Below are 89,288 nucleotides of genomic sequence, written 5' to 3' on the forward strand. Positions count from 1 at the left end.
CAACCGGACCCACCGCGCCATTCCCCACGAACCCAGCGTTTGACGTTGACGTTGAATCGGCAGGTGCAGGGCGCAGCCCTGCAAACAACGAACTACTCCGCCTCGCGCTGCACCTGGCGCCAGAGTTCGGCGGCCAGTGCGCGTACGGCCTGGTCTGCATCGGGCCGGTGCAGCAGCCCCAGCTCGTAATTGTCGATCACCGGCAGTTCGCGCTCGCCGTCGATGATGCGGTGCTCGCGGCTCACCGCGCGGCGCGGCAGCAGGCTGATGCCAATGCCATCAGCCACCGCGCCCTGGATGCCGCTGAGCGAGGAACTGGTGAACGCAATGCGCCAGCGCAGCCCAAGCGCCTCCACGGCCTGGATCATCTCGTCGCGGTACAGCCCGCGCGGCGGGAAGGTGACCAGCGGCAGCGGATCCTGCTGCAGGCTGCTGCTGCGCATGCTGTCGATCCAATGCATCGGCTCGCGCCGGCAGTGCACCGCCTGGCGCGTATTGCGGCGCTGCTTCACCAGCACCAGGTCCAGCTCGCCATGATCGAAGCCGTGCGCCAGGTCGCGACTGAGACCACTGCTGATCTCCAGCTTCACCTGCGGGTGGCGGCGGCTGAAGGTGGCCAGCATGCGGGTGGTCTGCGGATTGACGAAGTCCTCGGGCACCCCGATCCGCACCACCGTTTCCACGGTCGCCCCGGCCAGCGCCTGCGCCAGCTCGTCGTTCAGGTCCAGCATGCGCCGCGCGTAACCCAACAGCGTGTGGCCGGCGTCGGTAGGCTGTACGTCGCGGTGGCCGCGTTCGAGCAGGCGGTGTCCCGCCAGCTCCTCCAGCCGCCGCACCTTCTGGCTGACCGTGGACTGGGTCGAATGCAGGCGGGTGGCGGCGGTGGTGAAGCTGCCGCAGTCCGCCACCATCACCAGGGCCCGCAGCAGATCCAGCTCGAACAGCGACCTATTCGATTTGGCACTGTCAGCCATTTGAACATTTCACTTCTGGATGATTGCTGCGACCTTCTACCATGCAGGGCAAGGCGCGGCAAGCATGACGCCGCGATGTAGCGGCCACCGCAGAGGAGACATGCAGATGCGCATCCATCGTTGCCGTGACTGGCCCGCCAAGCTGGGGCGCCTGCTGCTGCTGTGCCTGCTGGCGCTGCTGCTGCCTGCTTGTTCTGCTGCCGCCGGCCCCGCCGATGCGCGGCTGCGTGAGGCTGCCGACCGCGGCGATGCCGACGCGGTGCGTCTGGCACTGAACGCTGGCGCCGATCTGGAAGCGCGTGATGCACAGGGCCGTACCGCCGTATTGCTGGCCACCCACGGCAATCATGTGGAAGCCGCGCGTGCGCTGATCGAGGCCGGCGCGGACGTCAATGCCAAGGATGCGCTGCAGGACAGCGCCTATCTGTACGCCGGTGCGCGTGGATTGAATGAGATCCTCGCACTGACCCTGGCCCACGGTGCCGACCTGCAAAGCACCAACCGTTATGGCGGCACTGCCTTGATCCCGGCCGCCGAGCGCGGCCATGTGGACGCGGTGCGGACACTGCTGCGGGCCGGGGTGGCGGTAGACCACGTCAACCGTCTGCACTGGACCGCGCTGTTGGAAGCGATCCTGCTGGGTGACGGCGGACCGCGCCACGTGCAGATCGTGCAGCTGCTGCTGGAGGCCGGCGCCGATCCGCACCTGGCCGACGGCGATGGCACAACGCCGCTCGCGCATGCGCGCCAGCGCGGCTACACCGCAATTGAAGCCGTGTTGCGCCAGCATGGCGCAACGCACTGAATCCCCTTCCACACCACACGCCAGCGTGTTTGCCAGGATGCCGTCCATGTTCCGTTCCCGCCCCTTGTCCCTTGCGATCCTCCTTGCCGTGGCGCCGCCGTCGGCGTCCGCCGCCGAACGGGCCGACCTGCTGATCCGCAATGCCACCGTGGTCGATGTCGAGCACGCGCGCAGTCTTCCGGGCCAGAGCGTGGTGATCCGTGGCGATGACATCGTTGCGGTGGGCCCCGACGCGCAGCTGCGCAGCCAGTGGAGCGCAGGCCGGCAGATCGATGCCAAGGGCAAGTACCTCATTCCGGGCCTGTGGGACATGCACGTGCACTTCGGTGGTGGCCCGGCCCTGATCGAGGAGAACAAGGCCTTGCTGCCGCTGTACATCGCCCACGGCATCACCACCATCCGTGACTGCTCGGGTGATCTGCCGGAACAGGTGCTGCAGTGGCGCGGGCAGATCGCCGACGGCACGCTGTTCGGACCGCGCCTGCTCAGCTCGGGGGCGAAGATCGAAGGCATCAAGCCGGTGTGGAAGGGCACTATCGAAGTGGGTGATCGCGCACAGGTCGATCAGGCGATTTCGCGATTGCAGCGCGACAAGGTCGATTTCGTGAAGATCACCGACAGCACGCTGACGCCGGAGCTGTTCCTGTACTCGGCCACCGCCGCGCGCAATGCCGGTCTGAAGGCCTCCGGGCACATTCCGATGGCGCTGACGGTGGAGCAGGCGGTGGATGCCGGATTGGCGTCGATCGAGCATCTGGATTACGCGTTCAAGGCCGGCAGCAGGGATGAGGCACAGATTGCCGCCGATTTCGGTGCGGGCCGGATCGATCGCGCCGAGGCCAACCGTCGTCTGGATGCCAGCTTTGACCGGGAGACGGCGCTGCGCGCGTACCGCGATTTCGCCAAGCGTGGCGTGTTTGTCACCCCCACGCTGAACGGTGGGCGCATCCTGGATTTCCTCGACCAGGATGACCACGCCAACGATCCCTACCTGGCCTACATCGGCCCGGGCCTGCGCGCGACCTATACGTGGCGCGTGGAGCGTGCGGCCAAGGCCAGCCCGGCGCAGATTGAAGCGCGCCATGCGCAGTACCACCAGGTGGCCGCGGTGCTGCCGCTGCTGCAGGAGGCCGGCGTGACGATCATTGCCGGCACCGATGCGGGCTTCCTCAATTCGTACAACTTCCCCGGCATCGCCCTGCACCAGGAGCTGCAGCTGTTCGTGAAGGAAGGCCTGAGCGCGCCGCAGGCGTTGTCGGCAGCCACCCGTTCCGGTCCGGCATGGTTTGGCCAGATGGACCGTTATGGTGGCGTGGCCGTGGGCAAGGCCGCCGATCTGGTGCTGTTGGCCGCCAACCCGCTGCAGGACATTGCCGCCACGCAGAAGATCGACAGCGTGATCCTGCGCGGGGATGTGTACGACCGCGCCGCGCTGGACAGGATGCTGGCCGATACGCGTGCGAAGGTGGCGGCGTGGAATGCCGCAGCACGGTAGAGTCGAGCTTGCTCGACTGAGCAGAAGCCATCGAGCAAGCTCGACGCTACGGGTTGCCGTCGTCGAGGCTGATGATGCCGCGGCGCAGCGCCTGGGTGACCGCGTGGGTGCGGTCGCCCACGCCGAGTTTGTCCATCAGGCTCTTCATGTGCGCTTTCACGGTCTGTTCGGAGATCTGCATGCGCTCGCCGATGCGCTTGTTGGACAGGCCGCTGGCCACGTGGCGAAGCACTTCGGTTTCGCGCGGCGACAGCCGGTCTTCCACCACGTGAGCGGCAATACTGGCGGCCACTTCGGCCGGAATCGGCGCGCGGCGCCCATCGGCCACGGTGCGGATGGTATCCACCAGCTCGTGGCGCAGCATGTCTTTGAGCAGGTAGGCACTGGCCCCGGCCTGCAGGGCGCGCACGGCGCGCACGTCGCCACGGTAGGTGGTCAGCACGATGATGCGCGCGCGGGGATCCAGCGCGCGGATGCGCACGATGGCCTCCACGCCGTCCAGGCGCGGCATCTGCAGGTCCATCAGCACCACGTCGGGCTGCAACTGCTGGTAGCGGGCGATGGCTTCTTCACCATCGGAGGCCTCACCGAGCAGGCGCAGATCGGCGTGCGCGCCCAGCAGGGCGGCCAGGCCATCGCGCAGCAGGGGGTGGTCATCGACCACCAGTACGCTGATGGGGGAAGGGGACTCAGTCATGCGGGGTTCGGCTCCAGGGCCAGCGCCAGCGCGGCGCACGTCGTTTGTACAGGCGGCGGCCGGGAACGGCCAGCGCTACTTCGGTGCCCAGGCCGGGCCGCGTCCACAACTGCAGTTGCGCACCCAGTCGCTGCGCGCGCTCGCGCATGCCCTGCAGGCCCCAGTGGCCATGGCTGGCACTGGGGTCGGCGATGCCGATGCCATCATCGCGCACGTGCAGCAGGAAACTGCGCGGCCCATACGAGAGTTCCACTTCGATGGCACTGGGCTGGGCATGCCGCAAGGCGTTGCGGATCGCTTCGCGGCCGATCAGGAACACTTCCTCGGCCGCATCGGCCTGCAGTACGGGCGGGCTGCCTTCCACGGTCAGGCGCAGGGGGTTGGTGCCGTCGCCGGCATATTCGGCATGCACGTCAGCCAATGCCGTGGCCAGGTCGCGGCCACTGAACGGACCTTCGCGCAGTGCATTCACCCGTTCGCGGCCCTCGGCCAGGTTGCGTTCGGCCAACTGCATGGCCGATTCCAGCTGGGCCCGCACCGGCTCCGGCGTGCGTTCGGACTGGCTGATGGCATGCAGGCGCAGGATCAGCCCCTGGCTGCCCTGCAGCAGTGTGTCGTGCAGGTCACGGGCGATGCGTTCGCGCTCGCCATGGCGTTCCTGCAGGCGCGCGCGGAACAGCGCGGCCAACTGGCCACTGCGGATGCGCACGGCCATGCCCAGCACCACCAGCACCACCAGCGCGCACAGCAGCTTGAACCACACGGTCTGCACGAAGGTGGGCGCGATGCGGAAACTGCGGCTGGCGGGCACCTGGCTCCACACGCCGTCTTCGTTGGCCGCTTCCACGTCGAAGCGATAGCTGCCTGCGGTCAGGTTGGTGTAGTAGGCGCGGGTGCTGCTGCCGGCGTCCTGCCAGCTGTCGTCCACGCCGGACAGGCGGTAGCGGTAGCGGTTGCGTTCGGGCCGGGCCAGCGACAGGGCCACGAAATCGATCTGCAGCTGGGTGGTGCCGGCCGGCAACTGCAGGCCTTCGGTCAGCGGCTGGTGGGTATCGCCATACAGGACATCGCCGATACGCACGCCCGGGGCCTGGGTGTCGATGTGGTTCTGGGTGGTATCCAGCCACGCCAGCCCCTGGTTGGTCGCCAGCCACAGCAGGCCGTCGGCGGCCAACACGGCGGTGGGAATGGGGCCACTCTGCAGGGCGATGCCGGGCATCCCATCGACGGCGTCGAACAGGCGCGGACTGAGCGGCGTGCCCTGCTGCAACGCGCTGCGCAGAGTGGATTCCTGCAGCCGCACCAGCCCGCGGCTGCCGTTCAACCAGAGGCGGCCACGGCCATCGACCACGATGCCGGTGATGCCTTCCAGTACGCCGGCCAGATCGGTGCGCACGGTGGTGAACGGCGCAGTGCCGATGCGCACCGATAGGCCCGATTCACCGGCAACCAGCAGCAGATCGCGGTGCTGCAGCAGTGCGGTGATGGGGCCCACATCCAGGCCCTGCGCGGGACCGTAGGTTGCCACGCCAGTATCGTCCAGGCGGCGCACGCGCCCATCGGCATAGCCCAGCAGCAGGCCGCCGTCGGCGCTCTGCGCCAGGGTGGAACAGGCGCGCTCGGGCAGGCGCGGGTCGCGTTGCCAGTGCCCGGCCTGGTAATGCAGCACCGCCTGCTCGCCCGCACAGACCCATGCATTGTCGTTGTCGGTGAACAGCAGGGCATGGCTCGCCTGGCCCGTGTATGGCTCAGGCAGCGGAATGCGGGTGGTGTGTCCGGCCTCGGTGCGGGCCAGGTTCACCCAGTCGAACTGCCACATCGGCTGCGCGTCGCGGCGGGCGGCGGCCTGCAGGTCCTGCGCGCTGCCACCCAGCAGGTCGCGGCGCAGATCGTACGGCCGCAGGTCTTCGCCGTAGCCGTAGACGCGCCCGTCGCCGGTGCGTACCAGCGAGCGATACGGGTCGGTCGGGCCCACGGCAAGCGTCTGTACGCTGCGCGCGCGGAAACGGTTCAACCCCAGGTTGGTGCCTACCCAGATGTTGCCCTCGCGATCGAGCAGGACCGGCACCGCCGAGGTGGCGGTCAGCCCTTCGGCGGTGTCGAAGCGCTCGATGCCGGTGGCCGTGTTGCCAGCGAAGCTGACCCGCGCCACGCCACCGTGCGGACTGAACGTCGCCCACAGGTCGCCATCGGGGGTGAACTGCATGCGCGACGCACGCAGGCCGGGCAGGCGCCTCGCCTCGCGTTCGCTGGCGGGCAGCAGGCCCTTGCCACTGGCCAGCGGCAGCGTGCCGCGGTTGCGGTCGGCCAGCCACACTTCGCCGCGCGGGCTTTCCGCCAGCGTAGACATCTGCGAGACGGCGATGCCCGTCGAGGTGAACCGCGATGCGCCGGCCGGGCGTGACCAGATCTGCAGATCGGCCAGCACCCACAGCGTGCCATGGCTGTCCTGGAACACCCACTGCACACGGCGGTCGGGCAGCCCGGTACGGGCATCGGCCTGCCAGCGCTCCCCGTCGAACCAGCGCAGCCCACCGTTCACGGCGGCCCACAGCCGCCCCTGGTGATCGTGTTCGAAATGGGGAACCACGCCCACGGGGATGCCCTGCGCGCGCCCGTAGTTGTCCAGTCGGCCGGGTCGGCTGTGGCTGATGCCGGCCTGGAAGTAACCGATCCACAGCCCGTGCGCGTTGTCCACGGCCAGGGTGACCATGTTGGTGGACGGGAAGCGCTGCCCGGGCGGCGCGGCCTGGCGTTCAAAGCGGCGCCCATCGAAGCGGTACAGGCCCGAGCCGGTGGCCAGCCACAACATGCCGTCGCGGTCCTGGGCAATGTCCCAGATATCGCCCGGCGCCCCTTGGCCGACCCGCCAGGCCGTGTGCTGGTAGCCGGGCATGCCGGTGCTGACCGGCGGCTGCTGCACGGCCAGGGCCGGCAGCGCAATGGCCAGCGACAGGCAGCAGATCAGCCCCTGCAGGTACTGCAGGAAAGAGCGGGGGAGGGCGCGCATGCCGCCATTCTGGCAGGTGCGGGGCAGGCCGGGGTGACCCGAACGGGGCAGGCGCGGCCGGGGCGGCATGCGGTATCACCTTGGCATGGAGCAGGGAGGCCACCAATGCAGCGCTTGTTTGTGATGTTCCCCGACCGCGCGCCGGGCATCGGCTTGCTGTGGCTGCGCCTGTGCCTGTTGGCCGCGCTGTGGCCGGCGCAGCCGCCGATTGGCGGTATCTGGCTGGTCTGCGTGGCGGCACAGGCGCTGTTGCTGCTGGGCTGGCTGACACCGCTGGCGGTGCCGCTGGCCCTGCTCGGGTTGTGGCTGCAGGGCGCACCGTGGCCGCTGCTGGCCTTACCGGTGGCGCTGTTTCTGCTGGGTCCGGGGGCCTATTCACTGGATGCGCGCCAGTTCGGCCGGCGGGTGCTGGAACGCGGGCCTCCCCCAAAAGGGTGAGTGGTGCGCTGGACCGTCGGGGGTAGGGCGCGGCGCGACCGCAGCGCACCATGGAGGCCCCCGTCGCGGTGCATTCGCATGGCCCTTCCCACCCCGCCAGCGTTCGCCGCAGACGCGCTTGCGCCGAACCAGTCGGCCGCGCTGCAGCGCGCCCTGCGTTACATCGACGAACACCTGTCGCAGCCGCTGCGGGTGACCGAGCTGGCCGAAGTGGCCTGCGTCAGCCGCTTTCATCTCGTGCGCCTGTTCCGCACTGGCACCGGTGCCAGCCCACTGCGCTATGTGCGCCGCCGGCGCATCGAACGGGCCCGGCAACTGCTGCCCGACAGCACCGGTTCCATGTCCCACCTGGCCCAACACCTGGGCTTCTTCGACCAGAGCCATTTCGTGCGCAGTTTCCGCGCCGAGACCGGCTGCAGCCCCGGCCAGTACCTGGCCGGTGACGCCGCACTGCGGCTGCCTGCCGAGCGCGCCTGCGGCCGCCAGCCATCCCCGCCTTCAACCACCCCTGGAGTCTGACCATGACCACTGCAACCGCCACCCCCGCCAAGGCCCTGCTGTCGCCCACCGACCACGCCCTGGTGCTGATCGACTACCAATCGCAGATGGCCTTCGCCACGCACACCATCGACATCTCGGCCCTGCGCAACAACGTCTCGCTGATCAGCAAGGGCGCCAAGGGCTTCAACGTGCCGGTGGTGCTGACCACCGTGGCCGAGAAGTCGTTCTCCGGCCCGATGTTCCCGGAACTGCCGGAAATCTTCCCCGGCCAGACCGTGTTCGACCGCACTTCGATGAACACCTGGGAAGACCAGCCGGTAATCGATGAGATCAACCGCATCGGCAAGCGCCGTCTGGTGCTGGGTGGCCTGTGGACCAGCGTCTGCATCGTCGGCCCGAGCCTGTCGGCGCTGGAGCAGGGCTTCGAGGTCTACGTGATCACCGACGCCTGTGGCGACGTGAGCGACGAAGCGCACGAACGCGCCATCACCCGCATGGTGCAGGCCGGTGCCGTGCCGATCACCAGCGTGCAGTACCTGCTGGAACTGCAGCGTGACTGGGCACGCGGTGAAACCTATGGCCTGACCACCGGCATCGCCCGCGACCACGCCGGCGGCTACGGCATCGGCATCCAGTACGCCAAGACCATGTTCGGCGCACAGGAAGGCGGTCACTGAGCATGACCGGCAGTTTCGGCCTGGACCTGGCCTTGCTGATGCTGCGCGTGGCGGCAGGTGGATTCCTGCTGCCACATGCACTGGGCAAGCTGCTGGGCTGGTTCGGCGGCCCCGGCCTGGGTGGGTTCGCCGGCGAACTGCGCGGCTTCGGCCTGCCCTCGGCCGCGCCCCTGCCGTTGCTGCTGGCGCTGTTGCAGGTGCTGTCCGGCCTGGCCGTGCTGCTGGGCTGGCAGACCCGCGTGGCCGCCCTGGCGGCGGCCGCGTTCATCGGTTTCACCACGCTGCTGGCCCTGCCCAAGGGCTGGTTCTGGATGCGCGGCGGCGTTGAATACCCGCTGATGTGGACCTTCATCCTGCTGGCCATCGCCTGCGCCGGGCCCGGTGCCTGGGCGCTGGACGGCCCGCTGCTGCAGGGAGACCTTGCATGAGTTCCGACCCCCACCACCCCGGCCGCCGCAACGTAGTGCTGGGTGCCGGCGCCGCGCTGGCGCTGGGCCTGGCCGGCACTGCCGCCGGCGCCATCCAATCCCCCTCCAAGGAGCGCCGCATGAGCACGCTGGTCATCCGCAATGCCCGTATCACCACGCTGGACCCGCAACGCCCGAACGCGCAGGCACTGGCCGTGCAGGAAGGCCGCATCGTCGCCGTGGGCAGCGATGGGGAGATCATGCGTGGCTGGGGCAACGAGGCCACCATTCTGGACGCGCAGGGCCGTCGCCTGGTTCCCGGCCTGAATGACAGCCACACCCACCTGATCCGCGGTGGCCTGAACTACAACCTGGAGCTGCGCTGGGACGGCCTGCGTTCGCTGGCCGACGCCATGGCCATGCTGAAGGTGCAGGTGGACCGCACGCCGGCGCCGCAATGGGTGCGCGTGGTCGGCGGCTTCACCGCCAGCCAGTTCACCGAAAAGCGCCTGCCGACCCTGCAGGAACTCAATGACATCGCGCCGGATACGCCGGTGTTCCTGCTGCACCTGTACGACCGCGCGCTGTTGAACCGCGCCGCGCTGCGTGCCTGCGGCTACACCAAGGACACCCCGGACCCGCCGGGCGGGCAGATCGTGCGCGATTCGCTGGGCAATCCGACCGGCCTGCTGCTGGCCAAGCCCAACGCGCTCATCCTGTATGCCACGCTGGCCAAGGGCCCGCGCCTGCCGGTGGAATACCAGGCCAATTCCACCCGCCACTTCATGCGCGAACTGAACCGCCTGGGCATCACCTCGGTGATCGATGCCGGTGGCGGGTTCCAGAACTACCCCGAGGATTACCAGGTCATCGAGCAGCTGCATCGCGATGACCAGCTGACGGTGCGCATCGCCTACAACCTGTTCACCCAGAACAAGGGCAACGAGGTGAACGATTTCCGCGGCTGGAGCGAGATCCTGCAGCCGCGCCAGGGCGATGACCTGCTACGCCACAACGGTGCCGGCGAGATGCTGGTGTTCTCGGCGGCCGATTTCGAGCTGTTCAACGAGCCGCGCCCGGAACTGCCGCCGGAGCTGGAGCCGGAGCTGCACGACGTGGTCAAGCTGCTGGTGGAAAAGCGTTGGCCGTTCCGCATCCACGCCACCTACGATGAAAGCATCACCCGCATCCTGGACGTGTACGAACAGGTGAACCGCGAGGTGCCGTTCGATGGCCTGCACTGGTTCATCGACCACGCCGAAACCATCACCCCGCGCAACATCGAGCGTATCCGCGCGCTGGGCGGCGGCATTGCCGTGCAGCACCGCATGGCCTACCAGGGCGAGGCCTTCGTGCAGCGCTACGGCGTACAGGCCGCGCGCCACACCCCGCCGGTCAAGCGCATGCTGGCCGAGGGCGTTCCGGTGGGTGCCGGTACCGATGCCACGCGCGTGGCCAGCTACAACCCGTGGGTGGCGCTGTCGTGGCTGGTGACCGGGCGCACCGTGGGTGGGCTGGCGCTGTACGGCGATGAGAACCTGCTGGAACGCGAACAGGCGCTGCGCCTGTGGACCCAGGGCAGCGCGTGGTTCTCCGGCGACGAAGCGGTGAAGGGCACGCTGAAGGAAGGCCAGCTGGCCGACTTCATCGTGCTGTCGGCCGACTTCTTCCGCGTGGACGATGCGCAGATTGCCGACATCACCAGCCTGCTGACCGTGGTCGGCGGCCGCATCGTGCATGCCGACGGCGACTACGCCGGGCTGGCCCCGCAGTTGCCGCCGGCCATGCCGGACTGGTCGCCGGTGAACAAGTTCGGCGGCTACCACGTGGGTGGCGCGGCCACCGGACTGGCCGCGGCCCACCACCATCACCACGGGGCCGCATGTGGCACGCACGGTGCGCATGGCCACGCCGCCCACCACGCCGCACCGACCGATGATCTGACCGCGTTCTGGGGCGCCATGGGGTGCTCGTGCTTCGCGTTCTGACGTTGGCTGCGCTGGCCGTGCCGTCGCTGGCGCTGGCCTGCGACGGTGGTGCCTGCACGGCAGTGGGCGATGGCCAGCTGCAGTGGGATGCCTTGGTGCGCGTGCGTGGGCTGTACTACGACCCCACGCGCTTCGGCGTGGGCGGCGGCGAGGATGGCTACGGCCTGCTGCGCGCGCTGGCGGCGGCCACCTACCGTCGTGATGACTGGGAAGCCAAACTGCAGCTGGGCGTGCACGCCGAGGACGGCAAGGCCGGTGGGCCCGGCCGCACCGATCGCAGCGCGCTGGATGTGCAGCAGGCCTACTGGCGCTGGCAGGGCGAAGGCTGGCACGTGCAGCTGGGCCGGCAGGAAGCCGGTTACGGCAGCTCGCGGCTGCTGTCCGTGCGCGATGGGCCCAACATCCGCCTGGCCTTCGATGGTGCGCGCGTAGGCTGGAACGGTCGGCTGGGCCGCCTGGACCTGCTGGCGTTGCGCCCCGTGGAAAACCGCCCCGGTGCATTCGATGATCGCGGCGAACACGGTGCCCACCTGTGGGGCGCCTACGCCACCATCGCGCGCGGGCATGGCGCAGGGCAATGGGACATCTACCTGCTGGACTATCGCCGCGACGGTGCGCGCTTCGCCGCCGGCACGGGCGCGGAGCGGCGGCAGGCCGTGGGCACGCGCTGGTTCGGCCAGGCCGGCGCGTTGGACTGGAACACCGAGCTGGTGGCCCAGGGCGGCGAGCTGCGCACGGCCGGTCGCGATCTGGACATCCGTGCGTGGACCCTCGCCACCGATACCGGCTGGCGCTGGGCCGCGCTGCCGCTGCAACCACGGCTGGGCCTGAAGGCCGACATCGCCAGTGGCGATGGCAACCTGCATGACGGTCGGCTGGGCACGTTCAACGCGCTGTTCCCCAAGTCGGCGTACTTCAGCGAGGCCAGCCTGCTGGCGCCGGCCAACCTGATGGACGTGCAGCCGACGCTGGCGTTGCGGCTGGACCCGAAGGTCACCACCGAACTGGGCGTGCAGATGGCCTGGAAGCACCGCCGCGCCGATGCGGTCTATACCACTCCCGCGCCGCTGTCGGCGCTGCCCGGCAGTGCCGGTGGCGCACGCCGCATCGGCACCCAATACAAATCCGAAACCCGCTGGCAAGCCAGCGAACACTGGCAATGGCAGCTGCAGCTGGCCTGGGTCGATGCCGGTCCTGCACTGAAGCAGGCCGGCGGCCAGGACACCCTGTTCGCCTCGATCGTTGGAGCATGGCAATGGTGAACGCAATCGCGTCACAACCTTCCCCCCAGGCCGCAGGCGCCTGGTCCCCGCTGAAAGTCAGCATGTTCCGGGCCCTGTGGCTGGCGATCCTGGCCAGCAACATCGGCACCTGGGTGAACGACGTCGCCGCCGCCTGGGTGATGGCCGAGCGCACCGGCTCGCCGTTGATGGTGGCCCTGGTGCAGTCGGCCACCACGGTGCCGATCGTGCTGCTGGCGCTGGCCGCCGGTACCCTGGCCGACATCGTCGACCGCCGCAGATATCTGTTGTTCACCCAAGGCTGGATGCTGCTGGTGGCCGCGGTGATGGCCACGCTGACCGCGTTCGACCTGCTGACTCCCAACCTGCTGGTGCTGCTGACCTTCTGCATGGGCTGTGGTGCGGCCATGGCCATGCCGGCGCAGGCTGCGATCGTCTCTGAACTGGTGCCGCAGCCGATGCTGGCCTCGGCGGTGGCGCTGAATTCGATCGGCATCAACATCGCCCGTTCGATCGGCCCGGCCATTGGCGGCGTGATCGTGGCGCAGCTGGGTGCGGTGTGGGCCTTCGGATTCAATGCCATTACCTTCGCCGCCATGCTGTTCGTGGTCTGGGGGTGGAAGCGCGACCCGAAGGCCTCGAGCCTGCCGCCGGAAGGCTTCGGCGCGGGCCTGAAGGCCGGCCTTCGCTATGCCAGCCGCGCCGGTCGCCTGCAGGCGGTGCTGATCAAATCGGTGGGGTTCTTCTTCTTTGCCGCGGCGATGAACGCGATGCTGCCGGTGGTGGTGCGTGGGCAGATGCATGGCGGGGCAGGGCAGTACGGCATCCTGCTGGGCTGCATTGGCATCGGTGCAGTGGGCGGTGCGCTGCTGCTGCCGAAACTGCGCGCCAAACTCGATCGTGACCTGCTGGTGCTGCTGGCGACGCTGGCGTTGGCGTGCAGTCTGGTCGGTCTGGCCCTGACCCGCAGCTGGTACGTGCTGCCGGTGGTGATGCTGGTCAATGGCTTCGCCTGGATCACGGTGCTGTCCTCGCTGCAGATCGCGGCGCAGACGGCGGTGCCCGCATGGGTGCGTGCACGTGCGCTGGCGCTGTACATCATGGTGTTCTCGGCCGGCATGGCCGCCGGTGGCCTGAGCTGGGGCGCGCTGGCCCAGCGCACCTCGCCGGAGCTGGCCCTGCTGGTGGCCGCCGTCGGTGCGGTGGTGGGCGGCCTGCTGGTCTGGCGCGTGCGCATTGCCGGCACCGAGGAACTGAACCTGCGTCCGGCCGGACACTGGCCGGCGCCGGAGCTGGCAGTGCCGGTGTCGCATGACCGCGGCCCGGTGCTGGTAACGGTGGAGTACCGCGTCGAACCCGGTGACCGCGCGCTGTTCCAGGCGCAGATGCGCGCGCTGGGCACGATCCGCCGGCGCGACGGTGCGGTCGTATGGGGCGTGGTGGAAGACGTGGCCACGCCGGGCGTGCACTTGGAGTATTTCGTGACCCCCTCGTGGCTGGAGCACCTGCGCCAGCATGAACGGATCACCGCCGACGACAAGGCGATCCAGGAAACACTGCGCGGCCTGCACCGGGGCGAGCGCGCGCCGATCGTGCGGCACTTCGTGGGTGGGCAGGACCCGTTGCCGGCCAACGTGCCGCACCATCACAGCGATATCTGAGAGGAGCCGCCGGGCATGGCCCGGCGCTACCGTGCAGAGGCGGCGGCGCGCTGGGCGCCGCCGCGGCACGTCATTTGCGTGCGAACGCCAGCAGGTCGGCGTTGAACTGGTCAGCGTGGGTCACGGTCAGGCCGTGCGGCGCGCCCGCGTACACCTTCAGCTCGGCATCCTTGATGATCTGCGAGGACAGCTTGGCCGAGGCCTCGAACGGCACGATCTGGTCGTCATCGCCGTGCACCACCAGCGCCGGCACATCGATCTTCTGCAGATCGGCGGTGTAATCCACTTCCGAGAATTCGTGGATGCAGTCGTACTGGCCCTTCACGCCGCCCAGCATGCCCTGCTGCCAGAACGAATCACGCATGCCCTGGGTGACGGCGTTGCCGTCGCGGTTGGCGCCGAAGAACGGCGTGGTCAGGTCCTTGAAGAACTGCGAACGGTCACCGGCGGTGCCCTTGCGGATGCCGTCGAAGACCTCCAGCGGGGTGCCGGCCGGGTTGCTGGCGGTCTTCAGCATCAGCGGCGGCACGGCGCCGACCAGTACCACCTTGGCCACGCGCTTGCTGCCGTGGCGGCCAACGTAGTGCGCCACTTCGCCACCACCGGTGGAATGGCCGACCAGGATGGCGTCGCGCAGGTCCAGGGCTTCGATCACCGCGGCCAGGTCATCGGCGTAGGTGTCCATGTTGTTGCCGTCCCAGGTCTGGCTGGAACGGCCGTGGCTGCGGCGGTCATGGGCGATCACGCGGTAGCCGTTCTGGCCCATGAACAGCATCTGCGGGTCCCAGGCATCGGATGACAGCGGCCAGCCGTGGGCGAACACGACGGGCTGGCCGGTGCCCCAATCCTTGTAGAAGATGCGGGCGCCGTCTTTGACGGTAACGAAATTTCTCATCGTGGATTCCTTTGGCGGAAGGTGGAATGGCACCGGCCGCAACGACCGGTGTGCGCGCAGTACAGCGCAGCCTGTTCCGCTGGCATTGCACGGCTGTGGCAAGAAGTCGCATTGGCCTCTGGCGGCACACTGCTTTGGGCGGGACCATGCCGGCAAGGAGGGCGTCATGAACCGAGTGATGGCAGGCCCAGTGTTCGCGCTGCTGTTGGCCGTGCCGGTGCAGGCACAGACCAATGTCTATAAATGCATTGATGGCCCGCACGTGGTGTATCAACAGACCCCATGCCAGGGCCGGGCGGAATGGAAGTGGCAGGTGCCGGCGGAAACGTCATCGGCCAGGCCGGCGGCTCCAGCGGCATCGGCACGGCCGCTCAAACGGCGCGCAGGGGCAGCGCAGGCGGTGCATATTCCGCTCGAGCGCGATCCGGTCGGCTGCAGCAGGGCACGACAGCGGCAGGCTGATGCGGTGCGTGCGGATTATCTGCAGCAGCGGCGGCTGCAGGACGATGTGCGCGCGGCATGCCGCTGAGAACAAACGCAGACGGCACCCGAAGGTGCCGTCTGCGGAATGCCTTGCCAGGCGGCGAAGGGCCTCAGTGGCCGTCGCCGCCCGCACCTGCGCCGGTCGCGGCATCGGCCTTGGGCAGGCTCAGTTCCGGATTGCCCTGTTCGGCCTGCAGAACCTGGATGCGACGCTGCAGGGCGTCCAGCTGGCTGTTGGTGCTCTGCACGTCGGTGCTCAGGCTGACCGCTTGCTGCTGCGCCTGCTGCAGGGACGCACTGACCTGTGCCGACTGCGCCTGCTGCTGTTCCATTTCCTGCTGCAGGGTGCGCAGGCGCTCTTCGTTGTAGGCCACCAGACGCTCGGTGTAGCGCTTGCCTGCTTCCAGGCGCGTGGTGTCGATATACACCTGGGCCAGCTGCTCGGTCTGCTGCACGAAGGTGCGGTACACGCGCTCGGCGTTGTCCACCGCATCGGTCTTGATCACGCGCCAGAAGTTCTTTTCCTGGAACAGCGCCACGTAGTAGGTGAGCGTGTTCGCATTGAACAGCAGGCTGGCGCCGTAGTTGCCGTTGTAGGTAGTGCGCAGTTCGGTCAGTTGCTGGGCATCCATCAACTGCTTCAGTTCGTCCACCGTGTTGCGCACCACCGGGGCCGGGCGTGCCGGTTCGGCAGCGGCCTGGCGGTCGCCACGGGCGGCCAGTGCCGACGGTGCGGCCAGGATCATGGCCGTGGCCAGCAGCGCTATCGCGCGCGGGTACCGGGCGAAGACAGTGCCCCCTGAAATTTCTCGCATGTCTGGACCATCCACGAACGTAGTGTGGTTGAGATGAATGTGATTCCCCGCCCGGAGTCTAGCATGGGCGGGCGCGGCGCCAAGCCAGGTGGCTGGGCTCAGTAGACCAGCTGTGCGGGCGTGCACTGGATCGACTGCACCTGCACGTCGGTGCGGCCCAGTTCCAGCCCCAGCAGGCTGGCCAGGGTGCCACTCAGCAGCGCGCCCACGCTGTTCAACACCGGCTTCAGCGCGGCCAGCACCGGGGTCAGTACCGCGCACAGCAGGCCGCTGCAGCTTACGGCGTTGCCGGGCGTGGTCACGCCGCCGCCGGCGTACTGGTCCAGAAAACCGGCCGGGGCGGTCTGGATGTAGGCGGCCAGGTTGTTGCGCACGCAGCCGTTGTAGTTCAACAGGTTGCTGACCAGGCTGTCGCAGCGGTTGATCAGCAGCCCGCCCAGCAGCGAACCCAGCACGCCGTCGAGCACGCCCAGGCCCTGGCCGGTGACAGTGGTGCGGTAGCCATCCCACACCGGCCCATCCTTGCGGCAGGTGGTCAGGTACAGCGGTGGGCAGGCGTAGGGCACGCCCTGGGTGACGGTCCAGGTGCCCAGCGGATTCAATTGGCGGCTGGCATCGCCGTCGCGCAGCAGCGGAATCACCTTGTCCACATCGTAGCGGCCTCCGGTGGGATGCGCGGCGGCCAGGTAGCGGTCGGCCAGCGCCTTGGCCGTATCGCTGGAGCTCATGCCCTGCTGCGGGCTCTGCAGCATGCCCGACAGCACCCGCAGCAGCTCGTTCACCAGGTCGGACACCGCGGTGCCTACCGCCAACGGGTTGATCTGAGTGGACCCGGTCTGACCGGCGGCCAGGGTGAGGTCCTGCTGTGCGGTCAGCGCGGGCAGGGTGATGCGGTCGTTGATCAGCGGCTGGCCCAGCAGGGTCAGCAGCTGCTCGTTCTGCAGGGTGGCATCGCAGACGTTCTGTTTGGAAAAGCGATCGGCCTCGGCAATCCTGCCTACGCAGGCACGCAGCACAGACGAATCCACGCGGATGGTCGCAGTGGGTGGCGCGGCACCGCATTGCAGCGATGTCAGCGTGCCCATCGCATTGGTCACGTCCACGTGCAGCGGCAGCTTCAGGCGGGTGCCCAGCAGGTTCAGCAGCGCGCCCACGGCCGGCACGCGGTTGCTGTCCACGTCCACCATAAGCCGCACCTGCGCGTTGTAGGCGCGCGCGCCAACGCCGCCGATGGCGATGGACGGCGGCTCGATCACCCCGGCCTTGACCTCGATGCCGACCAGGTTCAATCCGCTGATCTGCACGCCGTTGTTGTCGTTGGCAATGGAGATGGCGGTGTTCAACAGGTCCAGTACGTTGACCTGCGATTCCAGCGCGCTACCGATGGTGCCGTCGGGCGAGATGACTTCGGCGAACAGGCCGCCGCCACCATTCTGGCTGCCCAGCGCGATGTTCAGCTGGTTGATGTCCAGGCCGGTGGACACCAGGCTGGACAGCGCCTGCAGCTGCACGCCGGCGCTGCTGTTGCGGCCGACCACTTCGGCGGTGGCGTTGACCAGCTGTGCCAGCGATACGCGGTGCACCGCCAGCAGGCGATTGAAGTCGGCTACGCTCAGGTCGGCGGTGACCGGAATGCCCAGCGCCTGCAGCAGGCCCGAAGGCGTAACGCTGACCTGGGCCAGGCCATCGTAGGACAGCACGGTGGCATTGCTCACATCCAGTCCGACCAGGCGCAGGGTGGCCATCAGCGGCGAATTGCCATTGCTGCGCAGCAGCTGCGAGCCCACGCTGAACACCGCGGTGGGTTCGGCGCGGCGCGCGACCGCCTGGGTGCGCACCGTGGGCAGCGTGTTGTTCTGGCCGAAGAACGGCAGCACGCTGCGTTCGGTGGTCACGCGCACGGCGTTGCGCGGATTGGCCGCATCCACGGTGCTGCTGAAATGGTCCTCGGCGGCGTGGGCGGCATTCCAGTTGCCGCACTGCACCTGCACCTGGCCGGGGAAGCGGTTCTGGTTGACCGCGTTCTGCCGTGCCGCGGTGTTGTCGCTGTTGTCGGCGCTGCACAGGTCCAGGCGCTGTGCGCCGGCCAGCGCTGCCAGATCGGCCACCTTCTGTGCATCGCGCTTGGCCCAGTACAGGTAGCCCACTTCGATCAGGCCGAGCATGGCCACCAGCGCGATCATCACCAGCATCAAGGTGACCGACATGCCGCCGCGCTGGCGGTTGAAGGTGATGCGGCGTGACCGGTGCATGGCCGACCTCAGCGTGATGAGCTGGAACGGTTGCTGGAACGACCGACGTCTGGATCGAAGAAGTCGGGGATCTCGTGCTCGAAACTCTTCAGGTAGCGCGCATAGCTGGCCGTGGCCTGGTCGCCCAGGATCGGCAGGCGTGCGCCGGCCTGCTGGCCGGAGGCCTGCAGCCGCAGCAGATTGCGGACGCTGTCGCCGTGCTGCGGACGCGCGGCTGCGGCGGCTGGCGGGTAGGCGGGCGGTGGCGGTGGCGGTGGCGGCGCCGGTTGTGCAGCGGCTACATCCACCGTGACCAGAGGCGGCGCGGACTGCACGGCGGCTGCCGGCGCCGCACGATCGCCCAGCATCTGTCCGGTCAACGGGGCCTGGGTGGATTGCGCCGATGCCAGCGGGGCCACCAGCGCCGCGGCGAGGGCGGCCAGTGGAAACACGGTACGCAGCTGAGCAGGCAGAGTCATGGCGTTCCCTCGTTGGCAGGGCGGACGGAGCTGAAGCGCTCCAGCATGGACGGCGCCAGCTGCGCCGGAACACGATCGGCGGGCGGTTCGCGCCGCGCTTCCGCGGCCAGCCGCACGCTGCGCGCAGGGGCGGGTTCGGCGGACGGTGCGATGGGTGCCACCACGGCGGTCTGGCGTTGCTGCACGCGGCTGCGGATCTGCTGCGCCTGCTGCTGGATGCTGCGCCGCGTCTCATCATTCAGGTTCGCCTGTCGCGCCAGTTGCTCGGCGGTGGCCGTGTCACCGCGCAGCACTGCCCACAGCGACAGGTTGGCGGTGGCCTTGGCATTGCCAGGGGTCAGCTCCAAGGCTTTGGCCAAGGGTTCGCGTGCATCTTCGAAGCGGCCCGCGCGCAATCGCGCGTAGCCCAGGTCGCCCAGGTAGTCGGTATTCAACGGTTGCAGCTGGCTGGCTCGGGCCAGCGCCTGTTCGGCCTCCGCATCGTCGCCGGCGTGGGCCGCGATCAGGCCCAGCCCATGAGCAGCGGCCGCCGCCTGCGGGCCATTGCCCAGCTGCTGGTAGAGCGCGCTGGCTGCTGTGGTCTGGCCGGTCTCGCGCAGCGCGTCGGCCTGCAGCAGGCGCAGCGCAGGCAGATCGCCATAGCGTTGGCGGAACGCATCAACATGCGCCAGCGAGGCGTACCACGCGCCCTGCTGCTGCATGCGCGCAATCAGTTCCAGGTAGGTGTTGCGGCTGTCCTGGGGTGCCGGCGAGGGCTCGGCCAGCGTCGGCGTGTGCAGGTACTTGGCGGTGCTGGACGCACAGCCGGTGGCCAGCGTTGCAAGGGCAAACAGCAGCAGGGCAGAGCGCGCGGCAGGCATGGAGGTCATCCCATCTTCGACATGGTGGTGGCCAGCGCTACCAGCGCCGGGCCGGAAAGCACCAGCATCAGTGCTGGCAGCAGGGTCAGCATCATCACCACGGTCATCTTCACCGACAGCTTGCCGACCTTCTCTTTCAGGGTGTTGCGGCGCTGCTCGCGCAGGCGCGCGCTGAACTGCTTCAACGGCTCCTGCACCGCGCCGCCGTGGGCGTGCACCTGCAGGATCAGCTGCACAAGGCTGGACAGGTCGTCATCGCCGTAGACTTCGTTCAGGCGGCGCAGTGACTGCGCGCGGCTGCGGCCGTGGGTGTAGGCCACGTTGGCTTCCTGCAGCTCGCCACCCAGTACAGGCAGTGCTTCGCGAAGCTTGTCGCCCAGCGTCTGCAGGCTCTGGTCCATGCTGAAACCCACGCCCTGCAGCAGGCGCAGCAGATCGATCAGCAAGGGAAGCTCGTTGTGCACGGCGCGGCGGCGGCGCTTCACCCAGGCGCCCAGCACGAACTTGGGCAGCAGCAGGCCAGCAGCCAGCGCGCCGATCACCACCATCACCTTGGCCAGTCCCTGCGCATCGCTCAGGGCGATGGCCAGTGCGACCACCACGGCGGCCAACAGCAGGCGCAGGCCCAGGTAGATGGCCGTGCCGCGGCGGGTGTTCCAGCCGGCTAGGTCCAGCAGCAGGCGGTCCTCGCTGGTCAGCAGGGCCGCCTCCAGGCGGCCGCCGCTCAGTTGCCGGCCCAGGCGCTCAAGCCAGCCCAGCGAATCGCGGCGGTTGGCTTCGGTGTCCGCATCCTGGGGCTGCAGGGCCGTCTTCAGGGCGGCCGCGCTGCGTGCCTCGCGCTGTCCGCGCACCCAGCCGCCCACGCCGAGCAGCGCTACGCCAGCGGCCAGCAACAGCAGGGCAAGCATCCACCACGTGTTGGCGCTCATCGTTCACCTCCGCGAACGGCAGGAGCGTTCATAGCGACTTGGCCAGTCGGTACAGCAGGAAGGCGCCCACCAGTTCCAGGCCGACGCCCAGCGCCAGGATCTTGTGGCCCAGCGGGTGGTGCAGGATCGGCTGGAAGAAATCGGGGCTGGAAATGGCCATCAGCACGGCACTGGCCGGCGGCAGCAGGCCCAGCACCCAGGCCGACATGCGCGTTTCGGAGGTGGTGGCGGCCAGTTCCTGCTGGGCCTGTTCCAGGTCACGCATGAAGTCGCCCAGCCGCTGCAGGATCTGGTCGGAACGTCCGCCGATGCGCACGCTGACCCCGATCACCACTGCCAGTACCTTCAGCACGTCCATGCGATAGGGCTGGGCGGCCAGTGACAGCGCGCGGTCCAGTTCCATGCCGCCGCGCGCGTAGCGCACCGTGGTGTCCAGCAGTTCGCGCAGCGGCGCGCTGGTCTGTGCGCTGGCGACCTGGAAGGCGGCCTGCAGGCTGTTGCCCAGCGCGGTCAGCCGCACCAGGTTGTCCAGGAAGTCTGGCAACTGGTGCAGCAGCTTGGCCTGCAGCTTGCCGATGCGGCGCAGCAGCCACAGCCAGCAGCCGATCAGGTACAGGCCCAGGGTGAGCGGGAACATCCAGGCGGTATCCAGCCGCGCCACGGCCACGGCCGCCAGCACCAGGCCTGGCACCAGCAGCAGGAACGGCAGCTTCCAGCCCGGCTGCAGGCCCGCGCGCTGCAGCAGCGGATCCCATGGCAGCGTGCGCCGGCTGCTGGTCGTGGCCGCTGCCGGCGGGGCGCGCTGGCCATCGGCCACCGCGTTGCTGGCGCCGCGGGCCAGCTGTTGTTCGGCATGCTGCAGCGACGCCTGCCGTTGCTCGCGACGGTGCGCGCTGCTCCACAGCCACGCGGCTGTGCCCAGCAATACCGAGACCAGGCTCAACACCATCAGCAGCACGCCGGCGCCCATGCCTACAGATCTCCGTACAGCGACTCACGCAGCTGCTGGCGGAAGGGCTCCAGCTTGTGCGAGTGCGGGTGGAAGCCCAGCCCGATCCAGCGGTCGATTTCGTGGCCGTTGCCGTCGATCTGCACCTCATGCCGGAACATTTCCTGGGTGGTGATCAGGTTGTCGCTCACGCCGGTGATTTCGGTGATCGAGACCAGTACGCGGCGGCCGCTGCCCAGCCGCGAGATCTGCACGATGAAGTCGATGGCGCTGGCGATCTGCCGGCGCAGACTGTCCTCGCTGCCCTGGAAGCCAGCAAAACCGGCCAGCATCTCGATGCGGTAGAGGCAGTCGCGCGGCGTGTTGGCGTGAATGGTGGCCATCGAACCGTCGTGGCCGGTGTTCATTGCCTGCAGCATCTCCAGCACTTCTGCGCCGCGCACTTCGCCCACCACGATGCGGTCCGGGCGCATGCGCAGGCTGTTGCGTACCAGGTCGCGGATGCTGATCGCACCGTTGCCGTCGGCGCCGCCGATGCGGCTTTCCAGTCGCACCACGTGCGGGTGGTTCAACGACAGTTCGGCGGTGTCTTCCACGGTGATCACCCGCTCGTTGGCCGGGATGTAGCTGGCCAGCGCGTTCAGCAGCGAGGTCTTGCCCGAACTGGTGCCGCCGGACACCAGGATGTTGCAGCGCCCCAGCACCATGGCCTTCAGCAGGGCCTGCATCGGTGCATCGAAGGTGCCCTTGGCCAGCAGCTCGTCCGGGGTGAACGGGTCCTTGCGGAACTTGCGGATGGAGACCATCGGGCCGTCCACCGCCAGCGGCGCGATGATGGCGTTCAGGCGGCCGCCGTTGGGCAGGCGCGCATCCACCATCGGGTTGGAATCGTCCAGGCGGCGGCCCAGCGGGGCCAGGATGCGGCGCAGGATGCGCAGCAGGTGGGTATCGTCGGTGAAGCGCTGGGTGGCACGCTTGAGCTGCCCGCCCTGCGAGACATGCACATCCTTGAAGCCGTTGATCAGGATGTCTTCGATGGTCGGGTCATGCAGCAGGTCGTCCAGCGGCCCGAACCCGGTCAGTTCCTTCACCAGACCGTCGGCCACTACCTGCATCTCTTCTTCGTTGATGGGAATGCGCCATTCCTGGATGAAGCTGACCGTCTGCACCTGCACCCAGCGCGCAATGGTGTCCGGTGCCCACGAATCAATGTCGATGCGCTCGTCTTCAATGCTGTTGAGCAGGTGTTCGTGCGCGGCCGACAGCACCTTCTGGTACTGCTCGGTCTGCGCGAACGGCAGCACGCCCGGGGCCGCGTCGGGGGCGCTGGCACGGGCGAGGGCGTTCGGGAACAGGGTTACTTTGTCTTCCATTGCGATCCACCCAGGGCAAGGGCAAGTCTTTCCCGCAGGCCGTGCGGCTGCACCGGGCAGGCAGCAGGGTCCAGGCGCTGGACCAGCGGGGCGAGGGCGCGCAGGTACGGGTCGCGCGGGGCGTCCTGCAGCAGCAGATGGCCATGGCTGGCGGCGGTGCGCACGCGCGAGCGTTCCGGCAGCGTGGCCAGCAGGGGCAGTTCGAAGCGTCGTGCAATCTGTTCCGGGCTCATGCCGGCGCTGTCGTCATGGCGGTTGATGACCAGCTGCAGGCGCTTTTCGCGGTCACGCTGGCCAGCAAGGTGCTTCAGCGCGTGGTCCAGCGACACCAGGGTGGCGATGGACGCATCGGCGATCAGCCAGATTTCGTCGGCCTGCTCCAGCAGCAGCGGCGGCAACTGCCGCAGCGGGCAGCCGCCGGCATCGCACAGCACGCTGGCAAACACGCCGCGCAGGCGCTGCAGCAGGGCGCCGGGATCGGAGGGCGGCACCGCGTCGCTGCCGCTGGCGCGGTCAAGCAGCACCAGCCCACTGTTGTGGCGGGCCATGGCGGTGCGCGCCAGCGTGGCGTCGATGCGGCTGGCGTTGCGCAGGGCATCTTCGTAGTGGAAGCGGCTGTCCAGGTTCAGGTACAGCGCCAGGTCACCGGCGGGCTGCGCCAGTTCCAGCAGCAGGCCGTCCTGCGGGTTGCCCTCGCCCTGTGCCAGCAGATGAGTCTGCTGTGCCAGTACCGAAAGATGTGCGGCCAGCGTGCTGGTCCCCACGCCGGCGCGCACGCCCAGCAGCACGATCAGGCGGGCTTTGTGCGCCAGCTGTGCCACCACGGCGGTGCGCGGCGACAGGGCGCGGCGCAGAGCGGCCTCGATGCCACTGTTGTCGCTGTCCAGATCCAGTACATCGCGCAGGCCGGCGCGCAGGGCCAGCACCACGCCTTCCACCTGTCCCGAGCTGGTGGCGCCCACCGCAACCAGCACCAGGTCAGGCAGGGTCTGCTGCAGCTGCTGCGCCAGCACCGTGGATGCCGAGGCATGCTCGGGCCTGAAGTCCAGCAGCACCAGGGTATGTGGCCCGCGCTGCAGGTCCTGCGCCGAGGTCGGCTGGGTGCTGTCCTGCCAGTGCAGTGCGGCGCCGGGCGGCAGCTTGGCTGCCAGGCGTGGCAGCAGCTCGCGGTCCATGCCGTACAGGACCAGATGCATCGGTGGTCCGGCGGGATGCAGGGGCTGTGCGGTGGCATAGGGCATGGGGGTGTCCTTGCAGTCGCCAGTCAGCGTGAGAAGCCCGGTACCGGGTCGCGACTGATCGGGCCCAGCAGCCAGGCCCCCCATTCGGGCAGGTTCGGGCGTGCTTCCTGCTCGCCGGGCAGCGGCAATTCGGTGTTGCGCGCCAGCGGCTGCACCAGTCGTGGGGTGACGATGATCACCAGCTCCTTGTCCTGGCGCTTGTAGTCGAAGTTGCGGAAGAACGAGCCGATGATCGGCAGATCCCCCAGCAGCGGAATCTTGTTCACCGTCGAGGCTACGCTGGAACTGACCAGCCCACCGATCACGAAGCTCTCGCCATCGCCCAGTTCCACCGTGGTATCGGCGCGGCGGGTGGTGATGGAGGGAATCTGCACGCCATCGAGCGCGATCGCATTGCTGTAGTCCAGGTCGCTGGCTTCGGGCGCGACCTTCAGTGCAATGCGGTTGGGTGCCAGCACCGTGGGGGTGACGGTCAAGCCGATGCCAAAGGGCTTGTAAGTGATGGTGGTGGTGCCCAGGCCCTGCGGTTCCAGGATCGGCAGTTCGCCGCCGGCCAGGAAGCTGGCGCTCTGTCCGGAAAGCGCCACCAGGGTGGGTTCGGCCAGCACGCGGGCCATGCCATTGGCCTGCAGCAGGTCCACGTCGGCATTCCAGCGGTGCTTGGTGGAACCGAACACCAGGCGGAACGCGGAGGACAGCGGCGAATCATCCTCATTGGCGCTGCCGCCTTCTTCCATGCCCGGCAGCAAGCCGGTGTCGCCAGCCAGACGTCCGCCGGGGCGGGCGATGCCATAGGCGAACGAACCATTCTTGTTCTGGAAGTTGATGCCGATCTGCTTCAGCGCGGTCTTGTTGAACTCGACCACCTTCACTTCCACCTGCACCACGCCACCACTGGCGATGGTGGAGGCATCGGCCAGCAGACCGTCCTTGCCCAACGCCATGGCGGCGGTTTTCTGCGCCTGCATGTGCGACAGCACGCTGTCGGTGCTTCCCTGCAGCAGGCCCTGCTGGTCCTGCTGGGTAAACGAAAGTCCGTTGTCGGCGCTGTCCGCAGCGCCCTGCACCGCGCTCTGCACGCGCACCTGCACGCGCTGCGGTTCGGCGCGGGCGCGGTGCCACAGCAGCAGCGTGGTGCTGCCCGGTGCCTTGCCGACCAGCAGGGCCTGGCGCTGCCCACGCAGCATCACGATGTCGGCCACGCCGGGATCGGCGATGGCCACCCGTTCCAGATCGGCGGGCAGGGTCCACGGGCGCTGCTCACGTGCCTGCAGCACCAGATCGTCGGCGGCCAGGCTGGTGGCAGGCGCCAGCACCACCAGCAGCAGGGCCAGCCAGCGCTGGTGCAGTGATCGGGCAGGGCGGTGGCGGCGTTGGGTCATGGAGGCTCCGGAATCCAGTCAAAGGGAACCGCGGGGCGCAGCGCTGTCGCCGCGGATGATCTCGATGCCGACCGGGCGCGGCGCACTGCGACGCGGTGCGGGGGGGCGGGCGGCCGGTGCGGCGGGCGTGCGCTGGGCCACGCCCTTGCCCGCTAGGGCTTCGCCGTCCAGCCCTGCAAACGCGTTGTTCTCGGGGCGCTGCAGCGCAGCCTGCTGTTCGGCATCCAGCCCGCGGACGGGGTCGAGCACACCCGGTGCGGGTGCAAACAGGGCGACGTCCGGCAGGCCGGTGTCGGCCGGATTGCGCAGGGCCAGGAACAGTTTGCCCTGCTGCGCGCCCAGCAGCAGCCGGTTCGCTTCGGCGACCGGCACGGCCAGCACCGCGCTGCGCGCCGATTGGGTGGCCTCGGCGCTGCCCTTGCTGGCGCTGCTGGAACTGCCGGCGCCGGTGATGTCGGCCGCGCGCGGGTCGTTGTCGGCGGACGTGGCCGCGGCCAGTTCCGCCGCAACGGGAACGATGTCCTGCTGGCCGTAGCTCAGCACCCGCAGCCGTGACAGCAGCAGGCGGGTCTGCGCCACCTCCTGCGTGCCGTTGATCGCATTGTTGTTGCTGCGCAGGTTCATGAAGACATCGACGAAATCGCCGGGAAGAATGCGGTTGCCGGCGCCGACCAGCTCGTCCACCGGCACCGCCAGCGCGCGTTCGCCAGGCCGCAGCTGCAGCGAGAAGCCTTGCGCCAGCAGCCCCTGGCTGATCGCGCTGCCTTCGGCGATGTCCTGCACCGGCACCTTGCCGACTACGGCCGCCAGTTCCGTGGGGGCGCCGGGTACCGGCTGGGTGCGCTGGGCCAGGCGTACGCCGGCCGCTGTGATCGGCTCACCGGCGGGCAGCCGGGCAATGGCTTCCACCACGGTGATGGTGGCGGCGCCGGGCTGGCTGGCGATCGGTGTGGTGGCAGGCGCGGCCGCAGGTGTGCGGCCGACAACGAAGGCGACCAGGGCCAGCAGCACGGCCAATGCGATCAGCGCGATGGCGGCGATGCGGGTCAGCTTCAACATGATTCGCCTCTCCTGGTACGTGGGTCAGTTGCTGCCCAGATCGAGCTGGGCCACGGCACTGCTGCGGATCGGATCGCCCATCACCCAGCCGTACAGCGTGCCGGTGCCGGGCAGGAAGGGGTGGGCGGCATAGTCATAGCTGACCGTGACCGTCACGCATTGCGCGCTGGCCAGGCCGTTGCATGCGGCCAGGGGGGAGACGACGATGGCGCCACTGCCGCCAGCGCTGCAATCCGGTTCCTGGCTGGAAAACTGCAGCAGCCACTGCATCGAGCGGCGTGCCGCAGTACAGGCGGCGACCCGGCGCTCGTTGGCGCTGGCATAGCGCAGCGACGCGCGTGCGCCTTCGGCCGAAGCCGTTGCCAGCGTCTGCTGCGCGGCCATGATCATCACCCCGGAAAAGGTGAACATCAGCAGCGGAATCAGCCCGAGCATCAGCATCAGCGCGAATTCAATCGTGGCAGCGCCGTGTTGGCGGCGTGGCGCGCAGCGCTTCATGCGGCGCCTCCATAGGTGGTGACCAGCAGCCAGCCGATGGCCGCCAGGGCCAGATAGCTCGCGTAGGGCGCGCCCGTACGGCCCTGTCGCGCCTGCTGCATGTCGCGCAGGGCAGGGTGGGCCTGCCAGTGCTGCGCCTGCAGCGTTGCCGGCAGGCGCGGTGCCAGCAGCCGCGAGGCCACGACGATGCCAGCGTGCAGTCCTGCCGCCAGGCTGGCCACGATCCAGACCGGCAACAGCGCCTGCCAGCCCAGCAGCAAACCCAGCACCGCGAAGAACTTCACATCGCCGGCGCCCATCATGCGCAGCAGATGGAACGGCAGCAGCGCCAGCAAGCCCAGTACCGCGCCCAGCAGGTGCGCCGCCAGCGGTTGCGGCGTGGCGGTCAGCTGGCTGACCAGCAACCACGGCAGCGCCAGCACGCACGCGGCCAGCAGCCAGGCGTTGGGCACCCGACGGGCGTACAGGTCGCTGATCGCAACCCGCAGGCACAGTCCAATGGCCAGCAGTCCCAGCAGTGTCATCACGCACCCTCGTCGTCCATTACCCGCTTGTTCCGTCTGCCCCGGGCGCGGCATCGCGGTGCGATACCGGCACCGGGCCGGCGGCAGTTGCGCGATCGGTCAGCTGCCGGTGCCGCCGCTGGCTGAGCCGGCTGCGTTGGTCACCACGTTCTTGAGTGTGGTGAACAGCGTTTCGAAGAAATCGCGGATCTGGTCATTGCCGACCGCCACCAGGATCCCGGCGATCACGGCGGCCAGAAGGCCGTACTCCAGCGCGGTAACGCCGTCTTCTTCTTTCAGGAACTTCTTGATGGAAGCGTTCATGACGGTGATCTCCCTCTACCTGTCAGATGGTGTTGCAGGGCACTGCATGGGTGGTGGCCCGGCTCCGCCGGGATCACTCCTGGGCCTTCGCCTTCCTGGCGGAGGAGGCCGGGCGGTTGGTTCCGCCTGGCGCGTCTGCGAAGATCCGGCTCCCGGGGGAGGGCATCGGCGCATACGCGCACGCAGCCGACCGGTCATGGCCGTCGTGCGTGCCTGTCGTGCTGCTGCGCATGTGCATCGTGTTCCCCCTGGGTGCGGCCGCTGCTTCAACGCCGGATCACCGTGCTATCGACTTTGCCTGAACGAGGGTGGGCTGCAACCGGAACCTATATGCAAATTCGGCAGATCCGGAAAAATCGTGAAGATTTCAGGCCGCTTTTGTGATCGATATCCGTTGGCTGCCACAACGATTCACGAAAGTGCAGGTTTCGTGATTATGTGATGGCTGCATGCGAAAACTGTGCCGTTTCCCTGTTTATATTCAGGAATGAACACGTTGGCCGCAACGAAAGTGTGATCTGTTTACGGACACCGATTATCGGGCATACTCCCATTCAAAGTTATGCGGTTTCCGATGGGCGGTATCTGTGACGGCCGCCGTCGGCATGCACCAGGAGGTTCGTGGAAGCAGTAAGCGCCCTGTAAGGCAGTGGGGGCGGTGCTGCGCGGCAAACCAACAGGGGAAAACACTGTCATGGTCGATGGTGGGGTGGCGGACAGCGCCGACAGCGGGCTCAGGTCGATCGACCTGGCCACACTCAGCGGTGTGCTGCGGGTGTGCGATGTGGAACTGCTGCTGCTGGATGGCAACGGCCCGCGCGCGGCATTCGCTTCGCGGGTGCACGAAGAAGCCTTGTTCTGCAGTCTGCACTGCGGGTTCCATTGCCGTGGCCGGTTCATGCTGCCGCCGGACTGGGCCATGCTGGGGTATCTGCATACCACCGATGACACGCTCAGCTGGTGCCACGGCGTGCCGCTGGCGCCGGGCATGGCATTGACCATTCTTCCCGAAGGCATCAGCGAATTCACCCTGAGCCCCGGCACCCAGATGACCCTGATGCTGGTGCCGGTGGAGCGCGTGCAGCGCAAGCTGGCCGAGCTGAGCCTGCGCAGCACGCCGCCGGCGGGGCAGGCCCTCTCATTGTTTACCCTGGGCGCCGATGAGCTGCCGCTGGCCCGGCATTATCACCAGCTGCACCAGCAGCTGGGCCAGGGCGGGGTGCTGCAGTCCGAAGAAACCGAGCGCCTGCTGCATGAGCACGTGCAGGCGCTGCTGGCCACCGGCCCCGGTGATCGCCCCGGGTGCAGCCGTGCGCGCCGTACCCATTACCTGATCGCGCAGCGCGCCGAGAACTTTATGCGGCTCAACCTGCGTCGCAATATATATATGAATGAAATCTGCGACGCCGCCGGGGTCAGCGAGCGTGGCCTGCGTTACGCGTTCGAGGATCTGTTTGGCACCTCGCCCAACCGATACCTGTCGATGCTGCGGCTGTGCGCGGCCTGCCGCAGCCTGTCCATGGCCGATTCCAGCCGGCGTTCGGTGAAGGCCATCGCCCTGAGCTGCGGGCTGTGGGATCTTTCGCGCTTTGCAGACAATTACCGCAAGGTATTTGGCGAACTGCCGCGCGACACGCTGATGCGCGCACCGGCACAGATCGGCCAGCCGGCCTGAGTTACTCCCTGCGTTGCTGAATACCCGGTTCTGCCGGTTTTGCATATCCGGCTGCCGAATCTGGCCGTCGTTTTGCCGGAATGCGCGATTGCCGTGCCGGAATGAAGTGCCCCGTGCGCGCGGAAAGGCGCGAAATATCAGTCACCTGCCTTGCGGCACTCCACTGACTTTCAAGCTGTACGCCTACGGGGGAATTGCTCATGAACCGCATCTACCGACGCGTCTGGAACCGCCAGCTCAATGCCATGGTGGTCGCTTCGGAACTGGCCACCGGTGATAACGCCGGCGCCACCCTGCACGACGCGCGCAGCGCGATGCCGGCGCCGAGCCTGCTGGCCCTGGCGCTGCTGTGCGTATTGGCCAGCGGCACAGCGCACGCGACCGAAAGCAACCAGTCGCTGCGTGACCTGCAGGCGCTGGCAGCCAAGTACACGCAGACGATGCCGGTGAAGGTCGATGCCGAAGTGGCGTTGGCGGCACGGGCGGCGCAGGCCAACGCCGCAACCAATGCCGATGCGCGCGTTGCGCTGCAATTGAACACCGGCGCGCTGCCGATCGTGCGCCCTGTGCTGCCGGCCAAGGTAAACGTGACGCTGGCTGCGCCGGCGCAGTCGGCACCGGCGCTGGGCGCGCAACTCAAGGCATCGGTCGCACTGGGCGGCAGCGAAGCGGTCGCGCTGGATACGGGGGTGACCGCAGCACTGCAGCCTTCGGCGCAGTCGCCGCTGGCGGCAACGGTGCAGGCCAACGCGAAGGCGAACGTCGGCGTGGGCGGTCACACGGTGGCCGCGATCGACGCCACGCCGCGCTTCACTGTGGGTGGCAGCGTTGACCCGGCCGGGCTGAAGGCGGCGGTGGAAGGCAATGTGGGTGCCAAGCTGGCGGTGATCGGGCAGCGCATCGAAGGCGATGCCGATGTGGCCGCAACCGCTGCGGTCACCTTGCCGGCCAAGGAAGAAACCCCGGGGGACACCGACGATCGTGCGATCACCGCCGCCTTCGATACCAGCGTGGCAGGCAACGTGCGCGTGCAGGGCCTGGATGGCCAGCCGGTGGTGGCCGACCGCAACCTCAAGCTGGCCGCCAACGCGACCGCCACCGCACAGACCTCCGCGCTCGGCCTGGGCGGCCTGTTGAACGGCGTCGGTTCGGCGCTGGGCGGGGTGGGCGACGCGGTGGGCAGCCTGCTCAATGGCGATCTGAATGGAACGGTCGGCAACCTGACCGGCGCCGTGGGTGGTCTGGTCGGTGGGGCGGTCGGCGGCCTGGGCCTGTCCTCGCCGTCGCCCATTGCCGCAAACACTGGCAAGGCGCCGGTCGCCGGCGATCCGAACGCCGGCCTGATCATCGGCAACGGCGGCGTGGTCGGCGGCCTGAGCGCGCTGATCGGCCCGACCACCAACGGCCTGTTCGGTGGCGATGGCTACCTGAGCAACGGCAACCTGCGGGTCAGCACCGCCAACGTCATGCAGACCTATTCGGCGGTCAATGCACTGGGCATTCCCGTGGTCAACGCTTCGCCGGTGGGCAGCACGCTGAACGGCCTGGGCGGCGCGGTCACCGGCGGCAATTCGCATCTGACGCTGATCGGTGGGGTGACCTCCGACAGCTACATCTACAACATCAACAACGGCAATCCCGGCGGCCTGCTGGGCCTGCTGCTGCCCTCCGATTCGCCCGAATGGGCCGGCAAGTGCCTGGACATCGGCCTGGCCGACATCTCCTGCTGGGCGGTCAATGCCGCGCAGGACTACCAGGTGCTGATGGGTGACGGCGCCTACGCCAACGGCTCGCGCGAAGTGGTGATCGGCGCCAACGCCCGCCACGAACTGCCGCAGGTCGATGCCAACGTCGCCTTCCCCGGCAACGGCACCAATGACCCGACCAACCCCACCGGCGTGCCCACCGCCGACTACGCCGCGCGCATGGGCCATTCGGTCATCGTCGGCGACAGCGCGGTCGGCACCGCCAACGGACAGACCCTGTTGGGTGCCGAAGCGACCTCCAACCAGGCCAATTCGGTGGCACTGGGCTTCCGCTCGGCCGCGGTGCGCGGTGCCCAGGCCAGCTACAGCGCCTACGGCCTGACCACCGCGCAGGTGTCGGCCGGTGAAGTGTCGGTGGGCAGTGCCAACGGCGGCGAACGCCAGATCACCAACGTGGCCGCCGGTAGTGCCACCACCGATGCGGTGAACGTGGCCCAGCTGCAGGGCGCCATCTCGCAGATCCAGGCGGTGGGCGATGCGGCGGTCACCTACGATCTGGACGGTGCGGGCGATCCGATCTACACCCGCGTCACCCTGGGCAATGGCACCGGCGCCACCACGGTGGCCAACCTGGCCGCCGGTGCGATCAATGCCGGCAGCACCGAAGCGGTGAATGGCGCGCAGCTCTACGCCAGCAACGATGCCATCGCACGCTTCTTCGGCGGCCAGGCCGCGTTTGATCCGGCCACCAGTGCCTTCACTGCGCCGCTGTTCCAGATCAGCACGATCGGCAGTGACGGCGCGATCGCGCAGGGCCTGTATGACAACGCCACCGACGCTTTCGATGCCGTGGATGGCTCGCTGGTCAATCTCAACACGCAGATCACCGATATCCGCAACGGCGGCACCAAGTACCTGCGGGTGAACTCCACCGGCGTGGAAGCGCTGGCCGCGGGCGCCGATTCGATTGCGGTCGGCAGCAATGCGCAGGCGGCCGCAGCCAACAGCATCGCCGTCGGTGCCGGCAGCCTGGCCGACCGTGACAACACGGTGTCGGTGGGCGCAGCCGGTGCGGAGCGGCAGATCACCAATGTTGCCGCGGCCACTTCGGCCACCGATGCGGTGAATCTGTCGCAGCTGCAGGCGTCGGAAGAGGGCGCACTGCGCTATGACCTCAATGGCGATGGTAGCGTGAACTATGCCAGCGCCACCCTGGGCCAGGTCGGCACGACCACCACGCTGCGCAACCTGGGCCCGGGCCAGGTGAGTGCGGCCAGCACCGAAGCGATCAATGGCGCGCAACTGTTCGCGGCCAACCAGACCCTGGCCACCCATCTGGGCGGGGGCGCCACCGTCGATGCCAGCGGTGTGGTGCTGGCGCCTACTTACACCTTGAACAATGTGGCCGCCGACGGCTCGCTCAGCCAGGGCAGTTACAACGACGTCGGCACCGCGTTCGATGCGGTGAGCGTGTCGCTGGCCAACGTGGCCGAGCAGAGCGACGAGCTGGATGCGCGCGCGGTGAAGTACGACGTGGACGGCAGCGGCAACGTGGTCGATTCGATCACCCTGAGCGGTACCGGCGGCGCACCGGTGAAAGTGACCAACGTCGCCGCGGGCAGCATCCTGACCGGCAGCAGCGATGCCATCACCGGCGACCAGCTGTTCGCCACCCACACCACGGTGGCCAACTACTTTGGCGGCAGCACCACCTACGACGGCAGCACCGGCCTGTGGGTGGCGCCCAGCTTCCGCATCTCCTCCATCGCCACCGATGGCACGCTCATCCAGAACGACTACAGCAACGTCACCGCCGCCTTCTCGGCCGTGGACGGGTCGCTGCAGGTGCTCAACCAGCGCGTCAGCAGCGGCGGCAGCAGCCCGTACCTGGCGGTCAATTCCACCGCCGCCGCCGCGACCGCCGCTGGCGCCGAAGCGTTGGCGCTGGGGCCGCAGGCCAGCGCTGCGGGCGCGGGCAGCGTGGCCGTGGGCAACGGTGCCAGTGCCAGCGCCGACAACAGCGTGGCACTGGGCAGTGGCGCGGTCGCCAGCGTCGGCGCGCAGAGCGGCTACACCGGTGCCTACGGCCAGGCCGGTGCCAGCAACTCGGCCGGCGAAGTGTCGGTGGGCAGCACCGGCAGCGAGCGCAAGGTCACCCACGTGGCCGATGGTTCGGATACCTACGATGCGGTGAACGTGGGCCAGTTGAACAACGGCGTGAACTACGCCATTGACCAGTCCAAGGCCTACACCGACCAGAAGATCCAGAACATCACCAACGTGGCGGGCAGCTTCCGCGCCAACAACAGCAACAACCTGGCGGACCCGGCTGCAACCGGCGCCAACTCCGCGGCCGGCGGTGCCGGTTCGCTGGCGGCCGGTGCCAACTCCACCGCACTGGGCAACGGTGCCCAGGCGCAGGCCGACAATGCGGTGGCGCTGGGCGCCGGCTCGGTGGCCGACCGTGCCAACACGGTGTCGGTGGGCGCGGCCGGGGCAGAGCGGCAGGTGGTGAACGTGGCCGACGGCAGCGCCGCCACCGATGCGGTGAACGTGCGCCAGTTGCAGGCCTCGCAGCAGGGCAACATCCGCTACGACACTACCACCAACGGTGCCACCAACTACAACAGCGTCACGCTGGGCAGCACCAGCAGCGGCCCGACCACGGTGCGCAACGTGGCCGCCGGCACGGCCGGGACCGATGCGGTGAACGTGGACCAGCTGAAGTCGGGCATGGCACAGACCCTGGACTGGTCCAAGGCCTATACCGATGAGCGCATGGGCGGCTTCGAGCGCAACCTGCGCAAGACCGACAGCCGTGCTTCGGCAGGCGTGGCCTCGGCCATGGCCACCGCTTCGCTGCCGCAGCCCAGCGAAGCCGGCCGCAACATGGCCTCGTTCGCCGCAGGCAGCTACAACGGCGAATCCGGCGTGGCCGTGGGTATCTCCGGTGTCTCCGAGGGCGGGCGCTGGATTTACAAGTTCAGCGGTTCCACCAACAGCCGCGGCGAAGCCGGCGTGGCCGTCGGTGCCGGCATCCAGTGGTAACGCGCGCAGCCCGGGTGCAGCCGTGCCCGGGCCGCGTTTCCAGCACAACAGGGGGAAGTCCATGAAACCGCATCGCATCCTGCGTTCCCGCCGCATCGTCGCCTGGCTGGTGCTGCTGCTCGCGCTTGGTCTGCTGGCTGCCTGCCGCAGCCACGCACCGGCAGGGGAGAGTCCCGGCGCCAGCACCGTGGTCTTCCCGGACGCCGGCAAGGCCTCGCTGAAGGAAGGCATCTACCCGGACATCGCCGATCTGCGCCGGTTCGCGCCGGGCATGAGCAAGCGCCAGCTTTACACCCTGCTGGGCACGCCGCACTTCAACGAAGGCATGTGGGGCGTGCGCCAGTGGAACTACCTGTTCAACTTCCGCACCGCGCAGGGCGCCGAGTACTTCACCTGCCAGTTCCAGGTGCGTTTCGATGACAAGGGCATTGCCCAGGGCGGCTACTGGAAGCCCGGATCCTGCGCGGCCGTGCTCGACCCGCCCCGTCCGCCGCCGCCGCCGCAGGCCGCTGCGCTGCCGGAACAACCGCTGCAGCTGTCCGCCGATGCACTGTTTGCCTTCGACAGCGCAGCGTTGAGCTTCAACGGGCAGCAGGTGGTGCAGGGCGTGCTGGGGCAGGTGCGGGAAGCCAGCCAGGTGCAGTCCATCCAAGTGGTGGGCTACACCGACCGAATCGGCAGCGCCGCGTACAACCAGCACCTGTCCCAACGGCGCGCCGAGGCCGTGCGCAGTGCGCTGGTGCACGGAGGGGTCCCTGGCACCAGCATCCGTGCGGAAGGACGCGGCGCTGCCGACCCGCTGGTGCAGTGCGCACAGCGTGATCGCCAGCAGCTGATCGAATGTCTGGCGCCGAACCGGCGCGTGCAGATCGTCGGCGTGGCCCGGCCGCATTGACCGCCCCACTGCCAGCCGTCTGCTGGCACCCCGCGTTTCCCCCCTGGTCTGCCGGCGGGCAGGGTACGTCTCCCCCGTCACCCTGCCTGCCGGTGGCCAAGGATTCATCCGGTGCCCTCGATGAACGCCCAATTCCTGCCGCTGCGCATGAAGACAGATGAGACGCTGACCGTGTATGGACCGCTGGGCAACCATGCGGTGGTGCGCATCCCCGGCCGACGGCTTCCCGGGTTGATCGTGCAGGCCGATACCGTGCAGGGCTTCCTGGCGCAGCTGCAGGAAGCGCAGGCCAGCCTGCGCAGCGGCCGGGCGCAGCGCGCCGACGCCGAGCTGGACATGCTGGTGGACCTGCTGCAGCAGTGGCACGCGCTGATCGAGTCGCGCCTGGCCGACGCCGGCGAGGCGTTGTAGCCCTGCACCCGCGCCGGGGTTACTCGCCGTCGTCCACGCGTTCGCCCATCAGCTCGCGCTGGCGCTTGTCCAGCTCTTCGGCGTAGCGCTTGCGCACGAATGCTTCGGAGACGACGCCCAGCACCTGGCCATCATTGGCGACCACCGCCAGTTCATCGGCCTGGGTCTGGTCGAAGCGCTGCATCACGCTCACCACGTCGGCGCTAGCTGACAGGGCCACGTCCCGGTTTTCGGCAAAGTCAGCCACCCGGGCATCGGCCTTCACCCCGTCGCCGAACAGGCGGGCGATCTGCACGATGCCGGCGTAGTGGCCTTCGCCGTCGATCAGGATCACCCGTGTGCCCGAGCCCAGCGGGAAGCGCTGGCGGAAGTCCGCCGCGTCCAGGCTGTCGGCGGCCGTGGCCACGCCCTTGCGCATCATCCGCCCGGCGCTGAGGTTGTGTACCCAGCCCACGTCACGCGCGCTGCGGATGTTTTCGCCGCGCAGGTGCATGCGCCAGGTGGAGAACGAGTAGCCGAACCACTGCCGCACCAGCGTGCTCGATACCAGCACCGCGCTCATCACCACACTGGTCAGCAGGAAGTCGTGGGTGCCTTCCAGCACCAGCATGGCCATGGTCATCGGCGCGCCCACCACCGCCGCGGCCAGCGCAGCCATGCCGGCCAGGGCGGCCGAGGTGGCGTCGATCACCGGCACGCCGGTGGCCAGCGCCAGCAGGCCGGCGAACAGCGCGCCCACCAGCGTGCCCATGAACAGCGAGGCGAAGAACAATCCGCCGCGGAAGCCGAAGCCGAGCGAGATGCCCGAGGCCAGGCATTTGAGCGTCAGCAGGCCGCCGATCCAGATCAGCGGCAGGTGGGTGGTCAGGTCCAGGTGCAGCGCGCCGTGCCCGGACGAAAGCACCTGCGGGCTGGCCAGCGCCAGCGGAATCAGCAGCAGACCACCCACCACCGGGCGGCCCCAGGCGGGCAGGGGGCTGCGCTTCACTCCGCCTTCGATCGAGGCGATCAGGCGCATGATGACGATGCCCACCATCGCGCAGCAGCAGCCCAGCAGGCCGTAGATCGCGTAGTCGGCGGCGCGCACGTCGATGGTCGCTGCGGCTGGCAGCAGGTAGGCATCCATGCCGGCCTGGTCGGCCACGAAGGCACCGGCCAGCGCGGCCACCGCCACCGGCGCCAGCGCCGAGGGCGTGTAAGCGCCGATCACGATCTCGAACGCGTAGAACGCGCCGGCCAGCGGTGCGCCGAAGGCGGCGGCGATCGCCCCGGCCGCACCGGCGCCCACCAGGGTGCGCACGTCGTTGCGGCGCAGGCGCATCACCCGGCCCAGCTGCGAACCGCTGCCTGCGCCCATCTGTGTGTACGAAGCTTCCAGCCCCACCGAGGCGCCGCTGCCATTGGACAGCAGGGTCTGCACCAGCACGATCAGGTTGTCCCGCATCGACATGCGACCGCCGTGCAGGGCATTGGCTTCTACAGCGTCCAGCAGGGGGCGCTTCAGGCGGCTGGCGGCCAGGCTGACCAGGCCTACCAGCAGACCGCCCAGCGGCAGCACCAGCAGCGCGGTCCACGGCAGAGAAGGCAGCGAACTCAGCCGGATGCCGTCGTCCAGGCCATACAGGCTGGCCTGCAGGCTGCGCGCCAGCCCGGCCTGCAGCAGGGTCAGGCCGCCGGCGATCAGGCCCACCACCAGGGCCAGCGCAATGAACCACAGGTCGCTGCCACGCAGGCGCAGGCGCAGGCCTTGGAAGGCCAGATGCAGGCGCGATGGCGAAGCGGTGGGCGACATGGTGGCGGCATGATACGCCGCCACCGTGATCGCCACCGTCACCGGATCAGGCGGCTAGGTGATCAGAAGCGGTAACGGCCCTGCACATAGAACGTGCGCGGTGCGGCCACCATGCGCCCGGCATTGCCGTCAACGTTGCGGGTGTACCAGCGCTTGTCGGCCAGGTTGTTCACGCCCAGTGCAATCTCGCTTTCGCCCAGCCCCGGCACCTGCCAGGCCACCTGCGCGTTCCACAGACGCACACCGGGCACACGGCCCACACGCGCATCGGCGCTCTCGGCCCAGGTGTTGGCGGCGTCGGAGAACTGGCCGCTCTGGTGGGTGCTGGACAGGTTGAAGGTCCAGCTTGCCAGCGCGTAGCGGGCGCCCACGCTGTCGGTGTCGCGCGAATAGAACGGCACGTCCAGGCCGTGGTTGTCGCCGGACTGCTGGATCGCCTTGGTCCAGGTGTAGTTCGCGTACAGCTCCAGGCCGGCCAGTGCGCTGTCCTCGGCGAACTGGTAGGCCAGCGCGCTTTCCACGCCCTTGTGGTCGGTGGCGCCGATGTTCTGGAAGGTGGCCGGGGTGATGCCCGGTACCTGCAGGATCTGGTTGTCGAAGCGCATCTTGAACACGGTCACTTCCGCGCGCAGCGCGCCATCCTGCCAGCGCGCACCCAGTTCGGTGGTCTTGGCCACTTCCGGGTTCAGCGGGTTGCTGGCGGTCTGCGAGTTCAGCTGGATGTTCTGCACCGGCCCGAAGGAGGTGGTGTAGTTGCCGAACACGGTCAGCTGCGGGGTCAGCAGGTAGGCGATGTTCAGCGACGGCAGCGCCTTGTCGTTGCGGCTGCTGAAGGTGGCGGTGCCACTGGCCTGGCGGCGGTCCATGTCGATCCACTCCATGCGCACGCCCGGGGTGATGCGCCACTGGCCCACGGCGATGCGGTCGTCGATGTAGAACGAATGCGCGTCGGTGGCGTTGTTGAAGCGGGTGGTGGCACTTTCCGCGCCGGTGCGGCGGGTGATGGTGTAACTGCGATCGTTGCCACGCTCGCGCAGGAAGCGGTAGCCGGCGGTGACGTCATGCACGGTGCTGCCCCAGTGCAGGCGCTGGGTGTAGCGCGGCTCGATGCCCAGCACGCGGTAGTCGCGCGGCTGCACGGTGATCTGCGTGTTGGCGGCGTTGATGAGCGCGCTGGCGCGGTTGCTTTCGTTGTAGTACGCCAGCACTTCGAACTCGCTGCTGTCGGACAGCGTATTGGTGTAGCCCAGGTCGATGCCGGCGCGGTGGCCCTTCCAGAAATCGGTCGGGCGGGTGTTCTGGAACGGGTCGGCTTCGTACTGGGCGCGGGTCAGGCCACCGGGGGTGAGCGAGCGCACGTTGTAGTACGACAGCTTCGCGCGCAGCTGCTGGCGCGCGTCCAGCGCATAGGCGAACTTCAGCGCCAGATCGTCGAAACGGTCGTCGCTGCCCTGGCGCCAGCCACGGCCATCCTGGCCGGAATACAGCAGGGCCATGCCCAGCCCGTTGTCTGCGGTGCCGCCCAGGAAGGCGTTGTACTGGGTGCTGTCACCGCCGCCGTGGTCGTTGGCGCTGTAGCGCACCCCGGCCTCGCCGTGCAGGCCGGCTTCGGTGGGAATGGCGCGGGTGCTGAAGTTGATGATGCCGCCCACGTTCTGCGGCCCGTAGCGCACCGCGCCGCCGCCACGCACCACGTCGATCGCTTCGATGTTGGACAGGCTGGCCGGGGCAAAGGAGAGCTGCGGTTGGCCGTACGGCGCCACCGCCAGCGGTACGCCGTCCAGCAGCACGGTGGAGCGCGGCGAGTAACGGCCAGTCAGGCCGCGCACGCCGATGTTCAGCGATATCGAACTGCCGGCGGTGCCGGAATTGTCGGTCACCTGCACGCCGGGAATGCGGCGCATGGCATCGCCGATGCTGGCCGCGCCGCTGGCGTCGATGCTCTGCCGGTCGACCACGGTGCGGGCGCCGGCGAAGCGCTTGACGCTGTCGTGCAGGCCGGTGCCCAGCCAGCTGCCAGAGACCTGGATGCTGTCCAGGGTGGTGGCGCTGTCCTGCGCCTGGGCGGTGGCAGTCAGGCACAGGGCAAGGGCGGCGGCCAGCGGCAGGCGCGCGCCGGGGCGCAGGGTAGGGGTAGGCATCGGGGCAGGTCAGGAAGGGTGGTAAATGAGAATGATTGCTGATTGGTTGCAGGAAGGGAATCGCCCGCGGTTCAGTGCCGTGGCCCCGGTGCTAAAGTGCTGGGCTGCTTCCTGATACCGCGAGAATTGCATGTCCAACGCCGCCTTCTACCCCGTCGGAACCCCTGGCCAGCCGTGGGGCCCGGCCGAGCGTGCGCAGTGGCAGGCGCGCCAGCAGCGCCTGCGCCGCTACGACCAGGACGTGCTGCCGCGCATCGAGGCCCTGGCCGACCGCTTCGACAAGGTGGCCTATGGCCAGCTGGACTTCGCCGGCGAGACCTACACCCTGTACGCCCTGCGCAGCCGCGACTGGAACCCGGCGCTGCCGGCCGTGCTGGTCACCGGCGGCGTGCACGGCTACGAAACCAGCGGGGTGATGGGCGCGCTGGAGTTTCTGGAACAGCAGTCCGCGCGCTACGCCGGCCAGGCCAATGTGCTGGTGGCCCCGTGCGTGAACCCGTGGGGCTACGAGCGCATCAACCGCTGGAACCATGATGCGATTGACCCGAACCGCAACTTCCGCGCCGACGGTCCGGCCCGCGAATCGACCGCGCTGATCGAGCTGATCGCCCCGTACAAGGGCCAGTTTGCGCTGCACATCGACCTGCACGAAACCACCGACAGCGACGAGAGCGAGTTCCGCCCGGCGCTGGCCGCGCGCGATGGCAAGCCGTTCGAGCCGGGCCTGATTCCCGATGGTTTCTACCTGGTCGATGACAGCGAGAACCCGCAGCCGGCGTTCCAGCAGGCGGTGATCGCCGCGGTGGAGCAGGTGACCCACATCGCCCCGGCCGACGACAAGGGCGAGATCATCGGTTCGCCGGTGGTGGCGCACGGGGTGATCGAGTACCCGCTGGTGAAGCTGGGCCTGTGCGCGGGCATCACCGGGGCGACGTACACCACCACCACCGAGGTCTACCCCGACAGCCCACGCGCCACGCCGCAGCAGTGCAACGACGCGCAGGTGGCGGCGGTGTGTTCGGCGCTGGAGTACGCGCTGGCGCATCGTTGATGCGGGGTGGTCATCCACGCGTGGCGTGGATCTACTGGCAGATGGGCTGAGCCGCGCGCGCGATAGCACGGCCGGCCTGTCCCCCCGCTGTCATCGCGCGGGGGCACTTCATGTGGCGTCCACTGCGGTTCAGCCAGACTCGGCCGGCTCATTCTTTGATCGACCGGAGACCGCCGCCCCATGGAAGCACTGGAGCCGCAACCTTCCCCGGTGCGCACCCTGCGGCCTGTGTTCGCCTTCGCGGCGATCGTTGTCGTGGCGTTCGCGCTGTTTGTCAGCCTGTTCCCGCTGGGCGCCGGCCGCCTGCTGGTAAAGGCCCAGGACTGGGCCGCACTGAATGTGGGGTGGTACTACCTGCTGGCCATGACCCTGTATCTGGTGTTCGTGGTCGGGGTGGCGCTGTCCCGCTATGGCGGCATCAAGCTGGGCGCCGACCATGACGAACCCGAGTTCAGTTATCTGTCCTGGGCCGGCATGCTGTTCGCCGCCGGCATCAGCATCACCCTGTTCTTCTTCTGCGTCTCCGAACCGCTGACCCACTACCTGCAGCCGCCGCAGGGCAAGGCCGCCGCCGGCGAGGCCGGTGCGCGCCAGGCCATGCAGCTGCTGTTCCTGCATTGGGGCCTGCATGGCTGGGGCGTGTTCGCCCTGGCGGCGATGGCGATGGCCTATTTCGCTTACCGGCACAACCTGCCGCTGGCGCTGCGCTCGGCGCTGTACCCGCTCATCGGCAAGCGCATCAACGGCCCCATCGGCTACACCGTGGATGCGCTGGGTATCGTCGCCACTGTGTTCGGCATCGGTGCCGACATGGGCTTTGGCGTGCTGCACCTCAACGCCGGCCTGACCCATCTGTTCAACGTGCCGCATTCCAACCTGGTGCAGATCCTGCTGGTGGTGGCGATGATGGGTGCGGCGGTGGTGGTGGCCGTGTCCGGGGTGGAAAAGGGCGTGCGCTGGATGGCCAACATCAACATGCTGCTGGCCATCGCCCTGGTGCTGTTCATGCTGTGCGCCGGCCCCACGCAGTACCTGCTGAGCACGCTGATGCAGAACCTGGGCGACTACCTGGGCAGCGTGGTCGGCAAGAGTTTCGATGTCTATGCCTACGGCGGGCGGCCGGAATGGCTGGGCGGCTGGACGGTGTTCTATTGGGCCTGGTGGATCGGCTGGGCGCCGTTTGTGGGCCTGTTCATCGCACGCATCTCGCGCGGGCGCACCATCCGTGAGTTCGTGTTCGGTGTGCTGTTGATCCCGCTGGGGTTCACCCTGGCGTGGTTGTCGATCTTCGGCAACAGTGCGCTGGACCAGGTGCTGCACCACGGCCAGCAGCAACTGGCGCAGCTGGCCGTGGACGATCCGCCCACGGTGCTGTACGCGCTGCTGGACGGCTACCCGTGGAGCCGCGTGGTGATCGCAGTGACCGTGCTGGTCAGCTTCATCTTCTTCGTGACCTCGGCTGATTCCGGTGCGGTGGTGTTGTCCACGCTGTCTTCGCATGGTGGCGCGCCGGAAGACGACGGTCCGCGCTGGTTGCGCGTGTTCTGGGGCACGGTGATCGCGGTGCTGACCGCCGGCCTGCTGCTGGCCGGCAGCATCGACGCGTTGAAGTCTGCGGTGGTGCTGGCCTCGTTGCCGTTCTCGGCCGTGCTGTTGTTGATGATGTGGGGGCTGACCCGCGCTTTCAGTGACGAATCACACCGCGAGCGGGCGCAGCAGTTCCGGCCGTCGCCGTTGATTGGCGATGACCGCCACCACCAGGGCTGGCGTCAGCGCCTGAGCCAGGCCATGCATTTCCCGGTACGCGACCAGGTGTATCGCTTCATGGATGACACGGTGAAGCCGGCGATGGAAGCGGTGGCCGAACAGTTGAGCGGGCAGGGCTGGGAGGTCAGCACGCGCTTCGAGGCCGGCGACATGGAGTTGTCGGTCAATCACGGCGAGCAGCAGGATTTCCTGTATCGGGTGATTCTCAGCGGCTACCTGACGCCATCGTTCGCCGCGCAGCAGCTGCGCAACCAGCGCTATTACCGCGCCGAAGTGCATCTGTTTGAAGGCAGCCAGGATTACGACCTGGTGGGATACAGCCGCAAGCAGATCATCAACGACATCATCAGCCAGTACGAACGGCACCTGCAGTTCCTGCATCTGAGCCGGTGATGGAGGGCGCGCCGGGCATGGCCCGGCGCTACCGGTGTGCATGATGCCTGGTAGAGTCGAGCTTGCTCGACTGTTTTTGGCAAAGGCAGTCGAGCAAGCTCGACTCTACCGCGCTCCTCGCGGCCCGGCGTTACCGGTGATGCGCGAACGCCGGGCATGGCCCGGCGCTACCTTGGGTCAGGGGCGCAGCAACACCTTGCCCACTCTGCCGGGTTTGCCGCTGGCGTCAACCGCGGCGGCTACGTCCTCCAGCGCGAAGACACCTTCCACCGGCAGCTTCAGTTCGCCGCTGGCCGCGCGCTGCAGCAGTTCGCCCACCAGCCGGCGCTTGTCTTCCACCGCCATCGCCTGGCTGACCTTGCTGCCCCAGAAGCCCTTCACCGTGGCCTGCTTGAAGATCACATCGCCTGACGAAATCTGCATCGGTTCGCCGGTCATCGAACCGAACGACACCAGGGTGCCGCCGTCGCCGAGCAGGCCCACCAGGTCGCCAGCCGCCGTGCCACCCACCGAATCGACCGCGGCAGTGGCACCGGCTTCGCCCAGCACCGCGCGCACGGCATCCTTCCAACCATCGCTGGCGGTGGAGAACACATGGGCGATGCCCAGCGCGGCCATCTCCTGCACGCCGGCATCGCGTCGCACCAGGTTCACCACCGGAATGCCGCGCGCGGCGGCCAGCATTGCCAGGGTCTTGCCCACCGCGCCATTGGCGGTGTTCTGCACGATCCACTGGCCCGGCTCCACCTGCAGGTACTCCAGCAGCATCAGCGCACTCAACGGCATGGCGATCAACTGCGCGGCGGTTTCATCGGCGATGGCCTCGGGCATCGGAATGACCATGCGCGCCGGGGCGATGAACGCTTCGGACCAGGTGCCGTGCACCGACGCGGCGGCCACGCGCTGGCCGATCTGCAGGCCTTGTACGCCGTCACCCAGCGCGTCGATGGTGCCCAGCCCTTCGCTGCCACCAATGGCCGGCAGCGTCGGCTTGTAGCCGTACTGCCCGCGCACGGTCCACAGATCGTGGTTGTGGATCGGCGCCAGCACGGTGCGGATGCGCACCTCGCCGGGGCCGGGAACCGGCAGGTCGGTGTCACCGGCGGCCAGTACTGAGGCCGGATCGCCGAAGGAAGAGTGCAGGGCTGCGCGCATGGGGAAGGTCCTGTGGAAAGAGGAATCTGATGTGGGGCCAACGTCTGGTGCAACAAGCGTTGACAGGTGCAACACCGTATCCTGCGACCATTCGTCGCGACGCGATGTGATTACCGCATCTTGTGTTGACGATCGGCAATATCCCCACTATGTTGTGGCCGTCACTCCCGGTCAGCCGCCGCCGCCGGACGATGCAACACACGTCCCGCGGCCCGTCCCTGATGGCTTGCCGTGTCGACGCGGCCGCCTTCGTGCGGACCCAGGTCGTCCCCACGGTCCGGATACCGGCCGCAGGCGCAGGCACATGCCGACGATCTGGTGTTCCCGCGCATGGGCATCCCCAACCGACAGCCCCGTACGCCGGTATCGCGTGCTGGGCCGCCATGGCGCTGCACGTTGCATGCGTGCCGGCCTGGAGACGCACCACCATGAACGACACAACCTACCGCACGGCCGATCTGGCCGGCGCCGGCGAAGCCTTGCTTGCAGGCGGCGAGCGCGTACCGACTTGGATCAGCAAGGAAGCCGGCAATCGCCGCCTGCCGTTCGATGCCGAGCGCCTGCAGCGCAGCATCGACAGCATCCACGCCGAGTTCCCGCATCTGGACGTGGCCGACTACCGGCGCGTGGTCCAGGCCATGGTCGAGCGCAAGCCCAGCATCAGCGCAGACGATCTGGTCGACCTGCTGATCCGCGAGGCGGAATCGCGCGTGGACTTGACCGCACCGGAATGGGAGCAGTTCGCCGCACGCCTGTACCTTCGCCGCCTGTACAAGCGCGCCAGCCGCAACCGTTTCTACGATGTAGCGCTGAAGTACGGGTCCTTCGTCGGCCTGCAGGAGAGCCTGGCCGACCGCGGCGTGTACAGCAACGATGTGCTGCGCTGCTATTCGAAGGAAGAACTGCAGCAGGCCGGGCAGATGATCGATCCGGAGCGCGACCGCCTGTTCGCTTACAACGGCCTGTATCTGCTTGCCACGCGCTATCTCGCCACCGACCGCACGCGAGAGGTGTATGAACTGCCGCAGGAGCGCTGGCTGACCATCGCCCTGTACCTGATGCAGGATGAAAAGCCACGCGAGCGGCGCATGCAGCTGGTAGGCGAGGCCTACTGGGCGCTGTCGAACCTGTACATGACCGTGGCCACGCCCACCCTGGCCAACGCCGGCAAGGTCGGCGGCCAGCTCTCCAGCTGCTTCATCGATACGGTGGATGACAGCCTGCAGGGCATCTATGACTCCAACACCGATATCGCCCGTGTGTCCAAGCATGGCGGCGGCGTCGGTGCGTACCTGGGCTACGTGCGCAGCAGCGGCGCGCCGATCCGGGGCGTGCCCAACTCCTCCGGCGGCGTGGTGCCGTGGATCAAGCAGCTCAACAACACCGCCGTGTCGGTGGACCAGCTCGGCCAGCGCAAGGGCGCGGTGGCGGTCTACCTGGATATCTGGCATCGCGATATCGAAGCCTTCCTGGACCTGCGCCTGAACAATGGCGACCAGCGCCTGCGCGCGCACGACGTGTTCACCGCCGTGTGCGTGCCGGATCTGTTCATGGAAGCGGTGGAGCGCCGCGCCGACTGGTACCTGTTCGACCCGCACGAAGTGAAGCAGGCCAAGGGCTGGTACCTGCAGGATTTCTACGACGAGCAGCGCGGGCAGGGCAGCTTCCGCGACCATTATGCCGAACTGGTGGCCGACGAACGCATCAGCCGGCGCACGGTCAAGGCCATCGATCTGTTCAAGCGCATCATGCTCAGCCAGCTGGAGACCGGCAACCCGTTCCTGTTCTACCGCGATGAGGTGAACCGGAAGAATCCCAACAAACACGCGGGCATGGTCTATTCCAGCAACCTGTGCACCGAGATACTGCAGAACATGAGCCCCACCCGGATGATCCAGGAGATCGTCAGCGGTGACCAGATCGTGACCACGCGCAGGGCAGGGGATTTCGTGGTCTGCAACCTGTCCTCCATCAACCTGGGCAGGGCGATCACTGCGCCGGATGATCTGCTGGCCAGTGACGTGCTGGAGCGATTGATTCCGATCCAGGTGCGCATGCTGGACAACGTGATCGATCTCAATGCCCTGCCGGTGCCGCAGGCCACCATCACCAACCGCAAGTACCGGGCAATCGGCCTGGGCACCTTCGGCTGGCACCACCTGCTGGCCCAGCAGGGCGTGCACTGGGAATCGCCGCAGGCCGAGGCGCTGTCGGACAGCCTGTTCGAGCGCATCAACTTCCTCACCATCCAGGCCAGCGCCGCGCTGGCGCAGGAGAAGGGCAGCTACCCGATGTTCGCCGGCAGCGACTGGCAGACCGGTCGCTACTTCCGTGACCGCCAGTACGCCGGCGAAGGCTGGGATGCGCTGGCCCAGACCGTGGCTACGCAGGGCCTGCGCAACGGCTGGCTGCTGGCCGTTGCGCCGAACATGAGCACCGCGCAGATTGCCGGCTCCACCGCGTCGATCGACCCGATCTACAGCGCGTTTTACTACGAAGAGAAGAAGGACTTCCGCCGACCGGTGGCCGCGCCGGGGCTGTCACTGGACACCTGGCCGTACTACGAAAAGGGCGCCTACAAGGTCGACCAGTTCGCCAGCGTGCGGCAGAACGCGCGCCGCCAGCGCCATGTGGACCAGGCCATCAGCTTCAACCTGTACGTGCCCAGCAGCATCCGCGCCAGCACCCTGCTGGACCTGCACCTGAGCGCCTGGCGCCTGGGCCTGAAGACCACCTACTACGTGCGCTCCAACGACATCGACGTGAGCGAATGCGAGTGGTGCTCCAGCTGACCGGCGGGCTTCAGCCGCGGTAGCGCCCGGCCACGCCCGGCGAGCGCATCGCGCGGCCATCGCACATTCCGCCGGGCATGGCCCGGCGCTACTTCTGCAGGAACGACCATGGCAACCCCGCTCGACCGCATCAAGATCCTCGAACCCCGCCACCCCAACCGCAGCACCGGCATCATCAACGGGCGCACCAGCGGCATCCTGAACTGGAACGACATTCCGTACCCGTCGTTCTATCGCGCCTACAAGGAGCTCTCCACCAACTTCTGGATTCCCGACGAGGTGGACATGAAGCTGGACGCGCGCCAGTACGGCGAACTGTCCGGGCGCGAGAAGAACGCCTACGACTCGATCATCGGCCTGCTGGCCACGCTGGATTCCCCGCAGACGCGCTTCATCTACAACGTGGCCGAGTACATCACCGACCCGGCCGCGCATGCCAATGCGGCCATCATCGGCCAGCAGGAAGTGATCCACAACGAGAGCTACAGCTACGTGCTGGCCTCGATCACCGATCTGCCCAACCAGAACCGCATCTTCGAGATCGCCCGTACCCACCCGACCATCATCAAGCGCAACGCACCGATCATGGGTGCGTATGACGATTTCATGCGCGAGAAGACCGCCGAGACCCTGCTGAAATCCCTCATCCAGTCGTCAATCCTGGAGGGCATCAACTTCTATTCCGGGTTCGCGTACTTCTACAACATGGTGCGGCAGAACCGGATGAACGGCACCGGCAAGATCATCAGCTTCATCAACCGCGACGAACTGGCCCACACCAAATTCATCAGCGAATTGATCCGCGCCATCATCGGCGAGAACCCGGAACTGCAGACCCAGCAGCTGAGCGACTACGTGCATGGCGCCTTCCAGCACGCCATCGAGCTGGAAACCCAATGGTCCAGCGAGGTGCTTGATGGCATCGACGGCATCGACGTGGACGAAATGGTGCGCTACGTGAAGTACCGGGCCAATAAGATGGCCGGCATGCTGGGCATCGAACGGCTGTACAGCGATACCACCGACAACGTGATGCCCTGGATCAAGGCCTACGCGGACAACTTCACCGAAACCAAGACCGACTTCTTTGAGATGCGCAATGCAAGTTACAAGAAGACCAACGTCGACAACGGTTTCGACGATCTGTGAGACGGGTGTGGCGCTGCGCATCCTGCTGGTGGTGGCGTCGCTGAGCGGCAATACCCGCGAGCTGGGTCGCTACATCCGCGCGCGTTGCCAGGCGGCCGGGCATGCGGTGCATTGGCAGGAAGCTGATGACCTGCGTTCTGCCGCCCCACTGGCCGCCGATGAGGCCGACCTGGTGCTGCTGGGCAGCTGGACCGACAACGCCGGGCGCACGCCCGCGGAGATGAAGGCCTGGGTGGCCGGTATCGCCCAGCGCGGCCAGTACCCGCGACAGCTGGCGGTGTTCGGGACCGGCGAAACGCAGTGGGGGCAGGAGTACTACTGCGGCGCCGTGCACCGGCTGATCCGCTACTTCAACAGCGGCTACCCGCCGCTGGAGATCGAACAGATGCCGCACGGCGCACGCGATGCCGCGGCCATCGACGCTTGGACCGATGCGGTCCTGGCCCATTACTGGAGCAACCACGATGCAGATCATCGACGCCACCACGCCTGAGCAGTTCCAGCAGCTGCTGGCCGAGCACCCGCGGGTGCTGGTGGATTTCCACAAGGACCAGTGCCCGGGGTGCCGCATGCTGGACATGTCGCTGCATCGGGTGGCCACCAGCGCGGCCGGGCAGGGCACCACCCTGTTGCGGGTGCAGCTGGAAGCGGTGGGCGAAGCGTTCTTCCGCCAGTTGGGCCTGCGGCAGACGCCCACGCTGTGCTTGTTCCGTGACGGTGACGAGCAGGCACGGTTGGCCGGTTTCCAGTCACCGCAGCAGATTGAAGCGGCGATCGCACAGCATCTGTAACCCCGAAATGGGCGCCCCGCTTTTGTAGAGTCGAGCCATGCTCGACTGCCTTTCGCGCGATGGCCCATGAGTCGAGCATGGCTCGACTCTACAGGGGCATCACCCGCCGGCGAAGGTGTCCAGCAGCAGCTTCACGTTCAAGCCCACGATCAGCAGCGCAATCACCCACGCGGTGCTGCCCAGCCAGCGCGGCGCCACCAGCGCGCCCATCGTGGCCTTGTCGGTCACCAGCCGCACCAGCGGGATGATCGCGAACGGCAGCTGCATCGACAGCACCACCTGGCTCAACACCAGCAGTTTCACCGCGCCCTGGTCGCCAAACAGCACGATCACCACCACCACCGGAATGATCGCCAGCAGTCGGGTGATCAGCCGCCGCAGCCAAGGCGGCAGGCGCAGGCGCAGGAAGCCTTCCATCACGATCTGCCCGGCCAGGGTGGCGGTCACCGTGGAATTCAGCCCCGAGGCAAGCAGGGCCACGGCGAACAGGGTCGATGCCAGGCCCACGCCCAGCATCGGTGCCAGCAGCTGGTGGGCCTGTTCGATGTCTTCCACATCCAGGCGGCCGTTGGCATGGAACACCGCCGCGGCCAGGATCAGGATGCTGGCGTTGATGAACAACGCCAGGGTCAGCGCGATGGTGCTGTCGGTCACCGCCCAGCGCAGCGCACTGCGGCGCCCCTCATCGGTGCGTGGATAAGCACGGGTCTGCACGATGGACGAATGCAGATAGAGGTTGTGCGGCATCACCGTGGCGCCGATGATGCCGATGGCGATGTACAGCGCGTGCGGATCGGTCACCACCTGCGCGCGCGGAATGAAGCCGCCGAGTACCTCCATTACCGGGGGCGCGGCCAGTGCGATCTGCACCAGGAAGCAGCCGAAGATGATCATCAGCAGGGCGATGACGAAGGCTTCCAGGGCGCGGAAGCCACGATTCATCAACAGCAGCACCAGCAGCGTGTCCACCGCGGTGATCACCGCACCCCACAGCAGCGGCAGATCGAACAGCAGCTTCAGAGCGATGGCGGTGCCGATCACCTCGGCCAGGTCGCAGGCGATGATCGCCGCCTCGCACAGCGCCCACAGTGCCAGGTTCACCGGCTTGGGGTAACGCGCGCGGCAGGCCTGGGCCAGGTCCATGCCGGTGGCGATGCCCAACCGCGCTGACAGCGCCTGCAGGATGACCGCCATCAGGTTGGAGATCAGGATGACCGACAGCAGCAGGTAGCCGAAGCGCGAGCCGCCGGCCAGGTCGGTGGCCCAGTTGCCCGGGTCCATGTAACCGACCGACACCATGTAGCCGGGGCCGATGAAGGCCAGCAGGCGGAACCACCAATGGCCCTTGTCGGGCACGGCCACCGACGCGTTGAGCGCGCCCAGGCTGGCCGCAGGGGCGGCCGGGGAGTCGGTTTGCGCGACGGTGCTCATGGGCGCAATATAGCCACTGCTATATCGAATAGCAATGTGAAACAATCGTCTTTGCCGTGTCACTGGTCCAGAATTCAGCTTCGAATACAGGCATGACTGGAAGGGTGGGCAGACGCGTGCGCAGGAAGGACGATCCGACAACGGCAAAAGCCACTCCCTTGATCGAGGCCGAGCGCCAGGTCGAGAGCTTCCGCCAGGTGCGCGAGGCGCACCGGATGGAGCTGGTGGAAGACTATGTCGAATTGATTTCCGACCTGTTGGCCGATGGCGGTGAAGCCCGCCAGGTCGACATCGCCACCCGCCTGGGCGTGGCCCAGCCCACCGTGGCCAAGATGCTGCGTCGTCTGGCCCGCGATGGCTGGGTAGTACAGCGGCCGTACCGTGGCGTGTTCCTGACTCCGGAAGGTGAGGCCCTGGCCCACGCCAGCCGCCAGCGCCACCAGACCGTGGAGCGTTTCCTGCTGGCGCTGGGTGTAGACCCGGATACTGCACGGCGCGATGCCGAGGGCATCGAACACCATGTAAGCGAACAGACCCTGGCACTGTTCGAAGCGTTCGTGCGCAAGACCGAGGGGTGAGGTCTGTGGCAGGGCTTGCAGCCCTGCACCTGCCGAATCAACGTCAACAGCAACCTCAAAAGCCGGCATTCCGTGGGATGGCGGGGTGGGTCCGGTTGAGGGGGACGCTGCAAGTACATCCATGTAAGCTCGGTCGCCGCATCCATGCGGCTCACGCCCCCTCAACCGGACCCACCCCGCCTTCGACAGTTTTCTGCGACCTGTGGGAACTGTGCTCTGCTATGGCGGGTGTCGACCTTGGTCGACACAGTAGATCCACGCCATGCGTGGATGAATTCATTCGATATCTGACAGATTTCATCCACGCATGGCGTGGACCTACTGGCCGCCGGCCGACCCCGACACTTACCGGCCGCGGCGGAATGCGGCCGGGCTGCGGGCGCCGACGATGATCATGCGGATCATCGTGGAAATCTGTTCGATCAGTTCGGGGTCTTTTTCCGGCGGCAGGTCCATGGCGGTGGCGCCCATGGCGAACACCAACCGGGTGATGGCGGTGGCCACCAGTTCCGGCTTGTACAGCTTGGCGCCGTCCAGCGCGGCCAGGCGTACCAGGTCGTGCTGCAGCTCTTCTTCGAAGTAGTGCAGCTCGCGTTCCACCGCGTGCTTGAAATCGTCCGACCCCACTGCGCCCTCGCGCAGCAGCACGTGCAGCAGCTTGTCGTCGGCGCGCAGCTGTTCCATGAACGTTTCCACCGACACCCGTACCACGCTGGTCGCGCTGGAGGTGGCGCGCTGGCGCGCCTCACCGATGATGGTGCGCAGCGAGCGCCCGGCCACGTCGATCAGCGCCACGGCCAGTTCGTCCATGTCGCGGAACTGGCGGTAGAAGCTGTTGGGCGCAATGCCGGCTTCGCGTGCCACTTCGCGCAGGCTGAGCGTGGACAGGCTGCGGTGCGGGCCAATCAGTTTCAGCGCGGCGGCCAATAGATCTTCGCGGCTCACCGTGCGGCGGGCCGGGCTGTTGGCATCTTCGGGCGGCGTCAGGGCGGTGGCAGCGGCCATGGGACTTCCGTAGGAACAAGGCTGAATCATACCCAATCCGGTTCAATATACACATGTATACACAGGTGTATGTGCGCCCGTATAGTGGCCCCATGAGCGCTGTCATCCGTCCGTCCCTGTTCTCCCCGTATCGCTGGCTGTCGCCGTCGCTGTTCGATTTCTGGGCCGGCCAGCTGAATCCGCTGTGGACCCTGCGCGAGCCGCTGGCCCGCCTGGTCCGGCGTGAACCGGCCGGGGAGGGCGCCACGACCCTGGTGCTGCGCTGCAACCGGCACTGGAAGGGCATGCGCGCCGGCCAGCACGTCACCCTTGGCGTGGAGCTGGGCGGGCGCATCCTGCGCCGCAGCTACAGCCCGACCGTGATCGGGCGCCGCGAGCTGGCCATTACGGTCAAGGGCGTGGAAGGCGGCGTGGTCAGCCAGCATCTGCTGCAGCACGCGCGGCCGGGCGATCTGTTCCGCCTGGACGCCGCCTTCGGTGATTTCCACATGCCTGCCGCGGCGCCGGTGCTGCTGCTGGCCGCCGGCAGCGGCATCACCCCCATGCGCAGCCTGCTGCGCGAGGCCTGCCAGCGCCCGCTGGCGGCACCGGTGGACCTGTTCTACTGGGAACGTACCGCTGCAGCCCAGCAGTTCCGTGACGAACTGCTGGCGCTGGCCGCGGCAACCCCGAACCTGCGCGTGCACCTGCTGACTACCCGCGAGGGTGAGGCTCCGGCTGCGCGCATCGATCGCCACACCTTGATGGTGCCCGGCGATGACACCCCGCTGGCCCAGCGCCATGTACTGGCCTGCGGCCCGGACGGTTTCGTCGCCGCCGCGCGTGCGCGCCTGGCCCACCAGGTGGCCGGCTTCCAGGCCGAGGCCTTCACCCCGCCGGCGCCGATCACCGGTGCCGACAGCGAAGGCGAAGTGGCCCTGACCCTGGCCCGCAGTGGCCGCCAGCTGAAAGTACCGCGCAACCGCTCGCTGCTGGAAAGCCTGGAAGCGCAGGGCATCAAGCCCAAGCACGGCTGCCGCATGGGCATCTGCAATACCTGCACCTGCGAAGGCGTCAGTGGCGGCACCCGCCACCTGCGCACCGGCGAAACCCAGTCTGGCCCGGCCGCACCGGTACGGATCTGCGTGAGTGCGCCGACCACCGACCTGACTTTGGATCTCTGAGGAACCGTTGCCATGACCCGCGCTACTGACCGTGCCCTGAGCCCCGTGGAAATGGATGCCTTCGGCAGGGAACTCGACGCGATCCGCGACCGTGTGATCGGCAGCCTGGGCGCGTCCGACACCCGCTACATCCGCCGCGTGGCTGCTGCCGTGCGCTGGTCCGGCGTGCTCGGTCGTGGCCTGCTGTTCCTGGGCGCGTTCTCGCCGCTGTTCTGGGCGCCGCTGCTGTGGCCGGCCTGCATCGCCGGCACGCTGCTGCTGGCGCTGGCCAAGATCCTGGAAAACATGGAGCTGGGCCACAACGTGATGCACGGCCAGTACGACTGGACCGGCGACCCCAAGCTCAACGGCAACACCTACGAATGGGACATCGTCGCCACCGGTGACAACTGGCGCAAGACCCACAATTTCCGCCACCACACCTACACCAATGTGCGCGGCATGGACGATGACATCGGCTACGGCCTGCTGCGCATCTTCCCGGAACAGCGCTGGAAGCCGTTCTACCTGCTGCAGCCGATCATCGCGCCGATCTTCGCGCTGCTGTTCCAGTGGGGCGTGGCCGCGCAGGACCTGCGCCTGGGCCGTTGGTTCAAGGGCCGCATCAGCAGCCGCGCCATGTGGCTGCAGACCCGCCCGGTGGCGCGCAAGATGCTGCGCCAGGTGCTGAAGGACTACGTATTCTTCCCGCTGCTGGCCGGCCCGTTCTTCCTGCCGGTGATGCTGGGCAACCTGGTGGCCAACGGCCTGCGCAACATCTGGACCTACGTCATCATCTTCTGCGGCCATTTCACCGCCGAATCGGAAACCTTCCCCAAGGAATGCCTGCGCAATGAATCGCGCGGCCACTGGTACCTGCGCCAGCTGCGCGGCTCGTCCAACATCAGCGGTGGTTTCATCATCAACGTGCTGTCGGGCAACCTGAGCCACCAGATCGAGCACCACTTCTATCCCGATCTGCCGGCCAACCGCTACGCGACCATTGCCAAGGAAGTGAAGGACATCTGCCGCCGCTACGGCCAGCACTACAACAACGGCTCGCTGCCGCGCCAGTTCGGCCAGGTGGTCTGGCGCATCCTGCGCCATGCCTTCCCCAGCAAGCCGCGCCGCCTGCCGCTGGCCGACATCCTGTCGCCGCCCAGCCCGGCGCCGGCCAACGCGGGCTGATCGCTCAGCCCGCCTGTGCCTGGGCGGCGCTGTCGGCGCGGTCCAGGCGGCGCAGGAACACCTGCATTTCCCGCTGTGCGTGCTGGTCGCCCTTGCTGCCGGACACGCACAGCCCGCGCTGCCACGCTTCGCGCGCAGCGCCCGGCTGGCCACCGGCCAGCCATGCCTTGCCCAGCAGCTTCCACGCGGCCGAGTACTGCGGGTCCAGCGCCACGCAGCGGCCCAGGTGCATCGCCGCGCGCAGCGCGTCACCGGCATCCAGCCAGCCCTTGCCCAAGCCGAAGCGCAGCAGCGCGCTGTCCTTGCCAGCCGCCAACAGCGCTTCCAGGGCCTGCACGTTCATGGGATGACCTCGAACACGGGCTGCAGCGATCCGGCCTGGAAGCGGCCGCGATGGAACAGCAGCGGGGCCTGGTCGGCGTCGCTGGCCTGCAGCACGCGGCCCACCAGCAGCAGATGGTCGCCCACCGGCCAGTGCGCGTGGCGGCTGCACACCAGGTGTGCGACCGCGCCGGCAATGCGCGGCGGCAGGCCGTCCTCCTCGTCCAGCAGCGGCACGCCTTCGAACCGATCGCGCACCAGCGGGTCGGCGAACTGGCGTGCCAGCGCCACCTGGTGCGCGCCCAGCACGCTGATCGCAAACTGCGGTGCGCGCTGGAACGCCTTCAAGCTGTGCGCGTGCAGTGCCAGGGTCCACGACACCAGCGGCGGCTGCAGCGAGACTGGCACGAACGAGTTGATGGTCAGGCCGTGCAGCTTGCCGCGCGCGTCGCGGGTGGTGGCGATGGCCACGCCGGTGGGGTAGTGGCCCAGCAACCGCCGCAGGGCGCGCGGTGCCAGCACGACCGACGGCTGCACGGCTGGGGCGGGGTAGACCCCCGCCCACGGCCCGGCATAGGGCATGCCTTCGGCGCTCATGCGTGCATCGCCTGTGTGTAGCGACGTTCCACTTCGGCCCAGTGAATGATCTGGAAGAAAGCGCCGATGTAGTCCGGGCGACGGTTCTGGTAGTGCAGGTAATAGGCGTGCTCCCAGACATCCAGTGCCAGGATCGGCGTGTTGCCGGACAGGCCCACGGCCGCGCCCATCAGCGGGTTGTCCTGGTTGGCGCTGCTTTCGATCTGCAGCCGCCCGCTGCGATCGCTGGTCAGCCATGCCCAGCCGCTGCCGAAGCGGGTCTGCGCGGCCTTGCTGAAGGCGTCCTTGAACGCATCGAAACCACCCAGGTCGCGTTCGATCGCTGCGGCCACTGCCGCGCTGGGGGTGCCGCCGCTCGTGCTCAGCACCGACCAGAACAGGCTGTGGTTGGCATGGCCGCCGCCGTTGTTGCGTACCGGCATGCGCAGCGCTTCGGGCAGGGCCTCCAGGTCGGCAATCAGTTCTTCCACCGGCGTGGCCGGCAGCCCGGCCTGTTCCAGGGCGGCATTGAGGTTGTTGATGTAGGTCTGGTGGTGCCTGCCATGGTGGATTTCCATGGTGCGCGCATCGAAGTGCGGTTCCAGCGCGTCGTAGGCGTAGGGCAGGGCGGGAAGCGAGTACGGCATTGCAACAGTCTCCGTGGGTAGCCAGGTGTCTGGCCGGGGGAGTACTGTTATCGCGCCTCAACCTTGGTTGAGGTCAAGCATCTGCTGCGCTCGCCGGGCGTGGCCCGCCGCTACCTTCGAACGCGGCTAGGAGCTTGTCCAGGAACGTGAAGAGGACCTTGTTCATGGCCGCGTAGTCCTGCGCCAGCAGCTCGGCCGACTGCTGGACAAAGCGCGATGAACGGAAGGCGTCGAGCTCCTGCGTGGACGCGGCAATCAGCAGCGCAACCACCTCGCGATTGAATTCCATGTGGCACTGGAAGCCATATACCAAGGGGCTGTACTGCACGATCTGCCGTGGGCAGCCTTCGCTCTGGGCGATCACCGTGGCATCGGCGGTCAGGCCGGGCATGTCGTTGTGCCAATGGCCAACGTCGAGCGTCTCGCCGAAGTGGGCGAATTTGGGGTTGGCGCGCCCTGCGGCGGTCAGGGTGATCGGGAACGTGCCGATTTCCTTGTCCGGGCTGTGCTCGAAGGAAGCACCCAGCGCTTCGCCGATCAACTGCGCGCCCAGGCAGACGCCCACCACCGGCTTGCCTGCCGCGGCAAACGCTGCAATCAAGGATGTCTCTGCCACGGCGTTGAAATGCGGACACTCGTCGAGGGTGGTCGCCGGGGATTGTGGGCCGCCCATGACGACCAGCATGTCGTGGGCATCGGCACCGCGCGGCAGCTGATCGCCTGCATGCAGTCGAGTGAAGCTCGACGTGTGACCCCTGCTGTCGGCCCATTGCGCATAGGCGCCGGGCGCTTCGAAGGCTTCATGGATGACGAAGTGAACCTGCATCGGTGGCGGCCTGGGTTGAGCGGAATCTGGGGGGGGGTTGGAGTGCATGCGCGCGCTACAGCGCGAGACGTTTCATCGCAGCTGCCAGGTCATCGGCAAAACGCACCGCATCATCGGCTGCGAGAGAGGAAATCGTCAGGCGCACGCCATGGCACGGCGACGGGACGCCAAAAGACGCTCCGCCCCGGGTCAGCCAGCCGTGCCTGGCAAGCTCGAGCACCAGCGGTTGGCTGTCTGTTTCCATGGGCATCCATACATTGAGCCCGTCGGTCGACGCGGCGGTCGCGATCCCGCGCTCCTGCAGGAGGCGCCGCAACAGGGAGCGTCTTTCCGCATAGCGGTCGCGTGCGCCTTCGATCCGGGCGTTGATTGCGGGCGAAGTGAGGCAACCGATCACCGCCTGCTGCAGCAGGTGGCTGACCCAGTGGGTACCGGCGGTCAATCGAAGCCGCAGTGCGCTGGAGGTGTGATCGTCGCTGGCAACAACGGCCAGTCTCAGGTCCGGCCCCAGCGCCTTGGACACGGACCTGACCAGTGCCCAGCGCCGCGCATTGGCCGGAATCACGTTGAAATAGCGGTCCGTGGCGAGCATGGCAAAGTGATCGTCAACGATGACCAGAGCATTGGGATGGCGGGACAGTACGCCCCGGATCTCGGCGGCTCGCCTGGCGCCAAGCGCGCATCCGGTCGGGTTCTGCGCACGTGGCGTCAGGATCACGGCCTGGGCGCCCTGGGCAAGTGCCGCCTCCAGCTCCGCCGGGATCATGCCCTTGCCATCCATCCCGACCGGCGCCGGCTGCAGGCCCGCCACGCGCAGGGTGTTCACGCTGCTGACAAAGCAGGGGTTCTCAACGGCCACCTTGTCGCCGGGCACCAGATGGCAGGCGAGAAGCCGTTCCACGGCGTCTACCGCGCCCCCGGCGATGTCTATCTGGAAGGCGGGCGGGCAGTCGCCCTGCATCCACGCAATGGCCAGTGCTTCCAGCTCGGGATGGACCGCCGGCGCCCCGTAAAGCGCAGCTGGCTGGGGCCGTTGAGCAAGTACCTGCACGATGTCCGGCAGCCACTCGGGATCCGGGTTGCCCCCGGCCAGGTCCATCAGCCTGCAACCCGGTCGGCTTCCCTCGGCTTCGCCCAGGCGCATCGGGTCACGGATGGTCGTGCCCAGGCGGCCCTGTGTGGTCGCAACGCCTGCGCTGACCAGGCGCTTGTACGCGCTGGACACCGTATTGCGGTTGACCCCCAGCGAGGCGGCCAGATCGCGGACGGTCGGCAGCTCCTGCCCCGCTCGCAGGTGACCGGCCTGGACCAGCCCGCGAATGCTTTCGAAGATGGCCGCCGCCGAGTTGCCTACGATTTCCACGATCGTCCTGGGACGTGTTAACTTATTGGCCTAGGACAATAACACGGATGCCGGCGCGCGAACCGGCAGCCAGCTGACGCGAGGCGTTGAATGAATACCGGCGACAACCCAGAGACGGCCACGCGGCACGATCTTCATGGCCTGTGGCCGCAGGCGACCTCGGTGCAGGACCTCATGGCAAACCTGGCCGCAGTGCAGGCCCGGATCGAGGCGGCCTGCGTCCGCTCTGGTCGCGATGCGGCCAGTGTCAGGCTTCTGCCCGTGAGCAAGACCAAACCGGAGGCCGCTGTGCGCCGGGCATTTGCAGCGGGCTGCCGGATGCTGGGCGAGAACAAGGTCCAGGAGGCGGTGGCGAAGTGGGAAGCGACCCAGGACCTGGCAGGGCTGAAGTGGTCCGTCATCGGCCACCTGCAGACCAACAAGGCGAAGGTGGTCGCCCGGTTCGCCGATGAGTTCCAGGCACTGGACAGCCTGAAACTGGCCGAAGCGCTGGACCGCAGACTGCAGATCGAGGGGCGCGGCCTGGACGTCTTCGTGCAGGTCAATACGTCAGGTGAAGCCAGCAAGTACGGGCTGGACATCGACAGCGTGCCGGGATTCCTGCGCCAGTTGGCACCCTACCGTTCGCTGCGCGTGCGGGGCTTGATGACCTTGGCCATGCTCTCGGCGCAACCCGAACAGGTGCGTCCGTGCTTCATCCGCCTGCGGCAGCTGCGCGATCGCCTGCAGCAGGAGGCCATCGCGGGTGTGTCACTGCAGGAGTTGTCCATGGGAATGTCGGGCGATTACGAGATCGCCATTGAAGAGGGCGCCACGGTCGTGCGTGTCGGGCAGGCCATTTTCGGCGCTCGTGCCACGCCGGATTCCCATTACTGGCCTTCCAGTAAAGCGTCCCCAAGCCCAACGCTGCCGGCTGATGGCGAGGGGAGCGGGGCATGACCGTCTACCGACTCAACCTGTACCGGAACGATCGCCTGCTTGGGCACTTTGAAACCGGCACGTCCACCCGTCGGGAGGATCTGCGGGAGCTGGTGGACCGCTTGAGCGCGGACTATCGGGTCGAGACGCTGGCAAGCTATGACGAAAAGCGCCTGGTCGAGGCGTCTGCTGAAGGTATCAAGGTGCTTTACCGGGAGCTGCAGTTCAGGGCGGTCGACCTGACCTGACAACGGCCCCGTTGTCCGTCGGTAGGTGTCCACCTTGGTGGACACGCTGTGATCGCCGGACGTTCGCCGGGCATGGCCCGGCGCTACTGCTCAATCCGTCTGTAGGTGTCCACCTTGGTGGACACGCCGCTCAGCTCAACCAATCCCGGCAGGCACTGTCGCTCTGCTCACCGCAGGCCTGTTGCATGCGCTGCTGCAGGCGGGCCAGCGTCTGCGCCCCCTCATGCTTGCCACTCCACGCCTTCAACTGCACCGCCAGCCGCTCGAAGCGCTGGCGCGTGCGCTGGTGGTAGCCGGACGGTTGCGCCTGCAGTTCGGCGATCAGTGCATCGGTGGCCTGTTCGATGCGCGGCGCGTCTTCGGGCGCCAGTCGCAGCAGGCCCTCCACATACAGCACGCCCCACTGCACGCGGGTGGCCGGGCCCTGCGCGCCTTCGTAGGCGCGCTTCAGCCATTCCAGTGCGCCGGCGGTATCGCCGCGCTGCTCGGCCAGTTCGGCCAGTTCGGGCATGTAGTAATAGGGCTGTTCGCTGCGCTTGATCTCGGCCAGCAGCAGCGCCTCGGCACCGGCGTCATCGCCGATCTGGCGCAGGGCGTATACCGCGCTGCTGATCGTGGACTGGCGTGCATGCGCATCGCTGGCGGCGGCATCGGCGGCGGCCACGCGCTGCTTCACCTGCGCGACAAGCGCGGGCGGCAGCGCGCCTTCGGGTTGCTGCTGGCGGGCCAATGCCAGTTCGGTCAGCGCACGCGACAGGGCGTCGTCGGCGCGGTTGCCCTGCGCGGCGTCGGCACGTTCCAGCGCGACCAGCAGCTGCTGGCCCAGGCGTTGCTGGGTGGCGGGGCCGGCGCTGGCCAGCTTGACCAGCTTGGCACCGGCGTAGCCCAGCAGTTCGCGATTGCGGCGCACCTCGGCGGGCTGGGCCAGCACGGCTTCCAGCAGTTCGCGCGTGGCGGTCGGCGTGCTGCGCGGCGTCTCGGCCGTGGCCAGTGCCAACAGCGCGAAGCGGCGCTGCAGCGCAGGCTGCGGCGCGGCGGTGGCCAGCGCATTCAGCACGTCCTCGCTGCTGCGTGTGCCGGCCAGCTTGTTGGCGTCCACCTCCCAGCCGTAGTCACCCAGTACCTGCCAATCCTCAGCACCCAGCGTGGCGGGCGTGGCCAATGCAGTGGCCAGGGTGTCTGCCACTGCACTGCGACGGCCGGCGGCCACGGTCAGTACCCGGGTCAGTTCGGCTGCATCGTTGCCACCGGCCACCCGGGTGATCTCATTGCGCTGCGGGTCCAGCACGATCAGCGTGGGATAACCGCGCACGCCAAAGCGCTCGCCCCACGCCTGCGCGCCTTCCTCGTCGCCGTCCAGGTAGACCGGCACGAATTTGCCGGTCAGGGCGATGAAGGCCGGATCCTTGAACAGCCCGGCCTTCAGCTGGTTGCAGGGCGGGCACCACACCGCGCCCCAGTACAGCAGCACCGGCTTGCCACTCTCCGCCGCCTCATTGAACGCATCGTCCACGTCGCCCTGACGCCAGGCGATGGCCGTGGCCGGTGCGGCGCTGGCCGCATGGGCCGAGGCAACCGGGGCCTGCGCGGGCGAGCAGGCGCTCAGTGCCGACGTGAGCAGCAGTACGGAAAGGGCAGTGCGCATCGGCGGGCGGTCCATTGGGGAATGACGCATTGTAGGAAGGCCGCCCCCTGCGGTTGATGCAGTTTGGGCATGACGGCCGTGCCTGCCGGCATATGCCGGTCAGGGTGTTCGCGCCGCCTGCAGCTCGTCGGCCAACAGGCCGGCCAGCCAGTGCATGAAGGCCTGCACGCGGCGGGGCAGATGGCGGCGCTGCGCATAGACCAGGTTCACCGGCATCGGCTCGGCCACGCAGTCGGGCAGCACCTGTACGAGCCGGCCCTCGCGCAGCGCCTGGCGGGCGCCCATTTCCGGTACCTGGATGATGCCCAGCCCGGCCAGTGCGGCGGCGCTGTAGCCGTCGGCATTGTTCACCGTCAGCGCGCCGCGCATCGGCCAGCTGCGGTACTGCTGACCATCGAAGTATTCAAACCCCGGCGAGCGCTGGCCCAGCGTGCCCACGTAATGCACCAGCGCATGCTGGTCCAGGTCGGCCAGTTCGCGCGGCACACCGCGCGCGGCCAGGTAGGCCGGGCTGGCCACGTTGACGATGTGCATGTGGCCCAGTGGGCGCGCCACCAGGCTGCTGTCGTCCAGGTTGCCGACCCGCAGCACGCAGTCGAAGCCTTCGCGCACCACATCCACGCGGCGGTCGGTCGCGCTCAATTCCACTTCCAGCGCCGGGTGCTGGGCCAGGAAGGCCGGCAGCTGCGGAATCACCAGGTTGCGTGCCAGCCCGCCGGGCATGTCCACGCGCAGGCGCCCGCTCAGTTCGCTGGTCTGGCGGCGGAACAGGCCCTGCAGTTCTTCCATGTCGTCCAGCAGGTCGTGGGCGCGCTGCTGCAGCTGGGTGCCGTCGGCCGTCAGATGCACGCGGCGGGTGGTGCGGTGCAGAAGCTGGGTGCCAAGCTCGGCCTCCAGGCGCTGGATCGCCTGCGATACGCTGGCCTTGGGCAGGCCCAGCCCGTCGGCGGCGCGGGTGAACGAGCCCAGCTCGGCCACGCGCAGGAAGACCCGCAGGGTATCAAGGCGGTCCATTGATTGTTTGGCCAGGTTGAACAGTCAAATCAGGATCGCGCGATTTATGGCGCCCGGCAATCCCAATAGTCTGGTCCCACTTCCTCCTCAGCCAGGTGCACTGTCATGACGTCTTCTTCCCGTGTTGTCCTTGTCACCGGCGGCAGCCGCGGCCTCGGCAGTAACGCCGCCTTGGCGCTGGCCGCCGATGGCGCCGATATCGTCATTACCTATCGCGCGCAGGCCGATGCGGCCGAACAGGTCGTGCAACAGATCCAGGCGCTGGGCCGCCGCGCCGCAGCGTTGCCGTTGGACATGGCCCACAGCGCCGGCTTCGCCGCCTTTGCCGAACAACTGCAGGGCGTACTGCAGGGCTGGGGCGCCGCCGGCCTGCAGGGCCTGTTGAACAATGCCGGCGAAGGCCTGTACGCGACGATTGCCGAAACCACCGAAGCCCAGTTCGACAACGCCGTGGCCGTACACCTGAAGGGCCCGTACTTCCTGACCCAGGCGCTGCTGCCGCTGATCGCCGATGGCGGTCGCATCCTCAACGTGTCCAGCGGGCTGGCGCGCTTCTCGCTGCCCGGCAGTTCCGCCTACGCCATGATGAAGGGCGGCATCGAAGTGTTCACCCGCTATCTGGCACGCGAACTGGGCGCGCGCGGCATCAGCGCCAACACGCTGGCGCCGGGCGCCATCGAGACCGACTTCGGCGGCGGCCGCGTGCGCGACGATGCGCAGACCAATGCCATGGTGTCCTCGATCACCGCACTGGGCCGCGCCGGCCTGCCCGATGACATCGGCCCGGTGGTGGTGGCGCTGCTGTCGCCGGCTACCGGCTGGGTGAACGGCCAGCGCGTGGAAGCGTCCGGCGGCATGTTCGTCTGATCGGCGCGATCAGCGCGGCGGCGGGGCAGCCAGGGTCAGCGGCTGGTAGACCAGTCCGTGCGACTCGGCCACTTCGCCATCCAGCACGAAGCCGTAGCGCTGGTAGGTGGGCACGGCATTCAGTGACGCGCTGACGCTCATCTTCGGCGCGCGCAGGTGCGGCAGCACCGCCTGCAGCAGCGCATGGCCGATGCCCTGGCCCTGGCAGGCCGGGGCCACGAACAGCATCGCCAGATGGCGACCTTCCTTCAGTTCCACCACGCCGACGATGCGGGCGTCCTGTTCGGCCACCAGGATGTGGTTGTCGCCCTGCAGGCGATCGACGAAGGCGGCAGGCGCGGCCACTGCGGTAAACGTGGCCACGCCCTGTGCGCTCAGGGTCGGCGCCACCGCCTGTGCGAACGCGGCCATGCATACCGCGCTGATCGCTGGGGTGTCCTGGGCGAGGGCGGGGCGGATCCTGTGCATGCTGTGTTCTTCCTGTGGTGGCGTGGTGCCCAGCCTGCCACGCTAAGCTGATTGCATGAGCGAGTTCAATGCCGCGCATGCGCGGGTGTTCCCATCGCAGGGCCTCAGTCTGGGCCTGATGACCCCGCTGGCCGCGCACGGTCTGGCCGATCTGCGTAGTGCACGTGCGCATGCACGCTTGGCCGACGATCTGGGGTTTGCTGCGCTATGGGCGCGCGATGTGCCGTTGATGGTTCCGCAGGGCCCCGATGCCACGGCCAGTGCACTGGATGATCCGTTCCTGTGGCTTTCTGCGCTGGCTGGCGCCACCGAGCGCATCGCGCTGGGTACCGCGGCCATCGTGCTGCCGTTGCGGCAGCCGCTGCATGTGGCCAAGGCGGCGCGCAGCCTGGACCGGATCAGCGAAGGGCGCTTCATCCTCGGCCTGGGTTCGGGCGACCGCCCGGAAGAGTTCGCCGCGTTCGGCGAAGACCTGGACCATCGCGGTGCGGCGTTCCGCCAGCGCTGGTCGGTGTTGCGGGCGGCGCTGTCGCCCGACGCGCACGCGCAGGCCGAACTGGCCGATGCCACCGGCGGCTTCCCGGTACTGCCGCCACCGGGCCAGCGCATTCCCATGCTGGTGGTGGGAACGGCGCGGCAGAGCCTGCAGTGGATCGCACGCGAGGCCGAGGGCTGGGCCACCTACCATCGCGAGGAAGTGGCACAGGAAGGGCGCATCGGGCTGTGGCAGCAGGCGCTGGCGCAGGCCGGCGCTGCCAAGCCGTTCGTGCAGTCCATGCAGTTGGATCTGCTGGCCGATCCGCACGCGCCGGCCGTGCCATTGCCGTTGGGCATGAAAGTCGGCCGGCACGGTCTGCAGGCGTACCTGCAGCGCGTGCAGGCGCAGGGCGTGGCGCATGTGATGTTCAACCTGGTCGACAACGGGCGGCCGGTGCAGGGCGTGCTTGAGGAGATCGCGTCGGTCGCGGTGTGACGGCGGGCGCGACGGGTTTCTGCTGGCGTTCGCATCTGCGTATCATTCGCGTTTGATTCCCGATCCGGAGCCTTTCGTGACCCCACGTTCCCCCCTGCACCCGTTCGGGCGCGCGTTCGCCATCGTCGCCTTCATCGAGGCGCTCACCTGGGCCGGACTGCTGCTGGGCATGTGGCTGAAGTACGGCCCGGCCGACACCGTGGCGCTGGTGAAAATATTTGGGCCGCTGCATGGCGGTGCCTTCATGGTCTATGTGGCGGTCAGTCTGCTGGCGGCGCTGCGCCTGCGTTGGCCGTGGTGGGCCACCGGGCTGGCCCTGCTGGCGGCGATTCCGCCGCTGGTGACCCTGCCGCTGGAATGGTGGTTCCGCCGTCGCGGACTGTTGTCGGCACGTAACGCCGGCTGAGCCGGCGTAAGCGCGCATTGCCGTCCCGTTCAAGTGAATGGGTATCAAATGCAAATACGAGCCGTTATCATTTAGGGGCTGGGCAGATACCGATGGTGCCGCGCCAGACGGGCCCGCAAGGCGCCCGCGCTCCTTTCCTGAAACGGCTGGTGTTCCATGAATGCACGTCCCGTCGTCGCCGGTCTGCCGGCATTGGTATTGGCTGCCCTGATCGGCACCATGGCGATGATGTCCTTCGTCGCGGTCATCGGCCCGGTGGTGCGCCTGCTGGGCCTGGCCGAATGGCATGCCGGCCTGTCGGTCACCGCGGCCGGTGTGCTGTGGATGATCGCGGCCCGGCCGTGGGGCCTGCTGAGTGACCGCATCGGCCGCAAGCGTGTGCTGCTGGTGGCCATGAGTGCGTACACGGTGGTCTACATCGGCCTGGCGGTGTTCATCGACCGCGCGCTGCAGTCGGTCCCGGCGGTGCTGGTCTCGGTGGCAGTGCTGGTCGGCACGCGCGGCCTGATCGGATTGTTCTATGCCGCCGTTCCGCCGACGGCCGCGGCGCTGATCGCCGATCAGTCACCGCCGGGGCAGCGCACGCAGTTGCTGGCCCGACTGGGCAGCGCCAATGCGCTGGGCATGGTGCTGGGGCCGGCCGCAGCCGGTTGGCTGGCCTACCGCAATCTGCCGCTGGCCCTGTATGCCGCGGCGCTGCTGCCGTTGCTGGCGCTGGCCCTGCTGGCCTGGCGCCTGCCGGCCACGCCGCCGGTGGCGGCCAACGCGGCACAGAAGCGCACGCCGCTGGCGCGCATGGATGCACGCGTGCGGCTGCCGCAGCTGACCGCGTTCCTGGCCATGATCTCGGTCACCATCGCCCAGGTCACCGTGGGCTTCTTCGCGATTGATCGTCTGGCACTGGATGCTGCCGCAGGCGCGCGCATGGCGGGCCTGGCGCTTACCGCGGTCGGCGTCGGCCTGATCCTGGCGCAGGTGCTGGTGATGAAGCTGGACGTGCATCCGCAGCGCTGGATTGCCCTTGGCGCGTTGATCGGCGGCCTGGGCTTCGCCTCGGTGGCGGCCGTGCAGCAACCCTGGCAGTTGCCGGCGGCCTACGCATTCGCGGCGTTCGGCATGGGCTTCGTATTCCCGTCCTTCCAGGCGCTGGCTGCCGATGCGGTGGAACCGCATGAGCAGGGTGCCGCCGCCGGTACCGTGGCCGCCGCGCAAGGCGTGGGAATGGTAGTGGGGCCGATGCTGGGCACGCTGCTGTACCGCGCCAATGCCAGCCTGCCGTACCTGCTGGTGGGCGTGCTGCTGTTGCTGCTGTGCGCACTGGCGCTGGCCCACCGCCGCGCGGAGGCCGCATGAACGATTCGAGCGTGTTGGGTGATCGCAACCCCGATGCAGCGCTGGCCGACGCGGCAATCAACGCCGATCAGGCCGACCTGTTTGTGCTGCAGCAGGCGGGCCAGCAGGTGCACGCGCGCGGCTGCCGTGCGCGGCTGCCTGCCGGTGCACTGACCACGCTGGCCGACCGCGTAGCGGATTTCTTCAGCCAGCAGCGCGGTGGTCCGGGGCTGCTGGTGGGCGCGGTGCCGTTCGAGCCGCGCGCCGACGATGCGTTGTACCAACCCGAGCGCCTGCTGCCGGCGCTACCGCTGCGGCCGCAGGCTGCGCCGGTAGTGCAGGGTGCGCTTCAGGCCGAGCCGTCCGCACAGGTCTACGCCGACGCGGTGGCGCAGGCGGTGCTGGCCCTGCGCGACAGCGACGACCTGCTGGATAAGGTGGTACTGGCGCGCAGCCTGCTGGCGCACACGCAACACCCGCTGGCGCCGGAGGCGCTGCTGGCACGACTGGGTGCCGACCCCTCGGTGGCGACTTACGCGGTGCCGCTGCCGGTCGATAAGGCGCAGCCGCCGGCCTGGCTGGTGGGCGCAACGCCGGAACTGCTGCTGCGCAAGCGCGGCGCCCAGGTGTTGTCGCACCCCCTGGCCGGTTCGGCCCGACGCAGCGCCGATCCGGCCCAGGACCAGGCCGCCGCGCAGGCCCTGCTGGCCTCACGCAAGGATCACGACGAACACCGTCACGTAGTCGAGGCCATCGTGGCCGCGCTGTCGCCGTGGTGCCGCCAGATAGAAGCGCAGCCGCGCCCGGTGCTGCATGCCACCGCCAGCATGTGGCACTTGGGCACGCGTATCCACGCCACGCTGGATGACCCGTCTACGCCGGCGGCGCTGCTGTTGGCCGCGCTGCATCCCACCCCGGCGGTCTGCGGCACACCGCAGCAGTCTGCGCTGCAGCGTATCCGCGCACTGGAACCAGTGCCGCGCGGCTTCTATGCCGGCGCCGTGGGCTGGCTGGACGCCCAGGGCGATGGTGATTGGTACGTGGCCATCCGCTGTGCGCGCCTGCAGGGATGTCAGCTGCGGCTGTACGCCGGGGCCGGCATCGTTGCCGAGTCCTCGCCGCAGGCCGAAGTGGCCGAAACCTCGGCGAAGTTCGCCGCCTTGTTGAATGCGCTCGGGGTCCATGACCCGGCGCCGCTGCAGGAAACCCTGGCATGACAGCGCCTTCTGTCTCCCACCGTGTCCCGCTGCAGCAGGTCTGGCCGGCCGAGCGCGCGCAGCGCTATCGCCAGGCCGGCTACTGGCGCGGCGAAACCTTCCCCGGCTTCCTGCGCGAGCGCGCCGAACGCTATGCCGACGATGTTGCCGTGGTTGCCGGCGATGCCCGCCTGACCTACGCGCAGCTGTGGCATGAAGCCGGACGCATCGGTGCCGGTCTGCTGGCGCAGGGGCTGCAGCCGGGTGACCGGGTGTTGCTGCAGCTGGGCAACAGCGCCAGCTTCATCAGCGTGGCCTGTGGTCTGTTCCGCGCCGGGCTGGTTCCGGTGTACGCGCTGCCGGCGCACCGCATCACCGAGCTGGTGCATTTCGCGACCAAGGCCCAGGTCAGTGCCTACGTCACCACGGCACTGCACGAGGGCTTCGATCATCGCGAACTGGCGCGGGCCCTGCAGGCGGCGGTGCCGGCCGTGCAGCAGGTGGTGATCGATGGTGAGGCGGCCGAGTTCACGGCGCTGGATGCGCTGCAGGGTGACCGCGGCACGCTGCCGGCAGACCCTGACCCGCAGTCGGTGGCCTTCCTGCAGATTTCCGGCGGCAGCACTGGGCTGTCCAAACTGATTCCGCGCACGCACGACGATTACATCTATTCGTTCCGCGCCAGCAATGAGATCTGCGGCATCGACCGCGACAGTGTGTACCTGGTGGCGCTGCCGGCCGCGCACAATTTCCCGATGAGCTCGCCCGGCTTCTTTGGTGCGCTGTACGCCGGTGCGCGCGTGGTGATGAGCCAGGGCCCCGGGCCCGACGCGGCATTCCCCTTGATTGCCCGCGAAAAGGTGACCTGCTGCGGCCTGGTGCCGCCGCTGGCATTGCTGTGGGCGCAGGCCGCCGCCAGCCGCAGCGAGGACCTGTCCAGCCTGCAGGTGCTGCAGGTGGGCGGTGCCAAGCTGGTGCCCGAAGCCGCGCGGCGCGTGGTGGACGGGTTGGGTTGTACGCTGCAGCAGGTGTTCGGCATGGCCGAAGGCCTGGTGAACTACACCCGGCTGGACGACCCGCTGGAGCTGATCGTGGCCTGCCAGGGCCGGCCGATCAGTCCCGACGACGAAGTGCGCGTGGTCGACGACCACGACCAGCCGGTGGCCGAAGGCGAAGTCGGCCACCTGATCATCCGCGGGCCGTACACCATCAACGGCTACCACAACGATCCGGTCGCCAATGCACGCGCCTTCACCGATGACGGTTTCTATCGCACCGGCGATCGTGTCCAGCAGTTGCCCGGCGGCTACCTGGTGGTGCAGGGCAGGGCGGGCGACCATATCAATCGTGCCGGCGAAAAGATCTCCGCCGAAGAGATCGAGGACCATCTGCTGGCGCACCCGGCGGTGTTCGACGCGGCTGTGGTCTCCATTCCCGATGAATACCTGGGCGAGCGAAGCTGTGCCTTTGTCATTGCCCAGGGCGAGCCGATCAAGGCGCCGGCGCTGAAGGCCTGGATGCGCACCCGTGGCCTGGCCGCGTTCAAGGTGCCCGACCAGGTGCTGTTCGTGGACAGTTTCGATACCACGGCGGTCGGCAAGATCAGCCGCCGCGAACTGCGTGCGCAGCTGCGCGCGCGTCATCTGCAACAGACAGGAGGAACGCGCTGATGGCGCTGCCCCGCATCACCCCCTACGCGCTGCCGACGGCCAGCGAACTGCCGCCTGCGCGTGGCCCCTGGCAGCCCCAGCGCGACCGCGTGGCGCTGCTGGTGCACGACATGCAGCGCTACTTCCTGGCCGCCTTCGATGGCGAACAGGCACCGCTGCAGCCGGCCGTGGCCAACATCGCGCGGCTGCTGGCGCATTGCCGCACGCACGGCATTCCGGTGTTCTACACCGCCCAGCACGGTAACCAGGACCGGCGCGACCGTGGCCTGCAGGCCGATCTGTGGGGCCCGGGCATGCAGCGCGGGCAAGCGCATGAAGCCATCATCGATGCGCTGGCGCCGCAGGAATGCGAGCACGTGCTGGTCAAGCACCGCTACAGCGCATTCCAGCGCAGCAACCTGGAAACGCTGATGCGCGTGCGCGGCCGCGACCAGTTGCTGGTCACCGGCGTCTACGCCCATATCGGTTGCACGGCGACCGTGGCCGAGGCGTTCCAGCGCGATATCGAAGCCTTCATCGCCGCCGATGCCGTGGCCGATTTCTCGCGTGCCGACCACGACCAGGCGCTGTACTGGATCGCCCGCACCTGCGGGGTGCCGATGACTACCGACCGACTGCTGGAGCTGCTGTGATGAGTGCAGGCGCTGAACCGCTGACCCTGGAACGCATGCGCGCCGACCTGGCACGGGTGCTGGACTGCACGCCGGCCGAGATCGGTGACGATGACAACCTGATGGATCTGGACCTGGATTCGATGCGCATGCTCGGCCTGGTCCTGGCCTGGGGCAACACCGGCCTGCCGCTCGAATTCTCGCAGCTGGCCGAACACAGCACGCTGCGCCAGTGGTGGACGGTGGTGCAGCGGCTGCAGGCTGCGCAGGCGGCATGAGCGCCGCGGCGCTGGCCACGGCCGTTGCCCTGACCGAAGCCCAGACCGGGCTGTGGTACGCGCAGCGGCTGGCACCGCACAGCCCGGCCTTCAATACCGCCCATGCGGTGTGGATGGACGGTGCGCTGGACGTGCCCGCCTTCGTGGCCGCGGCCAACCAGGCGGCGGCCGAGGCGCAGGCGTTCGCACTCCGCTTCGGCCAGCACGCGCAGGGCGAGCCCCTGCAATGGCACGATCCTGCGCATGTGCCGACGCTGCAGCTTCACGATGTTTCCGGTGCAGTAGATCCGGACGCGGCCGCGCGCGCGGCGATGCAGGCGGACCGGCTGACTGCGGTGGATCCCACCCGCGACCGTCTGGCCCGGCAGGTGCTGTTCCAGCTGGGCCCGCAGCGCTGGGTCTGGTACCTGCGCGTGCACCATCTGGGCACCGATGGCTACGGCATGGCCTTGTTCAGCGATCGCGTGTGCGCGCTGTACGCCGGGCGGCCCGGTGACGCGCTGCCGGCGTTGGATGCCGTGTTGGCCGACGATGCCGCGTACCGTGACGGCGCTCGCCGCGAGCAGGCCCGGCAGTGGTGGCATGCGCAGCTGCAGGGCGCGCCGGTGGGCGCGGGCCTGGCGGGCACCGCCGCGGCCAGCGACGATGCGCTGCGCTGGGTGCAGCCGCTGGACAGTACGTTCCGTGAGCGCCTGATGCAGACCGCTGCGGCGTGGCTGCAGCCGTGGCCGGATGTGCTGACCGCGCTTACCGCCGAATACCTGCGGCGCATGGGCGCGGCCGACGAAGTGGTGCTGGGCATTCCCTACATGGGCCGGCTGGGCAACGCCTCGGCCCGCGTGCCGGCCATGGTGATGAATGTGTTGCCGCTGCGCGTTGCCGCCAGCGAAGGCAGCGTGGAATCGCACTGTCGCGCGCTGGGCCGTCAACTCAGCCAAGGCCGCAAGCACGGCCGCTATCGCGGTGAACAGCTGCGCCGCGACCTGGGCCTGGTGGGGGCGCAGCAGCGCTTGCATGGGCCGCTGGTGAACGTGCAGCCGTTCTACCGGCCACTGGCGGTGGCCGGTGTGCAGGCCACGCTGGAGGTGCTGTGCACCGGCCCGGTGGAGGACTTGACGCTGGGGTTCCGCGGCGACGGCCAGCAGTTGCTGGATCTGGAAATCGAAGCCAATCCCGCGCTTTACACCGCGCAGGACCTGCAGGCCCATGCGCAGCGCCTGCTGCATTTCGTGTCGGCGGCCCTGCAGGCCGAAGACATCGGCGATGTGCCACTGGCCACGCCCGAAGAAGCGCAGCAGGTGCTGCACGGTTTCAACGCCACCGCCCACCCGCTGCCACACACCACCCTGGCCGAGCTGCTGCGCCAGGGCATGGATCGTGACCCGCAGGCGCCGGCGCTGGTGCTGGGCGCGCAGTCGCTGGACCACGCCACCCTGGAAGCGCGCAGCTTCGCGCTTGCCGCGCAGTTGCGCGCGCTGGGCGCCGGCCCGGGCACGATCGTGGCCGTGGCCTTGCCGCGTTCGCTGGAACTGGTGATCGCGCTGGTGGCCGTGCTGCGCGCAGGCGCCGCCTACCTGCCGCTGGATCTGGACCATCCTGATGAGCGCCTGGCGCGCATCCTGGGCTCGGCCACGCCGCTGTGCGTGTTGAGCGAGGCGGACACCACGCCGCGTCTGGCGGGTGTGCCGGTACTGGCACCCACGCAGTGGACCGATGTCAGCTTCGCCGCGCCATGGCCGGGGCCTGACGCGCACGATGCAGCCTATGTGATCTACACCTCCGGCTCCACCGGCGAGCCCAAGGGCGTGCTGATCGAGCACCGCGCCATCGTCAACCGCCTGCTGTGGATGCGCGAGCACTACGGGTTCAGTGCCGATGACCGCGTGCTGCAGAAGACACCGGTCACCTTCGACGTGTCGGTCTGGGAATTCTTCCTGCCGCTGCTGTGCGGGGCGACCCTGGTGCTGGCCCCGCCGCAGGCGCACCGCGATCCTGCCGCGCTGGCGCGGCTGATTCGTGCGCATGGCATCACCACCGCGCATTTCGTGCCGTCCATGCTCGATGCATTCCTGGCCGCGCCGGATACGCAGGGCCTGCTGCTGCGCCGCGTGTTCACCAGTGGCGAAGCGCTGGATGCGTCGTTGCGCGACCGCTTCCATGTGCGCGTGCAGGCACAGCTGCACAATCTGTACGGACCGACCGAAGCCGCGGTGGATGTGAGCTATTGGCCGGCATCGGCGGACGATGCGTCGCGCCCGGTGCCGATCGGCTTCCCGGTCTGGAACACGCGCCTGTACGTGCTCGATGCCGCGCTGCGGCCGCAGCCGGTGGGGGTGCCGGGCGATCTGTATCTGGGCGGCGTGCAGTTGGCACGCGGCTATCTGGGCCGCGACGACCTGACCGCCGAACGCTTCCTGGCCGACCCGTTCCTGCCCGGCGAGCGCATCTACCGCACCGGCGACGTGGCGCGCTGGCGCGCGGATGGCGCGGTCGAGTACCTCGGCCGTAGCGACCACCAGGTGAAGCTGCGCGGGCTGCGCATCGAACTGGGCGAGATCGAGGCGGCACTGCGCGAACTGCCCGGCATGCAGCGGGTGGAAGTGCTGGTGCGCCACGATGCGCCGGCCGAGCCGCGGCTGGTGGCTTATGTGCCGGCGGGTCTGGACGATGCGGCCGCGCTGCGCAGCCATCTGGCCGCGCGCGTGCCCGACTACATGGTGCCGTCACTGTTCGTGGGGGTGGCGCAGTGGCCGGTCACCGCCAATGGCAAGCTGGACCGCGCGGCGTTGCCCGCGCCTGCGCAGGTGGTGGCTACCGGCCTGGCGCCGCGCACGCCGCTGGAACAGGAACTGGCGCAGTTGTTCGCGCAGGCGCTGGGGCGCGATGCGCCGGTGCCGGTGGACGCGGACTTCTTCAGTCTGGGCGCCGATTCGTTGTCGGCGGTGCATCTGCTGCTGGCCATCGAACAGCGCTGGCCCTGCGAGCTGGGCCTGGGTGTGCTGTTCGCCCAGCCCACGGTGGCCGCGCTGGCCACGCGACTGGCCGAACCGCCGGCCAATGCCGACCATGCCCTGGGTCCGGTGATCGCACTGGCCGCTGCGCCGGAAGCGGCGTCAACGCCCGCGCCGCTGTTCGTGCTGCACCCGGCCGGTGGCATCGCCTGGAATTACCGCACGCTGGCGCGCGCACTGCAGCCGGCGCGCCCCGTGTATGGCCTGCAGTCGCCGGCACTGGATCCTGCGCAGCCGCTGCCGGGCAGCATCGACGCCATGGCCAACGACTACGTGCAGCGCGTGGTGGCCCTGCAGCCGCGCGGCCCTGTGCATCTGCTGGGCTGGTCGGTGGGTGGCATCCTGGCCCAGGCCATGGCCGTGCGCCTGCATGACATCGGGCGTGAGGTGGGCGAGCTGGTGCTGCTGGATGCCTATCCCGCTGAATGCTGGCGGGCCGAGCAGGAGCCCGACCCGATTGCCGCGCTGCGGGCACTGCTGGCCATCGCCGGGCACGATCCCGATGCGCACCCGGAACTGGACAGCCGCGAGTCCATCCTGGCGTTCCTGCGCCAGGGCGGCAGCGCGCTGGGCAGCCTGCCGGACGTGGTGCTGGAAGGCGTCGTGCGCGCGGTGACCGGCACCAACCGATTGATTCGCGCCCACCACCATCGTGCGTATGTCGGCACGCTGGTGCACGTGCGGGCAGGGCGCGACCACGTGGCCCGCCCGCAACTGCAGTCGGCGCTGTGGCAGGCACATGCGCTGGAGGTGCAGGCCCTGGAACTGCCGTTCCTGCACGCCGAACTGACCGGCCGTGATGCGGTGGCACAGCTGGCGCCGTGGCTGTCGGCACGCCTGCAGCAGTGGGATGAACAACAGGAGATCGCAACATGCAGTTGACCGGGTTTGCAGGCCGCGTGGCGCTGGTGACCGGCGCCGGTGGGGGTATCGGCGCGGCGCTGGTTGAACTGCTGGCGGCGGCAGGGTGCACGGTGGTGGCCACCGATCTCGCCGCGCCCGTGGCGCAGTCACGTGGGGTACACGCCTTTGCACTGGACGTGACCGACAGCGGTGCGGTGGACGCGCTGGTGGACCAGGTGGAAGCGGGCATCGGGCCCATTGCACTGGTGGCGAACGTGGCTGGCGTGCTGCACGTGGGCGAAGTGGTGCAGACCACCGATGCCGATTGGCGCCGCGTGTTCGCGGTCAATGCCGACGGCGTGTTCCATGTCAGCCGTGCAGTGGCGCGGGTGATGTCACCGCGTCGGCAGGGGGCGCTGGTGACGGTCAGCTCGAACGCGGCCGGTGTGCCGCGGCATGGTATGGCCGCCTATGCCGCCTCGAAGGCAGCGGCGACCATGTTCACCCGTTGCCTGGGCCTGGAGCTGGCCCCGCTGGGCATCCGCTGCAACATCGTTGCCCCCGGCTCCACGCTCACCCCCATGCAGACCGGCATGTGGGAGGACGCGCAGGGCGCCGAACGGGTGATCGCGGGGAACCTGGATACCTACAAGGCAGGTATTCCGCTGCGCAAGCTGGCCACCCCGCACGACATTGCCCATTCGGTGATGTTCCTGCTGTCCGAGCAGGCCGGCCACGTGGCCCTGAGTGATCTGTACGTGGACGGCGGCGCCACCCTGCGCGGGTGACCCACGCGTCGCCGATTCCCGGTAGGTGCCCACCTTGGTGGGCACGCAATGGGGCCCGACGGGTTTTGGTAGGTGCCCACCTTGGTGGGCACACGGGTACCGCGCGTGCCAACCAAGGTTGGCACCTACCAGGCGTCGGGGTGCTGCGTGTGCCAACCAAGGTTGGCACCTACCAAAAGCGGGTCAATTGGCACGTCCCAAGAGCGGGTCAAGCCGCGGTTGGTGTTTGCGCCGGGCCGGTCAGCCTGCGGTTCGGGGTTTGCGCGTGCGCTTTGGCTTTGCCGCATCACTGCCGCTGGCTACGCCGTCCTGCAGGGCCTGCAGCCAAGACAACGTATCCACGTAGTCAATGAAATGCCGCAGGTAGCCGGGGCTGGCGCCCTGCATGGTGTCCAGCATGCGCTGCACCAGCACCGCCGAATTCAGCGGGCCGCCATCCGCCGGGGCTTCGGCGCGCAACGATCGCTTCACCTGCAGCTCGCTGCGCAGGGCCGACCATTCGCGGCGCACCGTTTCCAGCATCGGCACCTGCGGGTAGTGTTCGCGTGCGCGCGAACCGGCATCCAGATCGCGTACCAAGGCACGCAACCCCTCACGCGCAGCGCCGGCAGCCGGCTTATTTGCCATCGCCGGCCTTCGGCTTGGGAATCGGCGCGATCTCCACGCGGCGGTTGCGCGCGCGGCCGGCTTCGTCTGCATTCGAACTGACCGGCTGCTCACTGCCGAAGGCGGCGGCAAACACGGCATCGGCCGGCACGCCGTCGGCAATCAGGGTGCGGGTGACCGTGAGCGAACGCTGCGCGGACAGCTCCCAGTTGTCGGCGAAGCGGCGGTTGCCATCGCGGATCGGCGCATCGTCGGTGAAGCCGCTCACCATCAGGATTTCATCGCGCGAGCCCAGGTAGGCCGACAGTGGGGCAGCCAGGCTGCGCAGCAGTTCCTGGCCTTCCGGCTGCAGCTGGTCCGAGTTCAACGCGAACAGCACGTTGCCGCTGATGCCGATGCGGCCATCGACCAGGGTCACCCGGCCGGCAGCCAGCGGGCCGGCCAGTGCCTGCTCCAGCGTCTGCAACCGCTTGGCCTCGGCCTGGCGCTGCTTCACTTCGGCATCCAGGCGCTGCGACAACTCCAGCTGCACGGCCACCACGCCCACCAGGATCAGCACGAAGGCGCCGAGCAGGACCGACATCAGGTCACCGAAGGCGGCCCAGATCGGGGCGTGAGAACCGCCATCGACCTCCAGTTCGTCGCTCATGCGCTGCCGGCCTTGCCGCGGCGCGCGGCCAGCTGCTGCAGTTCGTCCATCACCTGCTTCTGCGACAGCAGGCTCAGGTCGACCACTTCACGGGCCTGGGCCACGTAATAGGCCAGCTGTTCGTCGCTGCGTGCCAGCGAGGCATCCAGCGCGCCGCCAATCTGTTCCAGGCGGCCGGACAGCTCGACCGCTGCGCTGCCGAACTGCTCAACTGCCGCGCCGAAGCTGCCGGCCAGCTGGCCGACATCGCCGGCGCTGCCGCTCAACTTTGCGGCAATGCCATCCAGCTTGCCGGTCTCGGCGGCAATGTGATCGGTGAAGCGGCTGCCCACGCGTTCCAGCAGCTCGGCCGAACCGCCCACCAGTGCGTCCACTGCGTTGCGCTGTTCGTGCGAGGCATGGTTGATGGCCTCCAGCAGGGTCTGCACCGTGGCCAGCAGGTGGCCGCGTTCTTCCAGCACGGCGTTGTCGCGCACCAGGCTTTCCGACAGCGTGTTGCGCAGTTCGTTGATGACTTCGGCGGCTGCCTTCGGCGCCTGCGCGGCGGTCTGCAGCAGGGTGGACACTTCGGCCAGGGTGGCGCTGGCCTGGGCACGGCCGTTGTCGCCGATCTGCTGGGCAGTGTCGGCCAGGGCCTGGCACACGGTCTGCTGCTGCGCGGTCAGGTCGGCAGAGGCTGCCTGCAGTGCCTCGGTCCAGCGCTGCAGGCGCTGTTCGTCGCTGGCCTGCAACTGCGCCTGCAGGGCCGCGTGGGCCTGCTGCAGATCGGCGCTGACTGCATCCCAGCGCGCCTGGCGCTGCTGTTCGCGGGTGTCCAGGCTGGCCTGCAGTTCGGCATGCGCGGCGGCCGCGGCAGCCTGTACGCTGTGCCAGTCCTGCGTTCGCTGCTGTTCGTGCGCCTGCAGCAGCGCCTGGCTGTCGGCATGGCGCGCATCCAGCGTCTGCAGCAGGGCCTGCGCCTGGGCGTGCAGGGTGTCGTTGGCGCTCTGCAACGCCTGTTGCTGGCGCTCGGCCAGTTCGCGGTTCAGATCGTGCTGCTGCTCGGCGGCCGTGCGCCAGGTGTCGGCATGACGCTGCGCATCGCCCTGCAGGCGCTCACCCAGGTTTGCCAGCAGCGTTTCACTCTGGCGGGCCTGGCCGTCGCTGAAGGCCTGCAGATGCTGACGCAGCTCGGTCACAAGCGCCTGCTGGGCCTGGCTCTGCTCATCCACCACGCGCGCCCAGCTGGCTTCGGTGGCCACGCGGCTGCGCTCGAAGCCGTCGGCCAGACCGGTCAACTGCTGCTGCACCGCCTGCTCGACACGCGCGTGCAGTGCCTGGCCGTGGCTGGCCAGCCCGGCCAGCGTGGTTTCGGCCAAGGGCTGCAGGGCGCCGCCAATGGCGCTGGCGCTGGCTTCGGCACCTTCGCGCAGCGATTGCTGCAGCGAAACCGCCAGCCTTTCCTGCAGTGCCTGGCTCTGGGTCAGGAACTCGCCCTGGCCGGCCAGCAGGCGCTCGTTGGCGGCGCTGCTGTGCTGTTCGAAGGCGCGGGTCATCTCCTGCAGGCGATCCACCAGCGCCGGCAGGGCGGTGGACTGGGCCTGCAGCAGGCGCAGCGATTCGGCGCGCTGCCAGGCCTGCGAGTGCGGGTGCAGGTCGCCGGCGATGGCCCGGTCCAGTTGCTGCACGGCCTGCAGGCGGTCGCGGCGCAGCAGGGCGGCTAGCAAGCCCAGCATGGCCGAGCTGGCCACACCGGCAATGGAGGTGCCGAACGCCACGGCCAGGCCCTGCACCGGCGACGCCAGCGAACCGCGGATGGCGGCCATGTCGGTGGCGCTCTGCAGGGCCAACCCGGTGCCGCGCAGGGTGTCCATCATGCCCAGCAGGGTGCCGAGCATGCCCAGCAGTACCAGCAGCCCCACCAGGTACGGTGTCAGCACCGGTGCGGGCAGGGCGGAGCGCTCGCCTTCCACGCGCAGGCGCACAGCGTTGCGCAGGCCAGCCGGCACGCGCTGCAGCCACGGCTGCAGGTTGTCCTTGGCCAGTGACAGATCGGCCAATGCCGCGCGCAGGCCGTTGCTGGCTTGGCGGTAGCGGTACAGCTCCACGCCACCGGCCACGTAGCAGGCCGCGATAACCGCTGCCACCAGCGCGCCCAGCGGATGTACGGCCACATAGCCAATGCCGATCCAGCACACGGCCAGCAGGCCTACAAGGAAGACAACGACAGGGAAGACGGTTCTGGACATGGTGTTCCGGTCAGTGGGGGCGCAGGGCTGCAAGCAGCCCCTGGATCGGGTGGAAGCGCAGCTCAAGCTCGGCCAGCAGCAGGCTGCGCATATCGTTGCGGAAGGGGGCGCGCCAGCCGGGCTGGCCATGCACGCGCTCGAAGCGCGCGCCCAGCACGGCGGGGGCGGTGGCCAGCAGGGCCTGTTCGCGTGGGCTCAGGGTCTGTTCCATCACCGCGTCAATCTCGGCCAGCCGAGCCAGTTCGGGCGCCTTCTGCACCAGCTGATCGCGCAGGCGCCCGCGCAAGCGGCCGGTGGCGGTCTGCATCGCGCGTTGCAGCACCAGATAGCGCTGCCGTAGCGAGGCGAAATTGGCGGTGGCTGCCGCCTCGGCCAGGTCCAGCAGGCGCTCGGCCTCGGCATCCTCGTTCAACGACGCCAGCAGGCTGGCCTCGGCCTGGGTGCAATCGGCCAGCAGGTCGTCCAGCGTCTCCGCCGCTTCGGCAGGTTCAGGCAGGCGGCCATCCAGCGCCGCGGACAGGGCCACGGCACGGCTCCAGTCCACCCACTGGCCGAGGCGATCGGTCAGGGCAGGACTGGTGGCCGGCGTCGCACCGTCACTGAGACGGGCGAGCAGACGGAGGAAGTCCGGTCCACCCAGGACCGGCTGCACTGCGTTCGCCATCAAGGGGTTGGGGGCCAAAACCGCTGATTTTACAGCCAGACGACCCCGGCCGTATGAAAGGTCCGACGGCATGCCGCCCGCGCCCGGCGGCGGGCGTACAATGGCCGGCTGCACTACCGCACCTGAATCCACTGGAGTTCCGCATGACCCTGGCGCAGTTCTACCCCATCGGCACCCCCGGCCAGCCCTGGGGCGATGCTGAACGCGCACAGTGGCGGGCCCGCCAGCAGAAGCAGCGCAGTTATCACGACGACGTGGTGGCCGAGCTGGAACGCCTGGACGAACGTTTCGATGTGGTGCAGTACGGCCAGTTGGACTACGCGCCCGACCACTACCCGCTGTTTGCGGTGGTCAACCATGACTGGAACCCGGCCCTGCCCACCGCGCTGGTGACCGGCGGCGTGCACGGTTACGAGACCAGCGGCGTGCATGGCGCCCTGCAGTTCCTGCAGGAGCGGGCCGAGCGCTACCTGGGCCGCTGCAACCTGATCGTGGCGCCGTGCGTCAGCCCGTGGGGTTACGAGCGCATCCAGCGCTGGAACCCCGACGCCATCGACCCGAACCGCAGTTTCCGTGACGGCGGCCAGATCGAGGAAGCGGCCGCGTTGATGCGCTGGCTGGCCGAGCGCAAGCCGGACATCCGGGTACACCTGGACCTGCACGAAACCACCGACAGCGACCTGCACGAGTTCGACCCGGCGCGCTGCGCCCGCGACGGCAAGCCGTTCGAGCGCGACACCATTCCCGATGGCTTCTACGTGATCGGAAACAGTGAAGACCCGCAGCCGGAATTCCAGAAGGCGCTGATTGCCGCCGTCGCGCCGATCACCCATATCGCCCCGGCCGACGCCGAAGGCAATCTGGTTGGGCTGCCGTTGCAGTCGCCCGGCGTGGTGTGGGGCGAATCGCGCTCGATTGGCGCCTGCGCCGGCTTTACCGATGCGCTGTACGCCACCACCACCGAGGTCTACCCGGACAGCCCGCGCACCAACGCGCAGGAATGCAACGACGCCCAGGTGGCGGCCGTCTGCGCCGGGCTGGATTTCGCCCTGGCCGCGCCGTAACCCGGTAGCGCCGGGCCATGCCCGGCGAGTGGGGCACGGCCGCCCGGCCTAGCAGCGGGGCACTTCGTCCGGGCGCGGTGCCAAGGCCAGGGCCGGGCGTTCGTCGGCCACGGCAACGAACAGGGCGTTGTAGCCGCGCATGTCGCAGTCCACGCCGGTGCGGTAGGAATTCAACACCAGCCGTACCGGGCCGCTGAAGTAGTGCTGCTGCTTCAGGCCTGCCTTGCGCTGGGCCGGTGACAGCAGCGCGCTGATGATCGTGTCGGTGTTGCGGATCCAGATCTCACCGACCGGGCCACGGCCCGCATCGTGCGGCAATCGCCGCTGGCTGGCTGCGTCCGGTTTCAGCACCACCCGGTAGCCGCCGCCGAAGCCCTCGCTTTCCGGCTCCCAAGCCACCTGCAGCGTGCCCGATACGGTGGCGTTGCCGCTGAAGCGGGTTTCGTTCGGCTCAACAAAGACCGAACGCTTGAAGGGCGACGGTTCGGAGGAGATGAATCGCGCCTCCTGGGCCTGGGCATTGGCTGCACCCAGGGCGAATGTGGCGACCACGAACAGCAGGGCGTGTGCTTTCATGCGGCGGTCCGGGCCGTTACAGGGGCGATCTGTTGCGCACACTAGCACCGCACTGGCCTGCGGTCACTCGGTGGCGACGCCTGCACCCTGCGGCCCGTTCGGGAACGCTTTCGGGCAGACCCGTGCGAACTGCAGGGCCGAGATCGGGTTGTAGCAATAGATGTTGGTGATGGTGAAGGTGCCGGTGGCCGGGTCCACGGGTGCCCAGCAGTCGCTGGGCACGCCAAGGGTGCAGAACAGGAAGGGGTTGTCGTTGTAGTAGGGGATGGGCTCGTAGTAGTTGTCCGACTGCGCCCCTGCCGGCAGGGCGAGCAGCTGCAGCAGCGCCAGCGCGCAGATGCCGAGTGTTCTTTTCATCGCATGTTCTCCCTTCTTCACAGCATGCGGCTGCTGTCATGGTGGGCATTGCCGCGAAGGCCGGTCGCTTGCGGCGACGGCGATGCGGCGAAGGTGCCCATCGGCAGCGCGTCCTGCGCTGCCATGCCCGGCGTTGCTGCCGGTGCCGGCACCGCTGCCGGAGAAAGCCCAGGCGAGCCCGATGTGCCCTGTGGCGGCGTCGGGCTGGCGAATGGCGAATACGCCATGAAGGCGCCCATGTTGCCTTGCCAGATTGCCGCGGCGATGGTGGGCGTGGTGATGATCATGGCCGTCATCAGCAGTCCGATGCCGCCCTGTTGCAGTGCCTGCGATGACAACCCTTCGCCGCTGTCAATCGGGAGCAGTTTCATCACCCAGTAGGCGGCGGCCACTTTGGCGGTGAATTTCAGCACCATCGCCGAGACCACTGACAGGATGGACATCGAGAACAGTGTACCCAGCACGTAGAACAGCCATTTCTTGAACAGGTCCCTGGTCTGGTCGAACATCAGGGAGAGGATGAAGATCGGCCCGATCCCCATCAGGAAGGCCGTGGTGAACTTGAACAGCAGCAGCATGGCACCGGCGGCCATGGGCGGGCTGGCGGTGCCGAAGCTGGCCAGCTGCATGGCGCGGCCTTTTTCTCGATCAGCTCGGGATCACTTCCATCTACGTGGATGGCGTCCAGCGCAGACAGCGCCAGCTGCGTATACATCAGGTTCTCGTCAATCGCGTCGGCGGCACCGCCGCTGCGCTTTCCGGTAAACAGCTGGTGGATCTCCCTGTCCAGATTGTCCGTGACCGCCTTGTGCAGTGCCGTGCCATTGGCGCCTGCGGCGGTGGCGGCCATCAGCACCAGCGCCACGCGTGCCGCCCGCGCCATGATCGCCATGGCCGACTGTTGCGCCCGCCCGGCGACGAGCGCATAGCCTTGGGCCAGCACCCAGAACGTGGTGAGCGATACCGCGGTGAGGGTGACCCAATGTGCTGCGCGGCGGGTAAGCTCCAGCCCGAACTCGGCGATCTCTCTGTCGAAGTAGTCATTCACCAGCCGGAAGAACAGGAAGTTTCCCGGTGTGATGTCTGCCAGCAGCGGCAGCCCGGATGTGGCGCTGTCAACGAATCCATTCATGCCATCTGTCCATTCGTGGAGTGAGAGGAAACCGCTGTTCCTTCAGTTCGACAGCGCCCGTTCGAGCACGGCCGCCTGCACCAGCTGGCCCAGCAGGCTGGGGGGCTTGCCGTCCAGTGCCTGGCGCGCAAGCTGCGCGCGTTCTTCAGTCAGGCTTTCGATGTAGCCGTCGTAGGCCTTCATCTGGGCCTGCCAATGCTGGAGGTCCATCGCGTTCTGTGCAGCGAACCGGTGGACTTCGTTGTCATTGGCAGCCAGGTTGCCCTGGCTGCTGCCGGTCTGGCTGCGCTGGGCCTGGATGGCCATGAACTGCTGGTTGCGCTGGATCAGCCGGTCGAGCATGCGCACGGTGGCGTTGTACTGGGTATTCCTGGCCCGCACGATGCGCGAACAGATGCGCAGCTGCTCGGTGGCGGCATCGCCGCCGATGCCGGCCGCCAGCTCGCCGAGTCTGCTCGCCGCACCGCCAGTGCCGCGCCCTGCTGCGCCGGGGCAGCGCTCCCGCAGCCGATAGTCTTCATTGCGCTCGGAAAAACTGTCGGTCATCACCGAGTCGCTGCGCTGCAGTGGATTGAGCTGGATCAGCTGCTGCTTGTAATGTTCGACCTGCCGTTTGTACTGCTCGATGGCTTTGGCCATTGACTGCGGGTCGTTGACGGTCCAGGCGGCATGCGCGGGCCCGGCCAGCAACAACGTGGCAACGGCTGCGCACGCCAACAGGCGCATTGCGCGGGGACCTGGAGGTGAGGTGCGGGTCATGGCAATCCTTGCTGGCCGGACGGGGTACCTGCGGCTCCAGCGCCGTACGCTCACGGCTCCTTCCGCAGTACCGACATTCGATTGCGGGGATTCGGGGCCGTCAATCTGCAGCCTTGTACGTCACGTCGCATGTGGCTGAAAGGGGCGCTCCGACGGGGCGGGAACGCCCGCGCGGCGCGGACTTCCGGTGATGCAACCGCCGCGGCTGGCTCACGAGCTGCGGCTCAGGAACCTGCGGACGCGGCGTCTGGGACCTGTCCGTTCACGCCATTGCGCGCGAGGAAGATCACGATCAGGGCGTCCCGGGTACACGATTCGCAGCAAAAGTGGGGCTCGGTACCGCGGCCAAGCGGCCAAGCGGCCAACGGCAAATCGTCGCAGTTATCCCAGCGCGTCCTGCACCGCCGCCACGAACGCGCGCACTTTCGGCGGCACCCGGCTGGCGCTGGGATAGACCGCCCAGATATCCAGCGGTTCGGGCGCGGCATCTTCCAGCGTGATCGCCTGCACATCGCCACGCGCCAGCGCATCGCGCACATACCACTGCGACAGATTGGCGATGCCCAGCCCGCCCGCGCAGGCTTCGTACACCGCTTCCACCGAACTGGCTGTCAGCCGGCCCGCCACCCGCTGCCGCAGCGGCTTGCCGTCGCGCAGGAACGCCCAGTGGCGGGTGCCGCTGGCGGCCAGGCACTCGTGCGCCGCCAGATCGGACAGCACCAGCGGCTGCCCATGCTGCTGCAGATACCCGCGCGAAGCGATCAGCACACGCGGGTTGTCGGCCAAGCGCCGCGCCACCAGCCGGTTGTCACGCAGCGGCGCAATGCGGATCGCCACATCGATGCCCTGCGCGACGATATCCACCTGTTCGTCGGTGGTGTGCAGATCCACATGCAGGCGCGGGTGCTCGGTCATGAAGGCCGGCAGCAGGGGCGCCACCACCCGGCGACCGAATGCGGTAGATGCGGTGATGCGTAACTGGCCGCTCAGGCCGCCGCCCTGGGGATGCAGGTCGGCCAAGGCATTGGCCTGGCCTTCCAGCAGGGCCTGGGCGTAGGGGAGGAACACCTCGCCATCGCTGGTGGGCGACAGCGAACGGGTGGTCCGGTGCAGCAGGCGTGCACCCAGTTCGGCTTCCAGCGCCCCCAGGCTGCGCGAGGCCGACATGGCAGTCAGGCCCAGCTTGCGCGCCGCGCCGGCCAGGCTGCCCACGCGCACGGCTTCCACGAACACCTGCACATCGCTCAGGTTCATTGTAACGAAATCCGTTTGGCTGGCCTAACTGATTGGCAGTCTACTGCATGATTCGATACGCGCTCATAGTTTCGCCACGCCCACTCCGGGTGCGAACCGAGTCCTATCCATGAGCACCGTGACTTCACCGGCACACCATGCCGCGCGACCGGCCCTCACTCCGGCCCTCACTCTGGTGATGGCCCTCTGTGCGGGCCTGGCCGTAGCCAACATCTATTACAACCAGCCCATGCTGGGCCTGATGCAGCGCGAGCTGCCGGGCACGCTGACCGGCCTGGTGCCCACCGCCACCCAACTGGGTTACGCGCTGGGCCTGTTCGCGCTGGTGCCGCTGGGCGACCGCGTGGAGCGCCGCCGCCTGATCGTGCTGCAGTTCACCCTGCTTGCCGTGGCCCTGGCATTGACCGCCTTGGCACCCAGCGGCGCCCTGCTGCTGGCCGCCTCGCTGCTGGTGGGGGTGACTGCCACCGTGGCCCAGCAGATCGTGCCGTTGGCCGCGGCATTGGCCGCGCCTGAGCGCCGCGGCGCCACCATCGGCATCGTCATGTCCGGCGTGCTGTGCGGCATCCTGCTCAGCCGCACCCTGTCTGGCGCGGTGGGCGACCACGCCGGCTGGCGCGCCATGTTCTGGCTGGGCGTGCCGCTGGCGCTGGGCGCGGCGGTACTGGCACGCACGCTGCTGCCGGTCAGCCAGCCCACGCAGGGCGCAAGCTATCCGGCGCTGATGCGTTCGCTGGTGGGCCTGTGGCGGGAACTGCCGGTGCTGCGCCGCGCTGCCATCACCCAGGGGTTGCTGTTCGCTGCTTTCGCCGCGTTCTGGACCACCCTGTCGCTGCGCCTGCCGCAGGTGAATGCCCACTACGGCGCACAGGTGGCCGGGCTGTTCGGCATCGTCGGTGCGGTCGGCATCCTGGCCGCACCGCTGGCCGGCCGCATTGCCGACCGCCGTGGCCCGCACCTGGCCATCGTCGCCGGCAGCGCGCTCACCCTGCTGTCATGGCTGCTGCTGGGCCTGTGGCCGTCCATCATCGGCCTGGTCGTGGGCTGCGTGCTGCTGGACCTGGCGGTGCAGGGCGTGCTGGTTTCGCAGCAGCACGTGGTCTACGCACTGCGGCCCGAAGCCCGTTCGCGCCTCAACACCCTGTTCATGGGCTCGATGTTCCTGGGCGGTGCCGCCGGTGCCGCAGCCGCCAGCTGGGCCTGGTCGCTGGATGGCTGGCGTGGCGTGGTCGCGTTGTCGACTGGGCTGGCGGCGCTTGCAACCGCGCTGCAGATGTCTGCATACCGCAACCCGGGAGCGAAGCAATGAACGCAGCACGTCTCGTCGGAATCGCGCTGCTCCTGGCTGCCGGCGCGCCCATCTCTGCGCAGGCTGAAGAAGCGGTCGCGCCAATCACACAGCAGGCACCGGGCTTCTACCGCATGCCGCTGGGCACGTTCCAGGTGACCGCATTGCTGGATGGCACGCATCTGTTCCCCGTGGACCAGCTGCTGCTGGGCGCACGCCCCGGTGAAGTGGATCGGCTGTTGGCCCAGCAGTATCTGAAGGCGCCCGTGGAAGGAATGATCAATGCGTTCCTGATCGAGCGGGGCGGTCGCCTGATGCTGGTCGACACGGGTGCCGGTGAATTGTACGGCCCGGAGGGTGGCGGCCTGGTCGCAGCACTGCAGGCATCGGGACGTCAGCCCGCGGATGTGGATGACATCTTCATCACCCATCTGCACAAGGACCATGCCGGCGGCCTGCTGCGCGATGGCAAGGCAGTGTTCCCCAATGCCACGGTGCATGTGGCCAAACGCGAGTTCGACTTCTGGACCAACAGCCGCAACCAGGACCAGGTTGGTCCGCTGCAGCGTCCGTTCTTCGCCGCCGCGCAGCGCGTGCTGGCGCCGTATCGCGCGGCCGGCCGCGTGCAGACCTTCGAGCCGGCAGGCCAGGATCTGGTGCCGGGGCTGCGTGCCATGCCCGCGCCCGGCCACACCCCCGGTCACAGTGTCTACCTGCTGCACTATGCCGATCAGGCCATGCTGTTCTGGGGTGACACCGTGCATGTGGCGGCGGTGCAGTTTGATGATCCGCATGTGGCGATCCAGTTCGACTGGCAACGCGAACCGGCCATCGCTTCGCGCGATGCCTTGTACCAGCAGGCGGTGGCCAATGGCTGGTGGATCGCCGCGGCACACATCTCCTTCCCCGGCATCGGCCATATCGCCGAAGGCGCGCCGTACCAGTATCGCTGGGTGCCGGCGAACTACACGCTCAATCGTTGAGGCAGACCGGCCGTACGTGGAAGCGTAGAATTCCTTCGCCGTTGGCGCCTGCATCCGCAGCGCCCGCGGCAAGGAACCCCACTGCAAATGGAATGTAGGTAATGAACGTAACCCCCTCGCTGTCGCGCGCACGCCGCACGCGCCTGAAGCTGCTGGCCCCGCTGCTGGCTGTCGCCGCCGCTGCACCGGCCGCCCACGCCTTGAACGCCAGCCAGTGGCAGGCCATTGCGCCGTCGCTGCAGGCCGCGCTGGAATGCCGCGCCGCCCCCGATACCAACAGTGCCGCCTGGAAGGCGCTGCCGCGCGAAGAAGACGGCAGCCTGAAGCCGATCAGCCCGGCCGCCGGGTTCACCCTGTTCGGTCTGCCGGTGAAGGAAATCACCGCGTACATCGACGATAGCGATGGCATGGGCCAGAGCTACAGCGCCGAACTGGGCGCCAGTGTTGCCGCCGTGCGCAAGGCCGCCAGGCTGAATGCCGGCGGTGGCCGCGAGACCAAGCTGGGCTCGCTGATGGTGAGCGAAGGCAGCCCGGTTACGCTGACCTGCACCGTGCCGGGTGAGTACGACGAGCGCGACTACCAGGAAAACTGAGCACGGTAGACCCTGCCGGGGTGGCGCAGCGCATGTGCTGCGCCACCAGCAGCAGGCTGACACCCGCCGACGCCGCCAGCAGCCGTGCCAGTGGCAGGCTGCTGGTATCGGCAGGCAACTGTGCCCACAGCAGCAGCGCGACGCCAGCGCTGGCCAGTACCGGCGCCACTGGCGCCTGCCCAAGCGACAGCCCGCGGCAGAGCTGGGCGACCACGCCTGCACACACCAGCGGTGTGCACAGGCCACGCAGCCCGGTGCCACCTGCGGCCCAGGGGGCGTGGGGCAGGGGGCCCGGCATCAGCTGCGGCAGCCAGGCCGCGCAGAGCACGGCCACGAAGTAACCTGCGGCCGCCCCGTGCAGCCACACGTTTGGCCTGGGTCGTATGTGCACCTTGCTGCCGCCCTTACAGCTTCACGTTCAGCCCGATCTGGAAGCCGCGCCCCGGCAAGGGTGCGATGTACTTCAGCGGCGAGTTGTGCGGTCGCGCCTCTTCGTCCAGCAGGTTGCTGCCGTTGACGAAGACCTCCAGCGCCGACACATAGGCATTGCGGATCGGGAAGGCATAGCTGACCTGCATATCGACCAAGGTGAAGGCAGGCAGCGGAACTTCCTCGCTGACGTTCCGGCCCAGGTACTGCTGGGTGTCGTAGTAGGTGCCAGACACGTGTGCCTTCCAGCCGCCGCGCTGCCAGGCCACGTTCGCACCGTAGCGGTTGGTGGGCATGTTGGGCAGGTACTGGCCATCGTTATGGGCGCGCAGTGAATCGGGGTGGTCGGCCTTGTTCTTCACCAGATCGGAGAACGCCGACAGCTGCAGGCTGCCGTAACGGCCCAGTTCCAGTGCCTGCGACACATCCACTTCGAAACCCTTCACCGTGGTGTCAGTCTGCTTCCAGTATTTAAGCGGCAAGCGGTTGGCCGTCTGCAGGCCGGAATAGCCCAGGTAGAGATAGTTCTCGTACTTCATCTCATAGGCGGTGGCCGTGGCGTCGAAGCCCGCGTTGCTGAAGGCCAGCGTGAACTCCTGGGTTTTGGCGCGCTCGGGTTTCAGCGCCTGGTTTCCTTCCTCCTGGGTCATGGTGGAGTAGTGCGCATTGCTGGCGTAGAGCTCGTTCACGTCGGGGGCGCGCTGTGAATCGGCGTACCGCAGGGTTGCCGCGAACCACTTACCGAGCTTGAAGTAGCCACCGGCGCTGTAGCTTTCCAGGTTGAACTCCCGGTCTTTCAAGCTGCCGTTGGGCGAGTTGCGGCCACTCTGGAAGCGGCTGGCCTGGTTTTCGTGATCGATTTTTTCGCGCCGATACCCAGCGTCGAAGGTGGCCCACGGCAGGCTCAGCGTCTCCTTCATGAACAGCGCCCTTGCCTGGGTATCCACGTCGGGCAGATAGCGTTGCGGGCCACTGCCGGTGATGGAACGGGTCTGCTGGCTGATGCCCAGCAGGCCGGTCAGTGCACCCACGCGGCGATGGTTCAGCAGCAGCTCGCCCTGGTAGGTCTGGAAGGCATACTGGTTGGCCTTGCTGGCGCCCAGGTATTCACCTGCGGTGCTGCTGAGCTTGGACAGGTTCACTTCGGCGCTGTCCAGCAGCGGCAGCGGCTCGCGCACGTTGGCCAGCACCGTGTACGTGTCCTGCTGCAGCTTCACGCCCACCGGGCGGCCCTGGCTGTAGTCCGAACCGAAGGAGAGGTTCTCCATCGAGAAGCCCGGGACGCCGTATTCGCTGTCCTTGCTGTCGATGCTGGCGGCTACGTAGCCGCGGTCGAAGAAGTACGTCGAGCCCACCGCCAGGTGGGTATTGCGGAAGTAGCTGTTGCCCAGCGTTCCGGAATAGTTGGGCGTGACATCGCGGTTGATCTGCTGCTGCACGTACGACGGCGTGCCCTGCACGTACTGCGGGTTGGCGGGGTTGACGTAGGTCCTGCCCATCCACACCGAGGTGGGCTGATTGGTGAAGAAGGAGAAATCGCCGTCTGCCCAGTCCGGGTTCTCGGTCATGAACTGGTCGATGAAGGGCTGCGAGGCCTTGTTGTAGACCCGCTGCACGCGCGCTTCCTTCTGGCAGGCATCGGCCAGTGCGCTGTTCACACCGCCAGCGGCAGGAAACAGCTGGCTGTCACACACGCTGGCCTTGCTGTTGCCGGGAATGTCGTAGTGGGAGATGCGCTGCACCGACATCTGCAGGTTGGTGGACACATTGCGCTGGTTGTTGAAGTTCATGCGGAAGCCCCGCGCATCGACGGCATTGAAGCCCTGGCGCAGCAGCAGTTCCAGTTCCTGGTCCTTGGATTCCATCTGCCGCGAGATGAGCCCGGTATCGACGTTGACGCTGCCGCCGATGGCATTGCCGCCATAGCGCACGCTGTCCGCGGATTTGTTTACCGTTACCTGCTTCACGAACAGCGGGTCGAACGGCACGTTGATGTTGCCGCTGATGGCATTCATGCCCAGGATCGAATGGCCGTCCTCCAGCAGCTGCACGCGGTTGCCGCTGAGGCTGCGGATGACCGGCGCGCCCGCGTTGGGCCCGAAGGCGCTGCTCTGAACGCCCGACACGTGTTCCAGCATGTCGCCCAAAGTGCGGTTGGGCGCATCGGTATTCTCGACCACCACCAGCGTATCGACCTTGGAAAGGCGATCGGCGCGGACATCCAGCGTGGGCAGCGTGGTGCTTTCGGCGGCGCGGGCGCCATGGACAGCAAGCAGTACAGCAACGGCAAGAACGTGACGACGCATACATCCCCCTGAAAAAGAGGCGGGATGTTATAACATCACATTCAGTGCGACAAGCATTGCAATGGGCAAACGGCTGTGCGTGCGTGGCGCTCAAGCACGATCGCTCGTTTACCATGCTCGCCCACGATCGATCTGGCCTTGAATCATGATGTCTGCGTACAGCCCCGCCCAGGTGCCCGCATGAAAGTAGAAATGCAGCAGCAATCGCTGCGCCTGAGCCTGGATCCTGCCGAACTGCACGCGCTGCTGGGCGGGGAAACGGTGGAGAACATGACCCGCTTTGGCGGCGTGGAGGGCTGGGGCCTGGCGCTGTCGCTGCACGCGGGCGAACAGCCGGTGCTGCTGGATGGCGGCACGTTCTGCAGGCTGGTGCT

The 89,288-nt window shown here is 68.1% G+C and carries 78 protein-coding genes and 2 pseudogenes; 40 read left to right on the forward strand and 40 right to left on the reverse strand.

The annotated features are described in order from the left end of the window. Positions 1-92: 92 nt before the first annotated feature. The gene (locus RTY46_RS13580; protein WP_312708977.1) at positions 93-974 is read right to left on the reverse strand and encodes a LysR substrate-binding domain-containing protein; all 882 of its coding nucleotides are present in this window, start codon (positions 972-974) and stop codon (positions 93-95) included. Between the two features lie 106 nt (positions 975-1,080). Between RTY46_RS13580 and RTY46_RS13585 the strand changes: the two genes are divergently transcribed. Continuing rightward, positions 1,081-1,779, forward strand: coding sequence for an ankyrin repeat domain-containing protein (locus RTY46_RS13585; RefSeq protein WP_312708979.1), 699 nt, complete (start codon positions 1,081-1,083; stop codon positions 1,777-1,779). Positions 1,780-1,825: 46 nt separating this feature from the next. Beyond that, positions 1,826-3,274: an amidohydrolase family protein gene (locus tag RTY46_RS13590; protein WP_312708980.1), complete on the forward strand. Its 1,449-nt coding sequence runs from the start codon at positions 1,826-1,828 to the stop codon at positions 3,272-3,274. A 46-nt stretch (positions 3,275-3,320) separates the two neighbouring features. On the opposite strand, the gene RTY46_RS13595 is transcribed toward RTY46_RS13590, so the two are convergent. Both RTY46_RS13595 and RTY46_RS13600 read right to left on the reverse strand, forming a co-directional pair. Then, positions 3,321-3,971, reverse strand: coding sequence for a response regulator transcription factor (locus RTY46_RS13595; protein WP_312708981.1), 651 nt, complete (start codon positions 3,969-3,971; stop codon positions 3,321-3,323). After that, positions 3,964-6,981, reverse strand: a complete 3,018-nt coding sequence (locus RTY46_RS13600; protein WP_312708982.1) for a two-component regulator propeller domain-containing protein — start codon at positions 6,979-6,981, stop codon at positions 3,964-3,966. Before RTY46_RS13600 ends, RTY46_RS13595 begins: the two co-directional genes overlap by 8 nt. A gap of 105 nt (positions 6,982-7,086) precedes the next feature. Between RTY46_RS13600 and RTY46_RS13605 the strand changes: the two genes are divergently transcribed. From RTY46_RS13605 to RTY46_RS13635, 7 genes are all read left to right on the forward strand, one after another. Next, positions 7,087-7,419, forward strand: a complete 333-nt coding sequence (locus RTY46_RS13605) for a hypothetical protein (RefSeq protein ID WP_312708983.1) — start codon at positions 7,087-7,089, stop codon at positions 7,417-7,419. Positions 7,420-7,497: 78 nt separating this feature from the next. Continuing rightward, positions 7,498-7,938, forward strand: coding sequence for an AraC family transcriptional regulator (locus RTY46_RS13610; RefSeq protein ID WP_312708984.1), 441 nt, complete (start codon positions 7,498-7,500; stop codon positions 7,936-7,938). Between the two features lie 2 nt (positions 7,939-7,940). Next, a complete protein-coding gene (locus RTY46_RS13615) occupies positions 7,941-8,597 on the forward strand; it encodes a hydrolase (RefSeq protein WP_312708985.1) in 657 nt (218 codons plus the stop codon). 2 nt (positions 8,598-8,599) lie between these two features. Beyond that, positions 8,600-9,025, forward strand: coding sequence for a DoxX family membrane protein (locus tag RTY46_RS13620; RefSeq protein ID WP_312708987.1), 426 nt, complete (start codon positions 8,600-8,602; stop codon positions 9,023-9,025). 119 nt (positions 9,026-9,144) lie between these two features. Next, positions 9,145-10,992 (forward strand): amidohydrolase, encoded by a 1,848-nt coding sequence (locus RTY46_RS13625; protein ID WP_312709071.1) that lies wholly within the window; start codon positions 9,145-9,147, stop codon positions 10,990-10,992. Next, positions 10,971-12,254 (forward strand): alginate export family protein, encoded by a 1,284-nt coding sequence (locus RTY46_RS13630; RefSeq protein WP_312708988.1) that lies wholly within the window; start codon positions 10,971-10,973, stop codon positions 12,252-12,254. Before RTY46_RS13625 ends, RTY46_RS13630 begins: the two co-directional genes overlap by 22 nt. After that, positions 12,248-13,894, forward strand: a complete 1,647-nt coding sequence (locus tag RTY46_RS13635) for an MFS transporter (protein ID WP_312708989.1) — start codon at positions 12,248-12,250, stop codon at positions 13,892-13,894. Before RTY46_RS13630 ends, RTY46_RS13635 begins: the two co-directional genes overlap by 7 nt. Positions 13,895-13,964: 70 nt before the next feature. On the opposite strand, the gene RTY46_RS13640 is transcribed toward RTY46_RS13635, so the two are convergent. Continuing rightward, a complete protein-coding gene (locus RTY46_RS13640; RefSeq protein WP_312708991.1) occupies positions 13,965-14,789 on the reverse strand; it encodes an alpha/beta hydrolase in 825 nt (274 codons plus the stop codon). Position 14,790: 1 nt separating this feature from the next. Between RTY46_RS13640 and RTY46_RS13645 the strand changes: the two genes are divergently transcribed. After that, entirely contained in the window at positions 14,791-15,318 is a 528-nt protein-coding gene (locus RTY46_RS13645; protein ID WP_312708993.1) for a hypothetical protein, read from the forward strand. A gap of 64 nt (positions 15,319-15,382) precedes the next feature. Here the strand turns inward: RTY46_RS13645 and RTY46_RS13650 are convergent, their stop codons facing one another. The 13 genes from RTY46_RS13650 to RTY46_RS13710 all read right to left on the reverse strand — a co-directional run bounded on the left by RTY46_RS13650 (position 15,383) and on the right by RTY46_RS13710 (position 27,915). Then, positions 15,383-16,087 (reverse strand): DUF2968 domain-containing protein, encoded by a 705-nt coding sequence (locus RTY46_RS13650; protein ID WP_312708994.1) that lies wholly within the window; start codon positions 16,085-16,087, stop codon positions 15,383-15,385. A gap of 98 nt (positions 16,088-16,185) precedes the next feature. Then, positions 16,186-18,339, reverse strand: a complete 2,154-nt coding sequence (locus tag RTY46_RS13655) for a TadG family pilus assembly protein (protein WP_312708995.1) — start codon at positions 18,337-18,339, stop codon at positions 16,186-16,188. Positions 18,340-18,347: 8 nt separating this feature from the next. Next, positions 18,348-18,797 carry a DUF3613 domain-containing protein gene (locus RTY46_RS13660; RefSeq protein ID WP_312708997.1) on the reverse strand — a complete coding sequence of 150 codons (450 nt, stop codon included), beginning with the start codon at positions 18,795-18,797 and terminating at the stop codon, positions 18,348-18,350. Then, entirely contained in the window at positions 18,794-19,657 is an 864-nt protein-coding gene (locus RTY46_RS13665; RefSeq protein WP_312709073.1) for a Flp pilus assembly protein TadD, read from the reverse strand. The genes RTY46_RS13660 and RTY46_RS13665 overlap by 4 nt, the downstream gene beginning before the upstream one ends. 5 nt (positions 19,658-19,662) lie before the next feature. Next, positions 19,663-20,586, reverse strand: a complete 924-nt coding sequence (locus RTY46_RS13670; RefSeq protein ID WP_312708998.1) for a type II secretion system F family protein — start codon at positions 20,584-20,586, stop codon at positions 19,663-19,665. A gap of 28 nt (positions 20,587-20,614) precedes the next feature. Next, entirely contained in the window at positions 20,615-21,556 is a 942-nt protein-coding gene (locus RTY46_RS13675; protein ID WP_312708999.1) for a type II secretion system F family protein, read from the reverse strand. A 2-nt stretch (positions 21,557-21,558) separates the two neighbouring features. Beyond that, positions 21,559-22,908: a CpaF family protein gene (locus RTY46_RS13680; protein ID WP_312709000.1), complete on the reverse strand. Its 1,350-nt coding sequence runs from the start codon at positions 22,906-22,908 to the stop codon at positions 21,559-21,561. Next, positions 22,893-24,149, reverse strand: a complete 1,257-nt coding sequence (locus RTY46_RS13685) for a fimbrial protein (RefSeq protein WP_312709001.1) — start codon at positions 24,147-24,149, stop codon at positions 22,893-22,895. The genes RTY46_RS13680 and RTY46_RS13685 overlap by 16 nt, the downstream gene beginning before the upstream one ends. A 23-nt stretch (positions 24,150-24,172) precedes the next feature. Then, positions 24,173-25,531, reverse strand: a complete 1,359-nt coding sequence (locus RTY46_RS13690; RefSeq protein WP_312709002.1) for a type II and III secretion system protein family protein — start codon at positions 25,529-25,531, stop codon at positions 24,173-24,175. An 18-nt stretch (positions 25,532-25,549) separates the two neighbouring features. Next, entirely contained in the window at positions 25,550-26,590 is a 1,041-nt protein-coding gene (gene cpaB, locus RTY46_RS13695) for a Flp pilus assembly protein CpaB (protein ID WP_312709004.1), read from the reverse strand. A gap of 24 nt (positions 26,591-26,614) precedes the next feature. Beyond that, entirely contained in the window at positions 26,615-27,088 is a 474-nt protein-coding gene (locus RTY46_RS13700; RefSeq protein ID WP_108753307.1) for a TadE/TadG family type IV pilus assembly protein, read from the reverse strand. Continuing rightward, positions 27,085-27,612, reverse strand: coding sequence for an A24 family peptidase (locus RTY46_RS13705; protein WP_312709005.1), 528 nt, complete (start codon positions 27,610-27,612; stop codon positions 27,085-27,087). The genes RTY46_RS13700 and RTY46_RS13705 overlap by 4 nt, the downstream gene beginning before the upstream one ends. A gap of 99 nt (positions 27,613-27,711) precedes the next feature. Beyond that, positions 27,712-27,915 carry a Flp family type IVb pilin gene (locus RTY46_RS13710; protein ID WP_108749830.1) on the reverse strand — a complete coding sequence of 68 codons (204 nt, stop codon included), beginning with the start codon at positions 27,913-27,915 and terminating at the stop codon, positions 27,712-27,714. A 694-nt stretch (positions 27,916-28,609) separates the two neighbouring features. Here RTY46_RS13710 and RTY46_RS13715 point away from each other — a divergent pair. The 4 genes from RTY46_RS13715 to RTY46_RS13730 all read left to right on the forward strand — a co-directional run bounded on the left by RTY46_RS13715 (position 28,610) and on the right by RTY46_RS13730 (position 35,650). After that, on the forward strand, positions 28,610-29,590 hold the full coding sequence (locus RTY46_RS13715; RefSeq protein WP_312709006.1) for a helix-turn-helix domain-containing protein: 981 nt from the start codon (positions 28,610-28,612) through the stop codon (positions 29,588-29,590). Between the two features lie 200 nt (positions 29,591-29,790). Further along, positions 29,791-34,344 (forward strand): YadA-like family protein, encoded by a 4,554-nt coding sequence (locus tag RTY46_RS13720; RefSeq protein ID WP_312709007.1) that lies wholly within the window; start codon positions 29,791-29,793, stop codon positions 34,342-34,344. 61 nt (positions 34,345-34,405) lie between these two features. Next, complete coding sequence (locus RTY46_RS13725) at positions 34,406-35,239, forward strand: OmpA family protein (protein ID WP_312709008.1); 834 nt, start codon at positions 34,406-34,408, stop codon at positions 35,237-35,239. 120 nt (positions 35,240-35,359) lie between these two features. Continuing rightward, a complete protein-coding gene (locus tag RTY46_RS13730) occupies positions 35,360-35,650 on the forward strand; it encodes a hypothetical protein (RefSeq protein ID WP_312709009.1) in 291 nt (96 codons plus the stop codon). 19 nt (positions 35,651-35,669) lie between these two features. Here the strand turns inward: RTY46_RS13730 and RTY46_RS13735 are convergent, their stop codons facing one another. Both RTY46_RS13735 and RTY46_RS13740 read right to left on the reverse strand, forming a co-directional pair. Beyond that, entirely contained in the window at positions 35,670-37,442 is a 1,773-nt protein-coding gene (locus RTY46_RS13735) for a chloride channel protein (protein ID WP_312709010.1), read from the reverse strand. A 62-nt stretch (positions 37,443-37,504) separates the two neighbouring features. Beyond that, positions 37,505-39,583 (reverse strand): TonB-dependent siderophore receptor, encoded by a 2,079-nt coding sequence (locus tag RTY46_RS13740; protein WP_312709012.1) that lies wholly within the window; start codon positions 39,581-39,583, stop codon positions 37,505-37,507. A 130-nt stretch (positions 39,584-39,713) separates the two neighbouring features. Between RTY46_RS13740 and RTY46_RS13745 the strand changes: the two genes are divergently transcribed. Continuing rightward, positions 39,714-40,634 carry a M14 family metallocarboxypeptidase gene (locus RTY46_RS13745; protein ID WP_312709014.1) on the forward strand — a complete coding sequence of 307 codons (921 nt, stop codon included), beginning with the start codon at positions 39,714-39,716 and terminating at the stop codon, positions 40,632-40,634. A gap of 180 nt (positions 40,635-40,814) precedes the next feature. Further along, the gene (gene betT, locus RTY46_RS13750) at positions 40,815-42,794 is read left to right on the forward strand and encodes a choline BCCT transporter BetT (protein ID WP_312709015.1); all 1,980 of its coding nucleotides are present in this window, start codon (positions 40,815-40,817) and stop codon (positions 42,792-42,794) included. 177 nt (positions 42,795-42,971) lie between these two features. Here the strand turns inward: betT and RTY46_RS13755 are convergent, their stop codons facing one another. Next, positions 42,972-43,949 carry a zinc-binding dehydrogenase gene (locus tag RTY46_RS13755; protein ID WP_312709017.1) on the reverse strand — a complete coding sequence of 326 codons (978 nt, stop codon included), beginning with the start codon at positions 43,947-43,949 and terminating at the stop codon, positions 42,972-42,974. A gap of 428 nt (positions 43,950-44,377) precedes the next feature. On the opposite strand from RTY46_RS13755, the gene RTY46_RS13760 reads away from it, so the two are divergent. From RTY46_RS13760 to RTY46_RS13775, 4 genes are all read left to right on the forward strand, one after another. Continuing rightward, the gene (locus tag RTY46_RS13760; RefSeq protein WP_312709020.1) at positions 44,378-46,741 is read left to right on the forward strand and encodes a ribonucleoside-diphosphate reductase subunit alpha; all 2,364 of its coding nucleotides are present in this window, start codon (positions 44,378-44,380) and stop codon (positions 46,739-46,741) included. 108 nt (positions 46,742-46,849) lie between these two features. Further along, a complete protein-coding gene (locus tag RTY46_RS13765) occupies positions 46,850-47,890 on the forward strand; it encodes a ribonucleotide-diphosphate reductase subunit beta (RefSeq protein ID WP_312709022.1) in 1,041 nt (346 codons plus the stop codon). Positions 47,891-47,903: 13 nt separating this feature from the next. Next, complete coding sequence (locus RTY46_RS13770) at positions 47,904-48,383, forward strand: flavodoxin (RefSeq protein WP_312709074.1); 480 nt, start codon at positions 47,904-47,906, stop codon at positions 48,381-48,383. After that, positions 48,355-48,681, forward strand: coding sequence for a thioredoxin family protein (locus tag RTY46_RS13775; protein WP_312709023.1), 327 nt, complete (start codon positions 48,355-48,357; stop codon positions 48,679-48,681). The genes RTY46_RS13770 and RTY46_RS13775 overlap by 29 nt, the downstream gene beginning before the upstream one ends. 99 nt (positions 48,682-48,780) lie before the next feature. On the opposite strand, the gene RTY46_RS13780 is transcribed toward RTY46_RS13775, so the two are convergent. Further along, a complete protein-coding gene (locus tag RTY46_RS13780) occupies positions 48,781-50,112 on the reverse strand; it encodes an Nramp family divalent metal transporter (protein WP_312709024.1) in 1,332 nt (443 codons plus the stop codon). A gap of 116 nt (positions 50,113-50,228) precedes the next feature. Between RTY46_RS13780 and mntR the strand changes: the two genes are divergently transcribed. After that, positions 50,229-50,690 (forward strand): manganese-binding transcriptional regulator MntR, encoded by a 462-nt coding sequence (gene mntR, locus RTY46_RS13785; protein ID WP_312709025.1) that lies wholly within the window; start codon positions 50,229-50,231, stop codon positions 50,688-50,690. Between the two features lie 345 nt (positions 50,691-51,035). On the opposite strand, the gene fabR is transcribed toward mntR, so the two are convergent. Continuing rightward, a complete protein-coding gene (fabR, locus tag RTY46_RS13790; RefSeq protein ID WP_108753290.1) occupies positions 51,036-51,695 on the reverse strand; it encodes an HTH-type transcriptional repressor FabR in 660 nt (219 codons plus the stop codon). Positions 51,696-51,787: 92 nt separating this feature from the next. Here fabR and RTY46_RS13795 point away from each other — a divergent pair, with 92 nt between their 5' ends. Further along, positions 51,788-52,858 carry a ferredoxin reductase gene (locus RTY46_RS13795; RefSeq protein ID WP_312709026.1) on the forward strand — a complete coding sequence of 357 codons (1,071 nt, stop codon included), beginning with the start codon at positions 51,788-51,790 and terminating at the stop codon, positions 52,856-52,858. Between the two features lie 12 nt (positions 52,859-52,870). After that, positions 52,871-54,025 carry an acyl-CoA desaturase gene (locus RTY46_RS13800; protein ID WP_108756379.1) on the forward strand — a complete coding sequence of 385 codons (1,155 nt, stop codon included), beginning with the start codon at positions 52,871-52,873 and terminating at the stop codon, positions 54,023-54,025. A 4-nt stretch (positions 54,026-54,029) separates the two neighbouring features. On the opposite strand, the gene RTY46_RS13805 is transcribed toward RTY46_RS13800, so the two are convergent. The 5 genes from RTY46_RS13805 to ptsJ form a co-directional block, all read right to left on the reverse strand. After that, positions 54,030-54,368 (reverse strand): hypothetical protein, encoded by a 339-nt coding sequence (locus RTY46_RS13805; RefSeq protein ID WP_312709028.1) that lies wholly within the window; start codon positions 54,366-54,368, stop codon positions 54,030-54,032. Continuing rightward, the gene (locus RTY46_RS13810) at positions 54,365-54,943 is read right to left on the reverse strand and encodes a flavin reductase family protein (protein ID WP_312709030.1); all 579 of its coding nucleotides are present in this window, start codon (positions 54,941-54,943) and stop codon (positions 54,365-54,367) included. The genes RTY46_RS13805 and RTY46_RS13810 overlap by 4 nt, the downstream gene beginning before the upstream one ends. After that, complete coding sequence (locus RTY46_RS13815) at positions 54,940-55,569, reverse strand: superoxide dismutase (protein WP_312709031.1); 630 nt, start codon at positions 55,567-55,569, stop codon at positions 54,940-54,942. Before RTY46_RS13815 ends, RTY46_RS13810 begins: the two co-directional genes overlap by 4 nt. A gap of 73 nt (positions 55,570-55,642) precedes the next feature. Continuing rightward, on the reverse strand, positions 55,643-56,395 hold the full coding sequence (locus RTY46_RS13820) for a hypothetical protein (protein WP_312709032.1): 753 nt from the start codon (positions 56,393-56,395) through the stop codon (positions 55,643-55,645). 55 nt (positions 56,396-56,450) lie between these two features. Next, the gene (gene ptsJ, locus RTY46_RS13825; RefSeq protein ID WP_312709033.1) at positions 56,451-57,758 is read right to left on the reverse strand and encodes a transcriptional regulator PtsJ; all 1,308 of its coding nucleotides are present in this window, start codon (positions 57,756-57,758) and stop codon (positions 56,451-56,453) included. 174 nt (positions 57,759-57,932) lie between these two features. Between ptsJ and RTY46_RS13830 the strand changes: the two genes are divergently transcribed. Together RTY46_RS13830 and RTY46_RS13835 are read left to right on the forward strand one after the other, a co-directional pair. Beyond that, positions 57,933-58,697 (forward strand): YggS family pyridoxal phosphate-dependent enzyme, encoded by a 765-nt coding sequence (locus RTY46_RS13830; protein ID WP_312709075.1) that lies wholly within the window; start codon positions 57,933-57,935, stop codon positions 58,695-58,697. Then, positions 58,694-58,924, forward strand: a complete 231-nt coding sequence (locus RTY46_RS13835) for a hypothetical protein (RefSeq protein ID WP_312709034.1) — start codon at positions 58,694-58,696, stop codon at positions 58,922-58,924. The genes RTY46_RS13830 and RTY46_RS13835 overlap by 4 nt, the downstream gene beginning before the upstream one ends. 130 nt (positions 58,925-59,054) lie before the next feature. On the opposite strand, the gene RTY46_RS13840 is transcribed toward RTY46_RS13835, so the two are convergent. Then, positions 59,055-60,569, reverse strand: coding sequence for a thioredoxin family protein (locus RTY46_RS13840; protein WP_312709035.1), 1,515 nt, complete (start codon positions 60,567-60,569; stop codon positions 59,055-59,057). A 99-nt stretch (positions 60,570-60,668) separates the two neighbouring features. Then, on the reverse strand, positions 60,669-61,583 hold the full coding sequence (locus RTY46_RS13845) for a LysR family transcriptional regulator (RefSeq protein ID WP_312709036.1): 915 nt from the start codon (positions 61,581-61,583) through the stop codon (positions 60,669-60,671). 105 nt (positions 61,584-61,688) lie between these two features. Here RTY46_RS13845 and RTY46_RS13850 point away from each other — a divergent pair, with 105 nt between their 5' ends. Further along, on the forward strand, positions 61,689-62,450 hold the full coding sequence (locus tag RTY46_RS13850; RefSeq protein ID WP_312709038.1) for an SDR family oxidoreductase: 762 nt from the start codon (positions 61,689-61,691) through the stop codon (positions 62,448-62,450). A 9-nt stretch (positions 62,451-62,459) separates the two neighbouring features. On the opposite strand, the gene RTY46_RS13855 is transcribed toward RTY46_RS13850, so the two are convergent. Then, on the reverse strand, positions 62,460-62,918 hold the full coding sequence (locus RTY46_RS13855) for a GNAT family N-acetyltransferase (RefSeq protein WP_312709039.1): 459 nt from the start codon (positions 62,916-62,918) through the stop codon (positions 62,460-62,462). A 55-nt stretch (positions 62,919-62,973) separates the two neighbouring features. Here RTY46_RS13855 and RTY46_RS13860 point away from each other — a divergent pair, with 55 nt between their 5' ends. The 9 genes from RTY46_RS13860 (at position 62,974) to RTY46_RS13900 (ending at position 74,026) form a co-directional block, all read left to right on the forward strand. Then, positions 62,974-63,891, forward strand: a complete 918-nt coding sequence (locus RTY46_RS13860; RefSeq protein ID WP_312709041.1) for a TIGR03571 family LLM class oxidoreductase — start codon at positions 62,974-62,976, stop codon at positions 63,889-63,891. 76 nt (positions 63,892-63,967) lie between these two features. Continuing rightward, complete coding sequence (locus tag RTY46_RS13865) at positions 63,968-64,297, forward strand: DUF3817 domain-containing protein (RefSeq protein ID WP_312709042.1); 330 nt, start codon at positions 63,968-63,970, stop codon at positions 64,295-64,297. Between the two features lie 156 nt (positions 64,298-64,453). Further along, positions 64,454-65,650: an MFS transporter gene (locus tag RTY46_RS13870; RefSeq protein WP_312709043.1), complete on the forward strand. Its 1,197-nt coding sequence runs from the start codon at positions 64,454-64,456 to the stop codon at positions 65,648-65,650. Continuing rightward, the gene (locus RTY46_RS13875) at positions 65,647-66,846 is read left to right on the forward strand and encodes an isochorismate synthase (protein ID WP_312709044.1); all 1,200 of its coding nucleotides are present in this window, start codon (positions 65,647-65,649) and stop codon (positions 66,844-66,846) included. Before RTY46_RS13870 ends, RTY46_RS13875 begins: the two co-directional genes overlap by 4 nt. Beyond that, on the forward strand, positions 66,843-68,495 hold the full coding sequence (locus RTY46_RS13880) for an AMP-binding protein (protein WP_312709045.1): 1,653 nt from the start codon (positions 66,843-66,845) through the stop codon (positions 68,493-68,495). The genes RTY46_RS13875 and RTY46_RS13880 overlap by 4 nt, the downstream gene beginning before the upstream one ends. After that, a complete protein-coding gene (locus RTY46_RS13885) occupies positions 68,495-69,127 on the forward strand; it encodes an isochorismatase family protein (protein WP_312709046.1) in 633 nt (210 codons plus the stop codon). The genes RTY46_RS13880 and RTY46_RS13885 overlap by 1 nt, the downstream gene beginning before the upstream one ends. Further along, on the forward strand, positions 69,127-69,384 hold the full coding sequence (locus RTY46_RS13890) for a phosphopantetheine-binding protein (RefSeq protein WP_199932387.1): 258 nt from the start codon (positions 69,127-69,129) through the stop codon (positions 69,382-69,384). The genes RTY46_RS13885 and RTY46_RS13890 overlap by 1 nt, the downstream gene beginning before the upstream one ends. Further along, positions 69,381-73,277, forward strand: coding sequence for an amino acid adenylation domain-containing protein (locus tag RTY46_RS13895; protein WP_312709049.1), 3,897 nt, complete (start codon positions 69,381-69,383; stop codon positions 73,275-73,277). Before RTY46_RS13890 ends, RTY46_RS13895 begins: the two co-directional genes overlap by 4 nt. Beyond that, a complete protein-coding gene (locus tag RTY46_RS13900) occupies positions 73,268-74,026 on the forward strand; it encodes a 2,3-dihydro-2,3-dihydroxybenzoate dehydrogenase (RefSeq protein ID WP_312709051.1) in 759 nt (252 codons plus the stop codon). Before RTY46_RS13895 ends, RTY46_RS13900 begins: the two co-directional genes overlap by 10 nt. A 240-nt stretch (positions 74,027-74,266) precedes the next feature. Here RTY46_RS13900 and RTY46_RS13905 read toward each other — a convergent pair whose 3' ends face one another. From RTY46_RS13905 to RTY46_RS13920, 4 genes are read right to left on the reverse strand one after another with little or no spacing between them, the layout of a single operon-like run. After that, entirely contained in the window at positions 74,267-74,653 is a 387-nt protein-coding gene (locus tag RTY46_RS13905; protein WP_312709052.1) for a DUF2894 domain-containing protein, read from the reverse strand. Next, positions 74,643-75,281 carry an OmpA family protein gene (locus RTY46_RS13910; protein WP_108753269.1) on the reverse strand — a complete coding sequence of 213 codons (639 nt, stop codon included), beginning with the start codon at positions 75,279-75,281 and terminating at the stop codon, positions 74,643-74,645. Before RTY46_RS13910 ends, RTY46_RS13905 begins: the two co-directional genes overlap by 11 nt. Further along, entirely contained in the window at positions 75,278-77,509 is a 2,232-nt protein-coding gene (locus RTY46_RS13915) for a DUF802 domain-containing protein (protein ID WP_312709053.1), read from the reverse strand. The genes RTY46_RS13910 and RTY46_RS13915 overlap by 4 nt, the downstream gene beginning before the upstream one ends. A gap of 10 nt (positions 77,510-77,519) precedes the next feature. Beyond that, a complete protein-coding gene (locus tag RTY46_RS13920) occupies positions 77,520-78,173 on the reverse strand; it encodes a DUF3348 family protein (protein ID WP_312709055.1) in 654 nt (217 codons plus the stop codon). A 143-nt stretch (positions 78,174-78,316) separates the two neighbouring features. Between RTY46_RS13920 and RTY46_RS13925 the strand changes: the two genes are divergently transcribed. Then, positions 78,317-79,237, forward strand: a complete 921-nt coding sequence (locus RTY46_RS13925; RefSeq protein ID WP_312709056.1) for a M14 family metallocarboxypeptidase — start codon at positions 78,317-78,319, stop codon at positions 79,235-79,237. 48 nt (positions 79,238-79,285) lie between these two features. Here RTY46_RS13925 and RTY46_RS13930 read toward each other — a convergent pair whose 3' ends face one another. The 5 genes and pseudogenes from RTY46_RS13930 to RTY46_RS13950 form a co-directional block, all read right to left on the reverse strand. Next, positions 79,286-79,813: a hypothetical protein gene (locus RTY46_RS13930; RefSeq protein ID WP_312709058.1), complete on the reverse strand. Its 528-nt coding sequence runs from the start codon at positions 79,811-79,813 to the stop codon at positions 79,286-79,288. A gap of 63 nt (positions 79,814-79,876) precedes the next feature. Then, positions 79,877-80,170 (reverse strand): hypothetical protein, encoded by a 294-nt coding sequence (locus RTY46_RS13935; RefSeq protein WP_312709060.1) that lies wholly within the window; start codon positions 80,168-80,170, stop codon positions 79,877-79,879. 17 nt (positions 80,171-80,187) lie between these two features. Then, positions 80,188-81,302, reverse strand: a pseudogene (locus tag RTY46_RS13940) (type IV secretion system protein). A gap of 42 nt (positions 81,303-81,344) precedes the next feature. Next, entirely contained in the window at positions 81,345-82,028 is a 684-nt protein-coding gene (locus RTY46_RS13945) for a hypothetical protein (protein ID WP_312709061.1), read from the reverse strand. A gap of 414 nt (positions 82,029-82,442) precedes the next feature. Further along, positions 82,443-83,315, reverse strand: coding sequence for a LysR family transcriptional regulator (locus RTY46_RS13950; RefSeq protein WP_312709063.1), 873 nt, complete (start codon positions 83,313-83,315; stop codon positions 82,443-82,445). A 109-nt stretch (positions 83,316-83,424) separates the two neighbouring features. On the opposite strand from RTY46_RS13950, the gene RTY46_RS13955 reads away from it, so the two are divergent. The 3 genes from RTY46_RS13955 (at position 83,425) to RTY46_RS13965 (ending at position 86,179) form a co-directional block, all read left to right on the forward strand. Continuing rightward, positions 83,425-84,624: an MFS transporter gene (locus RTY46_RS13955; RefSeq protein ID WP_312709064.1), complete on the forward strand. Its 1,200-nt coding sequence runs from the start codon at positions 83,425-83,427 to the stop codon at positions 84,622-84,624. Further along, positions 84,621-85,586, forward strand: a complete 966-nt coding sequence (locus tag RTY46_RS13960; protein ID WP_312709066.1) for an MBL fold metallo-hydrolase — start codon at positions 84,621-84,623, stop codon at positions 85,584-85,586. The genes RTY46_RS13955 and RTY46_RS13960 overlap by 4 nt, the downstream gene beginning before the upstream one ends. Before the next feature lie 101 nt (positions 85,587-85,687). After that, a complete protein-coding gene (locus tag RTY46_RS13965) occupies positions 85,688-86,179 on the forward strand; it encodes a hypothetical protein (RefSeq protein WP_312709067.1) in 492 nt (163 codons plus the stop codon). A gap of 404 nt (positions 86,180-86,583) precedes the next feature. Here the strand turns inward: RTY46_RS13965 and RTY46_RS13970 are convergent, their stop codons facing one another. After that, positions 86,584-88,914 carry a TonB-dependent receptor gene (locus tag RTY46_RS13970; RefSeq protein WP_312709069.1) on the reverse strand — a complete coding sequence of 777 codons (2,331 nt, stop codon included), beginning with the start codon at positions 88,912-88,914 and terminating at the stop codon, positions 86,584-86,586. A gap of 180 nt (positions 88,915-89,094) precedes the next feature. On the opposite strand from RTY46_RS13970, the pseudogene RTY46_RS13975 reads away from it, so the two are divergent. Then, positions 89,095-89,288 (forward strand): annotated as a pseudogene (locus RTY46_RS13975) (hypothetical protein); the annotation flags it as partial.

Origin of the sequence: Stenotrophomonas sp. (assembly GCF_032056425.1) — a bacterium.
GTDB lineage: Bacteria > Pseudomonadota > Gammaproteobacteria > Xanthomonadales > Xanthomonadaceae > Stenotrophomonas.

Coding starts and splice junctions, on each gene's coding strand:
- RTY46_RS13580 (WP_312708977.1), bottom strand. CDS start 974: ATGGCTGACAGTGCCAAATCGAATAGGTCGCTGTTCGAGCTGGATCTG.
- RTY46_RS13585 (WP_312708979.1), top strand. CDS start 1,081: ATGCGCATCCATCGTTGCCGTGACTGGCCCGCCAAGCTGGGGCGCCTG.
- RTY46_RS13590 (WP_312708980.1), top strand. CDS start 1,826: ATGTTCCGTTCCCGCCCCTTGTCCCTTGCGATCCTCCTTGCCGTGGCG.
- RTY46_RS13595 (WP_312708981.1), bottom strand. CDS start 3,971: ATGACTGAGTCCCCTTCCCCCATCAGCGTACTGGTGGTCGATGACCAC.
- RTY46_RS13600 (WP_312708982.1), bottom strand. CDS start 6,981: ATGCGCGCCCTCCCCCGCTCTTTCCTGCAGTACCTGCAGGGGCTGATC.
- RTY46_RS13605 (WP_312708983.1), top strand. CDS start 7,087: ATGCAGCGCTTGTTTGTGATGTTCCCCGACCGCGCGCCGGGCATCGGC.
- RTY46_RS13610 (WP_312708984.1), top strand. CDS start 7,498: ATGGCCCTTCCCACCCCGCCAGCGTTCGCCGCAGACGCGCTTGCGCCG.
- RTY46_RS13615 (WP_312708985.1), top strand. CDS start 7,941: ATGACCACTGCAACCGCCACCCCCGCCAAGGCCCTGCTGTCGCCCACC.
- RTY46_RS13620 (WP_312708987.1), top strand. CDS start 8,600: ATGACCGGCAGTTTCGGCCTGGACCTGGCCTTGCTGATGCTGCGCGTG.
- RTY46_RS13625 (WP_312709071.1), top strand. CDS start 9,145: ATGAGCACGCTGGTCATCCGCAATGCCCGTATCACCACGCTGGACCCG.
- RTY46_RS13635 (WP_312708989.1), top strand. CDS start 12,248: ATGGTGAACGCAATCGCGTCACAACCTTCCCCCCAGGCCGCAGGCGCC.
- RTY46_RS13640 (WP_312708991.1), bottom strand. CDS start 14,789: ATGAGAAATTTCGTTACCGTCAAAGACGGCGCCCGCATCTTCTACAAG.
- RTY46_RS13650 (WP_312708994.1), bottom strand. CDS start 16,087: ATGCGAGAAATTTCAGGGGGCACTGTCTTCGCCCGGTACCCGCGCGCG.
- RTY46_RS13655 (WP_312708995.1), bottom strand. CDS start 18,339: ATGCACCGGTCACGCCGCATCACCTTCAACCGCCAGCGCGGCGGCATG.
- RTY46_RS13660 (WP_312708997.1), bottom strand. CDS start 18,797: ATGACTCTGCCTGCTCAGCTGCGTACCGTGTTTCCACTGGCCGCCCTC.
- RTY46_RS13665 (WP_312709073.1), bottom strand. CDS start 19,657: ATGCCTGCCGCGCGCTCTGCCCTGCTGCTGTTTGCCCTTGCAACGCTG.
- RTY46_RS13670 (WP_312708998.1), bottom strand. CDS start 20,586: ATGAGCGCCAACACGTGGTGGATGCTTGCCCTGCTGTTGCTGGCCGCT.
- RTY46_RS13675 (WP_312708999.1), bottom strand. CDS start 21,556: ATGGGCGCCGGCGTGCTGCTGATGGTGTTGAGCCTGGTCTCGGTATTG.
- RTY46_RS13680 (WP_312709000.1), bottom strand. CDS start 22,908: ATGGAAGACAAAGTAACCCTGTTCCCGAACGCCCTCGCCCGTGCCAGC.
- RTY46_RS13685 (WP_312709001.1), bottom strand. CDS start 24,149: ATGCCCTATGCCACCGCACAGCCCCTGCATCCCGCCGGACCACCGATG.
- RTY46_RS13690 (WP_312709002.1), bottom strand. CDS start 25,531: ATGACCCAACGCCGCCACCGCCCTGCCCGATCACTGCACCAGCGCTGG.
- cpaB (WP_312709004.1), bottom strand. CDS start 26,590: ATGTTGAAGCTGACCCGCATCGCCGCCATCGCGCTGATCGCATTGGCC.
- RTY46_RS13700 (WP_108753307.1), bottom strand. CDS start 27,088: ATGAAGCGCTGCGCGCCACGCCGCCAACACGGCGCTGCCACGATTGAA.
- RTY46_RS13705 (WP_312709005.1), bottom strand. CDS start 27,612: ATGACACTGCTGGGACTGCTGGCCATTGGACTGTGCCTGCGGGTTGCG.
- RTY46_RS13710 (WP_108749830.1), bottom strand. CDS start 27,915: ATGAACGCTTCCATCAAGAAGTTCCTGAAAGAAGAAGACGGCGTTACC.
- RTY46_RS13715 (WP_312709006.1), top strand. CDS start 28,610: ATGGTCGATGGTGGGGTGGCGGACAGCGCCGACAGCGGGCTCAGGTCG.
- RTY46_RS13720 (WP_312709007.1), top strand. CDS start 29,791: ATGAACCGCATCTACCGACGCGTCTGGAACCGCCAGCTCAATGCCATG.
- RTY46_RS13725 (WP_312709008.1), top strand. CDS start 34,406: ATGAAACCGCATCGCATCCTGCGTTCCCGCCGCATCGTCGCCTGGCTG.
- RTY46_RS13730 (WP_312709009.1), top strand. CDS start 35,360: ATGAACGCCCAATTCCTGCCGCTGCGCATGAAGACAGATGAGACGCTG.
- RTY46_RS13735 (WP_312709010.1), bottom strand. CDS start 37,442: ATGTCGCCCACCGCTTCGCCATCGCGCCTGCATCTGGCCTTCCAAGGC.
- RTY46_RS13740 (WP_312709012.1), bottom strand. CDS start 39,583: ATGCCTACCCCTACCCTGCGCCCCGGCGCGCGCCTGCCGCTGGCCGCC.
- RTY46_RS13745 (WP_312709014.1), top strand. CDS start 39,714: ATGTCCAACGCCGCCTTCTACCCCGTCGGAACCCCTGGCCAGCCGTGG.
- betT (WP_312709015.1), top strand. CDS start 40,815: ATGGAAGCACTGGAGCCGCAACCTTCCCCGGTGCGCACCCTGCGGCCT.
- RTY46_RS13755 (WP_312709017.1), bottom strand. CDS start 43,949: ATGCGCGCAGCCCTGCACTCTTCCTTCGGCGATCCGGCCTCAGTACTG.
- RTY46_RS13760 (WP_312709020.1), top strand. CDS start 44,378: ATGAACGACACAACCTACCGCACGGCCGATCTGGCCGGCGCCGGCGAA.
- RTY46_RS13765 (WP_312709022.1), top strand. CDS start 46,850: ATGGCAACCCCGCTCGACCGCATCAAGATCCTCGAACCCCGCCACCCC.
- RTY46_RS13775 (WP_312709023.1), top strand. CDS start 48,355: ATGCAGATCATCGACGCCACCACGCCTGAGCAGTTCCAGCAGCTGCTG.
- RTY46_RS13780 (WP_312709024.1), bottom strand. CDS start 50,112: ATGAGCACCGTCGCGCAAACCGACTCCCCGGCCGCCCCTGCGGCCAGC.
- fabR (WP_108753290.1), bottom strand. CDS start 51,695: ATGGCCGCTGCCACCGCCCTGACGCCGCCCGAAGATGCCAACAGCCCG.
- RTY46_RS13795 (WP_312709026.1), top strand. CDS start 51,788: ATGAGCGCTGTCATCCGTCCGTCCCTGTTCTCCCCGTATCGCTGGCTG.
- RTY46_RS13800 (WP_108756379.1), top strand. CDS start 52,871: ATGACCCGCGCTACTGACCGTGCCCTGAGCCCCGTGGAAATGGATGCC.
- RTY46_RS13805 (WP_312709028.1), bottom strand. CDS start 54,368: ATGAACGTGCAGGCCCTGGAAGCGCTGTTGGCGGCTGGCAAGGACAGC.
- RTY46_RS13810 (WP_312709030.1), bottom strand. CDS start 54,943: ATGAGCGCCGAAGGCATGCCCTATGCCGGGCCGTGGGCGGGGGTCTAC.
- RTY46_RS13815 (WP_312709031.1), bottom strand. CDS start 55,569: ATGCCGTACTCGCTTCCCGCCCTGCCCTACGCCTACGACGCGCTGGAA.
- RTY46_RS13820 (WP_312709032.1), bottom strand. CDS start 56,395: ATGCAGGTTCACTTCGTCATCCATGAAGCCTTCGAAGCGCCCGGCGCC.
- RTY46_RS13830 (WP_312709075.1), top strand. CDS start 57,933: ATGGCAAACCTGGCCGCAGTGCAGGCCCGGATCGAGGCGGCCTGCGTC.
- RTY46_RS13835 (WP_312709034.1), top strand. CDS start 58,694: ATGACCGTCTACCGACTCAACCTGTACCGGAACGATCGCCTGCTTGGG.
- RTY46_RS13840 (WP_312709035.1), bottom strand. CDS start 60,569: ATGCGCACTGCCCTTTCCGTACTGCTGCTCACGTCGGCACTGAGCGCC.
- RTY46_RS13845 (WP_312709036.1), bottom strand. CDS start 61,583: ATGGACCGCCTTGATACCCTGCGGGTCTTCCTGCGCGTGGCCGAGCTG.
- RTY46_RS13850 (WP_312709038.1), top strand. CDS start 61,689: ATGACGTCTTCTTCCCGTGTTGTCCTTGTCACCGGCGGCAGCCGCGGC.
- RTY46_RS13855 (WP_312709039.1), bottom strand. CDS start 62,918: ATGCACAGGATCCGCCCCGCCCTCGCCCAGGACACCCCAGCGATCAGC.
- RTY46_RS13860 (WP_312709041.1), top strand. CDS start 62,974: ATGAGCGAGTTCAATGCCGCGCATGCGCGGGTGTTCCCATCGCAGGGC.
- RTY46_RS13870 (WP_312709043.1), top strand. CDS start 64,454: ATGAATGCACGTCCCGTCGTCGCCGGTCTGCCGGCATTGGTATTGGCT.
- RTY46_RS13875 (WP_312709044.1), top strand. CDS start 65,647: ATGAACGATTCGAGCGTGTTGGGTGATCGCAACCCCGATGCAGCGCTG.
- RTY46_RS13880 (WP_312709045.1), top strand. CDS start 66,843: ATGACAGCGCCTTCTGTCTCCCACCGTGTCCCGCTGCAGCAGGTCTGG.
- RTY46_RS13885 (WP_312709046.1), top strand. CDS start 68,495: ATGGCGCTGCCCCGCATCACCCCCTACGCGCTGCCGACGGCCAGCGAA.
- RTY46_RS13890 (WP_199932387.1), top strand. CDS start 69,127: ATGAGTGCAGGCGCTGAACCGCTGACCCTGGAACGCATGCGCGCCGAC.
- RTY46_RS13895 (WP_312709049.1), top strand. CDS start 69,381: ATGAGCGCCGCGGCGCTGGCCACGGCCGTTGCCCTGACCGAAGCCCAG.
- RTY46_RS13900 (WP_312709051.1), top strand. CDS start 73,268: ATGCAGTTGACCGGGTTTGCAGGCCGCGTGGCGCTGGTGACCGGCGCC.
- RTY46_RS13905 (WP_312709052.1), bottom strand. CDS start 74,653: ATGGCAAATAAGCCGGCTGCCGGCGCTGCGCGTGAGGGGTTGCGTGCC.
- RTY46_RS13910 (WP_108753269.1), bottom strand. CDS start 75,281: ATGAGCGACGAACTGGAGGTCGATGGCGGTTCTCACGCCCCGATCTGG.
- RTY46_RS13915 (WP_312709053.1), bottom strand. CDS start 77,509: ATGTCCAGAACCGTCTTCCCTGTCGTTGTCTTCCTTGTAGGCCTGCTG.
- RTY46_RS13920 (WP_312709055.1), bottom strand. CDS start 78,173: ATGGCGAACGCAGTGCAGCCGGTCCTGGGTGGACCGGACTTCCTCCGT.
- RTY46_RS13925 (WP_312709056.1), top strand. CDS start 78,317: ATGACCCTGGCGCAGTTCTACCCCATCGGCACCCCCGGCCAGCCCTGG.
- RTY46_RS13930 (WP_312709058.1), bottom strand. CDS start 79,813: ATGAAAGCACACGCCCTGCTGTTCGTGGTCGCCACATTCGCCCTGGGT.
- RTY46_RS13935 (WP_312709060.1), bottom strand. CDS start 80,170: ATGAAAAGAACACTCGGCATCTGCGCGCTGGCGCTGCTGCAGCTGCTC.
- RTY46_RS13945 (WP_312709061.1), bottom strand. CDS start 82,028: ATGCGCCTGTTGGCGTGCGCAGCCGTTGCCACGTTGTTGCTGGCCGGG.
- RTY46_RS13950 (WP_312709063.1), bottom strand. CDS start 83,315: ATGAACCTGAGCGATGTGCAGGTGTTCGTGGAAGCCGTGCGCGTGGGC.
- RTY46_RS13955 (WP_312709064.1), top strand. CDS start 83,425: ATGAGCACCGTGACTTCACCGGCACACCATGCCGCGCGACCGGCCCTC.
- RTY46_RS13960 (WP_312709066.1), top strand. CDS start 84,621: ATGAACGCAGCACGTCTCGTCGGAATCGCGCTGCTCCTGGCTGCCGGC.
- RTY46_RS13965 (WP_312709067.1), top strand. CDS start 85,688: ATGAACGTAACCCCCTCGCTGTCGCGCGCACGCCGCACGCGCCTGAAG.
- RTY46_RS13970 (WP_312709069.1), bottom strand. CDS start 88,914: ATGCGTCGTCACGTTCTTGCCGTTGCTGTACTGCTTGCTGTCCATGGC.